The organism is Paenibacillus sp. ACRRY, from assembly GCF_022346995.1.
Taxonomy (GTDB): domain Bacteria; phylum Bacillota; class Bacilli; order Paenibacillales; family Paenibacillaceae; genus Paenibacillus.
On record NZ_JAKRNM010000013.1, the window covers coordinates 1 to 103,233 of the forward strand.

General features: G+C 48.9%; 91 protein-coding genes, 1 rRNA gene, 1 pseudogene and 1 riboswitch. Of the genes and pseudogenes, 30 read left to right on the forward strand and 63 right to left on the reverse strand.

The window, feature by feature from the left end:
- The 17 genes from MH144_RS26850 to MH144_RS26930 all read right to left on the reverse strand — a co-directional run.
- Positions 1-64 (reverse strand): 16S ribosomal RNA (locus tag MH144_RS26850); the annotation flags it as partial.
- A gap of 525 nt (positions 65-589) precedes the next feature.
- Positions 590-1,807, reverse strand: a complete 1,218-nt coding sequence (locus MH144_RS26855) for a TraB/GumN family protein (RefSeq protein WP_239305324.1) — start codon at positions 1,805-1,807, stop codon at positions 590-592.
- Positions 1,808-1,942: 135 nt separating this feature from the next.
- Positions 1,943-2,125, reverse strand: coding sequence for a hypothetical protein (locus MH144_RS26860; RefSeq protein WP_239305325.1), 183 nt, complete (start codon positions 2,123-2,125; stop codon positions 1,943-1,945).
- A gap of 81 nt (positions 2,126-2,206) precedes the next feature.
- Positions 2,207-3,505: an ABC transporter permease gene (locus MH144_RS26865; protein WP_239305326.1), complete on the reverse strand. Its 1,299-nt coding sequence runs from the start codon at positions 3,503-3,505 to the stop codon at positions 2,207-2,209.
- Complete coding sequence (locus MH144_RS26870; protein WP_239305394.1) at positions 3,498-4,400, reverse strand: ABC transporter ATP-binding protein; 903 nt, start codon at positions 4,398-4,400, stop codon at positions 3,498-3,500. The genes MH144_RS26865 and MH144_RS26870 overlap by 8 nt, the downstream gene beginning before the upstream one ends.
- A gap of 20 nt (positions 4,401-4,420) precedes the next feature.
- Entirely contained in the window at positions 4,421-5,314 is an 894-nt protein-coding gene (locus tag MH144_RS26875; RefSeq protein ID WP_239305327.1) for an ATP-binding cassette domain-containing protein, read from the reverse strand.
- A 13-nt stretch (positions 5,315-5,327) separates the two neighbouring features.
- Entirely contained in the window at positions 5,328-5,720 is a 393-nt protein-coding gene (locus tag MH144_RS26880; protein ID WP_239305328.1) for a GntR family transcriptional regulator, read from the reverse strand.
- Positions 5,721-5,807: 87 nt separating this feature from the next.
- On the reverse strand, positions 5,808-6,521 hold the full coding sequence (locus MH144_RS26885; protein WP_239305329.1) for a hypothetical protein: 714 nt from the start codon (positions 6,519-6,521) through the stop codon (positions 5,808-5,810).
- A 343-nt stretch (positions 6,522-6,864) separates the two neighbouring features.
- Positions 6,865-7,236 (reverse strand): hypothetical protein, encoded by a 372-nt coding sequence (locus tag MH144_RS26890; protein ID WP_239305330.1) that lies wholly within the window; start codon positions 7,234-7,236, stop codon positions 6,865-6,867.
- 112 nt (positions 7,237-7,348) lie between these two features.
- Positions 7,349-7,813 (reverse strand): DUF420 domain-containing protein, encoded by a 465-nt coding sequence (locus MH144_RS26895; RefSeq protein ID WP_239305331.1) that lies wholly within the window; start codon positions 7,811-7,813, stop codon positions 7,349-7,351.
- 36 nt (positions 7,814-7,849) lie between these two features.
- Positions 7,850-8,770, reverse strand: coding sequence for a cytochrome c oxidase assembly factor CtaG (gene ctaG, locus MH144_RS26900; protein ID WP_239305332.1), 921 nt, complete (start codon positions 8,768-8,770; stop codon positions 7,850-7,852).
- 106 nt (positions 8,771-8,876) lie between these two features.
- On the reverse strand, positions 8,877-9,197 hold the full coding sequence (locus MH144_RS26905; RefSeq protein WP_095291893.1) for a cytochrome C oxidase subunit IV family protein: 321 nt from the start codon (positions 9,195-9,197) through the stop codon (positions 8,877-8,879).
- Between the two features lie 3 nt (positions 9,198-9,200).
- Positions 9,201-9,827: a cytochrome (ubi)quinol oxidase subunit III gene (locus MH144_RS26910; protein ID WP_095291892.1), complete on the reverse strand. Its 627-nt coding sequence runs from the start codon at positions 9,825-9,827 to the stop codon at positions 9,201-9,203.
- Positions 9,824-11,674, reverse strand: a complete 1,851-nt coding sequence (gene ctaD / locus MH144_RS26915) for a cytochrome c oxidase subunit I (protein ID WP_239305395.1) — start codon at positions 11,672-11,674, stop codon at positions 9,824-9,826. Before ctaD ends, MH144_RS26910 begins: the two co-directional genes overlap by 4 nt.
- Before the next feature lie 71 nt (positions 11,675-11,745).
- Positions 11,746-12,798 carry a cytochrome c oxidase subunit II gene (gene coxB, locus MH144_RS26920; RefSeq protein ID WP_095291889.1) on the reverse strand — a complete coding sequence of 351 codons (1,053 nt, stop codon included), beginning with the start codon at positions 12,796-12,798 and terminating at the stop codon, positions 11,746-11,748.
- A gap of 584 nt (positions 12,799-13,382) precedes the next feature.
- Positions 13,383-14,144 (reverse strand): type I methionyl aminopeptidase, encoded by a 762-nt coding sequence (map, locus tag MH144_RS26925; RefSeq protein WP_239305333.1) that lies wholly within the window; start codon positions 14,142-14,144, stop codon positions 13,383-13,385.
- A 191-nt stretch (positions 14,145-14,335) separates the two neighbouring features.
- On the reverse strand, positions 14,336-14,524 hold the full coding sequence (locus tag MH144_RS26930) for a hypothetical protein (RefSeq protein ID WP_017690840.1): 189 nt from the start codon (positions 14,522-14,524) through the stop codon (positions 14,336-14,338).
- A 397-nt stretch (positions 14,525-14,921) separates the two neighbouring features.
- On the opposite strand from MH144_RS26930, the gene MH144_RS26935 reads away from it, so the two are divergent.
- Positions 14,922-15,203, forward strand: coding sequence for a transposase (locus tag MH144_RS26935; RefSeq protein ID WP_239305334.1), 282 nt, complete (start codon positions 14,922-14,924; stop codon positions 15,201-15,203).
- Between the two features lie 243 nt (positions 15,204-15,446).
- Positions 15,447-15,785, forward strand: coding sequence for a DUF4870 domain-containing protein (locus tag MH144_RS26940; RefSeq protein WP_095291885.1), 339 nt, complete (start codon positions 15,447-15,449; stop codon positions 15,783-15,785).
- Between the two features lie 192 nt (positions 15,786-15,977).
- Here the strand turns inward: MH144_RS26940 and MH144_RS26945 are convergent, their stop codons facing one another.
- Both MH144_RS26945 and MH144_RS26950 read right to left on the reverse strand, forming a co-directional pair.
- The gene (locus MH144_RS26945; protein WP_239305335.1) at positions 15,978-17,339 is read right to left on the reverse strand and encodes a nucleobase:cation symporter-2 family protein; all 1,362 of its coding nucleotides are present in this window, start codon (positions 17,337-17,339) and stop codon (positions 15,978-15,980) included.
- A 1-nt stretch (position 17,340) separates the two neighbouring features.
- Positions 17,341-17,928, reverse strand: a complete 588-nt coding sequence (locus tag MH144_RS26950; protein WP_239305336.1) for a xanthine phosphoribosyltransferase — start codon at positions 17,926-17,928, stop codon at positions 17,341-17,343.
- 250 nt (positions 17,929-18,178) lie between these two features.
- Positions 18,179-18,278, reverse strand: a riboswitch (purine riboswitch).
- A gap of 244 nt (positions 18,279-18,522) precedes the next feature.
- Here MH144_RS26950 and mscL point away from each other — a divergent pair.
- Complete coding sequence (gene mscL / locus MH144_RS26955) at positions 18,523-19,017, forward strand: large conductance mechanosensitive channel protein MscL (RefSeq protein WP_183525444.1); 495 nt, start codon at positions 18,523-18,525, stop codon at positions 19,015-19,017.
- Positions 19,018-19,168: 151 nt separating this feature from the next.
- Here the strand turns inward: mscL and MH144_RS26960 are convergent, their stop codons facing one another.
- On the reverse strand, positions 19,169-19,471 hold the full coding sequence (locus MH144_RS26960; protein WP_239305337.1) for a hypothetical protein: 303 nt from the start codon (positions 19,469-19,471) through the stop codon (positions 19,169-19,171).
- Positions 19,472-19,551: 80 nt separating this feature from the next.
- Between MH144_RS26960 and MH144_RS26965 the strand changes: the two genes are divergently transcribed.
- The gene (locus MH144_RS26965) at positions 19,552-20,211 is read left to right on the forward strand and encodes an NUDIX hydrolase (protein WP_239305338.1); all 660 of its coding nucleotides are present in this window, start codon (positions 19,552-19,554) and stop codon (positions 20,209-20,211) included.
- 251 nt (positions 20,212-20,462) lie between these two features.
- Here the strand turns inward: MH144_RS26965 and MH144_RS26970 are convergent, their stop codons facing one another.
- Together MH144_RS26970 and MH144_RS26975 are read right to left on the reverse strand one after the other, a co-directional pair.
- On the reverse strand, positions 20,463-21,260 hold the full coding sequence (locus tag MH144_RS26970; protein WP_239305339.1) for a TrmB family transcriptional regulator: 798 nt from the start codon (positions 21,258-21,260) through the stop codon (positions 20,463-20,465).
- A gap of 67 nt (positions 21,261-21,327) precedes the next feature.
- A complete protein-coding gene (locus MH144_RS26975) occupies positions 21,328-22,122 on the reverse strand; it encodes a zinc ribbon domain-containing protein (protein WP_239305340.1) in 795 nt (264 codons plus the stop codon).
- A gap of 338 nt (positions 22,123-22,460) precedes the next feature.
- Here MH144_RS26975 and MH144_RS26980 point away from each other — a divergent pair, with 338 nt between their 5' ends.
- Positions 22,461-25,037 (forward strand): UvrD-helicase domain-containing protein, encoded by a 2,577-nt coding sequence (locus MH144_RS26980; RefSeq protein WP_239305341.1) that lies wholly within the window; start codon positions 22,461-22,463, stop codon positions 25,035-25,037.
- 282 nt (positions 25,038-25,319) lie between these two features.
- The gene (locus MH144_RS26985) at positions 25,320-25,688 is read left to right on the forward strand and encodes a hypothetical protein (protein WP_239305342.1); all 369 of its coding nucleotides are present in this window, start codon (positions 25,320-25,322) and stop codon (positions 25,686-25,688) included.
- 84 nt (positions 25,689-25,772) lie between these two features.
- On the opposite strand, the gene MH144_RS26990 is transcribed toward MH144_RS26985, so the two are convergent.
- Positions 25,773-26,843, reverse strand: a complete 1,071-nt coding sequence (locus MH144_RS26990; protein WP_239305343.1) for a Gfo/Idh/MocA family protein — start codon at positions 26,841-26,843, stop codon at positions 25,773-25,775.
- 42 nt (positions 26,844-26,885) lie between these two features.
- On the reverse strand, positions 26,886-27,362 hold the full coding sequence (locus tag MH144_RS26995) for a GNAT family N-acetyltransferase (protein WP_239305344.1): 477 nt from the start codon (positions 27,360-27,362) through the stop codon (positions 26,886-26,888).
- A gap of 282 nt (positions 27,363-27,644) precedes the next feature.
- Here MH144_RS26995 and MH144_RS27000 point away from each other — a divergent pair, with 282 nt between their 5' ends.
- Positions 27,645-28,721, forward strand: a complete 1,077-nt coding sequence (locus MH144_RS27000; protein WP_239305345.1) for a copper amine oxidase N-terminal domain-containing protein — start codon at positions 27,645-27,647, stop codon at positions 28,719-28,721.
- 138 nt (positions 28,722-28,859) lie between these two features.
- On the opposite strand, the gene MH144_RS27005 is transcribed toward MH144_RS27000, so the two are convergent.
- The 5 genes from MH144_RS27005 to MH144_RS27025 all read right to left on the reverse strand — a co-directional run bounded on the left by MH144_RS27005 (position 28,860) and on the right by MH144_RS27025 (position 35,448).
- The gene (locus tag MH144_RS27005; protein WP_239305346.1) at positions 28,860-29,261 is read right to left on the reverse strand and encodes a RidA family protein; all 402 of its coding nucleotides are present in this window, start codon (positions 29,259-29,261) and stop codon (positions 28,860-28,862) included.
- Positions 29,262-29,482: 221 nt separating this feature from the next.
- The gene (locus MH144_RS27010) at positions 29,483-30,448 is read right to left on the reverse strand and encodes a M15 family metallopeptidase (protein WP_239305347.1); all 966 of its coding nucleotides are present in this window, start codon (positions 30,446-30,448) and stop codon (positions 29,483-29,485) included.
- Positions 30,449-30,769: 321 nt separating this feature from the next.
- Complete coding sequence (locus MH144_RS27015) at positions 30,770-31,537, reverse strand: hypothetical protein (RefSeq protein ID WP_239305348.1); 768 nt, start codon at positions 31,535-31,537, stop codon at positions 30,770-30,772.
- 47 nt (positions 31,538-31,584) lie between these two features.
- Positions 31,585-34,785, reverse strand: a complete 3,201-nt coding sequence (locus tag MH144_RS27020) for a DEAD/DEAH box helicase (protein ID WP_239305349.1) — start codon at positions 34,783-34,785, stop codon at positions 31,585-31,587.
- Between the two features lie 219 nt (positions 34,786-35,004).
- Complete coding sequence (locus MH144_RS27025) at positions 35,005-35,448, reverse strand: chemotaxis protein CheW (protein ID WP_239305350.1); 444 nt, start codon at positions 35,446-35,448, stop codon at positions 35,005-35,007.
- 298 nt (positions 35,449-35,746) lie between these two features.
- Between MH144_RS27025 and MH144_RS27030 the strand changes: the two genes are divergently transcribed.
- A complete protein-coding gene (locus MH144_RS27030; RefSeq protein ID WP_239305351.1) occupies positions 35,747-37,726 on the forward strand; it encodes a methyl-accepting chemotaxis protein in 1,980 nt (659 codons plus the stop codon).
- A 345-nt stretch (positions 37,727-38,071) separates the two neighbouring features.
- On the opposite strand, the gene MH144_RS27035 is transcribed toward MH144_RS27030, so the two are convergent.
- The 6 genes from MH144_RS27035 to MH144_RS27060 all read right to left on the reverse strand — a co-directional run bounded on the left by MH144_RS27035 (position 38,072) and on the right by MH144_RS27060 (position 45,524).
- Positions 38,072-39,019, reverse strand: coding sequence for an aminopeptidase (locus MH144_RS27035; protein WP_239305352.1), 948 nt, complete (start codon positions 39,017-39,019; stop codon positions 38,072-38,074).
- A 116-nt stretch (positions 39,020-39,135) separates the two neighbouring features.
- The gene (locus tag MH144_RS27040) at positions 39,136-41,103 is read right to left on the reverse strand and encodes an alpha/beta fold hydrolase (RefSeq protein ID WP_239305353.1); all 1,968 of its coding nucleotides are present in this window, start codon (positions 41,101-41,103) and stop codon (positions 39,136-39,138) included.
- 60 nt (positions 41,104-41,163) lie between these two features.
- Positions 41,164-41,784: a TetR/AcrR family transcriptional regulator gene (locus MH144_RS27045; protein WP_239305354.1), complete on the reverse strand. Its 621-nt coding sequence runs from the start codon at positions 41,782-41,784 to the stop codon at positions 41,164-41,166.
- A gap of 409 nt (positions 41,785-42,193) precedes the next feature.
- Positions 42,194-43,495, reverse strand: a complete 1,302-nt coding sequence (locus tag MH144_RS27050; RefSeq protein ID WP_183525502.1) for an ABC transporter substrate-binding protein — start codon at positions 43,493-43,495, stop codon at positions 42,194-42,196.
- Between the two features lie 310 nt (positions 43,496-43,805).
- Positions 43,806-44,642, reverse strand: a complete 837-nt coding sequence (locus tag MH144_RS27055) for a carbohydrate ABC transporter permease (protein ID WP_239305355.1) — start codon at positions 44,640-44,642, stop codon at positions 43,806-43,808.
- Positions 44,643-45,524 (reverse strand): carbohydrate ABC transporter permease, encoded by an 882-nt coding sequence (locus MH144_RS27060; RefSeq protein ID WP_095361509.1) that lies wholly within the window; start codon positions 45,522-45,524, stop codon positions 44,643-44,645. It lies immediately after the preceding gene.
- A 143-nt stretch (positions 45,525-45,667) separates the two neighbouring features.
- Here MH144_RS27060 and MH144_RS27065 point away from each other — a divergent pair, with 143 nt between their 5' ends.
- Both MH144_RS27065 and MH144_RS27070 read left to right on the forward strand, forming a co-directional pair.
- Positions 45,668-47,497: a cache domain-containing sensor histidine kinase gene (locus MH144_RS27065; RefSeq protein WP_239305356.1), complete on the forward strand. Its 1,830-nt coding sequence runs from the start codon at positions 45,668-45,670 to the stop codon at positions 47,495-47,497.
- A gap of 5 nt (positions 47,498-47,502) precedes the next feature.
- The gene (locus MH144_RS27070; protein ID WP_239305357.1) at positions 47,503-49,137 is read left to right on the forward strand and encodes a response regulator; all 1,635 of its coding nucleotides are present in this window, start codon (positions 47,503-47,505) and stop codon (positions 49,135-49,137) included.
- Here MH144_RS27070 and MH144_RS27075 read toward each other — a convergent pair.
- The gene (locus MH144_RS27075; RefSeq protein WP_239305397.1) at positions 49,134-50,093 is read right to left on the reverse strand and encodes an arsenic resistance protein; all 960 of its coding nucleotides are present in this window, start codon (positions 50,091-50,093) and stop codon (positions 49,134-49,136) included. The genes MH144_RS27070 and MH144_RS27075 overlap by 4 nt on opposite strands.
- A 227-nt stretch (positions 50,094-50,320) precedes the next feature.
- Between MH144_RS27075 and MH144_RS27080 the strand changes: the two genes are divergently transcribed.
- Entirely contained in the window at positions 50,321-51,079 is a 759-nt protein-coding gene (locus MH144_RS27080) for a tryptophan-rich sensory protein (protein WP_239305358.1), read from the forward strand.
- Between the two features lie 106 nt (positions 51,080-51,185).
- Here MH144_RS27080 and MH144_RS27085 read toward each other — a convergent pair whose 3' ends face one another.
- From MH144_RS27085 to MH144_RS27100, 4 genes are all read right to left on the reverse strand, one after another.
- On the reverse strand, positions 51,186-51,560 hold the full coding sequence (locus MH144_RS27085; RefSeq protein WP_095291831.1) for a RidA family protein: 375 nt from the start codon (positions 51,558-51,560) through the stop codon (positions 51,186-51,188).
- Positions 51,561-51,632: 72 nt separating this feature from the next.
- A complete protein-coding gene (locus MH144_RS27090) occupies positions 51,633-52,313 on the reverse strand; it encodes an oxidoreductase (RefSeq protein ID WP_239305359.1) in 681 nt (226 codons plus the stop codon).
- A 25-nt stretch (positions 52,314-52,338) separates the two neighbouring features.
- A complete protein-coding gene (locus MH144_RS27095) occupies positions 52,339-53,613 on the reverse strand; it encodes an MFS transporter (RefSeq protein ID WP_239305360.1) in 1,275 nt (424 codons plus the stop codon).
- A 91-nt stretch (positions 53,614-53,704) separates the two neighbouring features.
- Positions 53,705-55,120 carry a sensor histidine kinase gene (locus MH144_RS27100; protein WP_239305361.1) on the reverse strand — a complete coding sequence of 472 codons (1,416 nt, stop codon included), beginning with the start codon at positions 55,118-55,120 and terminating at the stop codon, positions 53,705-53,707.
- Positions 55,121-55,353: 233 nt separating this feature from the next.
- Between MH144_RS27100 and MH144_RS31040 the strand changes: the two genes are divergently transcribed.
- Complete coding sequence (locus tag MH144_RS31040; protein WP_239305362.1) at positions 55,354-56,007, forward strand: phosphatase PAP2 family protein; 654 nt, start codon at positions 55,354-55,356, stop codon at positions 56,005-56,007.
- Here the strand turns inward: MH144_RS31040 and MH144_RS27110 are convergent.
- The 3 genes from MH144_RS27110 to MH144_RS27120 all read right to left on the reverse strand — a co-directional run bounded on the left by MH144_RS27110 (position 56,000) and on the right by MH144_RS27120 (position 59,331).
- Complete coding sequence (locus tag MH144_RS27110; RefSeq protein WP_239305363.1) at positions 56,000-57,523, reverse strand: HD domain-containing phosphohydrolase; 1,524 nt, start codon at positions 57,521-57,523, stop codon at positions 56,000-56,002. The two genes, MH144_RS31040 and MH144_RS27110, sit on opposite strands and share 8 nt — an antisense overlap.
- A 231-nt stretch (positions 57,524-57,754) precedes the next feature.
- On the reverse strand, positions 57,755-58,738 hold the full coding sequence (locus MH144_RS27115; RefSeq protein WP_239305364.1) for an anti-sigma factor domain-containing protein: 984 nt from the start codon (positions 58,736-58,738) through the stop codon (positions 57,755-57,757).
- A complete protein-coding gene (locus MH144_RS27120) occupies positions 58,735-59,331 on the reverse strand; it encodes an RNA polymerase sigma factor (RefSeq protein ID WP_239305365.1) in 597 nt (198 codons plus the stop codon). Before MH144_RS27120 ends, MH144_RS27115 begins: the two co-directional genes overlap by 4 nt.
- A 68-nt stretch (positions 59,332-59,399) precedes the next feature.
- On the opposite strand from MH144_RS27120, the gene MH144_RS27125 reads away from it, so the two are divergent.
- Positions 59,400-59,621 (forward strand): hypothetical protein, encoded by a 222-nt coding sequence (locus MH144_RS27125; RefSeq protein ID WP_239305366.1) that lies wholly within the window; start codon positions 59,400-59,402, stop codon positions 59,619-59,621.
- A gap of 226 nt (positions 59,622-59,847) precedes the next feature.
- On the opposite strand, the gene MH144_RS27130 is transcribed toward MH144_RS27125, so the two are convergent.
- The 3 genes from MH144_RS27130 to MH144_RS27140 form a co-directional block, all read right to left on the reverse strand.
- Positions 59,848-60,165, reverse strand: coding sequence for a hypothetical protein (locus tag MH144_RS27130; protein WP_239305367.1), 318 nt, complete (start codon positions 60,163-60,165; stop codon positions 59,848-59,850).
- A 225-nt stretch (positions 60,166-60,390) separates the two neighbouring features.
- A complete protein-coding gene (locus MH144_RS27135) occupies positions 60,391-60,495 on the reverse strand; it encodes a YjcZ family sporulation protein (protein WP_212677023.1) in 105 nt (34 codons plus the stop codon).
- A 50-nt stretch (positions 60,496-60,545) separates the two neighbouring features.
- Entirely contained in the window at positions 60,546-60,644 is a 99-nt protein-coding gene (locus MH144_RS27140) for a YjcZ family sporulation protein (RefSeq protein WP_239305368.1), read from the reverse strand.
- A gap of 508 nt (positions 60,645-61,152) precedes the next feature.
- Between MH144_RS27140 and MH144_RS27145 the strand changes: the two genes are divergently transcribed.
- Entirely contained in the window at positions 61,153-61,680 is a 528-nt protein-coding gene (locus tag MH144_RS27145) for a stalk domain-containing protein (RefSeq protein WP_239305369.1), read from the forward strand.
- Between the two features lie 138 nt (positions 61,681-61,818).
- Here the strand turns inward: MH144_RS27145 and MH144_RS27150 are convergent, their stop codons facing one another.
- Positions 61,819-62,145, reverse strand: coding sequence for an MTH1187 family thiamine-binding protein (locus MH144_RS27150; protein ID WP_239305370.1), 327 nt, complete (start codon positions 62,143-62,145; stop codon positions 61,819-61,821).
- A 753-nt stretch (positions 62,146-62,898) separates the two neighbouring features.
- Here MH144_RS27150 and MH144_RS27155 point away from each other — a divergent pair.
- The 4 genes from MH144_RS27155 (at position 62,899) to MH144_RS27170 (ending at position 68,599) form a co-directional block, all read left to right on the forward strand.
- Positions 62,899-65,232, forward strand: a complete 2,334-nt coding sequence (locus tag MH144_RS27155; protein WP_183525542.1) for a ribonucleoside-diphosphate reductase subunit alpha — start codon at positions 62,899-62,901, stop codon at positions 65,230-65,232.
- Between the two features lie 159 nt (positions 65,233-65,391).
- A complete protein-coding gene (locus tag MH144_RS27160; RefSeq protein WP_239305371.1) occupies positions 65,392-66,423 on the forward strand; it encodes a ribonucleotide-diphosphate reductase subunit beta in 1,032 nt (343 codons plus the stop codon).
- A 152-nt stretch (positions 66,424-66,575) separates the two neighbouring features.
- Positions 66,576-67,547, forward strand: a complete 972-nt coding sequence (locus tag MH144_RS27165) for an SMI1/KNR4 family protein (protein ID WP_239305372.1) — start codon at positions 66,576-66,578, stop codon at positions 67,545-67,547.
- Between the two features lie 17 nt (positions 67,548-67,564).
- Entirely contained in the window at positions 67,565-68,599 is a 1,035-nt protein-coding gene (locus MH144_RS27170; RefSeq protein WP_239305373.1) for an aminoglycoside phosphotransferase family protein, read from the forward strand.
- 128 nt (positions 68,600-68,727) lie between these two features.
- Here MH144_RS27170 and MH144_RS27175 read toward each other — a convergent pair whose 3' ends face one another.
- Together MH144_RS27175 and fosB are read right to left on the reverse strand one after the other, a co-directional pair.
- Positions 68,728-70,545, reverse strand: a complete 1,818-nt coding sequence (locus MH144_RS27175; RefSeq protein WP_239305374.1) for a S9 family peptidase — start codon at positions 70,543-70,545, stop codon at positions 68,728-68,730.
- 134 nt (positions 70,546-70,679) lie between these two features.
- Complete coding sequence (fosB, locus tag MH144_RS27180) at positions 70,680-71,099, reverse strand: metallothiol transferase FosB (protein WP_239305375.1); 420 nt, start codon at positions 71,097-71,099, stop codon at positions 70,680-70,682.
- 156 nt (positions 71,100-71,255) lie between these two features.
- On the opposite strand from fosB, the gene MH144_RS27185 reads away from it, so the two are divergent.
- The 4 genes from MH144_RS27185 to MH144_RS27200 all read left to right on the forward strand — a co-directional run bounded on the left by MH144_RS27185 (position 71,256) and on the right by MH144_RS27200 (position 77,070).
- Positions 71,256-72,155, forward strand: a complete 900-nt coding sequence (locus MH144_RS27185) for an SDR family oxidoreductase (RefSeq protein ID WP_239305376.1) — start codon at positions 71,256-71,258, stop codon at positions 72,153-72,155.
- Positions 72,156-72,348: 193 nt separating this feature from the next.
- The gene (locus MH144_RS27190; RefSeq protein ID WP_239305398.1) at positions 72,349-73,959 is read left to right on the forward strand and encodes a gamma-glutamyltransferase family protein; all 1,611 of its coding nucleotides are present in this window, start codon (positions 72,349-72,351) and stop codon (positions 73,957-73,959) included.
- A gap of 417 nt (positions 73,960-74,376) precedes the next feature.
- Positions 74,377-75,390 carry a BMP family lipoprotein gene (locus MH144_RS27195; RefSeq protein WP_239305377.1) on the forward strand — a complete coding sequence of 338 codons (1,014 nt, stop codon included), beginning with the start codon at positions 74,377-74,379 and terminating at the stop codon, positions 75,388-75,390.
- 27 nt (positions 75,391-75,417) lie between these two features.
- On the forward strand, positions 75,418-77,070 hold the full coding sequence (locus MH144_RS27200) for a methyl-accepting chemotaxis protein (protein WP_239305378.1): 1,653 nt from the start codon (positions 75,418-75,420) through the stop codon (positions 77,068-77,070).
- A gap of 138 nt (positions 77,071-77,208) precedes the next feature.
- Here the strand turns inward: MH144_RS27200 and MH144_RS27205 are convergent, their stop codons facing one another.
- The 3 genes from MH144_RS27205 to MH144_RS27215 form a co-directional block, all read right to left on the reverse strand.
- Positions 77,209-78,882 carry an NAD(P)H-hydrate dehydratase gene (locus MH144_RS27205; protein ID WP_239305379.1) on the reverse strand — a complete coding sequence of 558 codons (1,674 nt, stop codon included), beginning with the start codon at positions 78,880-78,882 and terminating at the stop codon, positions 77,209-77,211.
- A gap of 80 nt (positions 78,883-78,962) precedes the next feature.
- Positions 78,963-79,595 carry an NAD(P)-dependent oxidoreductase gene (locus tag MH144_RS27210; RefSeq protein ID WP_095361535.1) on the reverse strand — a complete coding sequence of 211 codons (633 nt, stop codon included), beginning with the start codon at positions 79,593-79,595 and terminating at the stop codon, positions 78,963-78,965.
- 250 nt (positions 79,596-79,845) lie between these two features.
- Positions 79,846-80,271: a GNAT family N-acetyltransferase gene (locus MH144_RS27215; protein ID WP_239305380.1), complete on the reverse strand. Its 426-nt coding sequence runs from the start codon at positions 80,269-80,271 to the stop codon at positions 79,846-79,848.
- Positions 80,272-80,382: 111 nt separating this feature from the next.
- Here MH144_RS27215 and MH144_RS27220 point away from each other — a divergent pair, with 111 nt between their 5' ends.
- A complete protein-coding gene (locus MH144_RS27220; protein ID WP_239305381.1) occupies positions 80,383-81,270 on the forward strand; it encodes a hypothetical protein in 888 nt (295 codons plus the stop codon).
- 175 nt (positions 81,271-81,445) lie between these two features.
- Here the strand turns inward: MH144_RS27220 and MH144_RS30895 are convergent, their stop codons facing one another.
- On the reverse strand, positions 81,446-84,202 hold the full coding sequence (locus MH144_RS30895; protein ID WP_275440325.1) for an S-layer homology domain-containing protein: 2,757 nt from the start codon (positions 84,200-84,202) through the stop codon (positions 81,446-81,448).
- A 314-nt stretch (positions 84,203-84,516) separates the two neighbouring features.
- Here MH144_RS30895 and MH144_RS27235 point away from each other — a divergent pair, with 314 nt between their 5' ends.
- Complete coding sequence (locus MH144_RS27235) at positions 84,517-86,826, forward strand: helix-turn-helix domain-containing protein (protein WP_239305382.1); 2,310 nt, start codon at positions 84,517-84,519, stop codon at positions 86,824-86,826.
- A 167-nt stretch (positions 86,827-86,993) separates the two neighbouring features.
- Positions 86,994-88,532: an extracellular solute-binding protein gene (locus tag MH144_RS27240; protein ID WP_239305383.1), complete on the forward strand. Its 1,539-nt coding sequence runs from the start codon at positions 86,994-86,996 to the stop codon at positions 88,530-88,532.
- A gap of 136 nt (positions 88,533-88,668) precedes the next feature.
- On the opposite strand, the gene MH144_RS27245 is transcribed toward MH144_RS27240, so the two are convergent.
- The 6 genes from MH144_RS27245 to MH144_RS27270 form a co-directional block, all read right to left on the reverse strand.
- Positions 88,669-88,908, reverse strand: coding sequence for a YezD family protein (locus tag MH144_RS27245; protein WP_095291770.1), 240 nt, complete (start codon positions 88,906-88,908; stop codon positions 88,669-88,671).
- A gap of 221 nt (positions 88,909-89,129) precedes the next feature.
- The gene (gene cysW / locus MH144_RS27250; RefSeq protein WP_239305384.1) at positions 89,130-90,005 is read right to left on the reverse strand and encodes a sulfate ABC transporter permease subunit CysW; all 876 of its coding nucleotides are present in this window, start codon (positions 90,003-90,005) and stop codon (positions 89,130-89,132) included.
- Positions 90,006-90,044: 39 nt separating this feature from the next.
- Positions 90,045-90,881 carry a sulfate ABC transporter permease subunit CysT gene (gene cysT / locus MH144_RS27255; RefSeq protein ID WP_127539183.1) on the reverse strand — a complete coding sequence of 279 codons (837 nt, stop codon included), beginning with the start codon at positions 90,879-90,881 and terminating at the stop codon, positions 90,045-90,047.
- Between the two features lie 79 nt (positions 90,882-90,960).
- Complete coding sequence (locus MH144_RS27260) at positions 90,961-92,040, reverse strand: sulfate ABC transporter substrate-binding protein (protein WP_239305385.1); 1,080 nt, start codon at positions 92,038-92,040, stop codon at positions 90,961-90,963.
- A 477-nt stretch (positions 92,041-92,517) separates the two neighbouring features.
- Positions 92,518-94,326 carry a rhamnogalacturonan lyase gene (locus tag MH144_RS27265; protein ID WP_239305399.1) on the reverse strand — a complete coding sequence of 603 codons (1,809 nt, stop codon included), beginning with the start codon at positions 94,324-94,326 and terminating at the stop codon, positions 92,518-92,520.
- Between the two features lie 328 nt (positions 94,327-94,654).
- Positions 94,655-95,743: a lactonase family protein gene (locus MH144_RS27270; protein ID WP_481857398.1), complete on the reverse strand. Its 1,089-nt coding sequence runs from the start codon at positions 95,741-95,743 to the stop codon at positions 94,655-94,657.
- 182 nt (positions 95,744-95,925) lie between these two features.
- Between MH144_RS27270 and MH144_RS27275 the strand changes: the two genes are divergently transcribed.
- Together MH144_RS27275 and MH144_RS27280 are read left to right on the forward strand one after the other, a co-directional pair.
- A complete protein-coding gene (locus MH144_RS27275) occupies positions 95,926-96,828 on the forward strand; it encodes an AraC family transcriptional regulator (RefSeq protein WP_239305386.1) in 903 nt (300 codons plus the stop codon).
- Between the two features lie 139 nt (positions 96,829-96,967).
- The gene (locus MH144_RS27280; RefSeq protein ID WP_239305387.1) at positions 96,968-97,651 is read left to right on the forward strand and encodes an S-layer homology domain-containing protein; all 684 of its coding nucleotides are present in this window, start codon (positions 96,968-96,970) and stop codon (positions 97,649-97,651) included.
- A gap of 122 nt (positions 97,652-97,773) precedes the next feature.
- Here MH144_RS27280 and MH144_RS27285 read toward each other — a convergent pair whose 3' ends face one another.
- Positions 97,774-98,400: a nitroreductase family protein gene (locus tag MH144_RS27285; protein WP_239305388.1), complete on the reverse strand. Its 627-nt coding sequence runs from the start codon at positions 98,398-98,400 to the stop codon at positions 97,774-97,776.
- Positions 98,401-98,612: 212 nt separating this feature from the next.
- Positions 98,613-99,071: an Rrf2 family transcriptional regulator gene (locus tag MH144_RS27290; protein ID WP_239305389.1), complete on the reverse strand. Its 459-nt coding sequence runs from the start codon at positions 99,069-99,071 to the stop codon at positions 98,613-98,615.
- Positions 99,072-99,489: 418 nt separating this feature from the next.
- Here MH144_RS27290 and MH144_RS27295 point away from each other — a divergent pair, with 418 nt between their 5' ends.
- Together MH144_RS27295 and MH144_RS27300 are read left to right on the forward strand one after the other, a co-directional pair.
- On the forward strand, positions 99,490-100,215 hold the full coding sequence (locus MH144_RS27295) for an MBL fold metallo-hydrolase (protein ID WP_239305390.1): 726 nt from the start codon (positions 99,490-99,492) through the stop codon (positions 100,213-100,215).
- A complete protein-coding gene (locus MH144_RS27300; RefSeq protein ID WP_239305391.1) occupies positions 100,212-100,784 on the forward strand; it encodes a TetR/AcrR family transcriptional regulator in 573 nt (190 codons plus the stop codon). The genes MH144_RS27295 and MH144_RS27300 overlap by 4 nt, the downstream gene beginning before the upstream one ends.
- Positions 100,785-100,862: 78 nt before the next feature.
- Here the strand turns inward: MH144_RS27300 and MH144_RS27305 are convergent, their stop codons facing one another.
- Positions 100,863-101,996, reverse strand: a complete 1,134-nt coding sequence (locus tag MH144_RS27305; protein ID WP_239305392.1) for a hypothetical protein — start codon at positions 101,994-101,996, stop codon at positions 100,863-100,865.
- Positions 101,997-102,297: 301 nt separating this feature from the next.
- Between MH144_RS27305 and MH144_RS27310 the strand changes: the two genes are divergently transcribed.
- On the forward strand, positions 102,298-102,783 hold the full coding sequence (locus MH144_RS27310; RefSeq protein ID WP_239305393.1) for a CcdC family protein: 486 nt from the start codon (positions 102,298-102,300) through the stop codon (positions 102,781-102,783).
- 116 nt (positions 102,784-102,899) lie between these two features.
- On the opposite strand, the pseudogene MH144_RS27315 reads toward MH144_RS27310, so the two are convergent.
- Positions 102,900-103,233: pseudogene (locus MH144_RS27315) on the reverse strand (NADP-dependent oxidoreductase); the annotation flags it as partial.

Below are 103,233 nucleotides of genomic sequence, written 5' to 3' on the forward strand. Positions count from 1 at the left end.
CGACTTGCATGTATTAGGCATGCCGCCAGCGTTCGTCCTGAGCCAGGATCAAACTCTCCAATAAAGTATTGAAAAGAGCGATTAGCTCATTTTGAATCTGACGAGATTAAAAATCTCATTTCGCTTCGAAATCATACAGTCAAATGACTTGTACTAATTTCTCAGCTTTTCGATCTTACAAGTAAGATCGTTACTCACTCGTTGTTCAGTTTTCAAAGATCAAACGTTGTTTGCTTCCGAATGTTGTTCTCTTCAGCAACTCTTATATATTATCATGTCCGAACCAATTTAGCAAGCATTTTTTTCAAGTTTCTTTCGAAGCTTTTCAGTTCGCTTACCGCACCGTGTATCTCGTGTTTTCTTGGCCGGAAAATTAATATATCATATATCACAATATCTTGTAAAGTGTTTTATAAAAATAAATTGTATATCTAGATATCCTAATGTTTTTCAAAGCTCCACATTTTTCAACACCTTGGACACGAGTATATATAAGCCCTCTATATATTTTGTCTTTCTTCTATATATAGAAAACACCCCTCTGCTTCTACTCAGAATTGAGAGGGGTGTATCCAGTAAAGATATAATGTTATTTACGTTCTACAGTATAACCCTTATCTTCAAGCAGCTTCACGATGCCGTGTTCACCCAGATAGTGGGCAGCACCTACAACGATAAAGTACTCCTCTTTCTTATCACTCTTCAGGTATCCATCAATCTTGTCAGCCATGCCAATGTTACGGTCGATCAGCATTGCTTTGTTGTACTCCTCGTTATCAGAGAAGTTATTGGTCAGATCAAGCAACTGCTCATCATTACCCGTTTTCCACATCTCGGCCATTTGGTTCACACTATCATCAAGAACATCGTAGTTGTCTAAAGTTGCTTTCAACGTTTCCTCTTGCAGCTCTTTGGAGAAGTCGTTAAACATGCCCAGTTGGGACTCGTACGATTCCAGCTCGATAATAGGCAGTTTACTCTCAATGGCCTTTTGGATGAAATACAAATCCACACCCGCGGAAGCTTCATATCCAGCCGTCACCGACTTCAGGCTAGCAAGCGTACTCTCTGCAACCCAAGGCTTGAATGCGTCCAGCGCATTAGGCTCCAGTCCGTTTTTCTTCAGGATATCCCCCAGCTTGGTATACGTTTCACTTGAAACATGATCCTTCAGCGTTGTTCCATCCTGGTAAGATCCCAGATCCAGAATCAGCTTCTGTTGTGCCTCATCAGCCGCTTTGCTAATGTCGATCTCGACGCCCAGGTAATCCGCTTCAGCAAAAGCTTCCTCAAATTCCTCGCGCAATGGGTAGAAGCTATCGTCAGCAATATGCATGGAGCCTACCAGATATACCGTGTTCCCGTTGCTCTCCACTTCCCACATGAAGCCTCGCCCACCTGTTTGTGCTACCGTTTCTGCTCCCTTGGAGACAAGCAAAACGGTACGCGTCTTCGCATCCCAGTTTACTTCATAACCTGCAGCGTCCCCAACAATACGAATCGGTGCATAGGTTACACCATTAATGCGTGTAAGCTTGCTTTTGAGTGTAATCGTTTTGCCGTTCACCACAGCCGTAATTGTATCATCTGTCGCAGTTGTCAACTTCACGTCCATTGCATCAAGTGTGGAGCGAAGGGGAACCAATGTTGTTCCCTTGTTATTAATTGGCGCCCCTACAGTGTACTCTACTGCCTGGTCATTGACTTTAACGGAAGTCTCTTGAGGTGCAGCCATGGCCGGTGCCGCTGAAGCGAGCAAACCAACCGAGATGGTGAGTGACAGGAGCATGCGTTTCCAGTTTTTCATATTATGTATTCTCCTTTAGATATATAGTAGGGTAAATCTATCAGTTCAAAGAATGAACATACATCATTATTACGATAATAGACTGAGAGGGGTTCCACCTTTTTCCTGAGATGGCTCCCTTCTCCCTTTTAATAGTTACTTCTTACTTCCAGCCATCCACAGCCCAGCAACAGCAAGAACAGCTCCGGCACCCATCAGAACACCCTGCACAGCATCCTTTATGGAAGATCCTTCTGCACTTACTAACGATCCTAGCAAAAGTACGGCTGCACCAACACTTAACATCATGAATGATTTTGAATCTATGCTTTTGATCATACTCAACGCCTCCAGTGATATATTATTAAGTTGGACTATTTCTTTTCTAAAGCAGTAGTAGTTAGTAGTAATTAAATTGATTTAAATTTTGTAAGCTCTCATCGCCTTGAACAATTCCTTGAAGGTTGGACGCTTACCATACATCAACACACCCGTGCGATAAATCTTGGCAGCCAGCCAGCCGAAGATAAAGATCGATATGACCAGAATGGCCAAAGACACTAGTATCTCCCATGTTGGAGCAACCCCTGCCCCGATTCGCACCAAGATGGCTGTAGGTGAGGTGAACGGTATGAAGCTAGCAACTTTTAATAACAGAATGTTCGGTGTTGCGATACTGAAGATCGCAATGTAGAAGGAAACCAATGAAAGCATCGTAATCGGCAGCACCGCTTGACCCAGCTCTTCCGTACGGCTAACCATCGAACCAATCGCAGCAAACATCACCGCATACAGGAAGTAACCAAGGATGTAGAAGATTAATCCGTATACAATAACGGCAATATTTACATCACTCAGGTTCAAACTAAAATCACTCAGGACATCACGGTTGTGAGGAAGCAGCACATTCCCTGCGATCACCGCACCGAAAATACCGATCTGAAGCATACCTACCATAAATATACCGATGATCTTACCAAACATCTGACTCAGTGGAGACACGCTGGTAATCAAAATCTCCATAATACGGGAACTCTTCTCCGCCGTGATTTCGGATGCGATCATATTACCTGTCATCATCGTAGATGTGAACAGGAGGATGATCAGCAGGTATACCACAATGTAGTTGATCGGGCTCATGCCATTCTCAGACCCCGCAGCAGCTCCCGCTTCTTCAGTGCTCAAGCTTTGTTCGCTTATTTTAACAGGTGTATTAATCAGTTCCTTTTGCTCAGCTGAAAGTACGTCCTTCACGACGACATCCAGCTTCACACTTTGCAGCGCAGCTTCTATAGAAGCAATAATCTGAGGGGACACCTCTTCTGTTGAATACAGGATCGGCTGTGGGAACTCCTGTCCTTGGGCCGCTTCAAGCTTCAGATACCCATCAATAAGTCCGGATTCTGCATCTGCTTTCAACGCAGCTTCATCTTTAGTACCATCAGCTATGAATCGGTAGGTTTGATCTCCTTGTGCGGACGAGAACTTCTCCAGCTTCTCCGATACTTCTGGCTGTCCCGCACTCAGAAGCCCAATGTTTACAGGGTTGCTTCCTGCAGCTCCGCCGCCGATTGATCCACCGTTAAATAAGGTAATGAAATAAGGTACATTAAGTCCAATTGAAATTAAAAGTGCAAGTACAATGGTCGTAACTACAAATGATTTCGTTTTGACTTTGTTTTTGAACGTAAATCCGATGATCGTTCCCATTTTATTCATTCGACTCACCCACCTCACGAATAAAGATTTGGTTAAGCGTTGGTTCTTTGATCTCAAAATGCTCTACAGTAGTCTGATTCATTGCGTGCTTCAAAATCTCCTGGGCAGCCTCAACCTGTGCAATATGAATAAGATATCCACGCTCGTTCCGCTCCACCTTATTTACACCGGCCAATCGATCCAAACCGTCCACATTGCCAGTGGTATTCAGGAAAACCTGTTCACGCGGATAGCGATTCTTGATCTCCTTGATCTCTCCCTGAACTACGGTATTGGAGCGATGTAGAATTGTTATCTGACGACAAAGTTCTTCAACATGCTCCATGCGATGTGTCGAGAACAGAATAGCTGTTCCTTCATCACGCAATTCCTTAACAGTGGATTTGAGTAGCTCTACGTTTACTGGATCTAAGCCGCTGAACGCCTCATCAAGAATAAGAATCTGAGGACGGTGCACCACCGCAGCGATAAAGCCCATCTTTTGCTGGTTACCCTTCGATAACTCCTCAATCTTTTTGTCGTAATACTCAGGGACCTCGAATCGATCGAGCCAGTATCTTAAGCTTTTGTCTGCATCCTTGCCATTCATGCCGCGAAGGCGAGCCAAATAATTGATCTGGTCACTGACCTTTACCTTGGGATACAGTCCGCGTTCTTCCGGAAGATAACCCATGATCTGCTGCAACTCAGTATTATAAGGCTTTCCGTTATATCTTATCTCTCCATTATCGGGATGAATCAGACCAAGTACCATGCGCATCGTTGTTGTTTTACCCGCACCATTGGCACCCAGCAATCCATAGATTTCCCCTTCTTCCACATTAAGCGTAACACCGTTAACAGCCGTCTTATCTGCATATTGCTTGACTACCTGCTTCAGTTCCAATCTGTTCATCATCTATCATCCTCCTTCGTTTATCTCCACAGTGTCGGAGTGTACCCTGCAATCCAGTATTGCAGCACTTCGTCCAGTTCCAGGTTTCGGATTTTCATGATGCGGTTACCCGCAAGCTCCAGCCTCTCCTGCGCTTCAACTACCCGGGTCGTAATCACTCGAATGGCTCCAGCCTCCTGCTTCGACTCAACAGCCCCCGGTATACTCTCAGGTCTTAGATCGCCTTCGTACCAGATTTCTCTCCATTGATCGAGCACGACATCCTTTTCCGCCATTCCAAGTGATTGGCCCCGGTGCATCAGTACAATGTAATCAGCCAGACGCTTCACTTCATCTGCAATATGTGTTGCTATTAAAATGGTGGTATCCCCTTCCGCCATGAAATTGCGGAACTGCTCCACCATGACCTTCCAGGCAAATGGATCAAGCCCAGAAGAGGGTTCATCTAGCAGGAGCAATCTCGGCCGTGCAGCAAGGGCTGCCGCTATTTCGAATTTGCGCCGTTCTCCTTTGGACAACTTCTTCAGTTTCACATCATAGGGAACATCCATATCATCCATTAGCTGGTTGAAAAGCTTAGCATCCCAACGGGTGTACCAATGTGCTCGGAATCTGGCAGCTTCAACAGCGGTTATATTGTCTTCTTCCGAACCTCCACCGTCTGCAACAAAGCCAATATGCTCTCTCAGCTCTGTAGGAAGTTCACCTTCGTGGTGCTGTCCGAACCAAACGATCTGACCGGAATCCGGTAGTACAACCCGCTGAAGCATATTCAGCAGTGTGCTTTTTCCGGAACCGTTATGTCCCAATATGGCGACCACGTATCCCTCCGGAATGGCGAGATCAATAGGGCCAATGATTCTACGTTTGCGTATCTTGGATACCCCGTTTAGCTGAACCGCTATTGGTTCCATGTTTGGTCACCCCTTATTTCGGATAGTAGATCGACTGCAAGATCTCTTGAAACAATCGTGCCATTTCCTCTTCACTGCACCCAACGGATTTACCGGACTGCACGGCTGCCTGCAGTGCTTCTTTTGCTGCTGTCAATTTGTAGTTCTCCCGATCTCCTGCCTCAACCTTGGCTACAAACGTCCCCGTACCCTGCTTTGTTCGAAGCAAGCCTTCATTCTCCAGATCCTGGTAAACCCGGCGAACAGTAATCACGCTGCAATTCAACGATCCTGCAAATTCGCGAATGGACGGCAAATGCGTTCGCTCCCCCAATTGACCCGTTATAATTAAAGATCTTAGCTGGTTTTCAATTTGGTGATATAAAGGTTCAGCACTGTTTTCATTAATTTGAATCGGTATATTCAAGCCCTGCACCTCACCCTCGCGTACACTTCAGTTCACTTGCACGATAGTGCTGGTCATCCTCGATGTCGTTCTATATTTGACTTACCATTAACTTAAATCCCGCTTCGATAACTTCCTTAGTGTTAAGCGACTAAGCAACCATAACACCGCAAATCCCAATATTAGCGATCCCCACATAAATGGTGATAACAACCCCCAGGTTTTGCTGATTTCTGTGGCATATTGCAATCCGTTTCCACCCATGATTCGAATGAAAATCGCAATAAGGACAATTACGGGTACAAACAGCATGCTGATTAACAAATACTTTTTGCCCGTGTGCAAAAATTCTCCAAAGATATAGAACCCTGTAATTAGTACCCCATATCCTGTACACGTTAGCGCAAAGGCTAGATATTGATCCCATCGGAACCCTTCCAAATGCATCACGGAGACATACAACGCGCCATAGTAGAATATGCCATTATAGATGAAGGCCAGCAACGCCTGCTGAATTCGTCCCCACATCACAGTCTCTGCCGAGATCGGAAGTCTGCGATAGTAGGTCAGCATCTGGGTATAAGAATCTTCCTGTATGTAGCGGAAAGAACGTCTAGAGAAGATAAATCCCTGAAATGGAATCATAAGCAAGAAGTAGGAATCGGAAATGATGTTAAGCGCACTTTCCTCCCTCTGTCCATATAACATGACACCACCCATAGCTCCAACATAGATCATAAACATTGCAGACCATAACCATTGATACCGATCCTTGCTCCATTCACTGCGGGTTAGCCACCAAGCCTGCTTCCAATCATTCATAACATTGCCTGCCTTTCCATCTCACGTTTTACTGCGCAAGCTGTGTTCACTGTGTTTACTGTATATATCAATATACACAGTATACAGACCTCTAGTTCATACCGTCAACCCTTTTTTTCCTGAATCAGGGATTTAACAGGAATTTATTCCCTTGCATACTGAGTGATACAGCATAAAAGGCAGATTACTGCAGTGATCACTACGATTGTTCACCGACTGCTTAGAGCTGATCATGATCATGTGCAGGCAAAAAAAGAGAGCTGACTCCGATATTGTGCGAACACAAATCGGAATCAACTCTTTCAATTTTCCGGCACCTGTATGCAGAAGAGGTCAAACACATTTACACCAAATTGTAGCCGCTTGGCAAAGTACGATTACTGCGGATGGCACGAATTTCGGCCAGTGTCAGCCGTTGATTGGTGGAGATCAGGGATTCCACATCATTTCCGCGAATCAGATCATCGAGATCTCTCAGGTTGGTATTGCCACGATACACGCGGAATCCACCCTGAAAGTTTGGTCTCGTAAACACAACCAGCGTTGCATTGGAACTTGTCGAGAAAAAGCGCAGGCTCTCTACCCCATCCAGAATGTTGTCCAGATTGCGCAGACCCGTGTTACCACGGAAAATCCGGCTTCTCCCTCTGTAGTTCTCTTCTGAATACACCGTGAGACGTGGATACGTTTGACTGACTTGGACTGTTTTTTTCACTTGTTGTTTCCCCCTCTCGATCTCATTCTATGTAAAGATGAGAGAGAAGGTATGGACGATTGAACGAATCCATTCATCCATTTTCATATTTTCAAAGAATCCGGGTCAAATTCTACACCCCAAGGATGGCTTCCCAAACGGGGCGTGTATGTCCGCCAGGGTAAAGGAGATACAAAAGTACGTATACTATGACGCCTGTCAGTGCACTGCTGAACCAGATCATGGATGTAAATCGCCCCCAGCGACGATGTGTAGCAAATTTCTTCTTAAATCCCAGCACCAGGGTAGAGATACCGAAGACCGCAGCTGCTGTGGCGAGAATAATATGAAAGATCAGAAAGATCCGATAGAATATCTCCATCTCCGGATCACCGCCCCAAGCGGTATTTCCAACAAATATCGTCCGGGACATGTAGATGATAAAGAAAAGCAGAGCCGCGACAGCTCCGGCGACCATCATGGACTGATGAGCCTCCTTTTTGCCACGAACGATTAACACCCAACCGACCCCAACCAGTACAGCGCTAATCACAATGAAAGAAGTACTGATCGTAGGTAGCAAAAAATGCATATCCATCGTGTGTTCCCCCTCTTGTCTGAACATAACTAAGGCTTATTTCGCAGGATTAAGTGGTCCACCTGAACGTTCTACAGGATACGGATCATCATCATCTTCGCGTTTTTCCTTTCGGTACCATTGAAAAAAAACATAAGCCAGCATGGATACGAAGATGCCCTCCTGAATAAACTTCATCAAAATACCACCCACCTGCTGATCCTCTTTGGCGGAAGACAGGAAGTTAAAGAAACCTGGACCTCCGAATGTACGCAATATTGCCGAGGAGTCCCCTGACACACAATATCTCATCGCTTCCGCCCATACGGCAGGATTGCTATACGTTGCATATAATGGCTCGGACGCAAAAATAATCAGGCCGCAGGCCGGTGTTAACAGCACCATATTGAGAAAGATGAATCCAATCTTCGACAGTCCTGACGCCTGTCTTGCCTCCGGCAGCGGATTGAGAAGTGTCCACCACATGAGCATAGAGGTAATAAAGAGAACCAAGTAATACAGTCGGTGAACCGTAAAATTCAGCATGACATAATCATGGACAACGGGCAGATGATACAGCGAAAATAAACCATTAAAGAGTAATGCGGCAACAATCGGATGAGCTAAAAAGGATAACTGCCGCGCTGGCAGCCACTGAATGATCTTTCGCCACACCCAGAGGGGCAGCCCTTTCATCAATAAAGGTGGAGCAACCAGATAAGAAAGAGCCATGCTTACCATGTGAAAGCTGAACATGACGTGTCCGAGCAAATTAAATGGCCCAGCCTGAGCAAGATAGAACACAGCCAGACCCGTAATAAACATGATTTTCTGTGCAGCGGTAGCAGGTTCTGCATCAGTAACCCTTTCACTTAACGGACCTACGATAAACAGATACACAGCTGCAATGAGTAAAAATAACGCAAGAATGAAGGGACTCCATAAATCATTGAAACTAAAGTATTGCAACCCGAGCATACGGGAAACCTCCCGGTGACCTGATTTGGTTGTAGCCTTAAACCATCTTTCTATTCCATCGCCTAAAAGGGGAAAAGACGGCGGCACTGCGCCGCCGCCATCTCATTTACCACCAAACCCAATAGAGTGCCATGATGATGCACGTGAATGCTACGAAAAATCCAAAAGCCATAAACAGAATGGGCATCAGATGGCCTTTATCCTTCATGTGCATCCAGTACCCAAGCTGGACAAACACCTGAAGAATGGCCATAACCACCAAAAGGATGATGGTAAACGACGTATTGACGCCCCCTGCCTTAACGGCTGCAAACGCAATGAGTGTCAGGATGATGGAGAATATAAACACAACGACATGCTTCTGCGGTCCTTCTGTCCGGTGACGATGTTTCACAGGTTGTTGATCACTCTTATCCTGTACCGACATGTGTTAACCCACCTTTCCGAGCAGGTAGACGACCGTAAAGATAAACACCCAGACCACGTCAATAAAGTGCCAGTACATTGCGGAGACGTATACCTTTGGTGCAGTTACGACCGTTAATCCTTTTCTGAACAGCTGCCCGATAATAAGTCCGATCCACAGAATACCGAATGCAACGTGGGCTCCATGGAATCCAACCAGCGTATAAAAAGCGGAGCTGAATGCACTGGTGGTCATCCCGAACTCTTTGTGAACCACATATTCATAGAATTCATAAATCTCAATACCTAGGAACCCAAGACCCAGCACTACTGTGATTCCGAGCCAAAGTGCCAATGCACTTCGGTTGCCCCGATGCATGGCCTGGATCGCAAATACACTTGTAAGACTGCTGACGAGGAGTATGAAGGTCGCTGCTGCCACAAGCGGCAGATGGAACAGTTCATTCGCCGATGGCCCTTCGTTTGTCTGGCCACGAAGCGCCAGGAAGGTTGCGAAGAGTGTACCGAACAATACCGTCTCGCCGCCAAGGAACAACCAGAAGCCAATGAGCTTATTGCGTCCCTCCAGCGTTGCTTTCTCCGGTTCATGCGGCAATTGGCCACTTACCGGTTCGGCATGTGAAGTTGTCATGTTCTAACCCCCTTCTCATCCTGATCCTCGGGCTCAATATGCCAGCCATGGTCATCATAAAGTGAACGCAGTGCCATCGCCCCGAATGTAATCAGAAGACCGATGATAACCACAATATAATTGTTGAAAAGTCCGTTCATAAAAGCATTTCCAAAGTCGTCTTTGCTGAACATCAGGCCCAGACCGGCAATGAAAATACCCACAGACATGACAAACGGCAGCGGAGTCGCAGATGGCATATGAATCGAACCTACCGGTTCAGCAGGAGTCATCTCCGTGTGTCCTGCCATCTTTTCCTTCCAATATGCATCAATTCCGCGAACAAGCGGAGTCTGCTTGAAGTTGTATTCCGGCGGTGGAGACGGGATGGACCATTCCAACGTACGGCCATCTTCCCATGGATCATTTGGTGCATTCACCGGTTTTCTTGTCGTGATTACGATGTTCACAAGGAACATAATCACCCCGACACCCATCAGGAATGCTCCAACGGAGCTGACCAGGTTAAGCAGGTCAAAATCCTGGTTCGGCAAGTATGTAACGATCCGGCGCTGCATCCCCATAAGGCCCAGAAAATGCTGAACGAAGAACGTTAATTGGAATCCGATCATGAATGTCCAGAATGTCCATTTCCCAAGTGTTTCGCTCAAAATGCGACCGAACATCTTCGGCCACCAGTAATGCAGGCCCGAGAACAATCCAAGAACCAAGCCACCAACGATAACGTAGTGGAAATGGGCTACGACAAAGTACGTATCATGGAACTGGAAATCGGCTGGTGCAGATGCGAGCATGACACCTGTGACACCACCCATGACGAAAGTTGGAACAAATCCTACAGCAAACAGGTTCGCAGCCGTAAAGCGGATCTGTCCACCCCACATTGTAAAGAGCCAGTTAAAGATTTTGATCCCTGTCGGTACGGCAATCAACATGGTTGAGATCGAAAAGAGTGCGTTGGCCACATTGCCGAGACCCGTTGTAAACATGTGGTGTGCCCATACCATGAATCCCAGGAAGGCAATCAGGATGGTTGCAAACACCATGGAACTGTAACCAAACAATCTTTTACGAGCAAAGGTCGGAATAACTTCCGAGATAATTCCAAACGCCGGCAAGATGAGTATGTACACTTCCGGATGTCCGAAGATCCAGAAAATGTGCTGCCAGAGTACCGGGTTACCACCATTTGCAACATCGAAGAAGTTGGCTCCCAGAATACGGTCAAATGTCAACAGTACTAATCCTACCGTGATGGCAGGGAATGCAAAAAGGATAATGGCTGAAGTAATAAATGTCGTCCATGTAAACATCGGCATCCGCATATAGGACATGCCGGGTGCACGCATCGTAATGATCGTAGCGAGAAAGTTAATGCCGCCGATGAGTGTTCCGAGACCAGCTATCTGCAGACCGATCGTATAGAAATCCACACCATGGGTTCCGCTGTACTCACTACTGGAGAGCGGCGTGTACGACGTCCAACCTGCATCGGGCGCCCCGCCCATGATCCAGCTCAGGTTGAGCAGCAGTCCGCCAAACAGGAACGTCCAGAACCCTAGTGCATTAATAAATGGAAAGGCGACGTCCCGTGCACCAATCTGCAAAGGAACAACAGCGTTCATGATGGCAAATATGATTGGCATGACACCAAGGAAGATCATTGTTGTTCCGTGCATCGTAATCAATTCGTTGAAGACCTGAGCCGACACAAAATCATTCATCGGTTTCATCAGCTGAATCCGGATTAAAATGGCTTCAATCCCGCCGATTCCGAAGAACAATCCACCTGCTATTAAATACAAAATGGCAATCTTTTTGTGATCGACGGTGGTGATCCAATCCATCAAGCCCCTGTACCGCTTGACGCTATGAGCATGAGCCAAGGTAGTGCACCCCCTTCTTCGTCCTTGCTGTTCTATTCATAGTCCAATTTGTAGTTGGCTAGATATTCGGCAATTCCGTCGATTTCTTCATCCGTAAGTCCAAGATCTTTGGGATTAGGCATCGTATTGCCTGGCTTCACGGATTGTGGATCATGGAGCCATTCTTTCATGTTATCCAGCACCGGATTGCCTTCTTCCTGGCCCTCACGCTGGTTCAGCAAAATACCTGCGACAGCTTCCTTGCCGCCGATTCCTGTGAGATTCGGGGCAACAGGTCCACCCTGATCGCCAACGGCGTGGCAAGACAGGCAGTTCGTTTTGAACTTTTCAGCAAGCTGTGTATCCTCCGGCAGCACTGCCGGTGCCTTCATCTCATTGACCCATCTGTCAAAGGATTCCTGGCTGACTGCTTTCACTTTGAATTCCATAAAGGCATGCGACCTTCCGCATAGCTCCGCACATTTCCCGCGGTAAACGCCTTCATTAGGTGCTGAGAAACTAAATCTGTTCACTGTTCCATCCGGGTTTGTGTCCATTTTGCCCGCAAGAGACGGCACCCAGAAGGAGTGAAGCACGTCCGCGGTTTTCAATTCGAATGCGATTTTTTTGCCGGTCGGGATGATAAGATCTTGAGAGGTGGTGACATCATATTGAGGATAAGTGAATTCCCACCAATACTGATGCGAGGTAACTTTGACCTGAATTGCATTTTTGTCCTTGGACAAGTCTTCGCCTTGAGCAAAGATCGTCTGAACTGTCGGTACAGCCAGTACAATAACCAACAATAGCGGAATGGCTGTCCAAATCACTTCCAGCTTGAAATTGCCTTCAACCTGTTCGGGAACTTCATTCTGCCCGGCACGCCTGCGAAACCGGATCAGCACGTACGCAGCAATGGCAAATACAATGATGAGCACGACGATCATAATCGCAATGGACAGCTTCATCAGATCATATTGGCCTTGTGCCACAGGACCCTGAGGTTTCATTACCGACAAGTCTTCCCGCCCGCATGCGGATAGCAGCAAAGAGAACACCGCCAGCAAGGGGAGAATTCGCTTTGCAACCTGCCACTGTTTCATCATTGATCTACCCCACTTTTTTAACATTTTCGTAGACTACCGTTATCGTTCGAAGTTTAGCCTGATTAGGTCGCTTCAGCCCGATCCGCATAATCCTGTCCGTCATACAGAACGCTTCCAAAAATAACGCTTCCAGAACCCCCATCATTTCCTCCAAAGGGCATGTCTGCGCATTCTTCCAATTCATTCTATATGGTTCAATCACTTATTAAATATAAGTTGAGGGTATGATTTTGTCAATCTTTGGACACATGTTCACAAATTGTTCACTTATGTAAAAAAACCGCACCACAACTTAGTTTGAAAACGATTTCAGTTATAAATGTAAACCTCTTAATTTGAAAATATTTGCCATATTTCGGTGATTTATCGTGCATTTTCAGTGACTTTTCTCACGTATAAAACATGCAGTATTATGCAAAAGGATAAGGGCTTTTCTCAGCTTCCTTTTTTTCCAGCTTCTACAGGGTCAAATCCTACGCTCTGTTCTAATTCGCATCGATGAACTGGCTTTGGCGTCTGACCCTGCATTTTAGCTTCACTCCTAAACGATCATCTGAACAAACCTAATCCTCCTGTCAAAGAACCTACGTTCCATCGGTTAGTATAAGCGGTCCATCTCGGGTTATCGCGATCGTATGTTCATACTGGACTCCCCATGATCCGTCGACCGTCCGGACAGTCCATCCATCTTCATCCCAGAACACGGCTCCTGAACTGCCTCTTGTAAATATGGGCTCGATTGTAATAACCATGCCTTCCGTAAGCATCATGCCCGTCCTGCGTTTACCATAAGGCAGTACATTGGGTGGTTCATGAATATACTGACCAATCCCATGACCGATGAGCGGCTTTACTATACCATACCGGTACAATCTTGCAGTTCGTTCAATCGCGTTGCCGATATCCCCCAGTGTATTTCCTGGCACAGCTTGTGCTATAGCCCGGTGGAGAGCCCTTTCTGTGCGTTTCATCAGCTTGCGAATGGATCTGCGTTGTTCACCAATTCCGTAAGTCCAAGCAGAGTCAGCAAGCCAGCCATCCTTGTTTACCACCATATCAATGGTCACAACATCCCCTGCAGCCAATTCCCGGTCATCCGGGAAGCCGTGACAGACAACTTCATTCACTGAAGCACAAGTCGCATACGGATAGCCTTTATATCCCTTTTGCTCCGGAGTGGCCCCTCGTTCGGCCAGAAATGCCTCTACCCGTCTGTCGATCTCACCTGTGGTTATACCAGGGGTAAGCCATTGTTCAATATGCTCGTGGCAGCTTCGCAGAATCCGGCCTGCTTCCCGCATGTAGTCAATCTCTTCTCTCGTTTTCAAAATAGGGTCCACATGCATTCATCCTTCCTGCCTATGTGTACTTCCATGTATATGCAGAAGGGATGCTCTACAGCCCAAAAGTGATGCAATGCTTCATATCCTTTCATTTACAAGTAAATCTCAGGACAGCAAAAAAAACCGTCTGCCGGAGCATATCGCCCGGGAGACGGTTCTATTCATATCGGAACAGTATAATTCAATGATGTGTTTCAGGACACGGAAGAATCCATCTTGACAAGCTCGTGCTCGACCACAGAAGTCAATTCTTCCTCATATCCACCCGTAATCCGGTATTTTCTCACGTACTCCTTCACGAATTTTTTTGGATCCTTAGGACGGAAAATCCGAGTCATTTCCCTCAAACTTTCTTTGACCTCATTGTGACCTTTCGTTGCCATTGTAATTCCCTCCCAAAACGTTGAAAGTGAATGCTCCGTTTAGAGAACGCCGAATAAGTCTTAAATGCCATCCATGAAGTTGTGTGCGCGGCTTAAAGCAAGCTTTAGGTCGGGAACCTCGCTGAAAGCAAGTACCTGACACTATAAATACCCGATATGATTCGGTTTGAATCATAATCTTATTGTATCATATTCGGGAGTTTGTTACGACTTGACGATTTTACTTATTATTTATAACGGTTTTTACGCCCAAAAAGTTTAATCCCGAATCATATTTATGAATTAGAACATTCTGTACGGAATTAATTCTATCCAGCATAACACGGAACTATTCGGGGGATATTATCACGGACAACTCGTACAGTTAAATTACTGGTATCAAAGGAGGCGCTGTTTCATGGACCGCGAAGAACAGGATATGCTGCCCCTTTCGCATGAAAAGGTGGAAGTCGACGGAGTTTACATCAATGAAGCAGGTCGGGAGGAACATCTGCACCGTGGTCAACATTTCCCGGCTGATCCGGTTCTGGGCAAATCGGAATGGAAGCTGACGGAGTTCATGTTTGAGAATCATCACGAAGGCCGTACGGACGAACGTCTGGTACCCAAAGAGAACGATACCGATAAAATCGGTAAAGTTACCCACCCACGTAAAAACTTTCAACGAAAAGATCTTTAGATTCGTTTAAGCCTGTAGAATATCTCGCAAACATGACTGGGGCACATCACGCCATACCTATGGCTGGTGCGCCCTTGTTTTCTATATAAGTACCTTGTATGGGACTAACCCGGTTTTGTTCCTACGCCACTCTTATGTTTTCATGCATTATGCGTTTTCTGGTAACATTCGTTGCTAAACCCGGTTCAGTTCTGTCCACCTTCTTCATAACGTATAGAAAAAGGACAAAGGAGGCTGGGCCGGATGTCCCCCATGAAATCCTCAAGCGGTCTGGATGAGAATATCGCCGGCATGCTCTGTTATCTGTTTACCTTTGTAGGTGGAATCGTCTTCCTGGCAGTGGAGAAACGCAGCCGGTTTGTGCTGTTTCACGCTCTTCAATCCGTCACGGTCTTTGGCATTATCATGATCGGCCATGTTTTGTCGGCATTTCTGCCTCTATTTGGACCTCTGGTCGCATCCTTGTTATCGCTGCTGGGAGTCGTCGTCTGGATTATCATGGTTGTCACCAGCTTGCAGGGAAAATGGCTGAAGCTGCCTTGGGTAGGGGACTTTGCAGAAAAACAGATGAGACATCTGTAGCATTTACTCCCAAAACAAAACAAAAAACATCCGAATCACTGCTCTCATGCAGCGATCCGGATGTTTAGGTGGTATATCATTTATTCGATGAATCAATCATGCCATTAACTTCATTCATTCATCACGTGACTTATTCATCTTGTGAGTTAACATAGCATCCATTCCGGATACCACTTATCCACATCTACATATTTAAGCTGATTTCTCCGTCTCTCCAAGAATTACATCGGCCTGCTTCTCAGCCATTTTCGCAGCTGTCGCCTTTGTACCGAGGCCATTAAACAGCAAATTCATAAAGATGGCAGTGAAGCTGCCGGCAATGATTCCGTTACCCAGCATAATCTGTGCCCAGTCCGGTGCACCCGCGAACAGCTCAGGTACAACCGTAACACCTAAGCCCATGCCTACGGAACAAGCGATGATAAACAGGTTCTCATGCCGATTGAGATCGACCTGGCTGCCAATGATGCGAATACCGGATGAAACGACCATCCCGAACAGCGCAACCATCGCTCCGCCCAGTACAGAACCAGGTACAAGCTGTGCAAGTGCAGCAATTTTCGGTACGAATCCGATCACAACCAGCAGTCCGCCTGCTACCACGATGACATCCCGAGTTTTAACACGGGTCATCTGTACAAGCCCTACATTTTGTGAATAGGTGGTATATGGGAACGAGTTAAAAATCCCTCCAAGCACGATTGCGAGCCCTTCCGCTCGATAACCCCGGGCCAAATCCTTGGAGGACAGATCCTTGTCCAATATTTTGCCAAGAGCCATAAATACACCTGTCGATTCAGCTACGCTCACAATGGCCACCAGGATCATCGTGAGTATTGGAACAATCTCAAACGTTGGCGTGCCGAAGTAAAATGGCTTCACCATATGGAACCAGCTTGCTTCACGAATCGGGGCAAAATTAACCTCACCCATAAATCCGGCTGCTACCGTACCGGCAAGAAGACCGACCAGAACGGCGATTGAACGGATAAATCCTTTCGTGAAACGAGTCATAAGAATAATAAACACCAATACGCCGAAGCCGAGTAATAGATTCGTCCCGCTCCCGAAGTCTTCCGAACCCTGACCGCCTCCCAGATCTCTGAATGCTACAGGAATCAGTGTCAGACCAATAATGGTCACGACTGAACCTGTCACAACCGGTGGAAACAGACGGATCAGTTTACCGAATAGCCCCGAGAACAACACTACAAAAATCCCTGACGCGATGACCGCCCCGTAAATGGCAGACACCCCGCTGTTCAGACCAATCAAGATCATTGGAGATACCGCTTGGAATGCACAGCCGAGCATAACCGGCAGCCCAACCCCGAAGAAACGATTACCCCATACCTGCAGCAGGGTTGCCACACCGCAAGCGAGCAGGTCAATGGCAATCAGATACGTCAGTTGTTCCTGGGTGAAGCCGAGTGCCTTACTAACAATAAGTGGTACAACTACCGCTCCCGCGTACATCGCAAGGACATGCTGCAGACCAAGCGAGAACGTTTTGATGGGATGCCGGTGCCGCTGGAAGATTCGCTCGCGTGCCATATTAGTTCGAGCCCTCCTCATCCGCAAATGTGACCTGTCCATCCGACAGGGCCCCAATGCGAACCAGCGATTCCACCCGGTATCCAGCTTCTTGCAGCAAGCGGCCTCCAGGCTGGAATGCCTTCTCTATGACGATCCCGATACCGACCACTTCAGCACCGACCTGCTCAACGATGCGCGCCAGACCAAAGGCCGCCTCACCATTCGCCAGAAAATCATCAATGATCAGCACACGATCACCAGGCTTCATGAACTTCTTGGCTACCGTAATTTCATTCGTTTCCTGCTTCGTGAATGAGTACACCTTCTCAACCAGAATGTCTTCTGTGAGTGTGAGTGACTTCTGCTTCCGTGCAAAAATCAGCGGCACATTCAGTTCCAGTGCAGTCATGATCCCCGGTGCAATCCCGGACGATTCAATGGTAAGCACCCGCGTAATGTTCTCTCCTTCAAAGCGGCGGATGAATTCCTTGCCCACTTCCTTCATGAGAACCGGGTCCATCTGGTGATTCAGGAATGAATCCACTTTGAGTACTTGCTCGGACAGGACGATTCCTTCCTGTCTCACTTTGTCTTTTAACAATTGCATCGTGATTCTTCCCCCTGTGTGCCCTCTATACAGCCAGCCAGCATGTCCATCTCCGATGGCGAAAAAGCAAAAAGCCCGCCTTTTCACACGCTGCGGAAAAACCGGAGACGGGAAAAGACGGACTTGTACTTATCAGGACAAGCCGTATCAAATACTGCATGCACGCATGGATATAATGGACATCCATATATGGGGAACCCCTTAGACTTAGACCTTCAGTCATTGTCTGAAAAGCTTGCCCAACCATAGCGATCATGCAGATCTTTCCCGTAGTCCGATCATTCCGGTGATCGGGTAGAGACATGCAGGCCTATTCCTGCACATATACGAGTAACGGCATATTAAATTCATTTTGGCTCCAAGATTCGTTACAATATATGATCGCGAACCTGAATATAAAAGTGTAAACGTAACTGACAATGTTAGAAGTATACCGAATCGGCGGCATGAAATAAAGAAGTATTTTCATGGAAATTGTGAAAACATGTCTTAATCTGTAGACAGGGGGGTGATTGGAGCGTGTTTTTTTTGTACAATATGATAACGGATGCGCGGCATAAACTATGAATTTATTGGTTAAAGGAGATTGCAGAGATGAAAGGCATACTGAAGGAATTTAAGGAATTCGCCGTACGCGGCAACGTAATCGACCTGGCAGTCGGTGTCATCATCGGGGCCGCTTTTGGTAAAATCGTCACGTCCCTCGTGAATGATATCATCATGCCCCCTGTCGGGAAGCTGCTTGGAGGCATCGATTTCAGTCAGAAAATTTTTAATCTGGATGGGGATATGAGGACCGCCAGCGGAGAGAAAATTACAACATTGGCTCAAGCCAATGAGGCAGGCGCTACAGTCATCGCTTATGGTCAATTTATCAACATACTCATTGATTTCCTGATTGTTGCATTTTGCATTTTCATGCTCGTCAAGGGCGTCAATTATATTAAAAGCAAAGAGCACAAAAAGCCCGAGCCGAAAAAAACAACCAAGGCTTGCAAGTACTGTTTATCCGAAATACCGGCTGCTGCTACCCGCTGTTCACACTGCACTTCAGAGCTGGAGGCAGAAGGCAGCGGCGCTCCCGCATAATCAACAGGTTCATTCCTGTTTACACCCTTTTTATGTAAGGAAACCGCTCCGACATGAAAGGTCTCACCCTAGAGGTGGGGCCTTTTTTAAATTATGACCAAGCAAATGAATGCTGCTGAAACTTACACTATCTCATAACATTCCTTATGGACTAGAATCGGCGTGGTAGCAAATGCTCCAGAATCGACTTCAGATCTTTATCTTCCTTGTATACTTCTTCCCCGGTATCGAGTTCAGTTACCCGAATATATTCAAAGTTTGCCGAAGCATCTACGGGTTTAAACAGCAATTGTGCTTCATCTTCGAGGCGTACATTGAATCCCATATCCTTAAACATGGTCGTTAGCTGATGGCTCGCTGGTTCCTGACCTTGCCCGACAAATATAAGTCCTCTTAGACTTTTACGTTCCTGTGGTTGCGGATAGATAACTTGAAAGTGTACAATGCATTCCATACGTTCGTTCCCCTTTCATTTGAAAAAGCACTTTGTGAAATTTTGAACTTTAAAACTTGCTATATAAGGAGATACGTATCATGACCCCTGAACGTTTCGACATTTATGATGATCAGCAAAATTGGATTGGCACGGAGCTTCGCAGTGTGGTGCACGCCAAAGGCTATTGGCACCGTTCATTCCATTGCTGGATCGTGCGTGATGACGTTGATCAGCGGATGGTTCTTTTTCAGCGTCGCCGTGATATTAAGGATACCTTCCCGGGTTGTTACGACATTACGGCAGCAGGACATCTCACTGCGGGTGAGCAGCTTGAGGAGGCAAGTCGTGAACTGGAGGAAGAACTGGGCGTACATGCTCCATTTGAATCCCTGTCTTACCTGCTCACTGCCAAGCAGCAGCTGCAAGGCGAAGTTAGAGGTGTACCATTCATGGACCGGGAATTCAGCTCGGTATACGGCCTATGTCTAAACCAGCCACTCGAGGCCTACACCCTGCAGGCCAGTGAAGTACACAGCCTATATGAGGCACCTCTGCATGATCTGCTCGCCTTGTTTCGTGGTGAAACGGATGCGATCCAGGCCACTGGAGTATATGCGGAACAGATTTCTAACGCAGATCCTTCTTCTCCCATTCCGGAACGTCATACTCGCACAATCCATGCTTCCGAGTTCGTCCCCCATGGGACAGCGTATTACACTGGTGTACTCGAAGCTCTATATGACGTGCCTAAAGGCTGATTTCAGGATCTACTCAAAATCGGGTTCTGTACTTATAACTCCAGTTTCTCAAAATTGGTATGACTTCATACCTTAACTCTAACTCAACAGGGCAACGATGCCGTGATGAACATCACTGATTTACTTCAAAACGCAAAACAGGCGACTGCCTTAAGGCAGCGCCTGCTCTGTTTCAACATAGATTAAAATCTCAAAATATCGTTCTGTTCCAGCTTGTTCATGGCAGATGCCTCAGTACCTTTGGCCTAAACTTAATCTCCTGCCGCAGGGACCGACCAATAACGTGCGGACAGCTGTTCAAAACGGCGTCCATAGCGGGACTCCAGTTCCTCGCCCATATCCTGTTCCAGTTCGTACAGTACCAATTCCTGTGCAAAATGATTCAGCAGCAAATCTGTCATGACTGGATGTTCTGTTACAACAGCCTGAGTTGCACAGGATTCCCCGCGCATCCCCAGCATGCACCAGCGCCGATCAACGACAATGGAGAACTTTCTTCCATTTCCTTTACCGTACAGAGGATGGCCAGGCCAAGGTGCAGGCTGATCCAATATCCCCTCGCCACCATCACATGACCATAACAGCCTAACTCCACGATCCTCTGCCTTTTTCAGGAGATCATGCAGCAATTCGGCTTCCTCACGCCAAATGTCCACGACAATCTCATGCTTGGCCTCGGCCAGTTCTCGGCTAAGGTTATCGAATACGTTTTTGTCACCTTCGATATTGTAAAAGACCGGTTTCTCCGGTTCATGCTGTGGCATGCTGCTCTGTACATAATCAAGAGAAGCACGCATCTGTCCGGAGATCATTTGAGTCATCTCCTCGGGCTTCAGTACACTGTACTTCGCAGGTTCTCCGGCACTGCAGCGCAGAAATCCGCGTTGAGAGAGCCGCTGCAGGGTGGAATACACATTGGAACGGGACACGCCCAGGCGCTTCGCAACCTCATAGCCGGAGGCTGAGCCTTGGCGCGCGAGTTCCACCATAATTTTGGATTCCATCTCGGTGAACCCAAGATGATTCAGATGATGCAGCAGTTGGTCCATATTCCCGTCCCCCCATGCTGTCAGCAACCACACTGCCCTATCTTACTGCGGCAGTAGTCCTACTGCATCAGATCTGTTCCGCACCACAGCGTGGGCACCATTTGGAGCCTTTGGGCAGCTCGGATGCACAAATCTGGCATTTCACCATCTCCCGTGGTACTTCAGTCTGTACGTCAACCGTGTTTACGATCGGGTTATTCTCTTTCCAGTAACGGATACGCTCATCAAGTTCCTGCTGCCGTTCCCGTTCACGCAGCATTTCTTCTTCCCGGCGGCGCTCCCACTCTGCATCAAACGCTTCCTTCTCTTCCTGGGTAAACTCCGCACTGTTGAATTCGGATTCGGTCTCCAGATCTGCGATGGACGGAATTACCGTGTGATACGGCTCGTCTTCATCCACTTCATCTTGAATCGTTGTTGTGTCCTCATAGAAAGGGCGTTCCGCACTTTGAGCCACAGCCGCTTCTTGCCGCACAGATGCCGGACCTGGAGTAGATGCTGCAGACTTGAATTCACCCAGCTTACGTCCGCATTTCGGACAGAAGTTGGCATCCAGTGAAGCAACGTGGCCACATTCGCACAACCGCTCATTTTTGAGTTCGGCAATTTTGCTGCGCAAACCATCAATCTCATCCTGCAGTTCGTCGCACAGGTGTGACAGATCAACCATTTCTTTTTCGGCGCGCGTCATATCCTGTGCACGGTAACCCTCATAGAAGATGCGACCCATATCTGTAAAATGGACTTCCTGTTCCTGCTGCAAGCCCACGATTTGATTGTTTATTTTCCCAATCTCGACAGCATGCTGTGCACGCTCCGTTGCTTTGTTCGCTCCGTTCTTGATTCGTTGAAGCAATTTCATGACATCTCCTCCTCTGTCCCGTCAGACGTTGAACCCTTCGGGTTCAACTGCAATTTGTTCTTTAAATTTTCAATTTTCATAGTATATAACTTATACGATATCATGCCAAAAAGTTGCGCATACGCGCGTGAGTGCCCGTTTTCTGCCGATGCTGGATGAATTCGGGGCTTTCGTCAGGACCATACGTTCGGGTATAATGAAGCTTTGGCCCGTCATAACCGCCGATTTAGGCGACTAACTCTATCATACCAATTTACATTGTGATTGTGAAAAGGGCAAATGGTTTACTTTTAAGCGGGATAGTCCTATCCCTGAATGCATACAGAGGTGGATGAAATATGTTAAGTCCGAACTCAACGTTCTACGCCCGTCCGCTCGGTGTCACTCCGGCGGCATCCCTGCCCCAGTCCCCGTCGGCTCCGCTGGAGACCAGCCGGCAGCTCGTGGGCGATGATCATCAGGATGCACCTTATTTCCGCTCACTGGAAGAGGCAGGCATCCGTCTGAACGGGCCACAAATATCAGCCGTCCGTCACGGTAAAGGTCCCCTGCTGACACTCGCCGGAGCCGGGTGCGGCAAAACGACCGTACTGGCGGCCAGAGCCGGTTACCTCATGGAAGTCAGCGGCGTTCATGCAGGCAGTATATTGCTCGTGACTTTTACTAACAAGGCCGCTGCCGAGATGAAAGACCGGATCGCATCACTGCCAGGTATTCGTCCTGCAGCCGCACGAGCGGTACAGGCTCGCACATTCCATTCCTTCTCCCTGACACTGCTGCGTCATTACGGCGTACAGGAAGAGATCTTTGGGGAACCACGTGCACAGCATACTGTTATCAAAATGCTTCTGCGGCAATACGGCATGAGTGAGGCCTTCCAACCGGAAAGCCTGTTGTCCATGCTGTCTGCATGGAAGATGCAGGGCTCCGAAACGACCGACCTTCCTGAAAAATCGCAGGAGGAACGTGATGCCAAACGGGTCCTTCTTGGTTACGAGAACTGGAAACGAGAACGGAACAAGATGGATTTTGACGATATCTTGCTGCGGGCTGCAGCCCTGCTTCGTGATCCGGCCGTGCTGAAGCCACTTCAGCAGCGTTTTCAGTACATTATGGTGGATGAGTTCCAGGATACGAATAAGCTGCAATATGAAATTGTGCAAAAGCTCGCTTCATCCCATCGCAACCTGATGGTTGTGGGTGACGACGACCAGACCATCTATACGTTCAATGGAGCACGCCAGGAATCCATTCTTGAATTCGATAAAGTATACCCTGGCGCACGCATCGTGACGCTGGATATTAATTACCGCAGTGATGCACGCATCCTTGGACTTGGCAGTGAACTGGTCGCCCGCAACAAGCGAAGACGGGATAAGCGGCTGCGTGCAGCCGGACATCGCGGAGACGCACCGCGCTTTGCCACACCTTCGAACGCGGAGGAGGAAGCAGCGTGGGTGGTGAACCAGCTCTGTCAGCAGGTTGAGGAAGGGCTGCACACTTATCGCGATATTGCGATCCTGCACCGAACAGCCAGCAGCAGCCGGGCCGTATTTGAACAGCTGGTATTAAAAGATGTGCCGTTTGTTCAGCATGGGGCTTCCCCGGTATTCTATGACCAGTCCCTCATCAGGCCCCTGATGGATCATATGCGCCTCTCCCTGGATCCACGCGCTGTAGATGCTCTTCCAAGTGCACTTGGACCGCTCTACGTATCCCGTGATGCCGGGCTGGAGTGGATTCAGCGCAGCGAACAGCAGCAAGCCAAAAAGTATCCGCTGATCCATCTGGCCAAATGGGACAAGCTTAAGCCCTTCCAGCAGGAACAGGTCAAGGAACGCATCAAGCTGATCAAATCGCTGCACAAAATGAAACCGGTCATCGCCATCCAGGAGATGCGTCGCCAGTTCTACGACAAATATATGGAAAGCGGCGATCCCAGCATCTTCACCCACTACAAGGAAACGATGCTGGAGACACTGGACGAATTCGAAGCCGCAGCCAAAAAGTTTGAAACGGTACAAGAGTTTATAGAGTTTGCCGATGAACTCTCCCGCAGACACCGTGAGATGGAGTCCCTGCGCCGCTCCCAGGACAGCGATGCAGTGCAGCTGATGACCATACACCGGGCCAAGGGACTTGAATTCCCATGTGTATACTGGATCGGTGCCAGCGAAGGCATTGTGCCTCACAGTACAGCTCTGCGGCAGGATATCCCTGAAGATCAAAAGGCAGCTCTTGCAGTTCAACAGACGGATGCGGAGCTGGATATGGCTCTGGAAGAAGAACGGCGGCTCGCTTATGTAGCGATTACTAGGGCGAAAAAGTACTTATACGTCACTTCACCGGCCAGTCATCACGGGAAACCGGCAGACGTATCCCGCTTTTTGCTCGAAGCCTTCGGGCTGGAGGTTCCAGACAAACGTAAAGAGCGCGATGACAGTCGGACAGGCCATTCAGCTTCATATGGGAAAGGGAATGGACCATATGCCCGCTCTGGTACTCGGTCCGAGGGCCGAGATGTGGTACATCGTCGTGCAATCAGCTACAGTGATCGTGACCATGACGTCCACAATGAACGTGACGAGGATCGCCTCAGTGAACGTCGTGGCAGCGGACAAATTCGTAACCATAAGGCGTTCAGCACGACAGGTGTTCGTCAGGCAAGCCAGGTTGCCTCAGCTTCATCCGGTTCAGGAACATCGTCCTCAGGACGTTCTGAACGCACAGAGACGGTAGCGATCTGGAAATGCAGTTCATCTACCTGTAAGGCGTGGCTTCGTCAGAAACCCGCCGTACCTTCTGCAAAAAAAGCCAAACAAGCAGCATCCGGACCGCCGCCGTGCCCCCTGTGTTCAGGATCCATGGAAGCTGGAACACGCGAGGTGCCTGTAACTGGACGGGCAGGGCGATAAGCAGTACGAGAATGAAGTCTATATAGAATGCCAGATTGGCGGCGCAGCCTATCCTCAATGGTTTATTGATGGATAGGTTTTTTTATGTAATAACGTTTACTGTAGACGGGATTGATTTTTTCGAACAGGGTCGGTTGGAAGGCAAAGGCACTGGATGGGGAATCGTAATCGAGCAGTCTCATGAATAGGCACGAGTGAACGGCTGATCTCGTTTCAGGGAGCTTACTGCTGTTTATTAACAGTAGAAGCGTCTTTTTTCCATTTTAGAATGGAGGTTGGATTATGCAGGACAGTAAAACGCATTATTTTGTATCCGTAACCCATAACCTCATTGAACAGACTCAGAATGAATCTACTCCATTTGAAGTGATGGTGGATGATGAACAGTTAAATCGGCTGAAAGACTTGATGGAGGTGCTGGAGGACGACGATGCCTACACCCTGCAGCGCGCGCCTGTTCCTTACAAGTCAGCAGATCACGACGAAGCAACCGAACAGTTTTCGGATGGTATGACACTGCTGTACAGTTTCCTGTACGACCATGGGACTCCTGATACCCAGCAAGCAATTGAGAGCATGAATGTGCTGCCAAGGCTGCAGGATACGGATTATGATGACCCAGGGTATGAGAACTCCCCAATGAACAAATGACACAGTCAAAAGCATGCGATGCCGCACGATGCGGACCCGCATGCTTTTGTGTGATCGGAGCACTCCTCAAACTCTGCGATAAAATTAATCCAGACGAATCTCCTGCCCTTTCTCAGCAGACTCATAGATTCCACATAACATCTTGGTAGAAGCTACCCCGTCCGCAATCGGGCTGATTGGTCCGGTCCCGTTTAAGCAGCAGTCCACAAAGTGATCAATCTGATTCTGGAATGCACTATGAATATGCAGCCCCGTATGATCTGTCTGCGGCTCGATGTTTAGGATGGTGTTATGTTTTTCCGTAACAATTAATGTCTCAGGTTCAACTTCGAAGCCACCGCGTTCACCGTACAATTTGACGTAGGACTCCTCCCCGCGAGCATGTAATGTAAAGCTCACATCCACTGCCAGCGATGCTCCATTCTCGAAGCGAATCAGAGCGTTTGCCATATCTTCTACGTTATTCACGGCTGAACTGTAATCCGCTGCCTTGTAGAAAGAAAGGTCTTCGATGTGAGCACGATTACCCAGCTTCCGATAGGTGTTCCCACTTACCGAAACAGGTTTCGGCCGGCCCATGAGATACCAGCATTGGTCGATGATATGTACGCCCAGATCAATAAGAGGACCTCCACCAGAACGGTTCTTGTCCGCGAACCAGCCTCCGGGATTGCCCAGACGGCGGAGTATGGATGCCTTGGCATAATACAATTGACCGAACTCCCCTGCATCAATAAATTTCCGCAGCATCTGCATATTGTTGTCGTAGCGTCGCACAAATCCAACGATGAAGGTACAGCCGCTTTTCTTCACGGCCTCCTCGATTCGTAATGCATCTTCCACATTCGTTGCCACAGGCTTCTCCAATAGCACATGCTTGCCCGCCTCCAGTGCTGCGATGGCAAATTCGGCATGCGTATTGTTCCATGTACAGATGCTGACTGCATCCACATGAGGGTCCTTTAGCATTTCCCTGTAATCGGTGTAGACGGACTGTGCATCATATTTCTGAGCTGCTGCTGTTGCGCGCTGTTCGTTCAGATCGCAGATGGCATAAATGACAGCGTTCTCGTTTTTGGCATAGCACCTCATATGCAGATCCGAGATGGATCCAGTGCCAATCATTCCGATGTGCAGCATTTTGCTTGTACTCATCTTCGTCCTCCCTTCCCTTTTTCCGGAAGCTTCATGATCTCTCTAGTCTGCCCGCAGCATGCCTCTGTAAATACCCGGTGTAGAATTTTCGATCTTCACGGCACCCAGCGTCCGGGCATAAAAATCCACTGGCCCTGCCGATCCAATGATCGCATAGCCATATCCATCCGCCTTCATGGCGTGCATGCAAGCCAGCAGGAGAGCTGTACCCACACCTTTGCCCCTTGCCTCTTGGCTCACTCCTGTCGGACCGAAGAAGTTGCGGCATGTCGCTTCATAACAGGCGAAGCCTATTATTTTCCCATGTTCGAGGGCAATATAACAGGATACAGGCTGGCGTGCAAAGGATACATCACACTCATCCACCCAAGGCTGGCTAAAATGCGATCTAACCCAGTCCAGCACAAGCTGTTTCTCCGGAGCAATGGCTCGTCGGATTACGATGGAGGATTGCTCCAGACTTTTCAAACCACTCTCCTGTTCCGGCAAATTGTAGAGCGCTACCAACATATCACTCATCTGATCCATTCCTCTCCTCATTGAATGTTATGGCGTTTTTTTTCAAACTTCCAAGCGAACAGAAACAGAGCAATGGTTGTACCACTCATCTGAAATTTAACCGCATCCCGCTGCCTGTAACCCGGAAATTCTCACATTGGGTAAATAATAATCTGACACGCCATTCACATGACTCATCGTTCAGCTGCAACACTTGGACGGTTTGTTCCGTCTATAAGAATGAACGCGGCCTTAATTAGGAGTTTACCGCGAACTATCTCAGATTAGAAGGGAAGATCAACAATGAACAACAACATGAAAAAAGTAAGTGCCCTAATGGTCCTGTCCATGGCCCTGAGCGGAGGAGCAGCATACGCTGCAACAATGGAAACGACCCAGTCTAGCAGTCCAACTTCCGTAGCTGTGGATAGTGCATTGTCTACATCCGTAAACGTGTCCGTCAACGGTACAGCGATAGCGGATGGATATTGGAACAAAGATGGTAAGGAAGCCATGATTGCACTGCGCGATCTTACGGATGCACTCGGCATTGAGCTGAAGTGGAATAAGGAGAACAAGTCGGCAGAACTAACAAAAGGGAATTTCTGGACACTAGTCACGGCAGACAAAGATCAATATTCGTTCAATAAAATGCTGATTACACTGGGAACAGCACCTCAAATCACCGATGGCAAAATGTTCGTGCCTGCTTCATTTGCAGATCAGGTGCTACATACCCAGGTAACAACAACTGGCAATCAAGTCACGATTTCTAGCGAAGAGGACGTGAAGAACGTTACTGAGCGCGGCGTCATTACAGGAATTAACCCGGATACCAAATATCCATCCATTCATATCGGCGGCGCGGGCACTGAAGGCCTGGTACTGAATCTGGGTGAGGATACAGTCATCAAGTCGGCAGATGGCAAGGAAATCGCACTCACAGATCTGACCATTGGCATGACTGTAGAAGCTGTACACGCACCAATCATGACCATGAGCCTTCCACCGCAAACACCGACCTACGAAGTGACTGTCCTGGATACCGTTTCTAAGGAATCCGTTACGAAATCGGAAGATGTCCTGGGTACTTCGGGTACTATTGAAAATGTAAGAACAACAAAAGATCAAGGGACCCAGATCGAGATCTCTGGCTTCCGCTTGACTGAAACATCGCCTGACCATGTCATCCTCAACATTTCGGAAGACACCAAGCTGGTCAACCAGAATGGTGAGGCCATCAAAGCAGAAGAACTGACGAAAGACGCAAAAGTCATTGGATTTTATAGTCCGATGCTGACTCGCAGCCTGCCTCCAATCGGGAATGCCTGGAAAGTGGTCGTGGATACTTCGGCTGCACAGATTGTACCGTTCAAATAAGCAAGAGTTGTCGCAGGTTTATTAAAGTAGACCAATTAAACCTATAACGTTCCAATTGAAAAAAATAACCTTACCCGGTCTGTTCTCTTACAGACATGGGATAAGGTTATTTTTCCGTTCTTGCTATGTGACCTTTGCCTATTTGGCTTCTGGATCACTTTCAATCATGGCTTCTACTTCAATCTCAACCATTAACAGGGGATCAATGAGTGCACTTACCTCAACCATGGTGGCTACAGGCTGAATCTGCCCAAAGAATTCGCCATGGGCCTTGCCTACTTCCTCCCATCGGGAGATATCCGTCACGAACATGCGGGTTCGTATCACGTCCGACAAGTCTGCACCAAGTTCATTGAGCGCCTTCTCGATCGTTTGCAAAACAAATCTGGTCTGGGCGTATGGATCACCCGCTCCCACTACAACGCCATCCTGCATGGCTGTCGTTCCTGCCACCTCAATTCGGTTCCCTACCCGGATGGCCCGGCAATAGCCCACAAGCGGTTCCCATGGGGAACCCGTAAATACCTGCTGTTTACTCATTGTGTCCTCCCCCGCTCGGCTTGTCATTTTCCTGAATAATCTCTGCATTATAACAGACCGGGTTCAATCTGGGTACCAGAAATTAGGTGATATCGCGAAGTTATAAATGTACGAAAAAAAGCCCCGTATGCGAAACCAGCTGCTATGCAACCAGCCACGTTTACAGGACTTTGTTTTATTAAGGCGTTCAAGTACAAATCTAAATACGCTGCACATTCGACTTACAGTTTAATATTGGCCTCATCAAAGTATTCTTCAAGAGTCAACCCGCTCTTCACAATGTCCGAAGCCAGATCGGTTCCGACATACCGGATGTGCCAAGGCTCGTAGACGTAACCCGTGATGTCTTCCTCACCCTTAAGATAGCGGATAACGAATCCGTAGTCTGCAGCATGTTCCGCCAGCCACTCGCCTTCCTTCGAGGTTCCAAACACCTCTTCCAGGGCATTACCTACACTCGGGCTGGATACATCGATCGCAAGACCGGTCTGATGTTCACTTCTGCCCGGCTTAGAGCTCACACGATCTGTATATTCTTGTCCTTTGGTCTGCACATTGTTGTTATAGATGGAAACCTGTCGCTCATACGAACGGTATCCAGACACCGCGCGCAGCTCGATGCCGTCCGCCTCAGCTCCTGCAAACAGCTTCTCCAGCGCTTCTGCGGCTTCCTTCCGCATGTGGCGCTTCTCGTGAGGGCCATCGAAGGAAAACGGCACATTCGGCTCTACCAGATCGCTTGGCTCATAGCCTTCGGGCAGACTGCGCTGCTTGTTCACAATAACCGTCATGGACTCCGCATTGGTAACAACGGATTGGCTGTCAATCGTATTTTGCATTGCGCTGATGCTGCGCTTCTCCATCAGAGGGTCACCCGCAGCCGTCTCGTTGCCAGCATCGGAAGAGTCTTGCTCTCCATCTTCCGATGCATTGCCGGAATCCCCGTTCTCACCAGAGGATGACTGATCTGTCTCGCTGCCGTTTGTCTTGTCTCCATCATCCCCGGTGTCTTCCGTTAAATGAACCGTCGTCCCGTCCGATTCCTGCTGTGTATCGCCTGCTGCGTTCAGATTCTGATTTTCCTCTGATCCCGAGCCATCCTGGCAGGCGGACAATAATGCTCCACATATCATAAGTGAGGACAGCAATACCGCCATATGGCGCTGTCTTCCTGTTCGTGATTTCATCTAAAAAAACTCCTATCGCAATATAATCATGATAAAAATAAAATAAACTCCGGGGCAATTTCATCCCCTGCGACAGTATACATCAAATTGCAGTGAAGCTCCACCGCTCCAAGCTCACTGGCAGGGTATGGCCTTCATGTGAAGAAGGGCGCGCGGCTTATACGGCTGTTTTTCGGACTTTTAGGGCATCATCCCAACGTTTAATCAACAGTTCCAGATTAAAGTCGGGGTTGATATCCTTTCCAAACTTGCAAGCCATAAGGCCAGATCACACAGACAAATAAGCGAGGGTGATCCACGATCTCCCCCGCTTCATGCCTTTTATGATTTGGTTGCCGGGCTGTCCTTCTTCTTCTGGACAGCCTGCCAGATCCGCGCAGCTACACGCTCGCGGATCATGGTCAGACCTGCTGCCACGGGTACTCCCGGCAGCAGCGCGGCCAGTTCCGGCGTTGCCGGGGGCTTGCCCGGCTGCGCCAGCCGCACCTGCACCGCGCCAAAGCCGGGGCCTGGCACGTGCATGGCGCCGTCTGCGGCAGCCTCGGCGATCCACTCGCCGACGGCAGCGCCGCCTTCGCCGCCCCGCGCCTGCGGGCGGCCCGCCGTTTCCGCGGCGCGGCCCGCGCTGCTTGGATCATGGGCCAGTTCCTCTGCCCATGATCCAAGCACGCCGGCAAGCAGCGCTTCGCGCGGCAGGCCGGCGTGCGCGAGCTGCAGCAGCGGCTCGGCCGCAAAGCGCGCAGCGATGGCGTGCTCCGCAGCCGCAGCATGCGCACAATCTGTGCGGCCGCAGGTGCATGCCGCAGCGGCCGGTGCAGAAGGCAGCAGCCCCGCGAGCTCTGCCGGGGCTGGACCGCCGCGCAGCAGCGCGTACAGGGCCAGCGGCCGTTTGCGCAGCTGGGCCAGCACAGCCTCGCGAGCATTTTCGCTGAGCTGCGGCAGCGTACCTGTTACCGTGAACAGGCTGGTGGCTGTTCCGGCCTGCTCTGCATCTGCTGACGCGTTCTGATGCGCTTCAGCACCCTCACTTACCTCTGCTGTCCATCCACCGGGGGACATATGCAGCTCCACATTCCAATTTTCGCTCATAACCTTCCCCCTTCTCATATAATCGCCCACCAATATACTTGTCAGGCTTATAACCACGTCTCACCCTGAAGCGAGATCAGTCCGCGCAATTCGTCATCCGACATTTCGGTCAGCCAGTTCTCCCCGGAACCAACCACCTGTTCGGAGAGTGCTTTCTTGCTCTCGATTAACTCGTCTATGCGTTCCTCCAGCGTACCCTGGCAGATCAATTTATGAACCTGCACGTTGCGGTTCTGCCCAATTCGGAACACCCGGTCCGTGGCCTGATTCTCCACTGCGGGATTCCACCAGCGATCATAGTGGATAACATGGCTGGCACGCGTCAGATTCAGACCTACCCCACCAGCCCGGAGGGATAGAACGAATAGTGACGGGCCCTCGCCCTTTTGGAATGTCTCCACCATCTCGTCCCTCTGTGCCTTGGACACGCCGCCATGCAGGAAATACGGTTCTTCCTCATAACGCTGCGTAAGGCGCGATACCAACAGCTCGCCCATAGCCACATATTGAGTGAAAATGAGTGCAGATTCTCCATTGTCACGGATCGCATCAACCAATTCCAGCAAACGTTCCATTTTGCCGGATGCCTCGACTTTTGCATGATCCTTGCGGCTGCTGTCTGCCAGTACCGGATGGTCGCAGATTTGCTTCAGTTTGGTGAGCGACGATAATACAATCCCTTTGCGGGCAATGCCGTTTCTGCCATCAAGTCCACCCATCAGGTCATCCACCACACGTTGATATAGAATCGTCTGTTCCGGTGTCAGCGAGCAGTATGATTTCAGCTCCAGCTTCTCCGGCAGATCCTTGCGGATGTCCGGATCGCTTTTGAGCCTGCGCAGCATGAACGGCGAAACAAGCCGGTGAAGCTCCCGCAGGGATGTGCTGTTTTCTTCGGATGTCCCCATTCCGGTGTATCGCTGGCGGAACGAAGATGCCGTTCCCAGGTATCCAGGATTGAGGAACTGGAAAATGGACCACAGCTCGCTCAGACGGTTTTCAACCGGTGTACCGGTCATCGCAATCCGGTGAGGTGCCGATAATCGCATCACGCTTTGTGCCTGCTTGGTACGATAGTTCTTGATATACTGCGCTTCATCAAGGACCACGGTTGACCAGTGCAATGACGCAAGGTCCGGTCCGTCCCGGCCAGCCAGATGATAGGTCGTCAGTACGATATCATGTGCCTGTGCCTCAGCCTGAAATGCGGTGCCATGCAGCCGCTGTCCCCCATGATGGATGTACAGAGACAGATTTGGAGCGAATCGTTTGAGCTCGCGCTGCCAGTTGCCAAGCAGAGAAGTGGGACAGACGATGAGTGCTGGCAAATTAATTGCCTCTGCAGGTACAATCTCCCCAGGCTCCAATGGATCACCCGAACCATAAATCTCATTTTCACGCGCTTCTTCAGCCGCAGCCAGCTGTTCCTCATGTTTCAGGTCCAACAGGCAAGTGATCACCTGAACCGTCTTCCCGAGACCCATATCATCCGCGAGGCATACACCGAAGCCAAGTTCACGCATCGCAGACAACCATTGATACCCGCGCTCCTGATATGGCCGGAGTTCCCCGTGCAGCTCTGCAGGTACTTTACGCGGTTCGATACTGCGAAGCACCTGTCCATCCAGCAGGAAGGAGAGCAGACCTTCGGATTCCGCACCAAAAACGGACAGCCCCTTCCAGGCTGCATCCTCGCCTTCCTCTGCAGCCAGATGAAGCCATTCGGATAACGGCATATATTGTTCTTCTTCTTTTTTCATATAACGCAGAACCTGGCGAATCTCCTTCGTATCGACTTCGATCCATTCGCCGCGGAACATCACATAAGGTACCGAAGCTTCGGCTAACGCAGCCAGCTCCTCCGCTGTAACGGGCTTGCCGTCCAGCATCGGTTCTGCCTTGAAGGCAACCAGTTGTTCCATCCCCAGTGCATTCGGAGCGCCAGGCGCCCGTTCCGTGCCACGATTGAGCATCTGCAAACGCAGCCCGGCTCTACGCCTGCCCGCACGACTCCAGCGGGATGGCATAAGCACGGTTATTCCCGCCTTTTGCAAGCGCGGCACCGCATGAGTCAAAAACTCAAAAAAGGACTGCTGCTCCAATTTTATCCCTTCCGGGCGAGGCTGAAGCAGGGCTATTTCCAGTTCAGGTGCCAGTTCACTGGCATGACCGAGGGCCATGAGCAGCTGCTCTGCCGCAGATACGTAGCGAACCTTCCCCCGATCCAGGTCCCGATCCGGATGAGCCCATATGGTTCGTGCAGGCAACCTCAGACCAGCCTCCTGTGCACTGTCGGCCCAAAAGGTGATTCCCCATAACGTTTCATGCTCGCCAAGAGGCGGTTCAAGCCGAAGCACCAGCTTCAGTTCACCTTCCGCAGGGGCCGTTTCCTCACTGCCGACTACCGGCATCCCAGTGCCTCCAGCTTCTCGCAATGTCTCGATTAGCTCTGCCATTTCCTCCGTCGGCCCCTGCACAGTCACGGGACGGAACATCGAGATCAGGCTGTTCCACCACAGCTCGGCTACAGGAGATGATCCACGCCGAAACGGGGTGCGATATCTTGACAAGTCACTGTCCATTCCTTCCAGTTCTCCTGTCACGACAGCATGAATCATGCCGCTCATGAAGGAAAACAGGACAGCAGCCCCTGCCTCTTCCCGCGATTCCGGCTCAGAGGAAGCGTATGCACCAGGTGCAGACAAACCGATTGGCGGCATAGCTTCCGCCAGTTCCCGGAAACGCTCCACATCTGCTTCCTGAGACAGACGAGGTCGCCATACACCTGTCAGCGTTTCTTGTCCCGTCCGTCGCCGCGCCCCAGTCTTGGCAGCAAATTCGGCAGAAGGAGCAATCTCTCCGCGCAGCAGCAGCTCCTGTGTGAACTGTGCTGCTTTTATCCAGTAGCGAATCTCCTCACCTGCCTGAATTCCCGCAGCCTTCAATATGCTGTCATCCCAATGGAGCAGCAGTTTAAATGTATCTTTGGGCGAGATCGCAAGCCCTTCCAGCGTCCGTCCAAGCAATTGGCGCCGCTTCGTACTCTTGGCTTCCGCAGCATTACGCATCGGATTGGGCCAGCGCAGCTCCGCAAGGCGAAGAGCGGCAGGCTGAAACAGACGACCTCCGTCGCCAAAATTCAGCCTCCTTACCACATGGGTCCAAGCATCCACACGCGGCTCCGATGTTTCACCGGAAAAACAAAAAAATACGTCACCAAGCCATACTCCATACAGCGATTGCATCATTACAGTCTCCCGTCATCCCTTCGCATTGTTACTCTCCATCATATACGAAAATGCCCGGATTTAAAAACCTTTACACACAAAAATTGCTTTATTCATCTCCTGACACGCTCCTAATCGCTTCAATCCGCATAAAAAAATGTTCCTTCTCCCCTGGATGGGATTAGGAACATTAGGATTTTGTGCAGGGACTCGCCTGCCAATAAAATGACACCAAATGATTTATTCGCCTGAACTTGTCAGCATGCCCAACAATACATCCAGGTTCAAGATACCCGCCGTATGATCCGGGGCATGTCCGATCTCTTTGAATACACCAGTCATAAAACGCTTATGTTCTTCCGCAGGTTCCTCAAACCGATCGTAGGTCACCACAGAATCCACCGTGTCCACAATAAGAGGAACGAATCCTCCTTTGTACGGCACGACAATAATACGCGTAGAACCATCGTCCTCCCGATCCGGCATGCCCAGCAATACTCGAAGACTAACAACGGAAACCACCTTGCCGTACAAAGACCCAAAGCCCCTGATCTCCGGGCTACCAAACGGAACAGTTGTCACAGGAATCATCCTGATAATTTCATGTACTTCCTCAATGCGAAGCGCGAAAAATTGATCTCCAACCGTAAAATTAATGTATTGAACTTGAGCTTCCTCATTCATAGTTGTCCCCATACCCTCTCACTTTTAAAGGTTACTTGGTGTATCGGCTATTTTCCACGAAATATTTAGAGCTTCATTTAAATTAACAAGCTGTTTCCTCCTTGCCAAACAACCAAAACGAGGATGCAAGAAGTCGTGAAGAGTTCTCTTTCATCTGAAGAAATATGACTTTCTATCATATAGTTCATTTTTCCTATAATCACTCTATAAAAAACGCGAAAAATGTCGATATACACTATAAGTTCTTTTTGAATCAATACTTGCTCTAACGATCATATCTTAAGAAAAGAGGAAAAACATGACGCTAAAAGCCAAAGTCATCGTCATCGTCACCGCTATTTGCATTTTGCTCGCAGCCCCACTAAGTTATATCGCCCTCCTCGTAATTGAAAAACAAGCTACGGAGTCTGTGGATAACCAACTGCAGAGTACGGTTCAATATGCTGCAGCCGAGGTCAATGGATGGGCCATAGCCCAAGCTAAAGTGATTGAGACACTCGGGAAGGTCATTGAAGATACAGTGCCTCTGAACGAGATCGGTATGGACCACCTCCAAGCATTCCAACTGCCATCCAATAAGGAGGATATCGCCACCATATATTTCGGGCTCGAGGACGGAACCTACATGGATGGAGCAGGCTTTATTCCTGATGCGTCCTTCGACGCTCGCGAACGTCCCTGGTACGTGCAAACCAAAGCTTCTAATGAGCTTACATACAGTGATGCTTACGTGACCAAAGCCGGTGTACAGTCCATATTCATTGGGGTGCCTCTCCATGATGCAGAAGGGAATTTCCAAGGTGCAATCGCTGAAAATATTGCACTGGATTCCATCAAGGATGAGATTAACTCCATTCAGACGGAGAACGGATTCACCTTTTTGCTGGACCAGGCCGGTGTAGTGCTCTCCCACCCCAATCAGGAGTTGCTAAATACCCCACTTGCGGATCAAAGTGACTATACCGATATTGTGGGCACGATGCTTAAGGAGCCAAGCGGATTATCCGAATATACCTACAATAATGATCGCCAATTAATCTATTATGAGAAAATTCCGAACACCAATTGGATTGTTGCCACATCCATTTCCAAGGCAGCTGCCCTGGCTGAGTTTACGAAGACAAGAACGTTGTATCTGGCCTTTATCGTTGTATTTACTTTGACCTTGGCAGCTCTCGCTTATTTCTTTGCTTTAAAAACGATCAAGCCCCTGCTTGCCATGAAAAACAGTGCCAAGCAGCTGGCAGCCGGAGATCTTACCGTGCAAGTTGCCGTGAAGGGAAAAGACGAAATTGCACAACTGGGTTCGTCATTTAATGAAATGTCTGCTTCACTACGCAGTTTGATCAGACAGGTCGATCAATCGGCACAGCAGGTTCAGGCCTCTTCCCAGACCATGTTCAAAGATGCTTCCGGCAGTAACGAAATTGCCGGGCAGATCTCGACAGTAATCGAGGAGATTGCCAACGGTGCGGGAGAACAAGCTGAATCGATTCAAGCCGGAGCAGAAATGGTGTCCGGAATTAACGGAATCATTGATCAGATTACAGACGAAGCCCGGCAGGCTTCCGAAACGATATTGGACGTTAATCACGCGATGGAGAGCGGCCAAAGTGCAATCGCTCGTCAGTCAGATCTATCCCAGGCAGGACAGGAATCCACCAGTCGGGTCGAAACATCCAATGAGCTGCTGCTGAGCAAAATTGGTGAAATATCCGCCATTACAGGCAGTATTCAGAACATTGCAGCACAGACCAATCTGCTTGCTCTGAATGCATCCATTGAAGCTGCACGTGCAGGAGAACATGGCAGAGGATTCGCCGTTGTTGCCGGGGAAGTGCGTAAGCTTGCCGAACAATCTTCCCACTCCGTTGCTGAGATCGACCAGTTATTGAACGACCTGAATGCAGCAGGCCAGCAAAGCGCAGCCGAACTGGAGCAGTTCCGCCTGAATAGCTCGGCTCAATCGGATTCCATGGCAGAAACATCAGCTTCCTTTGATCTGATTCGTGGGTCCGTAGATGAAATCATACACAAAATCAGCTCGATTACTTCGGGTATGAATGAGATCAAAACAGGTGCTGCCCAAGTATCTGACGTGATTACAGGGCTCGCCGCTGTCGCTGAGGAGAGTGCTGCTTCTACCGAAGAAGCCGCATCTTCCACAATGGAACAATCCCTGTCGATCAGTAATATCTCGGGAGCAGCCAAGGCGTTATCCGATCATGCAGATCAATTGCTGCGTGAAGTCAGTCGTTTCAATACGGAAGATAAATAAGCTCGCTATATTAAGCTAACGAATGTAAACTACATCAAAAAGACCAGAGATTGGCTATATGCCAAATCTCTGGTCTTTTTTGCACGCGACACTGTGGATAACTATCCATTTTGGTTAAAGAGCGTGAAATTAATGCGAAAAATATCAAGTTATACCCTATTTGTGGATAAGTTGTGCACATATTGCACACAGTTTGTGGATAAACAGGCGTAAGGATGTGGATATACAACAATTTGATGTGGACATGTTGTGTACTTGTTTGTAAATCTCACGTAAAACCTTAAACACTGACTTCATTTATCCCTTATTGTGGACACACTGTGGATTGCAGAAGTCTTTATCCAATTAATTAACCAGTTCGCCTTGTCTCATGATCAACTTGTCATCAATGTAGACATCAGGCTTCTGCACAACTGCATCGATATGCACTCCTGCCGCAATCGTCCCTCCAAATGTGTTGTTACTGCCAAAGGCAACGTGGATCGTTCCATACACCTTCTCATCTTCCAGAACAACCCCCGTAATTCGCGCCTTATTATTGGTGCCGATACCAAATTCACCGAGATAACGTCCATCCCCTTCGCCAAGCATCGTCAGCAGCTGTTCTCCATCCGGACCCTCAGCCGAAACCAGCCGACCCTCTCCTACCTTCAAAATCATCGGTTCACGGAGTGCTCCAATTCCCGCAACCGATCCATCTACGACAATGCTGCCTTCACCTATTCCTTCAACCGGTGCAATGTAGGCCTCTCCTGAAGGTAAATTTCCCGATTCTCCAGGGTTCAAATACATCCCTGTACTGGGTACTCCGCTTCGATTCTTGATGGAGAAGGACAGACTATGCCCTTCCTTTTCAATCCGGACCTGGCTGCCCTCGGTTAATAATGCTGTTACCTTCTCGGTTAGTGCCTTCACCTGGGGATATTCCGCTGTAATGGCACCATTCATAAACATATCCTCTGTCATGCCAGGCATGGTAGCGACTCTTGTACCTGATGCAGCAGCCTGTTTTCGGGCCTGTGTATGGGTTAAGGAGTATCTCGTCACACATACGGCTGCATCGGCTTGGATCATGGCTTGTGCAATTGGTGCAGAGGGTTCCTCTCCGGATCTGCTGCGTTCCGCCATAATCATTAGCACGGATTCCGCTCCAAGTGCTTTCCCCGCTTCATAAATGGATTCTGCAAGTTCCCTTTTGGCATCGTCTGCCACAACCACGAGATTCTCTCCCTCCCGTAGCCCCAGGCATTCGGTTAATACATTTTTACTGATTTCCACACGTTGCTGATTCATTTCACTAATCTCTCCTGTCTTTGGTAGAACCCTTTGTACTTGTACGTTTGAATGGATACTTTGAGCAATCTGTAGGGGGAATAAGACACATTACCACCTAAAACTGAAATTTGAAATCAATGTTTCGGTTCCGCCCATTTAGCGAGAATCGCTGCCGTTTCCTGATATTGAAAGACCGGAAAGTAGTGTCCGTAAGGGACATCGACTCGTTTACACTGTCGATTCATATCCTCAGGGTAGTGATATTCCGTATCTCCACTAGCCCATACCACCAATGCACTATTGGCGAGGTCTGCCCGATTCCACGTGCTCCCCCCAGAAGTGGAGTTGCTGCCTTTTATTTTGCCGGAGTAAATCCATCGTAGCAAGTCGGCATGTGCTCCCGCTATTCGGGGGGACTGCAAACTGGACCTGATTCTTCCAGCCAGTGCAGATGCGGTAATGCTTCCTTCTGCTTGAGTGCTATGTGTGTTTAACATGTGCCCCCAGCTTTTTTCCGACCTTCGGCTAAGGAGGGTACGCATTACTCCTCTTGGCAAGCGGGAAATCCACCGCAGCATGTTTGGATTCGTATTGTGAGCAACGGGCTGAAGCAAGCCAAGACGGATATCCGTTCGTCCGCTGTGCTGCAACGCCGCGGATGCAATCGCAGCACCTATAGAATGGCCTACCAGCTTCATCGGACCTTCAAACTCGCCAATGGCTGCAAGCAGTTCATCCACCTGTCCATCAAAAGCCTCCTTCCCTTGGTGCACAGCCGAACGTCCGAACCCTGCCAGATCGACGATCCAAACCGGATTTCCAGTCAGCTGATGGAGCTGCTCTCCCAAAGGAAGCATTTCATCCGCACAATTCAGCATTCCATGCACAATCAGCCACGGTTCACCTTCTCCCTTCCAGCCAAGCGCTGCCAAGTTCCCTATCCGGGTTCGGGTCCAACCGGAAGACAGATTTTCATAAGGTTGAAGGCTCAATCGATAATCCAGATCCGCCGTAACTGAAGGAAGCTGCTCCCGGATATCGGGCCATGTTTGACCCATGCGTTTAAATAAATCTTCCGTCTCTTCCACATGCCATATTCTGTCTGTAATAAAGGAAACCGATTCCGCAGGGACACCGCTGATCCGCGCCCCTCCTGATCTCATTGCGAATTGCATCCAGGATAAGGGTACAGCCCATTTGGGCCTCGGCACATCCAGCTGATTCGCAAGAAGATGAAGAAGTTCCTTCATGTTGGGACTGGCTTCCTTACGTGCCAGAAGCGGATAGGTCCCGCCTGTTGGGACCGCCTCTTTGGTCAAGAAGACTAGCGTCCGCCCAACCACATCATTCTCCACTAGCGGTAACCAATAAGACGAACCTCCGGGTACAACCGGCATAAGCCTTTTTTGCATCGCCTGGATGAGTAGACCTATACCCCCTGTTTGCTCAGTCTCACCTGTGGGGCGCGGTCCAACGACTGTGCTTGGGTTTACAACGGACAATGGATATTGATTTTTTTCAGCATGTTCACGGAGGTACAGATCGGCGTGGAACTTCATTTCTTCATATGCACTTTCATTCGGCGCCACTTTGCCAGTGGGTACGTTTTCTCCTTTCTCATTACGCAGGCCATAGGGACTCATGAATCCAACCACGTGGATGAAATGCTTCAGACCTCTTATCTGCTGAATCTCTTCAGCCAGCCCGGCAATCTCTCGCGCTCCATTCATGAATATCTGTTCCGCGACGCTGCGCTCCAAGGTGACGTCCATCGTTCCTCCAGCATGAATAATGACGTCTGCTTCCAGCACCCGCCTACGATCCGCTGCAGTAAGACCCAGTCCCTTCACCGACAAGTCTCCTTGCACAAAAGTAATTCTGCTGAAATCCGTTATTCCGTATGAAGTCAGGCCTTGTCTGGCTTTGGATTCAGAACGAACAAGCAGCAATAATTGTAGATCTTCATCGACCAGCTGCTTTACTGCCTCCTTGCCGATAAATCCGGTGCTACCTGTCATAAAAATAATGGATTCAGCTCTTGAGTTCACCTTATGGGTATGCACCGGGTCATTTGCTTTTAAGTATGTAGAATTAACGTTCATCATTCATTCCTCCTAATTAGAACTACATAGTACTAATCAATTCCAAAAAAAGAGCTTCGCTTAACGAAGCATCTGACAAAATGTACGTGCGGATTGTTCTATAATCCCGGTATCCCGTGCAGTCTCAGCCAGAACCAGTGATCCTTCCAATGCTGCGACAAACAGTGAAGAAACCGACCCTGAATCCATGCCTTCACGGAATTCTCCACTGTCCACTCCCTGCTGAAACAGCTTCTCGATCATGGGCTGCAATTCCCGGAAGAATCGGGAGATACTGGCCTTGACGTCAGGGGCACTCGCGGGTGTCTGCATATAGAGCGTTATAAAAGGACAACTGCCTTCGTAATTTCGCCCTTCAATCCCTGCCGACAACGTGGCTATAAACGAGTTAACGCGCTCTTCAACGCTTCTTTCCCGCTGACTGAGTAATATATAGACTTGTGACTCATACTGAGCGATCCAGTATTGCACCACTGCCTGAAGCAGTTCCTCCTTATTTTTAAAATGATAATAAATATTGGACTTGGACACCCCACTCGCCCGCACGACTTCATCCATGCTGACATAGCTGTATCCCTGACGTAAAAATAACTGGGCTGCCACTTCGACCGCCTTGGTCCGGTTAACCGGATTGGCACTTCTCGGTTTGGCAGAACCCGAGCTTGGTGTTTGATTGGTCATATATAGAACTATATAGTACTAAATACTTCGTTGCAAGTTTTCTTTTTACAGAATAGGACACGAGCCATGACTTATACACAGCTCTCATCCATATGTAGACACTTATGCACAGCGGATATCCACATATAGTATTCAGAACTGGGTTAATGTTTCAGTTTAACGCTTCATAATCACTGTTATTATCCACAATTGAAATATAGATAGCCATTTTATCCTTTCAGGAGGGTTCTTAACATAAAAAATAGGCCAACCAGAACGATATTCTGGCTGACCTATTGATTGAGTCATTGTAGTTAAGATTGCTGAACAGGATTAGATCGCCTGTGGATATTGTTATCTGTGGATAACATTTGGTGATACTGGCCCACTTCCTGGGTTCAACTCACGCATAAACGTCATTTCGGGATTTTTACTTTTTCAGACTGTCCCAGTTTTGCTGCAAGGCATCAAGTAATCCTGCTTTATCCGATTTGCCTGCAACATATGCCTGGATGGTGCTGCCGTATTCCTGTGGAACGCCTTCCGGGAAGCGGTTGAAGTTCCAGCTTAACGTTTTGTTTTCCTGACTGTACTTCATGATCTCTGTCGCCAGATCGCCCAGATCCTCTTCCGACGCCTGAATGGAGCTGAACGCCGGGATAAATTTGAACTCCTTGGTCATGTACTGTTTCCCGATATCCGATGTTACGAGCCATTCCAGGAATTCCTTCGCTTCTGGCTTCACTTGCGAGTTTTTGTTCACGACCCAATAGTTCGGTACGCCGACAAACAATTTGTCATTCGGTTCATTCGTAATTGGCATTGGCAGAATACCAAGATTCAGATCAGGGTTGATTCCATCAATCTGCACTTGAGTCCAGTTCCCTTGCTGCATCATCGCTGCTTCCCCACTTGCAAACAGGGTTACCTGTGTATTGTAGTCGGTAGTAAGCGGGTTTTTGTTGCTGTATTTCAGCGTTAAATCAAGCAGGTTCATCCAATCTGTGAACACTTGGTTGCCGGGAATTTTCTCTGTACCTTCGTTCAGGCCTTGAATGAATTTTACCGGATCTGCCTGATTCGCAAATGCCACGTTTACGTTATGGTTACCGAGCACCCACCACTCCTGATATCCGTTCGAAAACGGTGTAATGCCGGCTGCCTGAAGTTTCTGAGCTGCCTGATCCAATTGTTCCAATGTTGTTGGAATTTCAGTAATGCCTGCCTTTTCAAAAAGGTCTTTGTTATAAATGAATCCGTAGCCTTCCAGTGCCAGCGGCTGTCCATAGAGTTTACCGTCTTTGGTCATTGGCTCTTTGGCTACCTCAAGCACGTCCTTCGTCCAAGCTTCACCTGACAGGTCTTCCAGATACTCAAGCCAAGTGTCCAGTTCGCGGTATCCGCCAACGTTGAAAATGTCCGGCTGTTCGCCTGCAGCAAACTTAGCTTTCAGTGCTGCACCGTAGTCACTGCCGCCACCAACCGTTTGAATGTCCAGCTTGATACCCGGATGTGAGGATTCATATTCCGCCTTAAGGCGGTTAAGCGCTTCCGCAATTTCAACTTTGAATTGAAAGATTTTAATGGTTTTGTCCCCTGCAGCAGCCTCTCCTCCGCCCGTTTGAGCATCGGTATTCACCGGACTGCCGCTTTTGTCCCCGTTGCCACAACCTGCGAGCATTACCGAAAAAGCAATCAGCATGAGCAACGTCAACTTTGTCATTCTTTTCATACATACACTCTCCCTATAGTAGTTTCTGTTTGGCCGCTTCCTTACTCTTCATTTCATAATGTTCTCTTCTTGACCCTTGTCTTTCATAGCTTTTCTTACTTACGCTTGCCTCCGAAAAGGTGCCCAAGCCATGCGTGTGCCTTCTCCCCTGCACCTCCATGCGAGGTGGAGCGGAGGGAGCATGATGCGACGGAGAAGCGGAGCGTTCGCCTTTGATACCCGGTGGCTTCCTTGTCTCAATTCATCCTGGCCACCGGGGAGCAACAGCGATCGAAAGCGCACATACTCCCGGAGCGGCCTACACTCGCCCTCACCCCTTAACTGATCCAGCGGTAATGCCCTGAATAATGTACTTCTGCATCAGCAGGAAGAAGATAATGATTGGCATGATGCCCAGCACCAGGGCAGGCAATGCCAGATCCCATTGCTTCGTATATTGACCGAATAGCGCAAAGGTCGCAATCGGGATCGTACGCAGGTTGGAGCTTTGCAAGATTAGGGATGGAAGCAGATAGTCATTCCAGATCCAGAGGGTATTCAGGATAATGACCGTGACATACATCGGCTTCATCAGCGGGAACACAATCCGGAAGAATACCCCGTATACAGAGCTGCCATCCACCCGGGCGGCTTCTTCGATCTCAACCGGGACCGATTTAACGAAACCATGGAACAGGAACACCGACATGGGTGCACCAAATCCGAGATAACAGATGATTAATCCGCCCAGACTGTCGATCAGCCCAAGATTACTGGTTACCGTAACAAGCGGAATCATGATAGACTGAAACGGAATCACCATGGCGGCAATGAACATGCCGAACAGAACCCGGTTGAAGCGCGTATCACTGCGAACCATTCGGTATGCAGCCATGGAGCTGATCAGTACAAGCAGCAGGTTGCTGACCACCGTAACGATAAGTGAATTCATCAGTGCCGAAGGGAATTGGATTTTCTCCCAAGCGTTTGCATAGTTGCCCCATTGAAAGACTTCCGGCCATGCCGCTGAGTTCGTGAGCAGGTCACCAAATGTTTTGACCGAATTGACAAACAGGAAGTAGAACGGAACCAGGAACAGGAGTCCAATCAGTACCATAATGATCTCGGTTACGATCGTACTGAAGCGGTAGTTTTTCGTCGTTTCCATCTATGCCTCTACCTCCTTGCTCTTCGTCAGACGGACCTGAATCATCGTAATGATCGCAACAATCACGAAGAAGATGAGTGCTTTTGCCGTACCAATACCATAACGGTTGTTCACAAATGCCTCGTTGTAAATGTTAAGTGCAACGGACTCCGTCGATCCAAACGGTCCACCTTTGGTCAGTGACAGATTAAGATCGAACATCTTGAATGACCAGGAGATCGCCAGGAACAGGCAGATCGTTACCCCAGGCATAATGAGCGGTAGAATGATGCTCCGCAGTACCTGCCAGCGGCTTGCTCCATCAATTTCAGCAGCTTCCAGCAGATCCGGCGACACATTGGTTAGGGACGAGATGTAGATAACCATCAGATACCCTGCGGTCTGCCAGACAAATACAATGACGATTCCCCAGAAAGCGGTCGGCTCGTCTCCCAGCCAAGGGAGGTTGAAGAAGGACCAGCCGGTCACGTCGCCAACTGCTGAAAACCCTTTCACAAATATGAACTGCCAGATAAAGCCGAGCAACAGTCCACCAATCACGTTAGGCATAAAAAAGATCGTGCGCAGAATGTTTCTCGTCTTGAGCGGTTTGGTCAGGAAGTACGCCAGGAAAAAACCAATGATATTGGTCAGTACCACACCGACTACCGTAAAACGGACCGTGAACCAAAACGCTGTTTGGAATTTGGGGTCATTCGCAAAAATATGCAGGAAGTTGTCGAACCCTACCCAATTGATATTCTCCGACACCCCGTTCCAATCTGTAAAGGAGTAATACATTCCCAGCAGGAAAGGGACCACGATGATGAGAATAAAAAACACGATGGAGGGACCCACGAACACAAGCTGCTGTAACAGCTGTGAAGATTTGCGATGCTTCATATCGTTCTCCCCTTCTATAGATGGATGGAATTGGTCTCTTTTTCTATTAAACCCCAATATTCCGGTTGGAAACACTGACCCTCGTGAACAGTTGGGTGTAAAATATTGTCCTTTCTTAACCTGCAACCAGAAGGGGTGTCCCGATGTCAAAATACTACAGTATTCGCACCAAATTAATCGCTTTCATGCTCATAGCCACCACGCTTCCCCTGCTGGCTTCCATCAGCATGACATTCATCCAGACCAAAACAGCCTTGCGCGAGCAGGCCGTTGCCGAGAACAAACGTCTTATCTATCAGGCATCCACCAACCTCAACAACTATGTGGATAATGTGGCGCGAGCATCGCTTGCCGTATATAGCGACCCTAATTTCCTGCGGAATCTGGCAAAAATCCCTGGGGATTATCGCGCTGTAGCCGAGGTGTATACAACGCTGCAGACCATACGCTCAGCTGTACCGGATGTGTTCCAGCTCTATTTGCACTCGTTTGCAGCCAATCAATCCACCTTAATTATGAGCCCTTTTCCGAAGCGGGAGGAACGAAAACAAGCCTATTCCGACACTCTCCATGGAAAACCAGGGGATGAGAGCCCGGATATATGGGTAGAATCGGCGCATATGAGTCACACTTACGGATTCAAGGCGGCTTCCGCGGATGATCCTGCACGAACTGTAATTACATTACATCGTGTAATCAAGGATGTTCCGTCAACCGAACGCCTGGGCGTGCTCGCCATAGACCTGAACATGGATACCATTGCGGCGATCTGCAGCAGGCTGTACGATCCAGAGAAGGAACAGATCTATGTCGTGGATGGTCAGAATCAGATCATATACCAAGGCCGTTCTGAAGTCAGTGGAACAGATCAATTAAGGCAGGAAGCATCCAGGGAGCTGGATGCAGCACGAACCGGAACGGGAACAAGCCGCACCGCTGCAGGACATTTTGAACAAGAGCATTCCATGTATGTCTATCAACAGATGGGCAGCACCTTTGCCGACTGGACGATCATTAAACAAATTCCGAATGAGACGCTGTATGCCAGGGCTACCACACTGACATGGAATAATGCCATGATTGCCATTGCTGCGCTTCTGCTCGTTATCGTAGCTACCCTGTTCATCTCGATCCGCATCACCGGACCACTCAAACAGTTAATGCGGTATATGAACCAGATTCAGGCGGGACGTCTGCATGTGGATATTCGGCTTAAGAGCCGGGATGAAATCGGAGTACTTGCGCGACATTTTCGGGATATGATGGATACGGTAAACAACCTGATTTTGCGAGAATACCGACTGGAAATTGCCAATAAAACCAACCAGCTCAAAGCATTGCAGGCTCAGATCCATCCACATTTTTTATACAATACGCTGCAATCCATAGGCACACTCGCCCTTCAGCATCAAGGGCAGCGAGTGTACGTGCTCCTCTCTTCCCTCTCCAAAATGCTGCGTTACAGCATGCGGGACCAAACGCGTGTCACCTTGCGGGAGGAAGCCGAGCATGCACGGTTGTTTCTGGAACTTCAACAGGAGCGGTTTGGTGACCGCCTGGAGGTACAGCTTGATTTTGCCGAAGATACATTACGCACCGAACTGCCCAGAATGACCCTGCAGCCATTGATTGAGAATTATTTCAAGCACGGAGCGGATGTACAGCCCGGTAAAGGCTTCATTCGAATTAGCAGTCGCAGGACATCTGACCACTGGATTGAAATTCAACTGGAGAATAACGGACCTCCCATACCAGAGGAGAAGTTGTCCGAGATTCAGGAATGGCTAAGGCTGGTTCACACCTCTTCCGGACTTGCTGCTCAAGATTCCGATCCATCGGAATCGATCGGCCTTCGGAATGTGATGCGCAGGCTCCAACTGAACTCGCCGCCAGAGCATACAGCTATGTTGGAGATCAGCAACCTGGAACCAAACGGCGTCATGATTAAGCTCAACATTTACGCGGGGGAGTGAACAACATGAAAGCACTTATTGTTGATGATGAAAAGCACGTCCGCGACGCAATCCGGCTGCTTGGGCATTGGGATGATCTGGGGATAGATACCCTTCTTGAAGCCGCAGACGGCCATGAAGCAGCAGCAGCAATCTCTTCCTACCAACCGGAAATTGTTCTTAGCGACATGCGCATGCCTGGTCAGGATGGTATGGCCCTGCTGGAATGGATATCGATTCACGCTCCGCAGAGCAAGGTACTGGTTATCAGTGGGTATGACGATTTTGAGCTTGTCAGGCATGCGATTCGCTACGGGGGCATGGATTATCTGCTCAAGCCCGTGGAAGCGGATGAGCTGAATGCTTCCCTATCCAAAGCCGTGAGCGCCTGGCAGGAAGAAGAATCCACCCGTTTGCAGGCAGCACGCCAATCCATTGTAGTCAACCGCATGCGGCCTCACTATCATGACAGGCTGCTGACAGAACTTGTGACTGGACGTGGCAATGGTCAAGCTCAGATTCAGCGACTGTGGGATGAGCTGAATCTTCCGGTTAAGGCTGGAAATTGCAATATTGCTGTCACCAGCCTGTCCCATTTGGACGCAGAATGTCTGGCCAAATATCGCAGCCATCCCGACCTGCTTGTATTCTCCGTTCTGAATATTTGCGCCGAGATGTTATCCACACCTGAGGAAGGCGTAGCATTCCGTCATTTGGATCAGCCTGATGAGATCGTATTATTGCACTGGGGAAGCTGCACTTCTCTTCGCCCCTTGCTTGAGAAGATAAACGATGGATTGCAGCAAACCATCCAGCGCCGGCTTCACTTTGGTGTCTCTGCGTGCGAATCCTATCCTTCCGGAATTGCAGCTGCCTATCAGGAAGCCAGCCTCCGGTTATGGAGGCGCAATACGCTCCAGAACGTTCAAAGATTCCACGATTCTCTGGAGACTTCCTCAGGGAGTAACAAAGGGTTACGTTTAAATGCTTATGAAGAACCCATGCGGCTTGCCTCGATGAGTGGGCGTGCTTCCAGTGTGGCTACTGCTGTGGCAGAGTGGATCGAGCCCATAACCCAGTTTCAGATCATCTCTGCCGAACAGGTTCATCAGTGGATGGAAGAAATGGAATGGATCCTTGGGCGGTGGCTTGATGATGCGGTAGACTCTCCGCCAGCAAGCGATGAGGATGCAGTGGAGGAACAGTCCATCCCATTTGCGGAATTACCATTGGACTCTGAAGGACTACTGTCCTTATCGATGCTTCGGTCTCTGCTGGAACAGCGACTACTGGCAGCGGGGAAAGCTCTTACTTTTCATCCAAATACCCATGCTGATCCGATGACCGATATTGCGCGCTACACAGATGCCCACTATCAAGAGGATCTGTCCCTGCAGCAGATTGCTGCAAGGTTCTATCTCAGCCGAGAGTATATATCTCGCAAATTCAAACAGCAGTTCGGTTTGAACTGGTCCGAATATCTGGGGAAACTGCGAATTAACAATGCCAAACTGCTCCTCCAGAATCCTTCACTGCGAATCGTTAAAATTTCAGAAATGGTTGGATACCAGGATGAGAAGTACTTCAGCAAAGTATTTAAAAAGATGGAAGGCTTAACCCCCGGAGAATATCGTAAAACGTTAACGGAGGCGAATACCTAGCAATTATCTCTTTTATCTTTAATGAAGAATGAAGGCACCAAACGAATGTAGATTAACTCCCCCGCTAATTCGACAATGGTTTGGGTTACGATGGCGGCAGCAGCTATTGTAGCCCATTCTTCCGGGAGCGCAAGCGCAAGCGGCAGCACGACGAGTGAATTGCGGGTCGCCGAGCTGAAGATCAGCGCACGTCCGGCACCGACGTCCAGTCGAAACAGAAGGGCCACCAAACGGGATAGAAATGGCATCAATAAAAGAAAAGATACGTAAATAGGAATAGCATTCACGATCATAGCAAAGTCTGAATACACCTTGCCAATCTGCGAGGCAACCACCACAATTAATGCCAGCGCCATCATCGGAACAGGCAGCCAGGCCGCTGCATCCATCAGCTTCTCTCCACCTGCGCTTCCCCTCGACCACACTTGAGTAAGGATTGCCAGAATTAAGGGTATAACAATGAGAACCAGGAATGCCTCTACGAATGGCCCCACTTTCATCAGCTGGGCTGCCTCTTTCCCGGTCAATAACCACAAATACAAAGGCAGTAATACCATCTGCACCACGAATAAGATCGGTGTTACCGCCAGCATAAGCTTTTCATTCCCACGTCCAAGCTGGGTAAAAACAATGACATAATCGATGCACGGGGTTAGCAGCACCAGGTACACGCCGATAAGAACCGCAGGCGATTGCGGAAATATCCAGGTTAGCAGCGATACAATTACAGGTACAACGACAAAATTGGCTGTTAGTAAAGCGCCAATAAATCTGTGGTTGGATAATGATTGTTTCAACTGCAAAAAAGGAATCTGTGTAAACATGCTGTATAGCAAAATGGCCAGCACGGGTGAAACTGTGTACTGCAAAGCCGATCCCCATTCAGCGTTTCCCAGGCCAATGGCTGCACCAATAAGCAGTGCAACCATGTAGAACCAGGTTTGTTGCTTCTCCATCGTCTCTCTTGTAAGCAAACTTCATCCTCCTTATTTGGGGCATATTCTTCTTGCATTATGCGTACATTGGACAGAGCATGGATCAGGGAGCAAAAAATACGGGTCACACCATCATGCATCCTGTGAATTTTTTGCGGCTCCTTATTAGAATGTGGAAGAATTGGGTATATTCATTGTAGACTGACCCGTGGTTCATTTATTCTTTTGTAAACCAAGGAGGATGCACAATGTCTCGTAACAATCCGTACAAATGGTTAAACGCGATTGGTTTTATCGCAGTTATCGTTGTAAACTACCTGTCGAATTCTCTACCCATCGGCGGGAGAACCAACAAGGAAGTATCCGATATGTATCCTGTGCTGCTTACACCTTCAGGGTACGCCTTCTCCATCTGGGGATTAATCTATCTGCTGCTTGCAGGCTTCGTGATCTATCAGTTTCTTCCTTCATCGTTTAAAAGGGATTCCATCACCCGGCTCGGTTACTGGTTTCTGGCAAGCTGCGTCTTTAACGTAGCTTGGATCTTCGCTTTTCAAAATCTTCAGACAGGCCTCGCCCTGCTTATTATTGTATTGCTTCTGCTGTGCCTGATCATGCTGTATCTCAAAACGCGCGCCATCACCCTCCCAACAACGGCGGAGATTTGGCTGGTTAAACTGCCATTCAGCATCTATCTTGGATGGGTTAGTGTGGCGACCATTATTAATGCAGCTGTTCTATTATACAAAATTGGCTGGGATGGTTTCGGTATCAGCGAACCTGCCTGGACGATTATCATGCTCATTGTAGGTCTTGTGCTGGCTGTATTCGTGAGTTTCCCTTATCGGGACAGCATCTACCCGCTTGTATTTACGTGGGCATATATTGCCATCGCACTTAAGCAGAAAGATGTTTCCTCCGTTTATTATACGGCGATTATCCTTGCAATCTTGCTTGCGATCTATGCCGTATATCTCTTCTTCGCCCGTAACCAAGACCGTGATTAAGTGGAAAGAATCCATTGTAAACGTCGTTGAAAAAAGCCGATTCCGGTCAACTCATTCGGAATCGGCTTTTTATGTATTGTAACACTCAGAGAAGAGTGTTCCCGTTCTATTTCAGGGCGATAACTTCGATCTCCACAAGCGCATCCTTCGGCAAACGAGCTACTTCAACCGCACTGCGTGCCGGGTAAGGCTGTTCGAAAAATGTGCTGTATACCTCATTCACAGGAACAAAGTCGTTCATGTCTTTCAGGAATACAGTCGTTTTAACCACTTTATCCATGCTTGTGCCTGCTGCTTCCAATATTGCTTTTACGTTACTTAAGGACAAGCGGGTCTGTTCCTGAACATCTGCGCCGAACTCTCCCGTTTGGGGATTCAGGCCTAGCTGACCGGATGTGTAGACAAAATCGCCTGCAGCAACAGCCTGGCTGTATGGACCGATAGCACCTGGAGCCTGATCTGTAGAAATTGGTTTTTTCATGGGCCGATTCTCCTTCATGTTTTCAAGTTTTGAAGCTTATTATACCATGTTCCTCTCCTGCCAAGAAACATCTCAGGAATTCTCTGTGCCAAGTGCATGAATCACTTCATTGGAGTAGACATGGTTGCCTTTGGCTCTGACAAGCGCAATATTAATCATAGCCCTGGCGATGGTTGAAGCATGTATCGCACGGTATTTGGCAGCTTTCCCCTTCATCCAGCGATCCATGAAGGTCATCAGGTGGGCGGCAAGCTGTTCTCCAACACGCTTTTCTCCGCGGTCACCCAAGATCAGCGATGGTCTGAAGATATGCAAAGAACGGAAACCAACCGAGGATAGAGCTTGCTCCATCTCTCCTTTGGTTCGACTATAAAATACTCGCGAACCCGCATTCGCCCCCATGGAGGAAATCACAAGCATCTGGGACAACCCCTGCTCGTTCGCAAGTTTGGCCGCTTCTACCGGATAGTGAAGATCGACCTTGCGGAAATTTTCCTGACTGCCTGCTTTTTTGATCGTCGTGCCCAGACAGCAGTATAAGTCATCCATATGATGAAACAAATCCTTGGCGTCCCCCAGTTGATCCCAATCCACGACATATTGTTCAAGCTTGGGATGCTCAAGTTCCAGTCGCTTCCTGACCAGAATGCGTACTAATCCATATTCGGGTTGCCGAAGCAAACGATGGACGAGCAAGCTGCCCACCAGACCTGTGGCCCCGATCACAACGGCCTTTCGCCCGCTAATTTCCATACTCATCCCTCCATTTCATCTGTGATTATGATCTCAGAAGTACTCGGCGCCCCAACGTAAAAGCAAGAAGCAGCATGGCGACACCAATACCTACCTGAAATCCATAGGTAGCCATCCAATTCAGCGTCTCCGGCCATTCTTCCATTTTCTCATACAACCAACCGCCAATCAGCGGTCCGAGGAACGACGTTACCCCTGTTAAGGCTGAGTAGACGGCGACGAACATCGGTCTTTCACTTTTTGGCGTATCTCCGATCGTAAAGTTGAAGGCCAGCTGGTTAAATCCTCCGACACCGATACCAAGAAAGATATGAGACATAAAAAGTGCAATCAAAACGGGCATAAACGACATTAAACCCCAGGACAGACAGGAGAGTGCGATGATCGGCAATGTCCAAAATAATAAGGTTTTGTTGCTGAATCGTGCGTTCAGATTACCCCAAATATAGAATCCGGCCATCATGACGATGGTCTGTACCACCGTAATGAGAGAAACCATCTGATAATTAATGTTAAGCAAGTCAAGCATTACATAAGAATACAGCGGAACAATCAGAGTCTGAATCCATAACCAAACCGCCAGAAATAGCGCAGCTTTCAGAAAAGACCGATCCTGAAACGGCTTGTTCAACATCCGCCAGAAAACCGTCTCGGTCGAACGTTCAAAGGGGACATCCGGATAGAAGAAATAAATGACGATATTCGCTATCGCACAGATCCATACCGGAATAAACAGAATCAGGAAGCCCGCCTCGCCCGGAAAACGGTCCAAAACGATACCTCCTACAAACAAGCATACGCTTCCAAGCGCATTCAGAATCGTATTCCGAATGCCGAAATAACGTCCCCTCACTTTGGCAGGTACGATGTCCCCAATCAAAGAGGTCCAGATCATGCCCCCGATGGTATTGGATATGAATGCAACCGTGTACATTCCAATGTAAACGCCTACCCACCATTCTTTGGGGAAAAGGAAGGGAATTAATCCGGTCGCGCTCCACAAGATGCGATGTACCCCAACGAATAGCAGCAGCATGCGTTTCCGGCTGCGAATACGCTGCATCCAGAAGGCTGCTCCAATCTGGGCGATATTCACAAACGTGGTTATGGCGAGTACAAAACCAATGTGTCTTGACCCGGCCCCAAGATACAGCAGAAATCCCGTTAAGAATGGTCCACCCAGCAATGTTTGCAATATAATTGCCGGTACACCCTCCCATGTTGCGATCGATAAGTTGATGCGTTGTGTCGAACCCTTGCGACGTTTGCCAGCAAACGAGGGAGGGTTAACTTTGACCATCTTCTGTATGGGGATACACTCCTTAGACCGGGTTTTGACTGCCGGCCGATGCTAGTTATCACCACAAATTCTACTCACAGCAAGATGGTTGTCAACTCATTTTTTCATGGTTTAGGGGAAGGTACAGCCGGAAGGTACTTCCCTTGCCTTCAACACTTTCAAGCTGTATTGATCCGTCCAATAAGCGCGCCAAATCCCGACTGATGGACAGGCCAAGTCCTGTGCCGCCGAATTTGCGACTGATCGACCCATCCGCTTGCTGAAAAGCTTCGAAAATGGAGTGGTGCTTATCTGCAGGAATGCCAATTCCCGTGTCTTTGACCGAGAAGACCAGCCATTTCCCCGAACGTTCGGGCTCGTCCCACTGTTCGGTGCTCACCGTCAATTGTACGGCTCCTTTATGCGTAAACTTGATGGCATTGGACATTAGATTACGCAAAATTTGCTGCACGCGCTGTGGGTCAGACCACAATGTGTCTGGTGCGTCAGGCGATTTCTCCATCAGCAGCTGTATTCCCTTTTTCACAGCCACCAACCGGAAGTGACTCATTACGTCTTCAGCGAGCTGCGACACACTAATATCCTCATATACGATATCAAGCCGCCCAGCCTCTACTTTTGATAAATCCAGAATATCGTTAATCAACGTAAGCAGTTCCTGGCCCGATTGGTCAATCATCGCTGCAAACCGAGCGATATCCTCCTGGTCCATCGTATCGCTGTTTTCATTAATCATCTGTGCAAAGTTAATCACACTGTTGAGCGGTGTTCGCAGCTCATGCGACATGTTGGCAAGAAATTCGGACTTATACTGCGAAGCCAGCATCAACTGCTTGGCTCGCTCTTCAAGCACAATTTTGGCCCTCTGCAGCTCTTCCTTCTGCACAGACAATAAGCGGTTGGTACTTTGGATAAGTAGAATCCGATTCTGTTCATTCTGAAAGTCCCGCAGGATAAAAGCAAAAATAAGACTAAGTAAAATACCGGTAGGAAGCGTGTAGGGCATAATATGAGAGAAGAAATACGTTGGAGGAAAGACGCCAAGCAGGGCAATATTGATGCTGTTGACGACATTGACGATCACAATAACCAGCACGCCCTTGATAACGAGTCTGTAGTCACTGCGTCTCATCCATATATTTAACCCAGCACATACCACACCAAGGATGGCCATGTTACCCAGAGCTGCGAGTGTAGCTTCATTAATACCAAAGGTCAATCGGGTCAAGCCGATCCCAACACCAATAATAATTAAACTATAGGACTGCCTGAAGGTCAGAACAGCAATAATTAATGGAACAAACCGGAGGTCAAAGATCACTTCATCAGTTAATTGAAAGCCAAATACCGTACTAATCCAACCCGCAAAGATAAGAACCAGCACAGAGCTCCATTGTTTAAACCTGGAGGATACACGTATCACAATGTATTTATAGAACACACTAGCCAGATAGGCTATGGTGATCAGCATCCCCATATTTAATACGAACATCTTAGAAAATTGCATTCACTCACTCCTGTTGTCCCGATTTCGTTCGTAGACACACCATTTGTCCGCATGTACTTCTATCATATCATGCCCGTAGAGCCTTCGACATTCCTGGCTCGTCAAAAAAATACACAAAAATACACAAATCCGGATTCAATTTGTGTTCAAAACATAGTAGAATATAGTGTTGTTTAATTTATCGCTGTGATCCACTTCCTTGACGGACTTGGATTGAAAGGAGAAACGTTGTAGTGCAAACGTTAAAAAGTAAATCCTATTGGCTGTCATTAAGCTTGATGCTTTCTCTGGCTGTCATGGGACTGTTATATGATGTTCTTAACAGCCCTGAGCGCGGATTCGCCGTGCTCAATTCACCGATCGATCGGCTCATTCCTTTCGTACCCGGAATGTCCCTTCCTTATCTGGGCTGGTACCCATTTGTGTTCGGTGTACTGGCATATCTCTGTGCCAAAGACAGGCTTACCTATTATCGCGTGCTCCTGTCCATGAACATCTGTGTATGGATCTGTTATCTGATTTATTTCAACTTTCAGACCAGTGTTGCTAGACCAGAAATTACAGGTACAGGCCTTGGCGCATCCGTCCTGGGATGGCTCTATAGCCAGGATCGACCTTATAATTGCTTCCCAAGCATTCATGCACTTCATTCCTATCTCGTTATGCGAGCAGTCCTCTCGGTACAGAGCATTCGCCGTTATGTCAAACTGCTCGTAGCGGCTGGCGCAACACTAATTGTGCTGTCTACCCTGCTAATTAAGCAGCATGTGATCTATGATGCTCTGGGTGCCATCATCCTTGGTGAGTGCATCTTCACCATTATTACCGGACTTTCCTTACACCGGCGGCGCCGGAAAGGGTCGAAGTGGACAGAGGGGATCAACTAACCCCTCGCTCCGACGAACCATGGAGGTGCTCTTTCCTTCTCCACTCTTCTATAAACAAGCCTGCAAAATAAGGGTCCCACTGGGTCCCTTTTCCTTCTTCGAGGATAGATAGCGCTTTCTCATGACTCATGCCGTTTCGATACGGGCGATCCGAGGTCATAGCATCAAAGGCATCAGCAACTGCAATAATCCGCCCGAAGAGCGGAATTTCGAGGCCTGCTTTGCCATCCGGATACCCTTTTCCATCGTAACGTTCATGATGAGACCGCACACCAGGTAAAAAATCTGCCATTGCATCCATCGGTTCGATCTGTAATAAAATGCTCTCGCCCAGCACCGGGTGGGTCTGAATGATCGCGAATTCTTCTTCACTTAGTTTCCCGTCCTTGAGCAAAACCTCATCAGGCACTCCGATTTTACCAATATCATGAAGAAGTGCAGATTTGTACAGCAAATCCGCTTGCTCCTCACTCATACCACTCAGTTTGCCGATCATGAGTGAATACTCGGCTACCCGCATGGAATGTCCGGCCGTATACTTATCCCTCGCATCCAGCGCAGCAGCCAGCGTGGAAAAATAACTCTGCAGCAGCTGTCGATTACGTTCCTGCCTCATCTCCAGCCGATTAATCATCATGTTAAACCCAGAAATAAGTGCCGAAAATTCATCTGCATACAGGTCAGGTGCTCTTCTGCCCAGGTCCCCTTCCTGAATCCGGTTCATCTCTTTTGTTAATTCTGCCACAGGATCACGCACGTCGCGGATCAGCAACCAACTGCCTACCAGAGCGAAACCAGCCCCCAGCACGACAACGATGATTCCCCACAGGATATACTCTTTCGCAAACTCCTGATCCATATACTGAAGCCTGATAAAAGTAGCCAGGAAAAACAAAAATAGCGGAAATAGTCCAATGAGAGCCGTACTCAGCTGAAATTTCCGCTGAATGGATACGAGTACTCGCCCTCCCAATGACGGCTCGGTGCCATATTGCTGTTTACCTCGGCGGCGAGCCTCCATCAAAAGCGGTCTAATCGCTCGAACGGTCAGGAAATATTCAATTAACGCATGCATGATCGCAATCAAAATGGCACAAGCGGCTGCCACGGCAACATAGTTTGTTGGGAAGTCCAACCAACCCACTGAAAGCATCCATAGGGTTAACCCTGCAGCTGGCAATGAGAATCCCAGCAAATGCGGCCCCATGATACGGTAAATGGTTCGCCCTGGGAAATGGTGGATAACCTCATACATTCTGCTCAATTCAGCCCGCTCGTGATGCTCCCCAGCGAAAAACTGCCTGATCGGTCTAAGTTGAATCCGTAAGGCAATACCTTCAGCAACGAGCATAAACAAAAGTGAAATGAACACAATCAAAATCAAACGTACAAATTCAATATTTGGTATTTGCAGGGTAGAGACCATCACCACAGTACCAACAACAAATACTGCTGCAAGTGAGCCTACCAGATAATTGCGCACCAGACGAAAGATAAATGAACGGTATATCTCCACCCAAACCCCTCACTCTCTATGTGCAACCAGTTCTCCCGATTAATGTAAGGGGAGATTCAGGGTATTGCCTTTATTTTTTATCGGTCAAGCCGCGTCAAAAAATTAATGATCTTCACAATCATTCATCTCCGGCATATTACACTATGTGCATATCTCCATTTATAGTCATGCTCCAAGGCAAAAAAAGACTGTTTCCCGCAGGAAACAGCCTCATATCATCGCTTGTTGTACCTAACCTTCAATCTTGGCAGCCAGAATCATTGTCCCCCGAGGCTGGTCACCCATCGCATCCGGTTCCAGAGTAATGGCGACTGTGTCATAGTCATTGACTGAATCCAAAGTATAGTACACAGCACCCGTGCCATCATGGCTAAGGAACGTCCCGGCATTCTGAGGCGTCTCTCCCTTGATCAGCCATACCTGGAACGCTTCGTTCCCTTCCAGATCAGGCAGGTTCTCTGCCTGCACAACCAGATGTGTACCCTTATCGTCAATGACGATGGTCGCCAGTCCATTCGCCACGATGTCCTGTGCTGCAGGACTAAGCTTGACGGCTTCGCCCATACGTACGGAGCGCGAAGGCTCCAGCACGGCGGCAAGCTGCTGCTGCAGCTCTTCATTCTGCGCCTGTGCCAGTGCGAGCTGCTCCTGTGCAGCTGATGAGCCGGCCGCTTGCTGCGTGAGCGTATTGACCCGGCTCTGCAGCTGCGCAGCATAGATGCCGAGCACCAGCGCCGCCGCAGCAAGGCCGGCGCTGGCCACACGCCAGGCTCGGCTGCTGCGTGCACGCGCGCGCCCTTGTGGCTGCCACGGCTGTGCCTGTGCAGCCTCTTCCGCCCGGGCTGCAGGGACCGCCGTGTTCGGCGGCATGCCTGGCCCGGGCTGCGCCGCATCTGCGTGCTGCGGCGCTGGGGTTGCCTGAAGCACCGCGGGTGCTTCAGGCTCGGCAGGAGCAGCCGCCGGCTTCGCCTCGGCGCTCTCCTGCGCACTGCCGAGCACGCTGCTCAGCACACGTGCCCGCATACCCGGCGGCGGGGCAACTGGTTCCGCCGCGTGTGGCAGGAAGCCGGTAACTTCCTGCAGTTCCTTCACTTCCTGGCGGCATGCTTCGCACGTAGCCATGTGTGCCTCAAATGCTTCCACTTCCTCGGCTTCCAGTCCGCCCAGCACATACATCGGTGCCAGATCAGACCACTCTTCATGTCGTTCTATCATGGATGTATGCCCTCCCTTCCCGCGTCTGGCTGCAATTCAGCATCGGCAAGCAGCTTCTGAAGCTGCTTCATTGCTAGCCTGACCCGGCTCTTGACCGTACCCAGCGGTATCCCGTATCGGCTGGATACTTCCTGCTGCGTTAATCCCCCGTAATATATGGATTCAATAACCTGCTGCTGATCGCTGTTCAATTGGGATAAGGCTTCCCTGATTTGGCTCCCTTCCCACTTACGCTCCACTTCTTGTTCCGTATTGGTTTGTTCGTCGGCATACGCTGCCAGAGATTCGTTCTCTACTGCCATTGTCGCGGCACCTTTTGATTTGCGCCTCAGCATGTCCACTGCAATGTTTCGCGTTATGGCAAACATCCATGTGGTTAGCTTCCCCTGGGAGGCCTCGTATCGTTCTGCGTTATTCCAGACTCGCAGGAACAGCTCCTGCACCGTTTCTTCCGCTGTCATTGGATCACCTACGATCCGGTAGGCAAATGAATACACTGCCCGCTCATAGCGGTCATATAAAAGCTCCAGTGCAGATGCATCCCTCTCTGCAATCTGTCGCATTAACCTGCTGTCCTCCATTGATTCAGTCATGCGAGGGCCCCTTTCTTGATCTCCCTCATAATTAACCTACGAAAAATCATTTGAAGAGGATTACCTAAATGAATAAAGAATATGAAAAACTTTCGCAAATTTTCCCGCAAAATGCTGTAGCCTTCCTTTATCTTGCAAAAAATTACAGACTGTGGTATACTCGTAAAGTTGGAATTAAACCTCAACTGATTTTCTATCTTCTTTTAACCCCGGAATATTTTCTTCATGCTGCGACCGCAGCGAATATGTACAACCAACCTATGGAGATTGAAGAACCTGAATCACATTAACCCGGTATAACAGAGTTTCACAAGATTTTCCCATTCACACTGGCGCGGTCATCGGAGCCGCAAGGACAAAAGAGAGGTAGGGCTTTTGTTGTTTTGGAAGTCACTTATTCTTGAGAAGATTGAAAACATACACAACCAAGCACCCGGAATTGGGTTCCGGGTGCTTTTCCATGTCTGATTACATATTTTTTTATTTAATATCCGAGCTTTGTCAAAAACCCCTCACTTAGATGAACATGGTTTTGGAGATAATGACGAGCAGGATGAAAAGCACCAGAATGGTACCCATCGATCCCCAGCTTCCGCCACCATGACCATAAGAAGTTCCACAGCCTTGGCTGTAACCATAGCCGTGCACGGTTGGAGCCTGGTTCGCGTGGTGTCCGTACCCGTATCCATATCCGTATCCAAGCGGCATTGTTCCGCAGCCGTAACCGTACATTTCGTGACCTGTGTATTGGTAACCATGCATTTGTTCATGACCTCCCATATGTCCGTATACGTGTCCCTGTCCGTTCGGTGAATTCGGTTTAACTTCGCTCATTGTTCATTCCTCCTTAGCATTTGCCTACACCCCTAAGCTATGTACTTTGCCTACGGCTGGACCGGGCTATGGCCCTCATTTGGATAAAATGGGCACTTTTCGCCTTGGACTGGCGTGGATTTTTGTTTTTAATCAGATTTCTGTATGCTTTTCTATTCCAGCCACCCGTCCAGCTTGTCCGTAGCCTAAAAAAACCCTGCCGGGTAACCGGCAGAGTTCGCTATATTACACCCAGAAAGATTTAGTGATGATGACGAGGAGAATGAACAGAACCAAGATGGCTCCAGTCGATGTCCAGCCGCCGTATCCTACGCCTCCGACTTCGCTCATAGAGAACCCCCCTTTACCAGAGAATTCGTGTGTGGGGCTAATAAATGCTATTATACCCAGAAAGATTTAGTGATGATGACCAACAGGATGAAGAGAACCAAAATGGCACCAGTCGATGTCCATGCTCCGCCGTATCCAACTCCACTCATGTAAAACCCTCCTTTGATTTGAGGTACAGTTCACTATATGCAGAAGTCCTTTCCCAGACCGGGCTCAAGACAAAAATGGGCTGGTGTCCCAGAAGGATGATTTAGAGGATAAATGCAAAGCTTGGCACTCTCTATGATGTTCTTATTTTATAATCTAAAGCAACCCCATATCATTGTCCTGTACTTGATATAAGGATACTTTGCACAAATAAGAACTCAACCTTTAAGGTTGAGTTCTTTTCGTTTCCCTACCTCATTTAGTTATCACAAACACGAAATCACATAGTGCCCTCGTCATAATCCAAATTTATTAACACAAATCGTAAGAACCAATTTTACATTCCGATTATATATTTATGTTTATTTTTAAGTACAACTCCCCGCCATAAATCGCACTCATAATGATTCGTAAGAAGTAAAAAAATAATATATTTCACCCGTGTCAATCATCCCTGATTAGGGTATTATTCTCAGGTATAACACATTTACATAGGAGTTGATGATAAAGATGAAAATGAAAAAAGTTATTCTTGCTTTATCTATAGGAATGTTGGTTGGTTCTTCTTCCATGGCTGTGGCTGCAACTTCCCAAAAGGTGCAAGCAACGTTGGCAAACTTTAAAGTTATCGTTAATGGCCAGTCCAAATCTGTAACATCCGATCAATTACTTTATAAAGGCAATACATACCTACAACTTCGTGAAGCTGCCAAAATTCTTGGTTATGAAGTCAATTACGCAAGTGCGACCCGCTCTATTGAGTTTTCTGCAAAGAGCCAAACTCAAGCAGACTGGATTACTCTAATTGATCTATCTGCCTCTAATGGTTATGACGTTGCCCTCAAGGGAGACTCAGCGGATGTTTACAACGTATCAAAAGATCTTAAAACCATTCTGAGTGTCAATGCGAATGGTCTTAAGGAAAACGAGGAAAAAGTGGTAGCAGATCCATCAGGTAAAACAATTCGTTACAAAAAATTGCAGGGTTCTCTGGTTTTGAATCGCGGAGATTTGAAAAAAGCTGGTTTGATCAAGTAATCGGCTATAATAAAGAGCCTCGCCGGATATGTCTCCAGCGAGGCTCTTTCCTGTGCTATTCTTCTGTCAGACATACCTGATTTCCGCAGAGGAGGGATATTCCCCGTCCGAAAAAATAGGGGATTCCGATCCTGCCCCCTAATTCGGGCGTACCTCACGGGATGCCAGCTTCTCCTGAACGGATTGCAGCTTCTGTATGCTGGAGGCATCCGGTTTATCCCGCCGATCGTCAATCTTGACGGATGTAGAGACCCGCTGGGCTCCTGATAGAAACGGAGCTTCATGCAGAGCTGCTACGGCTGTGAAGACCTCATTCAGCGGTCCTTCGATAATGGTGCTCATTGAAGTCAGCTGATATGTAATGCCACGCTGGTTTTCCAATACGGCCTGCATATCGGCCACATAACTGCTTAGACTGGTCGTTCCTGTTCCAATTGGAATTACGGTCACTTCTGCTATTGCCATCACGCTCCGCCTCCCTTTAGCTCTGTAGATTACCGTTGTCGCTATAATTAGTGCAATTTTGACTATTTTTATTTTACCAGTTGAAGGCGTTACAATTCAAACTGACGTGAAGACGTCATTCCATTTGAACGAAAATTTTTTTTGAATAATCTTCAAATCTTCCAGTCCTTTTCCTTTGCGGATTCATGCCGTAAATGGTATACTCGGAATTACGTTTTAGTGTGCTGAACCTGTTTACAAACACAAGATGTTGGGTTAGAGTATGGTAACAGCAACAAAATGTAGTGACAAAGCGTTTCCCCACTTCTGAAAGTCATCTTCTGCAATCTCGCGAAAAACAGGATGGAATCACCTTCAAAGGCACGTCCCTGTAGGTGTAAATCGCTTTCTCGAAACAGAACTGACGCCGAGGTTAACGGGGCTGTTTGGACTGCCACCCGGTTGCCTCTATGACAGTTGCAACTAGATATTGACACAACCTTACATAATAGCACCTTACGGTCGACATACCATTTGCGACTGTCAGGAAGCCAGTGCATTCATGGGCATTTTCAGGCCGTCAGGCGGGGAGTGCTTTTTATATGATCATGTTCTGATGCTGCTCCTATGTTACGGGGTCTTTGCATGCGCAAACTGTCACCACCGCAGTCCGTTGGATCTACCTATTTTTTTCTCACCGTAAGAAGACACTCAATTCTTTATATAAGAATTTCTCCAATTTATCTCTTAATCATGCGAAAGCGAGGAATATTCATGCCACAAGTTGTGATCAAGCCGAACAACCGCCAGCTTGCCTTTGACGATATGCGTATCTCGGTATATGCCGACCGTATCCTGGAAGGACTGGACATGCTGGACAAGGAACGTTTGGTACGCGGGGTTAACAGCAAACTTCGTCGTGACGAAGTAACCGGAGACGAGATCAGTAACGCTTTTATGATGAGCGCACTGGAACTGGTAACCAAAGAGGAGCCGAACTGGAAATTTGCGGCGGCACGCTCACTGCTTACTTCCCTTTACAAAAAGGCGGCTACCAACCGTAGATACAAATCTTATCCGGACGAGCCTTACGGTGCATTCCACCCTCTCCTTGTAGACCTTGTGAAAAAAGGCATCTACCGTGAAGAACTATTGGAATGCTACACCAAAGAACAAATTGATGAACTGGCGGAATGCATTGATTACCGCAACGATTTGCTCTTTGACTACATCGGCTTGCTCACACTGGCAGAACGCTATCTCGCACACGACTTTGACGGAAAAGTAATGGAACTGCCTCAAGAGCGCTACATGGTTATCGCCATGTACCTGATGCACCAGGAGCCTGCAGAAAACCGCATGCATCTGGTTAAGGAAGCTTATTGGGCTATGAGCAACATGTATATGACGGCTGCCACGCCGACCATGTCCAATGCAGGTAAAAAAGTAGCCGGACAACTCTCCAGCTGCTTCATTGATACGGTAGACGACTCGCTCGAAGGTATCTTCGATTCCAATACAGATGTAGCTAGACTTAGCAAAATGGGCGGCGGTATCGGTGTTTACCTCGGTAAAGTCAGAGCTCGTGGTTCGGACATCCGTGGTCACAAAAACACAAGCTCCGGCGTAATCCCTTGGATTCGCCAATTGAATAATACAGCAGTCAGCGTAGATCAGCTGGGAACACGCAAAGGTGCAATTGCCGTTTATCTGGACGTCTTCCATAAAGACATTCTGGCTTTCCTGGATCTGAAGCTGAACAATGGTGACGAGCGGATGCGTGCGCATGACGTATTCCACGGTGTATGTCTGCCTGACCTGTTCATGGAACGTGTAGCCAGCCGCGGTGAGTGGAGCCTGTTCTGCCCGCATGAAACGAAAAAAGTCATGGGCTGGAAAGACGAAAACGGTCGTGCACTCGGCTTGGAAGATTTCTATGACGAATCCTTCGGCGAAGGCACATTCCGCGAAAAGTATGAAGAAGCAGTAAATCACCCGCTGTTGTCCCGTATTACGGTACAAGCCATCGATATTATGAAACGCGTGATGAAATCACAGCTCGAAACAGGTACACCTTATATGTTCTATCGTGATACGGTTAACCGTTCCAACCCGAACAGTGCCCATGGCATGGTGTACTCTTCCAACCTCTGTACCGAAATCATGCAGAACCAGTCTGCAACGGTAGTAGAAAAAGAAGAACTCGTAACCAAGGATGGTCAGACACGCATCGTGATTTCCAAAGTGCCTGGCGACTTCGTGGTCTGCAACCTGAACTCCATTCACTTGGCACGTGCGGTGCCTCATAACGTACTGGAGCGTCTGGTACCGATTCAGGTTCGCATGCTGGATAACGTCATTGACATCAACAACATTGAAGTACTGCAAGCCCAATATACCAACAGCCAATACCGTGCCGTAGGTTTGGGTACATTCGGACTTCACCACCTGCTTGCCCTTGAAGGCATCCGTTGGGAATCCGATGAGGCTGTAACCTATAACGATAACCTGTACGAAAAAATCAACTACCTGCTCGTCAAAGCCAGCATGGAGCTGTCCAAGGAAAAAGGACACTATCCGAAATTCAAAGGTTCCGACTGGGAGAGCGGAAAGTACTTCGAACAACGGGATTACACGACGGGTGAGCGCGTAGGCGAATTCGTAACAACCGAACAGTGGAAAGAGCTGCAGGCTGAAGTTCAGCAAAACGGTGTACGTAACGCATGGTTGTTCGCAATCGCACCAAATGGTTCAACATCCATCATTGCCGGATCTACTGCAAGTATCGACCCGCTCTATGAGTTGTTGTCCTATGAAGAGAAAACAACGTACAAGATTGCTAACCCGGCACCAGACCTGTCGGATAAAACCATCTGGTACTACAAGACGGCCTTCCTGGTGGATCAGCATGCTTCCATCAACATGGCTTCTGCCCGTCAACGTCACGTCGATCAGGGACAAAGCTTCAACCTGTACGTTCGTCCTGACATCAAAGCAACGGAGTTCCTTGAACTGCATCTGCATGCCTGGAGAGCGGGTTTGAAATCGACCTATTATGTTCGCAGCCGTGCGTTAACGATTGAAGAATGTGACTCCTGCGCAAGCTGATCGATAGATTATTCGTTTCACGATGACCACCAGGGCATCCTGTTTTGATTGCAAAATGGCGTTGCCCTGGTACTTTTTTGCCCAAATATGATCACAGCATCCCAGCGATGTTGATATAGATGCCTGAACTAAAAGTTTGAATTAAGGAGTGAACGGATTATGCAAGTACAGAAAATTTTCAATACGGAAGCCCCTAACCAATCGACTCGAATTATTGAAGGTGAATGCTCCGGGATCCTGAACTGGAACGACATTCGCATGCCTCATATGTACAAGCTGTACAAAGTACTGCTGCTCAACCACTGGATCGCTGACGAAATTCCAATGTCCAAGGATGCATCCCAATTCGCCCAACTGGATCCGGAAGAACAGCGTACATTCAAAATCAACATTTCCCTGCTGGCTGTACTCGATTCCATGCAGACCATGTTTGTAGGTGACGTTAAACGCTACTTCACTGATTCTTCGCTTGAAGCGATCTCGGCCATTATCGGACAACAGGAAGTTGTTCATAACCAATCGTATTCCTACGTTCTATCTTCCATCGTGTCTGATCGGGAGCAAAAAGAGATTTTTGAATACTGGAAACATGATCCCGTGCTGCTCGACCGCAACCGTTTCATCGCCGATATCTATCAAAGCTTCCGGGACGAGCCGTCTCCACAGACGTTCTTCCAAGCCATGGTAGCCGATTTAGTACTTGAAGGGATTTTCTTCTACAGTACATTTGCCTTCTTCTACAACCTGGCTCGTGACCAGAAGATGATGGCAACCAGCCAGATGATCTCTTACATTCAGCGTGATGAGAATCAGCACTGCTACTTCTTCGCTGAAGTGTTCAAACAGCTGCTTGTTGATTTCCCTGAGCTGAATACACCAGAGAACATGGACTATGTCTACAAAACGATTGACCGTGCCGTTGAACTGGAAACGAACTGGGCACATTACACACTCAGCAATGTTCGCGGGATCGACCTGAACGAGTTGGAAGATTACATCAAATACATCGCCAACAAACGCCTGCGTCTCATGGGTATGGAAAAAGCTTACGAAGGCGTGGATGTAAACTGCATGCCTTGGATCAAGCCTTTCTCTGATGAAGCGCTCAATGCAACGAAAACGGACTTCTTCGAGGCCAAATCTCGTAACTATGGTAAAGTCGGCGACGACAACGGATTCGACGATTTGTAATTCAGTTATAGCGAACAGAAGACACAATATATCCATAAAACACTCCCTCTATGGGAGTGTTTTTGTTACGTTTTGTACCCTTCTCCCCATGGATGAAACTTCTGGGATATAATGGAGAAGGTTTGAATCTTCTACGGAAATGAGGCTAAGGGATGGAACGAGAACTGCTTGATCAATTGAACACCTGGCATGATCAGGACCAATTTGGTCTCATTATCAAACGCATTGAACAGATTCCTGTACCCGATCGGAATTATGACCTGACAGGTCATCTTGCGAGAGCATATAACAATAGTGCACGATACCGTGAAGCCATTCAGCAGCTTAAGTCCGTTGAAGAGCAAGGAAAATGGGATCCACTCTGGCAATTCCGTCTGGGTTTTGCCTATTACCATATGGCCTTGTACGATCAATCATTACAAGCATTTGAACAGGCTGACCGGCTTCAGCCCTATGACGAATCGACACTCGAATTTTTGAATTCAACCCGTTCCAAAGTTGTAAAAATGCAGCGGGATCGGCAGCGTCATCTAGAGAAGCTGGCTGAATGGGATCAAAGCGGGATGCAAAATCATCTTAGAGCGGCTTCAGGCTCCTATGATCCCTCCACGTTTTGGGAGCAGAGTGACTATGCACAGAGCAGCCATGTTTCTTCACCTTTTGATGAAAGCCAAATCATCTCTACCGAGCAGGAACTGGGCTACAAACTGCCTGCTTCCTATATTCAATTAATGAACACTCAAAACGGCGGAATCCCTGCACATACCGTTTTTCCTACAGAAGAAGCTACATCCTGGGCAGAAGATCATATCGCCATTTCCGGCATCATGGGCATCGGGCATACCAAATCCTATTCCCTTACCGGAGACTTGGGAAGTCGCTTCATGATTGAGGACTGGGGGTACCCTGATCTGGGCATTGTGATCTGTGACTGTCCATCTGCCGGTCACGATGTCGTGATGCTTGATTATCGTTTCTGCGGTCCGCAAGGTGAGCCGTGCGTTGTGCATGTGGATCAGGAAGATGATTATGAGATCACTTACCTGGCACCGAGCTTTGAAGCATTTGTTCGAGGACTGGTGGATGAGGATACGTTTGATCTGGACGAAGAGGACGAGGACTAAACCGGCAGGAGGCCCTTATGACAACCCGAATTTATTTTGCTACCCACAAAATTGGCGATGTTGCATTCTCTTCACTTCAAGAAGCACTCCATGAATTCGACCTGGGAATCCTTGAAGATTACAAACAAACCGAAAAGGGAGTTATGGGCCAGACACTGCTCGTCCATACCTCTCAAGGGGAGTACATTCTGAAAGGCAACCCGTTGTATGTTGGACAGCTGCAGGAAGAACAGTTTTTCGCCCAGCAGTTAGCCGAGCACACCGCCATTCCTGTACCCGTTCCCTATTTGCTGCAAAAAAACACAGACTTGCTGGGCTGGAGTTACGCGATCATGCCTCGTTTACCGGGAAAACACCTGTATGATTCTTCACTCCAGGCCGCACTCGGACAGGATGAGCAAGAAGAGATTGCCTCCATGCTCGCACATAGCCTGATCGAACTGCACCGATGGAAAGTACCGGATGCTGGCGAGTATGACCCCATAGCAGAACGAATCGTTCCCTTTGCGGGTACTTATCTCGACTGGCTGTATGGAACCATTCGTCACTGGCTGCTGGATGCCCAGAAGTACTCTGTCATTACGGATGCAGATATAGCTTGGGTGGATGAACAGCTTAGACATGCAGAGGCTGCATTTGAGGCCATGCCTGTTCCGGGGTTTGTCATGGGAGATTTCAAGGTCGAGAACTTTGTCATCCAGAAGATTGGCGACCACGCTTCCGACTGGCGGATTAGCGGCCTGTTTGATTTTACCACCTCGTATTTCGGGGACGGTACGGCAGATCTGACCAAAATGACAGACATGTATATACATAAAAACCAGCCTGAGCTTGCCAAGCGCTTTCTGTACACTTACCGGGAACTTGTCTGCGCTGACGATGAGGAGCGATGCAAACATTTTGCTGTTCGCTTAGGAATTCACCTGCTGTATCAACGTATTCTGGTATGGGGCGAAGCCAAAGCGACTAATCGGGTCACATGGGAGGCTGATCTGCCTTTTGCAGTCTGGGCACAGCAATATATCGACTCTGTGCTAGGATTGATTGATTAGAGAAATCTCATTTGAATGCGACGAAAAAGAAAACCAAATGACCCGACCAAAGCAGGAAGAATTCCTCCGCTTCGATCGGGTCATTTTATACTTCTGTTCTTCTATCCACTACACTGCCTAAAAGCAGATTACACTTGAGCTTGCGTGACAGGCGCTTCTTGATGCTTCTGCAGAAACTCCAGCATCCGCCGATACACAAGGATCTCATTTGTCTTTCTGGAGAAGCCATGACCCTCATCGTCCAGTACGATATACTCCACGTCTACACCTTTGTCCTGGAGCGCTGCCACGATCTGATCTGACTCGGCCTTCACAACCCTTGGATCATTCGCACCTTGAATGACGAGCATTGGGTTTACCATCTGGTCGAGGTAGGTGATCGGCGAATCCTTCGTTAACCGCTCACGGTCACGAACCGGGTCACCCAGCCAATTGTCCATCATCGGTTTCCAATCCTCAGGGACGGATTCCAGGAACGTAAACAGGTTGCTCGGTCCAAAGATATCAACCGCTGCCCGGAACAACTCGGGATGGCGACCTGCAAGCAGCAGTGTCATGTACCCACCGTAACTGCCTCCGACCACAAACAGGCGATCTGGTGAGGAGATACCTTGGTCAAACAGCCAATTTATGCCGGCAACACAGTCAAGCCTTGGCCCCTCGCCCCAGTCCCTCTCTACCATCTTCACAAACTCGGCACCATACCCGGTGCTTCCACGGAAGTTTGGCGCAAAAATATGATAACCCTGAGCCAGCATCAGCTGGAACATCGGCCGGAAAAACTTGGCTTCCGAGGCCTGTGGCCCACCATGCGGCCAAAACACCGTGTAACCGTTGGCCTGCTCCGGCTTGGCTTTAAAGAAAAGCGCCTCAATTTCCAATCCATCATATGAGTTGTATCGAACCAGGTCAGGATAGACCAGATCATCCGGATCAAGCCCTGTCACCCGGTTGGCCGTGAGGGATTCCCAAGAGTCACTCCCCGCAGGCAGACGGTAGATATTATGCGGCTGAATCGCACCCCGGCCAAGAATGTACACATTGCCCGCTTTGGTTACGCGTGTGTGTTCTATCGTATCCAAAGGCATGTCGAGTCGATGCGGCTCCGCAGCATCTTTGCCCAGGATGTACATTCGGTTTTCGGTACCTGTAAGCGTCCAAAAGTACAATGTCTCCGACGCCTTATGCCAGCGAATCATCTCCACGTCCTCCCCTTCAATTTTGCATAAAGGTCGGAACTCGCGGGTATCCAGTCTATATTCAGCCACATAAGAGTATTCTTCCTTATCATTGGTGACGAGCAAAATGCGTTGGTCATCTGCAAATAGAATTTCGGATACCTGGCTCTGTCTCTCCGAATCGGGCAGAATGGATACGATCTCCCCTTCCAAGTGCAGGTGCGCTGTCTGATACGTATTGGAATACAATTTCCCAATGACGAAGCTCTTCTCGTCGGGACTTACCGCAACCAGGTAGCTCGTCGCCTCTTCTCCGCTGTACAACAACACATCCTCACCTGTCTCCAAGTCGCGTCGACGTGAATTGAGATAATTCGGGTTACCCGCACTCGTCACGTAATACAGTCGCTGTCCGTCCTCAGACAATTCCGAGAAATAACAGCGGTCATTCGGCTCAGCAGGCACAATGGGAAGCGGCACGCCACCTTCCGGTTTAAGCGCATATAGATGATAGTTCTCATCGCCGTCCCGATCAAACCCCGTGAGAATATGGCGTCCAAGCGGATCAGGTTTGATAAACTGGCTGCTCTGGTTCAAATACGTCAAGGGATACGGGTATCCACCCGGCAGATCCATAGCCCAGATATTCGGTTCACCGTTCAGATTGCTGTCAAAAAATAAACGTTTCTCGTCAGCAGATACGGCAAAGTGCGAAATGCGATACGTCTGAAAATACTGCTCTACATCCGGTTTGGGAAACTGAAGCATGACAAACCTCCTTGGGAATGAACAAAAGTATTTAACGGTGGTGAATTAAGGTATATTTGTCCATATTACAGGAAATTCCATTGTTTACACAATACTCATGTCATATTCCTCTATATGAATGATCTGATTCATTTTTACGTATAAAAAGTCATATGTGGTTTATCTTCACGATAATAATCCAGTCTTTGTTTCATGGTGCCTGTGTGCAGTTCGAACAGATGACCATCGGGATCGGTAAAATAAACAGACCTTGCATCTCTGGGCTCGCGCGCTCTGCCAGGAAGAATATCGGCCCCTGCCGCCTTTAGCTCTTGCACAGACTTATCAAACTCTTCTTCTTTCACAGTGAAAGCAATATGTGTATAGGTTCGTTCCGTATAATTGCGAATAACATCCTCCCGATTCAAAGCGATCCAGAGACCGGCCAGTTCAAAATAAGCCAGCTTGCGGCCCTTCACTTGAATCCGGGCACCGAGAGCCTGCTCATAGAAGGTAATGGATCTTTCCAAATTGGATACGGAAAAGCACAGATGATTAATTCCCTGTATATTCACTCGCTCCTGACACCTCCAAAATTTTGATCACTCACATCCTTATTATGGTATATTTCTCCTTCAAAAAACAAATGACTTCTTCTCTCACCGCACCTTCTTCTGGGCGAACGCATAGCTTAGGCATATCAATGAATGTTCGAGGAGGATGCAAAACGAATGAATCCTGTCTACCCTTTTTATGGTGAGAAGACGGTCTGCAAAGAACAAAAGCTGGCATTCCCACCCCAGCACCAGGACCTGCAGCCAGGTCTGGAAACACTCATGGTACCTGAACCCATTAGCGAGGATCCGGCCTATATCGGCAGCTGCAAACTGGATGGCAAAGTTGCCATTATTACGGGTGGGGACAGCGGAATCGGCAGAGCCGCAGCCATTGCTTATGCCAAGGAAGGTGCCGATATAGTCATTGCTTACCTCTATGAACGTACGGATGCCGAGTGGACTCGGGATCGCATTGTAGAGCTGGGTCAGCGCTGTCTGCTCATTGAGATCGATCTTCGGCTGAAGAAAAATTGCGATGCTGTCATCCGTACAACGATGGAAACTTTCGGGAAAATAGATATACTGGTCAACAATCATGCGGTGCAGTATGTGCAGCCGAGTATTGTCGACATTACGGAGGAACAGCTCTATCATACGTTCCAGACGAATGTATTTTCCTATTTTTTTCTGATTCAGGCCGCTCTCCCGCACATGTGCAAAGGGGCTTCCATCATCAACACGGCTTCCATTACAGCCTATAAGGGCAATGTGCAGCTGATCGACTACTCCTCCACCAAAGGGGCTGTTGTCTCGCTGACACGCGTACTCGCCAAATCGCTGGCTTCTCAGGGAATACGGGTCAACTGTGTAGCTCCTGGTCCAATCTGGACCCCTCTCATTCCTTCCAGCTTCTCTGCTGAAGATGTACAGGTGTTCGGAACCGAAACGCCGATGGGCCGTGCAGGCCAGCCATATGAACTGGCAGCGGCCTATGTCTATCTCGGATCGCGTGATTCTTCGTACGTAACCGGTGAGTGCATTCATATCAATGGCGGCGATATGGTGACCACCTAAGGTCAGGCGTGGTGAAAACCAATAGGTATTTCAGCAAATATATGGTGTACTTACTTAACCGATTTATCATCCATGTCAGGTTGAATTTGGCAAGTTCGGCAGGAGAATCATGATCTTGTTCCGAAGTGGGTTAGGTGTTAAGCATCCGGTATACCGGAACCTGACATCTTGGGACAAGGAGCTGAACCGTCTGATGAACTACGATCCACTCTATCAACCGTATCCCTCTTACCGCGTGCCCGTCTATGCCAATAAAGGCATGGTCGCCACTTCGCAGCCTCTTGCAGCACAAGCAGGTCTGGATGTGTTAAAAAAAGGCGGCAACGCCATTGATGCCGCGATTGCAACGGCTGCTGCGCTCACCGTGCTGGAGCCAACGTCCAATGGCATCGGGGGCGATGCCTTTGCCCTCGTCTGGACCGAGGGCAAGCTGCACGGCCTGAATGCCAGCGGCCCTGCGCCTCAGGGCATATCCATTGAGGCGCTCAAGGCGGAAGGCCATTCGGAGATGCCGAAGCTTGGGGTCATCCCGGTGACGGTGCCTGGCGCACCGGCGGGCTGGGCTGAGCTGAGCCGCCGCTTCGGGCGGCTCACGCTGGCGGAAGCGCTGGAACCGGCTATCCGCTACGCGGAGGAAGGTTACCCGCTTGCGCCTGGGCTGGCCCGCCACTGGGCACGGGCAGCGGACATTTATGCACGCCAGGGCAATGAGGCAGCCGGGCGTGCCTGGTTTGAGACATTCACTCCAGGCGGGCGTGTTCCGGCCGCGGGCGAGATGTGGCGTTCGCCGGATCACGCGGCTACACTTCGCCGAATCGGTGAGAGCAACGCACGTGACTTTTACGAAGGAGAACTGGCGGAGCGCATTCATTCGTTTATGGCAGAGCATGGCGGCTACCTGACCAAAGACGATCTGGCGGCCTTTGAGCCTGAATGGGTCGATCCCATCTCGGTTTCCTATCGCGGCTACGATGTCTGGGAGATCCCGCCAAACGGTCAGGGACTGATTGCCCTCTCAGCGCTTAATCTGCTCAAAGGATTTGATTTTGAAGAAAAAGAATCCGTGCTCGGGTACCACAGACAGCTTGAAGCAATCAAGCTCGCATTCGCCGATGGGGAGAAATATATTACCGAGGAGCGGAAGATGGGCGTGAGAGTGACAGAGCTTCTATCCGAAGCGTATGCGGAAGAGCGGCGCAAACTCATTGGGGATGTGGCACGTTCTCCCGAAGCAGGCGATCCGAAGGGAAGCGGTACGGTATACCTCGCTGCGGCTGACGGTGAAGGCAACATGGTTTCCTTCATACAGAGCAATTATATGGGCTTCGGCTCCGGGCTCGTCGTCCCCGGAACAGGCATCGCCCTGCAAAATCGGGGTCATAACTTCTCACTCGATCCGGATCAGGCCAATGCCCTGGAGCCAGGCAAACGCACGTATCATACGATCATCCCAGGATTCCTTACGCGCGGAGATGAAGCAGTTGGCCCGTTCGGAGTCATGGGCGGTTTCATGCAGCCTCAGGGCCACGTGCAGGTTGTCATGAATACGGTAGACTTCCACTTGAATCCGCAGGCAGCATTGGATTCTCCAAGGTGGCAGTGGACAAAAGGCAAAACGATACTGGTGGAGACCGGTTTTCCGCAGCATATTGCACAAGCACTTGCCCGCAAAGGGCATGATATTCAGGTTGCTCTCGACCCTTCCATGTTTGGACGCGGCCAAATTATATGGCGTGACCCAGTCAGCGGGGTACTATGCGCTGGCACCGAAAGCCGGACAGACGGATCGGTGGCTGCATGGTAATACAGCACAGCTAAAAAAGTTTAAAGTGAGCAGTATGCAAACAGGAGCAACCGTAAGCTCGCCATTTGCTTCGGCGGCAGGAGAAGCCGTTGATATATAGAGGGTCTTCATCGATAGGATGATTATCCGTAAATCGATATTATCCTCATGTCACCAAATTTTCAGATCAAAAAGGCAAAGAAGAGATCATTCGCTGATCTTTTCTTTGCCTTTTTGGGTTATATGATCAGCATCGAGGTACGGTATGTTATCAACCCTGCAAGATTTTGTAACAGGAATGTATAAATCATGAAATCGATTAAGTTTTTCGTAAATTTTCAGTATTAACCATAATCCCCATCCTCCTCCTGGCCGATATACATATAGGGCAAAAGACTCACCTCTCACATCACACTTCTATAGAAACGAGGGTATAACATGAAAACAAAAAGGGTCACCCGGGCTTTATGGAGCATGATTTTGATTGTCATGGTTTTAATGCTGGGGGCTTGTTCTTCCACAGAAAATGGAACAGAAACTGCAATGGGCCAGCGAACCAAAGTAGGTATTGTCCTTACTGAAGTCAGCCTTGGCGATCGTTCATTCAATGATGCTGCTTTTGAGGGACTGGTTCAGGCCAGAAATGAAAACACGATTCGGTTTGATTATAAGGAGCCCGGAAAAGATCTAACGACAGAAACCGCATTTGAGCAATTCGCTCAGGATGGTGTGGACTTGATTATCGGACTTAGCGACACTCTTCTGCCCGATCTCGAAAAGGTCGCTCAAAAATATCCGGAGCAGCAGTTTCTTATTGTCGACGGACACTCCGAATTGCCAAACGTGACCTCCATGTCATTCCGCAGTGAAGAAGGCAGTTATCTTGCTGGCATGATCGCTGGCTTTGCGACAACCGAGAATCACGTAGGCTTTTTGGGTGGAATGGAGATTCCTCTTCTCCGCGATTTTCAACAGGGTTTCGAGCAAGGGGTGCAGGCCGTTAATCCAGATGCTACAGTTCAGGTCGTTTATGCAGGAGACTTCGGTAATTCGAAGCTTGGCGAGGAGCTGGCAGCGAAGATGATCCAGGAGCAAGACGTCGATGTTATTTATGTCGCAGCTGGCCTTACCGGAGTAGGCTCACTAACCGAGATTCAGAAGTTGGGGAAATACGCCATCGGTGTAGATACGGATCAATTCTTTCTGGCGGAAAAGGCTGTTCTCACCTCTATGCTGAAAAATGTCAATGTCTCCATCTACAACGCCGTTAACACGTTTACCAAAAACAATCACTCTTTCCCGGAGCAGAACATGGTTGAGGGGCTGGCAGAAGATGCCGTAGGCCTGACCGCATTACATAACATCACACTCAGTGCAGAACAGCAGCAAACCTTCGAAGATCGGAAAGCTGAGATTATATCCGGCAAAACCAAAATTACGCTAGAACCCTAAAATCGACGGATTAGAGGAGATACGCTTATGAAATTGCAAGGCAAACTGATTATTAATGCGTTAATTTCATTACTTTTATGTCTTGTGTTGGTAGCCTATATCATCTTTCAGTTACTGGGCATCAACGCCAAAAATCAAAATCTGGTACCCGCCATGCTCAAGGTCAGTGAGCTCAAAGCCAATCAGATTCAGACCCAGCAGGCGCTGGATGTGTTCTCTTTCTCAATGACAGCCGGTAATCAGAATGCCGTACGCAGCTTGTTGGACGAAGGTAAAACGATGATTCAGGAACTTACCGAAGGATTACTGGAAACCGATGAACAGCTTCGACTGATGGGTTCCATTCAGACGAAACTGACTGCACTGGATCAGGGGGCAGCTGAAGCCATGCAAGCCTTGGACAGCTCGGAAGCCAAACGGTACAGCACACGTGTGCAGGGCATTCAAAATGATATCTACATGCTCGATGAAATAACCAAGGAACGGTATGATCAATACACCATTAATCTGGAGCAGGACATACAGCAGACTTGGCAAATTGCATTGGGCGGCGCTGTTCTCCTGCTCGTCGCTGCCATGCTGTTCAACATGTATACTTCCCGGAAGCTAGCCAAACGTATTGGAGTGCTGAAGAACGCTGCAGGACAGATCGCAGCTGGCAACCTTACCCAGCAGCTGCCTGAAACCCGGGGCAAGGATGAACTGGATGAGCTGAATCGCTCCTTCCGTCTCATGACGGAGAATATTCGAAACATTATCCAATCGATTGATTCCGCCGGGAAGCAGGTGGATGGCATGGCTCAGGACATTGACCGGGGTAACGATACCATGCAGGCCATCGTGCAGCAGGTCTCCCGTACGACGGAAGAGCTGTCGATCGGCAGCCAGAAGATTGCGGAGGATCTGAGTGAAACGGTGATGGTCGTGGACAAGATGCAGCACACGTTCGGCAGCAACCTTCATGCCACTTCCCAATCGGCGATCCATGGCAACGAGGTGATGAGCACGGTTGAGGAAGGACACACGGCCATTGAGGAGCAGCTTCGCCTCGCTGAAATGAACCGGATCGCCATGGCGGAGGTTGAACAGACCGTGCAGGAGCTGGAAGAAAGCGCAGCTCGTATTACCACAATGACAGGCTATGTGTCCGAGATCGCCAAGCAGACTACGCTGCTCTCCCTGAACGCTTCAATCGAAGCCGCTCGTGCCGGTGAAGCCGGTCGCGGTTTTGCCGTGGTTGCAGGGGAAGTCAACAAGCTCGCAGAGCAATCTGCACAATCCGTGCAGCATATCTATGCGGCTGTGGGAGAGATCACAAACGCCATGGACAAGGTAAAAGGTTCTGTGATGCAGAGTATACAGCTCTTTGCTGAACAGGAAAAGGCGACCGGACAAACCCGGGATTCCTTCTCCGCTATTCGTGACAGCGTAGAACAGATCAGTACGGGTATTAACCAGCTGGCCGAAGATATGCAGCTATCCAGTCAGCTAAGTACACAGGTGCAGCAGGCCATTGAAAACATCAGCGCCATTACGCAGCAATCGGCAGCAAGCAGTGAAGAGATTACGGCTTCGACAGCTGAACAGCAGCGCTCGTTTGAAGAGGCCAGCATCAAGGTCAAATCGCTGCGTGACATCAGTGAGGAAATGCATCAGGAGCTGCAGCGTTTCCGCTTGTAATGGAATGCTTCATCCTGAATCTTGTAAACAAGAAACCTCCACTTCTCTGGATATGAGAGAAGTGGAGGTTTTTAATAAGCGTGCGTTTATACAGATTATTATTCAGTTCCGTTCGATAAGACTCGCTGAACTAGCACGTCACAGAGCATCAATGATGTCTCCTGCCAGCAGAGACGCCGGGTTGCCGCGCCGCAGCACAGCCTGCTCGGCGGCTTGGCCGTGCAGGTACACACCAAAAGCGGCTGCCTGCTCCGCGCTGAGTCCTTGAGCGAGCAGACCGGTGATGATGCCGGTCAATACGTCCCCGGCGCCGCCCGTTGCCATGCCGGCGTGCCCGGTGGTGTTGATGTACGCCTCGCCGGAAGGCGTTGCGATGACCGTTCGTGCTCCTTTGAGCACCAGGGTCACGCCCTGCTCGCGGGCGTACCGTGCAGCGTGTCCGATCCGGTCACGCTGCACTTCGGGGGTCGGCATGCCAAGCAGGCGGCCCATCTCTCCGGGGTGCGGCGTCAGAACGGTCGCCGCACTTCGCCGGCCCCAGTCGCGAGGCCCGGATGGGCCCGCGTCTGCAAGCATGTTGAGGGCGTCCGCGTCGATGACGAGCGGGCGATCCGTCTGTTGCCACAGGCGGCGCAGCCAGCCGGTGTCGCCCTCGAAGCGGCCGAGGCCCGGCCCGGTTGCAATCACGTCGCGGCTCTCCGCAAGACGAAGCACAGCTTCGGCGGAAGCCGCGTTCCACTCGCCGCTGTCGCCATCTGCGGCGGCTGCGAGCATCAGCTCAGGTACACTGCCGATGACATGCGGCAGCAGTGCCGCGGGCAGCGCCCATGTGGCGAGTCCGCAGCCAGCGCGCAGCGCAGCCTTGGCCGAGAGCAGACCTGCGCCGCTCATCGGCAGACTGCCTGCGGCCAGCAGTACGTGGCCGTAGGTACCCTTGTGCCCGTCAGGTGCCCGCAGACGATCCGTGTCCACGTTCAGGGCACCGCGCATCACTTCCTCCGTCAACAGACGAACGGTAGGACCGTGCTCTGGCGCAAGCCTTGCCGGAATGCCGATAGCGCGCACCACGATACGCCCCGCGGCCGTCGCGCCCGGATACTGGACAAGCCCGCGCTTCAGCAGCGCAAGGCATACAGTCACCCGTGCTTGAATGCAGGGCTCGTATACCTCTCCGGTGTCGGCATTCAGCCCGCTTGGCACATCGGCGGAGACGACCGGCTTACCGCTGTCGTTCGCCGCCTCAATCAGCGCCGCGTAAGCTCCCCGCGGTGCCCCCTGCGAGCCGGTGCCCAGCAGTGCATCCACGATGCCTGTGCACCGGCTGAAGTCCACGGCTTCACGGCCGTGGACAAGGGCAGGGATGCCGAGCTGCCCAGCGGCATCCCTCTGCACTGCGGCTTCGCCCCGCAGTGATTCGGGCGCATCGGCGTAGATCAAGGTCACGCCGAGCCCTGCCTCAAGCAGATGGCGGGCCGCAACCAGCCCGTCCCCGCCATTATTGCCCTTGCCGATCAGCATGTAACAGTGCTGATCAGCGGGGTGCGCCATCACCAGCGCCGGATCGGCGATGATGTCGCCCCCGGAACCTTGGCGATCACCGGGCCCGGTGTGTGCCCGCTGTGCCTCTCCCTGCTCCCGGCGCCTTTTGTGTTCAACCACCTTACCGCCCGCAGACTCTTCCCGGCATAAGGCGATAACTTCCTCCGCTATGGCTCGGCCCGCGTTCTCCATCAGACTCGCAGCAGGAATGCCGAGCTTGTGGATGGTGTGCTCATCTACAGCCCGCATCTGCTCAGCGGTGACGATAAACAAGGTACATCCCTCCCCGGTGAGTAATTTCTCATTCTGCGTTTGGCAACATTCGATTCAACTAGCTCCCGGCAAACTCTCCCTTAATAAGCTACCGTAAAACGGGAACCAATAAACTGCGGATCATCAAGCTCATCCACCAATGCCGCAGCAAAATCACCAACCGAGATCGTGCTCTCTCCCAGATCATCCGTCACCAAACGATTCATCCCGATCCTGAAATGGCCTGTCCGCGGCCCGGATGTAATTGTTGCTGCCGGGCTCATATACGTCCAGTGGATATCCGATTCCTCGATTAAGCCATAAGCATCCACATGTGCCTTCGCCAGGGTTCTAACTTCCTCCGGAAATCCAGGTGTATCCATCAGCATCTCACCGGAATCGGTCAGCAAGCTTCCAGCTCCGCCAACAACAACCAGACGGCTGGCTTTGCCACGGCGCACACCCTCAATCAGTGAACGTGTAACTTCCAGCAGCTCCTCTTCTTCTCCGAATTTCGGACCATAGGCACTAACGACAGCTTCCTGGCCTGCTGTAAAATCGGCTACCTGATCCGGGTTCAGCAAATCTCCCTTTTCCACACGCAGACGTTCATGAACCATTTCCACTTTGGACGGATCACGCACAATCGCAGTCACTTCATGACCACGGTCCATCAGCTCCCACAGTATCGTCTTTCCAATCGTTCCGGTCGCTCCAAAAATCGCAACTTTCATATTCAATCCCTCTTTTCAATAGATATCATCTCGTCAACATACCGTTATATTGTAATACTTAATCCTATTGTTATATACCTTAAACGGCTCACGCCATCTTAAACCGTATGTAGCCACTTGTAAACCAATGTTAATAAACCGACAAGAATTCACACTTCCAATAAACTGCGCTGCACCTATCTTCTGCATCCACTGCATTTTTTACACAGCAAAAAAGCCGCTATGGCGGCTTCAAAACCAGGATGTTTACTTATTTAAGTCCATCCTCTCCCTGCCTCCACCACATGCCTTCCGATTTCGGGCTTGTATAGGTGAAACCAAATTGGGAGTACAGGCGATCTGCAGGTACATCCGCAAGAAGACTCACCAAGCCTCGAGCAGGCACATGTTCACGCAAGTATTTCATGATCTCGCTCATAATCAACTTGCCATATCCCCTGCCTTGAACATCCGGGTGAACCGCAATATCCACCACCTGAAAGAAACAGCCGCCATCTCCAATAACCCTGCCCATGCCTACGAGTGCATCTTCATTGCGTAAACATACGGCAAAAAGACTGTTCGGCAGTCCAATCTCTGCTCCCTCCTTGCTCATCACACTGAGACCCGCAATTTGTCGCAAAGCAAGATACTCTACTGCTGTGGGTGGATTATGTTCTATGCTCATCTGGTCCATGAATTGTGCCCCTTTCTGCTTGAATTCATCTACTTCCTGTGTAATAGTGAGAGAAAGCTTACGTGAAGCGTGTTTCAAGATACGTCAAGTTTGTGCAAAGGAGGAAAACGTGTGTTTCAACCTTGGATTGAAGAGCTAATATCGCGCCCCGGCGCGGAAGCTATGCTGCTTGGAATCCTTGCTTTGCTTCTGGGGATATACATATGGTCCGCCACTGAAGTTCGCCGCAGCCACGAAAGGCGAATGCGAAGGATACGAGATACATTATACATAAGCACAACCCTCTTGGGAAAACTCACCATCCTGGAACATAAAAAGTATTCATTCTCAGAAAATGAACAACAGGATCTGTTCATGGCCATGCTGGCCTGCAAATCAGCATCTGGCCTCTCCTCTACGTTACAGGATCAGATCCGCGACTGCATCAAGGAGCATGATCCTGCCAGACTCGCGCTGATGCACAGAGCATTGGAACGAGAGTTCACAGTCTTATCGGACGAACTCGGCCAAGATTCCCGAACAGATCATTGGGGCCAAGCTATCTGGACGATCTTTCGGCCTCTAGCCGAACCAGCTACACTGGCAGCTACCCTGTTTCTGGTTGTTGATCTTGTGTTCCGTCAGCGACTGTTGGACGTTTCCGTAGATTCATGGGAGAGTGCCCTCCCGTGGTTGCGTGCAGTTTCCTTGATGATTACCATCATATATGGTTATCTGCTCTGGACCAGCCTACGCCGCGATACATCAGGTACAGTAACCAAAATACTCTCCTTGTTGATTGCGCTATGCTCACTGCTCCATCTGATTGGGCTTGTTGCTGCTCCTTATGCCCTGGGATTACAACTGATCTTATTCGCTTCAGGTTTCGGGTTTACTACAACCCGCTCACGGAGTGATCGCCCATATGTAGGTCATACCGAGCTGGAGCCAACGAATGATTCCCCTACTGAAATCGAAGTGAATGCAGCACGTAAAGCTAGTGCTTATACTGGCGAATAGTCAGGTTCATCCCCTTTTTTCTACTTATAATCCATGATAATCACAACCACTGGGTAAGCGGGAGCTCTCACGACTGAATCCTGTGTGTTGCTCCGTATGCAAAAAGGACTGAACTACAACGTAGTTCAGTCCTTTTCCATGATAAGAAAATAATGCTTCATTAAAATGAGTTAGCTTATTTGGCTACAACATGTGCAATGATTCGATCCTTTTCGTAAGTAACCTCAACGTCATAACCATCCGCAGTGACTTGATCGAATTCACCTTTAATTGCGTCAGCCGTGATCAAAGTAATATCTTTGGAACCTTCAATCTTATAGTTGGACAAGTCCAAATTGAGGTTTCCTCCATCCAGATACAGCTTTTTGCCAACATTGACTTGAGTGTTATCGCCATCCATAACCAATTCCAACGTTCCACTGTCCATGGTAAAGTTTCTATTTAATTTTAATGCTCCATCCGCACGAACGATGACTTTTCCATTCTCCACATACAGATCACCGAGACCAAAAGCAGATGCAGATTCAGCCACCAGCGTTCCCGCCTGCAGCAGCGTTCCACCTGAGTAACTGTTGTTGCCTGTCATGGTAAGTGTACCTGTTCCCTTTTTCGTCAGCATTCCACTGCCGGAAATATCGTTTCTCCACCAATCTTCTGCATTGAAACGCCCTTTGGAAGCATCCATATCCACGGTTACATTGTTCATGAATGCACCGAAGCCATCCGCTGCCGTCACCAAGTCCAATCTGCCCCAACCGTTTGATTCGTCCAGTACCGGATAACCGGAGTCAATGGATGTGGTATACAACACTTCTCTACGCTGCTCATCGGTCAAATAAGGCTGACGTGTCTTCAACAGCGCCTCTGCTCCCTGCGGCACTTCAGGAGCCAAACCTTTGATTCCTGTTTGTGGCAGACCATATGTGAGTTTTTCTCTGTAGAAGGCTTTATTGGCGTCATGATCTTCCCATTTCTTTTCATCATAAGCACTTTTGAATGTGTAGTCCTCTGTTACGGTATGTGCATAATCATATAAACTCATATTTTCTTTCTGTGCTGCTGCTCCAAATACCTCTCCTGCATTATCATACGCCTTCTCCATCAATTCCTGGTTCTCTTCCTTATTAAAAGCATATGCAGTCATGGCTGTAGCTTGTATTCTTGCACCTATGACATCAAGCGGCGAGTGCATCCCGGTCACAATGCGATTTTCACCCATTTGAGCAGCTCTTGTTAAAAATTCAGAGAATCGTTCTGGAGTAGCATAGGCAAAAGGAAGAACAGACAGATACGAAGCACTGGTATGACCACTCGGGAATGCTCCGTCCTTACCTCGTCCATCCTCAGCTATTCTTCGTACATAGCTTAATGCAGGAATGATTTCCACGTTACTTTCGTATTGTTGGAAGTGCTTTTCCCCCGTTGTTTTTGTCCCGCCTGAAGCCAAAGGCTCTTCGGTCACTTCAGCTTTACCTAAGGTTTCCCACACAGCTAAACCATTCTCATCGACAACCTCTTTCACTTCTCCCTCTGAATTCATTCGCCATGGTCTTGGGGAAGAGTAGAAGTATTTCGAAGGGTTGGAGGATGAAGGAATTTTGAATCGAACCAGATCTACCAGAGCTACCATGTCCGCAAGCTCCGTCTTAGCCCAATCACTTCCTATTCCCTGGCTTTGGTCTTCCGCTGTTTCTTCTGTCAAGACAACATCCATGTCGGTGATATCTCTTTCGACGCTTGTCGTTGGCTTAACGATGTCTACATATGTGTTAGCCAGTGGCCCAAAAGCTTCCATCATACTGTAGATCTTATCTCTTTGGTCATCATAATACGCGGCCAAAGCCTCTTCATCGGTACGATTTTGCGTTACATCTTCTACATATTTGATATTAGCAACCCAAGTCGCTTGATTTCGGATTTCTTCGTTCGCGAATGTTTTCTGGTCTTCGACCGCTGTTTTTTGATCATTTTTAAAGCCATCATAATAGGGGGTCGGTCCATCTCCATACTTTGCAACCTCTCCCTTTACTCCCGGTTTCGTGGCTGCTGTACCATCTCTCCAATCGGATTGGTTCATCGACCAGACTTGTTCGAAACCGTCCAAAATATCAATAAATGGATTCGTTGCCGCGATATTTTTCAACGTGCCGTCGTCCGCATTGCCTCCATGTTCGACCGCAGACAGACGCGCTTCTTCGGCAGGGGCTTCGACATTAAGCACATTAGCCGTGCCTTTTGGCTTGGATGGTTTCGCATCTGTGTTGGAGTCTATTTCCAAGGCATTAAAAAGCGCACTTACAGCTTCTGCACGAGTGATGGATTGAAGTGGTTTGAAGCTTCCATCTGAATATCCGGATATAATTTTTGCTGCTGCAGTTCCACCTACAGCTCCTTTGCTCCAATCCGCAATGGACGAAGCATCGCTAAATGCATTCGCAGCTCCCTCATTCAGATCCAAATTCAGAATGCCAGCGATGATTTTTGCTGCTTCCTGACGTGTGATCGGATTTTGAGGCTTCATCGTTTGATCCGTATAACCGTCCATATATCCAGCTGCATTCGCTGTAGAAACGGTCTGGTAATACCATGCATCCTCAGAAACATCGCTAAAGTTAATTGCAGCTTGTCCTGCATATCCAAAAGCACCATTCACCAGATTCATAAATTCTGCTCTAGTAATCTCGTTGTTTGGTTTGAATGAACGATCCAGATAGCCTCGAATCAGTCCTTCATCACCCCATGCTTGAATGTTCGCTTCCGCCCAGTGTCCCTTAATATCAGAGAACTGAATCTTCTGATCGGCTGCAAAACTCCGATCTGCAAACGTTGGGCTTACCATAGACAACATTAGAAGTAATGCCAGTGATTTTTTAAGTGGTTTTCTCATGGCCTGCAAATACACGCTCCCATAATCGTAATTTTTCGACTTCATCAGCGAATGTGTAGGATGTTCTCCATTCATTCCGTGTCTGATCTGGGGTTAACTTTAGCACTCGGGGGAGCCTGGCATCTATAGAACAAATTCCGTTTTATATCAAATTCGTACGTTTTGGCACGTGTCTTCTCCAAAAAAAAGATTGAATAATAGAAACGTCATCTAGAGTGTAGTTGTTTGTAAATTTAGATTAACGGAAAGTAAATTATTCTGGGGGTGTTTGTTAAATTTCGATCAACATGATTTCTAGTCCCGGGGCTATTATATAATGATGAAGTTGTCTAGAAACCAGTTATGAAGGAGGAAAACGAATGCGCAAGCTCTTCCAGTCTGTGAGATCCAGGATGGTTTTTTCCTATCTTGCTGTCGTCCTTGTCATTGCGCTTCTTTTCGGCTCTATCTTATATCTCTTCTTCTCCCATCAATACAGCAAAGAGATTCGGATCAACAAACAATTGCTGCTGCAAAGTACCGTTAACTATATCGAGACCTCCGTTATCGAAAAGGTGAATCAGGTCTATCTTTCTCTTGCCTTGGGCAGTCCCGTCAGCATTCAGCTCGATAGCCTGCAAGGAAACCACAGCAAAATTTTGGACATCGAGCAGCAGCTCAAAAGTCAGGTACAAAACTATTCCGACCTGATTCAGGCCATTCATGTGTACGATACAGAGAATCATTTCATGATCTCTTCTGTACATGGACTGCAGCTCTATGAGGACAATCCTTCAAGTGTGAATACTGCATTGGAGTGGATTGAAGCGATGAAAAAGAGTGATAAAAGCTCCTTATGGATGCAGACTCGCTTGGTTCCCGAGGACGCTTATATCGAATTACCCGAACAGAGCAGCACGATTCCTTTAATCTCCTATGTTCACAGTTACCCATTTCAGTCCTCTGGACAAGACAGTAAGGTCATGGTTGCCATTGATATCAAAGAATCGACGATCAGTCAGATGATTCGAAATATGACCCCTGCCGACTATGAAAATACATATATCGTGGATCCACATGGAATCGTCATTTCTGCCGCTGATAAAACGATGTTAGGCAGCTCCACGAACGAGGATCTGCTTCAGTCGTTGCTATCCAGTCCTTCCTCCGATGAGAGCTTCACGCAAATATTTAATCATGATTCTTATGTTGTTTCGCAGGATCAATTTAAAGAAAACGGATGGAGGATTTACACAACCACCCCGAATAAAAGCTTCTATTATAAGCTGGATAGCTTAAAGGAGGTCTCTGCTCTTCTGGGTTTGCTCGCTGTAGCGGTTGGTGTGGCTATGTCGTTAGTCTTCACTGTAGTCAATTACAGTCCTCTTAAACGGATTCTGAATAATATCAAGGGGAGGATGGATAGCCCCAGCAGCCTGAAGCAGAATGAATATCGATTCATCGATTCAGCTATCAGCAGTCTTTCCATTAAAGTCGATAGTCTGGAAGAAACGTTGCAGGCCAATCACAAAATGATTAGGCACAGTATCATGCTGAATATGTTAAATAACCGATTTACACCTGAGGAACTTACAGAACAATTGCAATCTGTTCGGGTGTCGATGGCCTATTCCCGCTATCGCTGTATCGTCATTGACCCCGTTAGCGAGAAGTGGAAGGAATTGCAGCCACGACCGTTGCAGCATACGTTGTACACGATGATTCAGCAGCTGGAGACAACAGAAATGGCTGAAACCAAGCTGCTTGCGGAGGAATTGCAGGATCACAAAATAGCAGTAATCCTCTGTACGAACCAACTCGAAGAATCTCTCTCGGATCACATTGTAAACTTTATTCATTCCGAGGCGAGAAACAGGTTCGGTCTGGATTTTGCCTTGTCGTTAGGCGGCTGGGTAGAGCATTTCACGGAGATTCACACAAGCTATCATGAGGCGAAAGCCTTGATCCAATACAGCTATTTCTTTCCGGCTCTGTCTGCCATTCAAGACCTTGCTCTTCTGCAAAGGGAAACCAGCAGTTTGGAGATTCCGGACGCGTACCTCGTAAACTTTGAGAAGAAGTTGCAATCCCGTGATATGGACGGTACGGCACAGGCCATTCAGGATGTGGTATCAACCATCAAGGAAGGCCTGTATTCAGCCGAATACAGCCGCATTATTTTATTAAAAATGGTTTCCATATACGCTGACTGCATCAGTCAAGTGCGTTGGCAGCCCGCCGAGACGAGCTCGATGAATTTGTATAAGCAATATTCCTCGTTCTACAATATCAACCGGTATTCGGAATGGATGACTCATCTGGTAACCGAATTTATCACACATATGGATAAACGAAGCGAGGTCAGGAGCCCGGATACCATTTTGGCTGTCAAAGCTTACGTTCGCGAGCATATTTCGGGCGATCTCACGCTGGATCATGTCGCGGAACAAGTGTTTATCAGCCCCAAGTATCTTAGTAAGATTTTCAAGGAAGAAACCGGTATCGCCTATTCAGAATATGTCACGAATCAAAGAATGGAACGCGCACGCGAACTCATTGCACAACAGGAATTTACTATTGAGCAGGTTGCGACCACAGTCGGATACCGTACCTCTGCTTACTTTATTAAGAAGTTCAAGGAAATTCACGGCTGTACTCCGAAAAACTTCATGCGCAGTCTGATGAACTGATTGGCCGATAGGTCATCCCTAACCTTGGACATTGACCAGATATTAAATCATGAGAAGGAGCTGCTATGAACCTCAACCTTTCAAGAGCTCTGTGTCTATCAATAACAACCGTTATCCTTATCGTATGCATGAGCGGCTGTACCGTATTAGGGGGACAAGGCACTCAATTGAAGCAGCAGAATCCTGCTGAAGAACCTAAGAAGGATACAGAGCCGCCATATACGATTTCCTGGACAATGCATCAGAATACCCCTGTTCCCGAGGATGCCGAAATGATTACCTATATTGAGGATCTTTTTGATGTGAATCTGGAGGTATGGAACCTGGAGAACAAGCGCTATGAGGACCTGCTGGACTTGAAGCTTGCTCAAGGGAACATACCGGATCTTCTTCGGATCAGGCAGCCACATGATCTGCTTAAATATCAGATGCAGGGGGTCTTAGCAGAAATTCCCGAGGACGTACTAGAAGAACATGCGCCTAATATTGTAAAGCGAATCCGTGATTATGATTCACGTTACTTGGAGTACGGAAAAATAAACGGCGCCTTATATGGAATTCCGGTCATCAATCAGACTAACATCTACCGGACCCCTGTCGTATATCGGGAGGACTGGCTGGAGAAACTTGGTCTCGATATTCCGCGGACATTAGATGAGTTTGAGACGGTTATGTATGCATTCGCCAAAGGTGACCCTGACGGAAATGGGAAACAGGATACATACGGGTTATCCAAAGAGGGCTTGAATGTCGTATTTGGTGCTTTTGGGCAGTCCGTTTTTACCGAGCAGCTGTATTTTAACCAAAAAAATAACCGACTCGTGATCGGCGCTTTGGAACCTGAGATGAAGAAAGCCTTGGCTTATCTGCAGAAGTGGTATCAGGATGGGATTATCGATCCTGAATTCATAACTGGAGAAAATAAAGGTGGCTATAAGCATTTGTCCCATGCATTTATTAATAGCAGAATTGGAATGACTTCGATGGGCAATTATTATCATTGGACTCAAGACGGAGATTATAGCATTCTGAATGAAAAGGACGAGGAAATTCCCGTAGACGCCATGTTTAATGTCCATGAACTCCTACTGAAGAACGCAACCGCAGGCGTTGAATTCGGCCCTCCTGTTACAGGGCCTGATGGACTTAGTGGCTCCAAAGGCTACAATCTGCTGATGAGTTTCATTACAATCGGGGCCGATGCAGTCAACGAGCCTGGCAAACTGGAGAAAATCCTCGAAATCCTCGATTATGTCAGTGCAAACTCTGATCCCGCAGAGCAGATCAAAATGGAATATGGCCTTCCAGGCAAACACTGGGAGTGGAGCGCTTCATCTGAGGGGGAGTTCCACATGCTGCCCCCATATAACCGTATGGAGAATTACACCAATATGATCGGTTCCAGCATTGGTATGACTGTTCCCGGTGCATCCTCTGGCAAACGGGAGCAGTGGGCTGCATCTGAGGGATTGACGGAGAACGGTATTTATAATCATCTGGAGGTGGCAACCCCTGCCCTGATTCAATATTCCTCTGAGTTGATCCATATGAGGGACAGAGCATACATCTCCATCATCACCGGCGATCAGCCTGTTGAAAGTTTCGATACCTTCGTGGAGGAATTTATGGAAGCAGGCGGGCAGCAGGTGCTGACTGAAGCTAATGAATGGTATAACGGGCAAATGGAGACAAGTTCGACGGAATAGTTTGGCCGCAATAGCATTAAAAGCATGAATTACCCATGAGTTTCCGAAAGAGTATGTGTACTTTGGAAAACTTATGGGTAACTCACACTAAGCCAATCTATGGTTTCAATCTGTGCTTCTTATGTCGCCTTAGTCTCTACCCCTTCGCACTTGCATTCGATCCGCGCAATGAGCGTGGGGAGCTGCTTCGTGCAGTGCTGCCGGATTTGGAGGTGCTGCCTGAGGGCGTGTTCTCAAATCGTTTGCGTTCAGTCCGCTCCATCTGCACAATCTGGCCTTCATGTACAACGATGTGAAGCGAGCCAAACTCCATGTCATTCAGCTGTCCGGCAATTCGATCCATCCATACCTCATCCACTTTTAACGGCTTAGCCATAGAGCCGCCTCCTCTTCCCGGGCTGCTGCCCGCTATATTATTGACGCATGATCATCCATCCGACTTATAAATCATTCTTATCCAACCTATATACTTGGTTTATACATTAGCAGGGCTTCCAGTAGCTGTCAATCTGTATTTTCAATAAACATAATCGAAATATAATGAACTCGTGAATTCTCCCGAATAGTCTGGAACGGGGCCGGAATTCGGACCCTCAATTACTTCTCTGAAACCGTTCTGTGTCCCAGCCAGCTCTTGAGAAGCAGCGTTGCCAGAGCCAGGATCAGTAATAAGGAAGCGACAGCGAACGATGCCGAGAACTGATATTCGTTGTACAAAATCTCGACATGCAGCGGCAGTGTATTCGTCTCTCCGCGAATATGTCCCGACACCACGGATACAGCACCAAACTCACCCATCGCGCGGGCATTACACAGAATGATGCCATACAGCAGCCCCCACTTAATGTTGGGCAGCGTGACATTCCAGAAGATTCGCCATCCGGAAGCGCCAAGCGTAACTGCCGCCTCTTCTTCCCGCGTGCCCTGATCCTCCATTAACGGAATGAGCTCTCGCGCCACAAAAGGAAAGGTAATAAACAACGTTGCGATTACGATACCAGGCAAGGCAAATATAATTTTGATATCATGCTCTGCCAGCCACGGACCAAGCCAGCCATTGGAGCCGAATACCAGTACAAAGATCAGCCCTCCCACAACCGGTGAGATGGAGAAGGGTAGATCAATTAACGTGATCATAACTCCCTTTCCCTTGAACTGAAACTTGGTTATGACCCAGGCAGCAGCTACACCGAATATCGTATTCAGCGGTACGGTAATCGCCGCAACGAGCAGTGTCAACTTCAGGGCAGACATGGCATCCGGTTCGGTAAGAGCTGCAATATAGACGCCCCACCCCTGCTTCAGTGCTTCCATCATCACAATGATTAGTGGCAAAATGAGCAGCCAAAGCAGTACCAGACTTGCCAGTCCAATCAACAGCCATTTGACCCATGGAGCTTCTGTTGTAGCACGGTTTGACCCCGGACCGGTTCGCATAGGGGGAGCAGGCATTACTGGAACGGAACCCGCCATAATATGTACCTCCTTTTGGTTTAGGTTGGCTTATTACGCCTAAGCCCGGCCAGCCTTTCTGCTCCAGCGCTGAAGGGAGTTAATCACCAGCAGCAGGACAAAAGAAACCAGCAGCAGCAGCAAGGCTACAGCCGTAGCTCCTGCGTAATCGAACTGCTCCAGCTTCGCCATGATCAGCAGAGGTGCAATCTCCGTTTTCATCGGCATATTGCCCGAGATAAATACGACTGATCCATATTCCCCAATGCCTCTGGCAAAAGCAAGCGCAAATCCAGTCAGCAGCGGCGGGATCAGATCTGGAAGCAATATCGTCCGAAAAATGCGCCATCTTCCTGCTCCCAGCGTCGCAGCAGCTTCTTCCACTTCGGCCTCCAGCTCTTCCAAAACCGGCTGTACCGTACGTACAACAAATGGAATGCCGATAAACATCAGCGCCAGGGTGATACCTGCCTGCGAATACGCCAGCTTGATACCCAGAGGCTCCACCAGCTGACCTATCCACCCATTTCCGGCATACAGGGCCGTTAGGGCAACACCCGCCACTGCAGTAGGCAGGGCAAATGGCAGGTCAATGACCGCATCAAACAGGCGCTTGCCTGGAAACTCGTACCGGACCAATACCCAAGCCAGGAGCAGCCCAAGAACCAGATTAATCAAGGCAGCAACCCCTGCAGTCAGAAAGCTGACCTTGAAAGAAGCAAGTACCCGTGGGTTACTTGCCGTTTCAATCAGCGTGGACCAGGTCAGGCCCGTGGAGTTAAAGATCAACGCTGCCAGTGGAATAAGCACAACCAGGCTCAGGTAGAATACACTGTACCCCATTGTCAATCCGAAGCCCGGCAGTGTACGTCTCCGGGCCACCATCACCTTGCTCATGGACGTTCATCCTCTCTGCCTTCAGCCGGTAGGGCTGGTTGGCCGCTTACATGGTCGTGAGCTCTATTTATATTCAACATTAACTGCCTGGAACGTAGATCTGGTCAAAGATCCCACCGTCATTGAAATGTTTGGCCTGTGTATCCCGCCAAGTGCCAAATACATCATTTAGCGTAAACAGCTCAACATCCGGGAACTGGTCTTTGAATTTCTCCTTCACACTATCCAGCGTCGGGCGATAGTAATTCTCTGCAGCAATGGTCTGCCCCTCTTCGCTGTATAGATATTTCAGATAAGCGTCTGCCACCTCGCGGCTGCCTTTTTTGTCCGCATTTTTATCCACGATCGCTACAGGTGGTTCAGCCAAGATACTAACGGAAGGAACAACGATATCGAATTTGTCCGGACCCAGCTCTTTTACCGATAAGAACGCTTCGTTCTCCCAAGCCAGCAGCACATCACCGATACCACGTTCAACAAATGTTGTCGTAGAGCCACGAGCCCCGGAATCAAGGACAGGCGCATGCTTGAAGAGTTCACCAACGAATTCCTTCGCCTTCTCCTCATCATTGTTGTTTTTCTTCAGCGCATATCCCCATGCCGCCAGGTAGTTCCATCTTGCTCCACCGGACGTTTTCGGATTTGGAGTGATTACCTGGGTATCCCCTTTGATCAGATCATCCCAGTCCTTGATGCCTTTCGGATTGCCTTTGCGTACCAAAAATACAATGGTTGAGGTATACGGGGAGCTGTTATGCTCGTATTTATCCTGCCAGCCCGCATTAATCAGCCCTTTATCCTCGATTGCATCGATATCATATCCCAATGCCAGTGTAACGATATCTGCGTCCAAGCCATCAATCACGGAACGACTCTGTTTACCGGAACCGCCGTGTGACTGCTTAACCGTCACTTCCTGACCTTTTTCTTTTAGCCAATACGCCGCAAATGCCTTGTTATATTGCTCATACAATTCACGCGTCGGATCATAGGATACATTCAGCAGCTCGATGGCTTTAGCAGCTTCCTTGCCGCTATCCTGCTCTCCCGATGTTCCTGCCGCACTGGAGCCGCTGCTCTCCGCTCCGCATGCCGCCAGCACCCCTGTTAATACCAATGCCAGACCAACCAGAATACCCTTATGAATTCTCTTTTTCATAAACAAAACTCCCCCCAGAATGGTTCTGCAATGACTACCTCAGGCAGGCTGAACAGCATGGAACGCACCGAAAAAAGAACAAAAGACGGAGGAACCACCCGCACACTTCTCCCTCACAAAGTCATGCCGACCCAAGGCCGTGTATGCTTCATCCAGAAATGATGTGCTGCGGTGTTCCTCCGTCTATACGGTTAGAACGTTATTCTGTTCAATTTACTCTTCTCTGACTGTAATGACTGCTTCCGCAATAGTTAAAGCAATCATTTTTATTATTCCTACCTGTTTAGTAAGTTATATGCATATCATAAGGGCAGCCCTCTGGCCTGTCAAACGTTTTTTTCCGATTTCTCCGGGATTTCAATCCGATTGACATTGAATAAAAAATGGACAACAGGATGATCCTGTTGTCCTCTGATCGGGTAGAATAACGGATTAACAATGCATCTAGCTCTGGTTGCCGCAGCTCATGCTTATCTCTTATTTCCCGGCATAATGAATATTGGGTACCGGCGGCGTGCTCATGCCTTCACCCAAATAAAAACCAGTGTGGGGTGGTTGATTATAGGCAACATTTTGCCATGCGATACCAAGACGATACACCGGATCATGCATCAGGGTATATATCCGCTTGTCCGTGACCGCAGTTGTGGTGTAGATCCGCAGCGCAGAGCTATCGCTTGTCCGCCATACCACCTCTTCCCTCCAGTCTCCGAACAGGTCAGCCTGCAGATTCGGCGTAGATTTCGTTCCATTATTAGAGGAAACACCTGAAGCTGTCAGCAAATTAACCGTTTTGCTGTTGGCATAATCCCACTTATCGATCCGGTTGCTGTCCAGCAGCTCCCGCAGCAGATCTCCATCCCACCAGATGCCAAAATTCGTGGATGAAGGCAAGGTTGTTCCAATTTTCTGTCCTTTGGCTGTATACAAACCACCGTCCGCCCAAACTTCCGCCCCCTTATATCTCGGGTCGATATCCGCTGCCATGCCGCGTCCGATATCTTTTGTTGTAGGTATTCCCCAGATCAGCTGCCCTGTACGTGCATCACGGAATTCAACTCCCGCATTGGACGGGGTCTCATGAACCTGGAATACCTCCAGCCCGGCACGGTCGGGGTCCAGATCACTTAGATGCATGGCGTCGCCATGATGAAGCCCTGTCGTGTACAACCCTTTTCCGTTATCATCCACTGCCATGGCACCGTAGATAATCTCATCCTTGCCGTCTCCATCCACGTCCGCTACGCTCAGATTATGATTCCCCTGCCCGGCATACCCTGAGTTGCCGGAAGTATTCGAATCGAATGTCCACTGCTTCGTCAGCTGCCCATTCCTCCAGTTGTAGGCTACGAGCACAGTACGTGTGTAGTATCCACGTGCCATGACTAGACTTGGACGTTCTCCATCCAAATAGGCAATCGCTGCGAGGAAACGATCAACCCGGTTGCCATAATTATCTCCCCAATCGGATACGTTGCCACGTGCGGGTTCATAGTTCACTGTGGACAGGGCTTTGCCAGTCTGCCCGTTGAAGATCGTCAGGAATTCCGGCCCAGATAAAACATATCCGCTGGAATTACGGTAATCCTTGCTGGCATCGCCAATGACTGTACCGGTGCCATCCTTGCTGCCATCAGCCGTTTTCATCGCAACCTCGGCCTTGCCGTCGCCATCCAGGTCATACACCATGAACTGCGTATAATGAGCACCTGCGCGGATATTTTTGCCGAGACTAATCCGCCATAAACGTGTCCCGTTCAATTTATAGGCATCGATAAATACTTCACCGGTATACCCGCTCTGAGAGTTATCCTTGGAGTTGGAAGGGTCCCACTTCACGATGAGTTCATACTCCCCGTCGCCGTCCAGATCGCCTGCACTGGCATCATTGGCGCTATACGTGTAAGCCACCCCATCCGGTGTTGTCCCGCCCGCCGGTATGCTGAGGGGCACAGACAGGTAGTTGTTTCCCCATACACTCACTGCTGCCGAAGCCGCCTGCTCGGTTCCGCCCACTACGGCCCGAACCGTATATTTGGAATTGCTTGTCCCGCTTGCATCCTGAAGGTTCGTGCTATTGGTTATGGGGGATGCGTTCACTTTGGTTCCGTCCCGATATACATTGAACGAAACATTGGATCCTTCCGTGCCCAAAAGTCGCCAGCTGACAAATACACCCGTACCTGTCTTTACCGCAACCACCCCGCGGTCCAGGAACTCCATCTGACGCGTGCCCGCCGCCTCGATTAACGGTGTGTTCCCAAGTCCAAGCGCAGTCGTCAGCATGGCTGAACTTAACAGGGCTATTCCGGCAATCCGCAGGGTCTTTCTCCAAGACAATCGATTCAACATAGAATAATAGCCTCCCCAAATGTAATTGGTAAGCCCGTTGTCCTATTAGCGTCATTTTTATGTAAGCGCTTTAATAACTTCATTCTAAATTAAACATTTAATTCCATCTATAGGTCTAAATTAGTAATTTCGTCATATAAGCTATAGTTTCGGTAGGATGTTGTTTTGGATTCAGAAAAACGTCAAGGCCATGCAGGGTTATGATCCATGCATGGCCTTGACGTTGATTATCTTCTTGTCCACTTACTCTCCATACTGCAGCTTATATCACAGGCGTAATGCATACCGGACGGGACACTTCGAGCTTGAATCCATTGTGCGTCAGACGGCCATCTTCCCCATCCATTTGAAATGCAACAATATTGTTGCTATCCTGATTGGCCACGAGCAGAATGCCGCCTGGCAGCAAATTGAAGTTACGAGGAGTCTGACCGATGGTCGACGTCCATTCCACAGCTTCCAATTTTCCGGATTCCTGATCAATATGATACAGCACGATGCTGTCATCACCGCGGTTGGAAGCATACAGGAAACGCCCACATGGGGATACACGAATATCTGCCGCTGTTCCTTCTCCCGAATGCCCTTCAGGCAGTGTGGAGATATGCTGCAGCGTATTGAACTCACCTCTCCGTTCATCATACATGAATGCGGTAACCGTGTTGTTCAACTCATTAATGACATATGCCCACTTTCCGCTCGGATGGAAAACCAAATGTCTTGGACCTGAACCAGGAGGCTGATTCGTTTCGCGGTGTGTTACCAGTCTTCCTTCTTCCATACGGTAAACAATAATCTGGTCGAGCCCAAGATCACATACAACCGCATACTGTCCGGACGGGTCCGGCTGTATGGAATGGGCATGAGGCCCTTCCTGACGATCATCGTTCTTCCCTCTACCGGTATGTTCAACCAGTGCACTCATCTCTTCAAGCGTACCTTGGTCCCCTACCGGGAATACATTCACACTGCCGCTGCTGTAATTCGAAGCCAGAACCCATTTGCCATCATTCGTGACCGACACATAGCAAGGAGAAGCCCCTTTGGTCAGTTTTCGATCCATCAGATGCAGTTCACTCGTTGCCTCATCCCGGCGATATACCAGTAACTCTCCTTCATCGGTTTCACTCGCAACGTACAGACAGTTAGCCTCTGGACATAACGCAAGATAAGATGGGTTGTCCACACCCTCCGTGTGACTGACGATTCTCATCTCACCTGTATCTGCATCCAGTGCGCACAGCACAATGCCTGGTTGATCCGCTGACGCATAAGTTCCTGTATAGAAAAATGTTTCATTCGTTGCTGCTCGTTCCATATCTCTCATCTCTCCTTCTCTTTTCCATTCCATGTCTATCTTGCTTCATGAGTCGGTACAATGCTCTGGATGGATAGTCCACTATGATGTACTTACCCAATTCACCGGCTTCTGCTTCATCGGAACAGACGCAACGTTCTGAAGATCATGATATTTTTGTGAACGCTTGCATATCCAACATTGACTCCCCCATTGTCCCTCACCATAATACAAATATGAGACCTTACAACCGTACAACCACACTGCGCAAATCTGCTGGATTCCCTATGCAAAAACTCGTTGTATTGCCTGATCCACTGCTTGAAGAAGCAGCACAATACCCCGTTACTTCAGGGCTGTATGTTACCGATATCGGATATTTCCATGAAGCGGAGCATCATTACCGGGATCGGCCACAAGGATGTGACTCCCATATTCTCATGTATTGCGTGCAAGGAACAGGATGGTATGAATTAGATGGCAGCAAACCCCAAGTTGTACATGCAGGCGACATGGTCCTATTGCCTGCACATATGGCCCATGTTTACGGGGCTAATACGGCTGAACCCTGGAGCATCTACTGGATTCATCTGCGTGGTGAACATGCTTCTACCTATATTGAACTGCTCCTGGCCAATAAAATCTCTACCATCGCCCCTTCCAAAGCCCCCAAATGGCTGGAACTGTTCCATGAATGTTATGATGCACTGGAAACTGGATACACCCTGCAATCCATGATATACGCTTCTCAGATTATGAGCTATATGCTTGGCATGCTGACCTATGGTCAGGGAACAGGTGTCAGCATGATCAGCAGCAAACGGGCGGCAGAACAGTCTGTCCAGTATATGCTGGAACACCTGGAGCGCGGATTGACTTTGAAGGAGCTCGCCGCACAGGCCCAATTATCTGCGCCCCATTACTCACAATTGTTCAAGCAGGCAACCGGACATTCACCCATAGATTATTTCCTGCGACTCAAAATCCAGCATTCCTGCCGTTATCTTGATTTCACGGACTGGACCGTAAAACAGATCAGCTCAGAGCTCGGGTTCAAGGACCCTTATTATTTCTCACGACTATTCAGCAAAATGATGGGTCGTTCACCCACGAAGTATCGCAACAAATCCAAAGGTTAGTTGTGCTTCCCTTGTTATTTGAAACAAATTGAATGATTTGTTGGAAAATTTCAGCAACCTTTTCTAGACAAGGGTCGTCTATAGGGGCAAATAGCTTTTATACAAAGGGAACCCCCTAGAAAAGTGAGGCGATTTCAACATGAAAAAAAATATACTAGCCACTTTAACTGCCGGAGCTCTGCTCACACTCTCCCTGAGTGCTGGCCCGATTAACGCTGCTCAAGCCAATTTTACTGACCTTCAAGGTATTGCAGGGGCTGACAAAATCGAATCCCTGCATCAGGATGGATTAATCAGGGGAGTGAGCGACAGCTTGTTCAAGCCGGAACAGCAATTAAATACTGCACAAGGCGTACAGCTTATTACAGATGGTCTTGATCTGAACCTGGATGCGATTCGTTTTGTCAAACAGCCGCTCCCGAGTGACACTTTCAGCAACGTCAAGGATGGCGTATGGTACAGTGATGCCTTCGTTCGTGCCCAGTATAATGGAATTGAGATGCCCAAAGACATCGATCCCGCTAAAGAAATGACACGCGAACAATTCACTCTGTTCCTGATGAAGGGGATCGAAGCCAAAGGCGGGCTGCCGATGATTAACATCAAACCGGTAGAAATTACGGATGAACAGGAGCTTACTCCGGAGTATCAGGGTGCGGTTCAGCGCTCGCTGGTTCTTAAAATCAATGCGCTTGATGCGGGTGGCAACTTCAATCCGAAGGAAACCATCACTCGCGCAGAAGCGGCAGTTATGATGTACAATGCCATCGAATACATGGAAAGTTTCCATGCTCCGCAAATCCCGGAAACACCTGAGAAATAAGAAGTATAATTAAGAGACGGAAATGGAAGGATGGGTGGCTGCGCACCCATCCTTCCTGCCTCTCATGCCAAATAACCGCATGCTCCCTGAGGGGGCATGCGGCTATTTTTAATACGGATATCTTAGAATGAACCTCTAACTACGACATCAGACAATGGGAAACGACCTGCCGGACGCGCCGGTTGTGCCGCTTTACCCACAGTGATCAGCAATGTAGGAATGTAACGAGGAGGAATGTTGAATGTTTCAATCAGTTGCTGCGGGTTGTAACCACCCATTGGGCATGTATCATAGCCAAGGGAACGTGCAGCCAGCATAATGTTTTGCGAAGCAAAAGAAGCATTGCGGATCGCTTCGTCGCGAGCCGTTTGCTGACTTTGATAAGCACCGTTGATTTGACCAACCAACGCGTCGCGAATCTCAGGTTTCAAGTGACCTGCTTCAACAGCCTGATCATAGATCACGGCATTGCGATTAGCTTCAAGGTCTCCGAGTACGGCGATCGTAACGGAGCTGTCTGTGATTTGACTTTGACCATAAGCGATCGGCAGCAATTTAGCCTTGTCCGCTTCAGATTCAATCACAAGGAATTTCCAGTGCTGCAGGTTCCATGAAGAAGGAGCTTCGGAAGCGGCAGTCAGGATCGCAGTGAGATCCTCTTCTGGCATAGCAAAACCGGCTTCATATTTCTTAACTGCGTGACGTTCGTTAATCACGCGCAGTGTTTCATTGTTATCAATGCTGGACATTCATTCCACTCCCCAAAATTGTTTTTATTATTTCTTATCATTTCTGTTGTTTCACTTATGTTCGCAAGGCCATATCAAGTAATCTCTACGAGGTACCCACCTTCCGAAAATAACATCAGCGCAGACGATCGCACCCATCTGTGTTCACGTTATGCCCGGAATCTCCTGAAACATCCATGAATCTCATTTCACCGGGACAACGTCCATGCCAATTAACCGTTCGACGACAATTCACTCTTGGACGAAGAGCATGCTTCCCCATTTCCGATACGATGCTTCACATCCTCAATCGATATACTGTCAAAATAGGAGGTTAGCGCTTCCTCACCGCCATCGTAGATGCTCCCCATGACATCCTGCATATTAGAAGATACGATACAATTGGAGCCCGACTCTCCGGAACACCAATTGGGACCAAGTGAGCCGCCGGCAACCAGACGGTACAGTTCCCCAAGCTTGATCTCCTCACTCGGACGACTGAGCAGGTATCCGCCGTGAGCACCTTCCTTCGTGGTCAGATAACCATTCTTCCGCAGCACACTAAGAACCTTACGCACTCTAGCTGGATGCGTACCCACACTATGGGACAGGTCTTCACTGTTCGCCATGCACTCATCCTTCATGGACAGAAAGACCAGACAATGGACGGCAATGGTAAATTCACTGTTCATCACTTACTCCCTTCCCGGCAGCAATCACCGATGTGCTTCAACACAAGGTAAGTTCAACTGTTATTATAGGAATAACAGTTATGTTTGTCAACTTCTGTTCCCCGGTCAACCAAGCCCAGGATTCCCTGTTACAGCAGCATTTATGGCCCCAAAACAGAACAAGGTCATTTTACGAAGGCAACCGCGTTTCTATACAAAATGAACAAAAAAAGTGAGCCAATCGCATCGCGAATGGCTCCAAAAAGATAGACATATGAAAGGGCTTACGTCATCATTATAATCGGTAATCCTCATTTTGAAAACGCTTTTTTTGTAAAGAAAAGCTTTTCTTCGAATTTTTTTATTTTACAAGGCATCTTGCAAAAACTAATGACATTAGTTATATTACTAATACCATTAGTTTTAGGAGGTATCTTGAATGAGATTAACTCGTGAGCATGACGTTATTCAAATTTCCTTTCTCCCCCGTCTTTTCCCTGTAAACGTCTATCTTGTGGAAGAAGAAGATGGTGTTACCGTCATTGATGCGGGGATGCCATTTAGTCTAAAGGGGATTCTTGCTACCGCCGAGTCCCTCGGTAAACCGATCACCCGGATTATTCTAACCCATGCCCATGGTGACCATGTCGGTGCGCTGGATGGCCTCAAGGAGGCCGTTCCTTCAGCAGAGGTCTCTATCTCCAGCCGGGATGCCAAGCTGCTTGCCGGAGATACCGCTTTGCTTCCCGGAGAACCACAGACCCCGGTACGCGGCAGTGTGCCGAAAGGCATCCGCACCCGTCCGGACCGGCTGCTGGAAGACGGCGATCGCATTGGCTCCCTGATCGCCATTGCTTCTCCAGGCCATACGCCCGGGCATATGGCCTTCATGGATACGCGTAGCCGTGTTCTCATTGCCGGCGACGCGTATCAGCTGCATGGCGGCCTTGCCGTCTCCGGCCGCGTGCGCCCGCTCTTCCCGTTCCCCGCGCTGGCGACGTGGAACCGGGAACTGGCTCTGGCCAGCGCGAAGCACCTGGCCGAGCTGGAACCGTCCGTGCTGGCGGTAGGCCACGGACGGATGCTGCGCCAGCCAGCGGCCGCGATGCGCGCCGCAGCGGCTGACGCGGAGCAGCGGCTGCGCCCTGCCGGGGGGCACCTGTGAGCCCGCGGCAGGGGCTGGATCGCGGCACACTGCTAAGTGCCGCGGCCCAGCTTGCCGACAGCGACGGCTTCCAGGCGCTGACGCTGGCCGCACTGGCCCAGCGGCTGGACGTGCGCTCCCCGTCGCTGTACAACCACATCAGCGGTCTTCCCGGGCTTCGCCAGGAACTGGCGCTGATGTCTGTCCTGCAGCTCAGCCAGGCACTTGCCGCAGCTGCCGCTGAACGCACGGGCGACAAGGCCATTCAGGCCATCGCCGCAGCCTATATCGGCTTTGTCCGCCAGCATCCAGGGCTGTATGAAGCCTCGTTCCATGCTCCGGATATTCATGAACCGGAGCTTGCCGCAGCCAGCACAGCTACGCTGGACATTCTGCTGCAAGCATTGCAGCCCTACCCGCTCACCGAAGCCGAAGCGCTGCATGCGGTGCGCGGATTGCGGAGCCTGTGTCATGGCTTCGCATCCATTGAAGCCCAAGGCGGGTTTAACATGGATTTCGATTCCAATGAGAGCCTGCACCTGACCGTTCAGGCCTTCCTTAACGGGCTGAAGCATTTGCATCAGGACTGACCCAATAATAGAAAGGGATGCAGCACTACACTGCATCCCTCTCTAATTTCGACCGTTTCTCTCCGAACGTTTTTTTCTCTATGGCCACACATGCTCTTCGGCTTGAACTTCCTTCAGAATCCGTTTCATGACAGGCACGTACACCTTCCAGTAAAACATATCCGGTATTTCTTTTTGATTCGGTGTAAGCCACTCTCTGATGACATCCCATCCCTTGATCCTGCGCCAGAATGAGTAATGCTCCATCTCTCCGAATGAACCTGTCATATAATACGACTGATAATCTCCATCATTACGAAGAATGGCTGGAAAATCACCCGGAATACCGGCATTGACTAACTTCTGCCGTCCTTCATTGGTCAGACTTGTTTTATACCTTGCCAGTATTGAATCCGGCGAATCTGGCACGACAACATCGAACCAGCTGGTGTATTGGAACTCCTGCTCGATGCCGCTCCACTTTCTGCCTTTCTCCGTGAAGGACAGCTTGACCTCTGGTGTCTGGACATCCGTGCCGCCACGCAGCACGATGACCCGGCCATCTTCATGCACCAGGAGAATGCCCTTTCCGGAGTACGGCCAATCCTGCCCCGCAATACGCTCATAATCCATACGGACCTGTTCAGGCACTTGAACTCGGCTCTGCAGATTGGATATATATTTCCCCCGCCAGCCGCTGCTCTTCAGGCCAAAAATGGGATGAAGCTGCTCCCTGACGTTATCCGATGTCCACAAGGATTGTGTATTATACTCTGCAACGACTGTGACCCCTCTGCTGGCTGCTTCGCGGATTTTAAGGGTATCATAAACCGTTAACCCTGCGTCCCCTTCGCCTTTCTTCGTTTTGAGGCTAACAGCAGGTACGGCGTTTGTTTTCGATGAGGCCAGATAGATTAGATCGGTTTCAGTTACCTCGTCCGGAAGTTTTTTCGTTATTGAAGAAGTGTTCTCTAGGAGGTTAACCTCCTCCTCGTTTTTTTCATAAACGTATCGTTCTCCGGTCTTCTGTACAATCTTCTGTTGATTTAGCAGCCAAACCAGGCCCTTATAGCCCGGATAAGGTGCATTAGCATTTGTTTTGTCTATAATCATGATGTTCAGCAGCACCGGTGCTTGAGACTGCCACCAGATCCAGGGGACAACCAGACCGACCGATATCACTGTCAGACAAGCCAGCAACCATAAGGTTAGCGGCCTGTGGTTTCTTTTCATGCTGTGTCTTCCTCCCAGGGTGTCTTGCTTGCTCTCTCTGTGCATTTATATCGTGCTTGATTACCTGATTTGCCCTTGCTCGCATAAATGCACCTGCAATGGACAAAATAATACAAATTTTTAATACCAAACTGTGTTAATCTCGTTATAATGGATTCGGACAAACGTTGCACTAAGCATTCTATCGGCTTTCTTGGTTTGTGATATAATAGAAACTATATATAGAAACAATAAATTCTATGATTTGTTTGATGATCCGGATGTACGGAACATATATTATTCCAGAAAGAGGGATATTTTCGTGGCTCAAATCAGTCCGTCTTACCTTCAGATCGGTGCAACCCTGGGTATGCTTATCATGGCATTGCTTGCCATTTTCATTCGGTTGAAAGCCAGTCACAGGCCGGTAACCATACGCAAAATCCTGATTCCCCCGCTGGGCATGAGCACCGGATTTTTGATGTTTGTTGTACCACAGACGCATTTTCCTTTATGGTGGGCATTGATTGCATTTTTGGTTGGTTGGTTCATCTTCTCCTATCCTCTCATTCGCAGTACCCGGTTTGAAAAGGTTAACGAGGAGATATTCGCGACCCGTTCACGCAGCTTTGCTTTCATCCTGCTTGGTTTGCTGGCAGTACGTCTGATCCTGCATGAAGTCATTCAGCAGTACGTTACCATTCCGCAAACCGGCGGATTGTTCTTCCTTCTGGCCTTCGGCATGATTGTGCGCTGGCGGGTATATATGTACAAACACTACAAAGAAGTTGTCGCTGCCTCAGCTTGAGCCTAATAAGCGACAAAGTCAAATAAGACACGTTCTCGGCATGTAGGCATGCGGAACGTGTCTTTTTTGTTGTTTATCTGGCCTTGCTTCCATGGCATATAGGGTAATCCATCATCTTACTCGGGATCTGCAACTTTCACCAGCTGTTTACCCAGGTTATCTCCCGAGAAAAGTCCCATAAAGGCTTCCGGTGTCTGATCAAACCCCTCCACAATGTTCTCCTCATATTGAATGAGGCCTTCTCTCATCCATTTTGCCAACTTGGCGCGCCCTTCCTTGAAGGACTTGGCATAGTCCCCGAGTAGAAAACCTTTCATCAACGCGGTATTGGTCAAAAGCAATGTCTGTGGTCTCATGCCGATGTCCGGCTTCTCCGAATTGTAAGACGATATCTGCCCACACAGGGGAATACGTGCATTTCGATTGATATGTCTGAGTACGGCATCCGAG

Coding starts and splice junctions, on each gene's coding strand:
- MH144_RS26855 (WP_239305324.1), bottom strand. CDS start 1,807: ATGAAAAACTGGAAACGCATGCTCCTGTCACTCACCATCTCGGTTGGT.
- MH144_RS26860 (WP_239305325.1), bottom strand. CDS start 2,125: ATGATCAAAAGCATAGATTCAAAATCATTCATGATGTTAAGTGTTGGT.
- MH144_RS26865 (WP_239305326.1), bottom strand. CDS start 3,505: ATGAATAAAATGGGAACGATCATCGGATTTACGTTCAAAAACAAAGTC.
- MH144_RS26870 (WP_239305394.1), bottom strand. CDS start 4,400: ATGAACAGATTGGAACTGAAGCAGGTAGTCAAGCAATATGCAGATAAG.
- MH144_RS26875 (WP_239305327.1), bottom strand. CDS start 5,314: ATGGAACCAATAGCGGTTCAGCTAAACGGGGTATCCAAGATACGCAAA.
- MH144_RS26885 (WP_239305329.1), bottom strand. CDS start 6,521: ATGAATGATTGGAAGCAGGCTTGGTGGCTAACCCGCAGTGAATGGAGC.
- MH144_RS26895 (WP_239305331.1), bottom strand. CDS start 7,813: ATGGATATGCATTTTTTGCTACCTACGATCAGTACTTCTTTCATTGTG.
- ctaG (WP_239305332.1), bottom strand. CDS start 8,770: ATGCTCGGGTTGCAATACTTTAGTTTCAATGATTTATGGAGTCCCTTC.
- MH144_RS26905 (WP_095291893.1), bottom strand. CDS start 9,197: ATGTCGGTACAGGATAAGAGTGATCAACAACCTGTGAAACATCGTCAC.
- MH144_RS26910 (WP_095291892.1), bottom strand. CDS start 9,827: ATGACAACTTCACATGCCGAACCGGTAAGTGGCCAATTGCCGCATGAA.
- ctaD (WP_239305395.1), bottom strand. CDS start 11,674: ATGGATTGGATCACCACCGTCGATCACAAAAAGATTGCCATTTTGTAT.
- coxB (WP_095291889.1), bottom strand. CDS start 12,798: ATGATGAAACAGTGGCAGGTTGCAAAGCGAATTCTCCCCTTGCTGGCG.
- map (WP_239305333.1), bottom strand. CDS start 14,144: ATGCATGTGGACCCTATTTTGAAAACGAGAGAAGAGATTGACTACATG.
- MH144_RS26930 (WP_017690840.1), bottom strand. CDS start 14,524: ATGGCAACGAAAGGTCACAATGAGGTCAAAGAAAGTTTGAGGGAAATG.
- MH144_RS26935 (WP_239305334.1), top strand. CDS start 14,922: ATGGACCGCGAAGAACAGGATATGCTGCCCCTTTCGCATGAAAAGGTG.
- MH144_RS26940 (WP_095291885.1), top strand. CDS start 15,447: ATGTCCCCCATGAAATCCTCAAGCGGTCTGGATGAGAATATCGCCGGC.
- MH144_RS26945 (WP_239305335.1), bottom strand. CDS start 17,339: ATGGCACGCGAGCGAATCTTCCAGCGGCACCGGCATCCCATCAAAACG.
- MH144_RS26950 (WP_239305336.1), bottom strand. CDS start 17,928: ATGCAATTGTTAAAAGACAAAGTGAGACAGGAAGGAATCGTCCTGTCC.
- mscL (WP_183525444.1), top strand. CDS start 18,523: ATGAAAGGCATACTGAAGGAATTTAAGGAATTCGCCGTACGCGGCAAC.
- MH144_RS26960 (WP_239305337.1), bottom strand. CDS start 19,471: ATGGAATGCATTGTACACTTTCAAGTTATCTATCCGCAACCACAGGAA.
- MH144_RS26965 (WP_239305338.1), top strand. CDS start 19,552: ATGACCCCTGAACGTTTCGACATTTATGATGATCAGCAAAATTGGATT.
- MH144_RS26970 (WP_239305339.1), bottom strand. CDS start 21,260: ATGGACCAACTGCTGCATCATCTGAATCATCTTGGGTTCACCGAGATG.
- MH144_RS26975 (WP_239305340.1), bottom strand. CDS start 22,122: ATGAAATTGCTTCAACGAATCAAGAACGGAGCGAACAAAGCAACGGAG.
- MH144_RS26980 (WP_239305341.1), top strand. CDS start 22,461: ATGTTAAGTCCGAACTCAACGTTCTACGCCCGTCCGCTCGGTGTCACT.
- MH144_RS26985 (WP_239305342.1), top strand. CDS start 25,320: ATGCAGGACAGTAAAACGCATTATTTTGTATCCGTAACCCATAACCTC.
- MH144_RS26990 (WP_239305343.1), bottom strand. CDS start 26,843: ATGAGTACAAGCAAAATGCTGCACATCGGAATGATTGGCACTGGATCC.
- MH144_RS26995 (WP_239305344.1), bottom strand. CDS start 27,362: ATGAGTGATATGTTGGTAGCGCTCTACAATTTGCCGGAACAGGAGAGT.
- MH144_RS27000 (WP_239305345.1), top strand. CDS start 27,645: ATGAACAACAACATGAAAAAAGTAAGTGCCCTAATGGTCCTGTCCATG.
- MH144_RS27005 (WP_239305346.1), bottom strand. CDS start 29,261: ATGAGTAAACAGCAGGTATTTACGGGTTCCCCATGGGAACCGCTTGTG.
- MH144_RS27010 (WP_239305347.1), bottom strand. CDS start 30,448: ATGAAATCACGAACAGGAAGACAGCGCCATATGGCGGTATTGCTGTCC.
- MH144_RS27015 (WP_239305348.1), bottom strand. CDS start 31,537: ATGAGCGAAAATTGGAATGTGGAGCTGCATATGTCCCCCGGTGGATGG.
- MH144_RS27020 (WP_239305349.1), bottom strand. CDS start 34,785: ATGATGCAATCGCTGTATGGAGTATGGCTTGGTGACGTATTTTTTTGT.
- MH144_RS27025 (WP_239305350.1), bottom strand. CDS start 35,448: ATGAATGAGGAAGCTCAAGTTCAATACATTAATTTTACGGTTGGAGAT.
- MH144_RS27030 (WP_239305351.1), top strand. CDS start 35,747: ATGACGCTAAAAGCCAAAGTCATCGTCATCGTCACCGCTATTTGCATT.
- MH144_RS27035 (WP_239305352.1), bottom strand. CDS start 39,019: ATGAATCAGCAACGTGTGGAAATCAGTAAAAATGTATTAACCGAATGC.
- MH144_RS27040 (WP_239305353.1), bottom strand. CDS start 41,103: ATGAACGTTAATTCTACATACTTAAAAGCAAATGACCCGGTGCATACC.
- MH144_RS27045 (WP_239305354.1), bottom strand. CDS start 41,784: ATGACCAATCAAACACCAAGCTCGGGTTCTGCCAAACCGAGAAGTGCC.
- MH144_RS27050 (WP_183525502.1), bottom strand. CDS start 43,495: ATGAAAAGAATGACAAAGTTGACGTTGCTCATGCTGATTGCTTTTTCG.
- MH144_RS27055 (WP_239305355.1), bottom strand. CDS start 44,642: ATGGAAACGACGAAAAACTACCGCTTCAGTACGATCGTAACCGAGATC.
- MH144_RS27060 (WP_095361509.1), bottom strand. CDS start 45,524: ATGAAGCATCGCAAATCTTCACAGCTGTTACAGCAGCTTGTGTTCGTG.
- MH144_RS27065 (WP_239305356.1), top strand. CDS start 45,668: ATGTCAAAATACTACAGTATTCGCACCAAATTAATCGCTTTCATGCTC.
- MH144_RS27070 (WP_239305357.1), top strand. CDS start 47,503: ATGAAAGCACTTATTGTTGATGATGAAAAGCACGTCCGCGACGCAATC.
- MH144_RS27075 (WP_239305397.1), bottom strand. CDS start 50,093: ATGGAGAAGCAACAAACCTGGTTCTACATGGTTGCACTGCTTATTGGT.
- MH144_RS27080 (WP_239305358.1), top strand. CDS start 50,321: ATGTCTCGTAACAATCCGTACAAATGGTTAAACGCGATTGGTTTTATC.
- MH144_RS27085 (WP_095291831.1), bottom strand. CDS start 51,560: ATGAAAAAACCAATTTCTACAGATCAGGCTCCAGGTGCTATCGGTCCA.
- MH144_RS27090 (WP_239305359.1), bottom strand. CDS start 52,313: ATGGAAATTAGCGGGCGAAAGGCCGTTGTGATCGGGGCCACAGGTCTG.
- MH144_RS27095 (WP_239305360.1), bottom strand. CDS start 53,613: ATGGTCAAAGTTAACCCTCCCTCGTTTGCTGGCAAACGTCGCAAGGGT.
- MH144_RS27100 (WP_239305361.1), bottom strand. CDS start 55,120: ATGCAATTTTCTAAGATGTTCGTATTAAATATGGGGATGCTGATCACC.
- MH144_RS27115 (WP_239305364.1), bottom strand. CDS start 58,738: ATGATAGAACGACATGAAGAGTGGTCTGATCTGGCACCGATGTATGTG.
- MH144_RS27120 (WP_239305365.1), bottom strand. CDS start 59,331: ATGACTGAATCAATGGAGGACAGCAGGTTAATGCGACAGATTGCAGAG.
- MH144_RS27125 (WP_239305366.1), top strand. CDS start 59,400: ATGAATAAAGAATATGAAAAACTTTCGCAAATTTTCCCGCAAAATGCT.
- MH144_RS27130 (WP_239305367.1), bottom strand. CDS start 60,165: ATGAGCGAAGTTAAACCGAATTCACCGAACGGACAGGGACACGTATAC.
- MH144_RS27135 (WP_212677023.1), bottom strand. CDS start 60,495: ATGAGCGAAGTCGGAGGCGTAGGATACGGCGGCTGGACATCGACTGGA.
- MH144_RS27140 (WP_239305368.1), bottom strand. CDS start 60,644: ATGAGTGGAGTTGGATACGGCGGAGCATGGACATCGACTGGTGCCATT.
- MH144_RS27145 (WP_239305369.1), top strand. CDS start 61,153: ATGAAAATGAAAAAAGTTATTCTTGCTTTATCTATAGGAATGTTGGTT.
- MH144_RS27150 (WP_239305370.1), bottom strand. CDS start 62,145: ATGGCAATAGCAGAAGTGACCGTAATTCCAATTGGAACAGGAACGACC.
- MH144_RS27155 (WP_183525542.1), top strand. CDS start 62,899: ATGCCACAAGTTGTGATCAAGCCGAACAACCGCCAGCTTGCCTTTGAC.
- MH144_RS27160 (WP_239305371.1), top strand. CDS start 65,392: ATGCAAGTACAGAAAATTTTCAATACGGAAGCCCCTAACCAATCGACT.
- MH144_RS27165 (WP_239305372.1), top strand. CDS start 66,576: ATGGAACGAGAACTGCTTGATCAATTGAACACCTGGCATGATCAGGAC.
- MH144_RS27170 (WP_239305373.1), top strand. CDS start 67,565: ATGACAACCCGAATTTATTTTGCTACCCACAAAATTGGCGATGTTGCA.
- MH144_RS27175 (WP_239305374.1), bottom strand. CDS start 70,545: ATGCTTCAGTTTCCCAAACCGGATGTAGAGCAGTATTTTCAGACGTAT.
- MH144_RS27185 (WP_239305376.1), top strand. CDS start 71,256: ATGAATCCTGTCTACCCTTTTTATGGTGAGAAGACGGTCTGCAAAGAA.
- MH144_RS27190 (WP_239305398.1), top strand. CDS start 72,349: ATGAACTACGATCCACTCTATCAACCGTATCCCTCTTACCGCGTGCCC.
- MH144_RS27195 (WP_239305377.1), top strand. CDS start 74,377: ATGAAAACAAAAAGGGTCACCCGGGCTTTATGGAGCATGATTTTGATT.
- MH144_RS27200 (WP_239305378.1), top strand. CDS start 75,418: ATGAAATTGCAAGGCAAACTGATTATTAATGCGTTAATTTCATTACTT.
- MH144_RS27210 (WP_095361535.1), bottom strand. CDS start 79,595: ATGAAAGTTGCGATTTTTGGAGCGACCGGAACGATTGGAAAGACGATA.
- MH144_RS27215 (WP_239305380.1), bottom strand. CDS start 80,271: ATGGACCAGATGAGCATAGAACATAATCCACCCACAGCAGTAGAGTAT.
- MH144_RS30895 (WP_275440325.1), bottom strand. CDS start 84,202: ATGAAGTCGAAAAATTACGATTATGGGAGCGTGTATTTGCAGGCCATG.
- MH144_RS27235 (WP_239305382.1), top strand. CDS start 84,517: ATGCGCAAGCTCTTCCAGTCTGTGAGATCCAGGATGGTTTTTTCCTAT.
- MH144_RS27245 (WP_095291770.1), bottom strand. CDS start 88,908: ATGGCTAAGCCGTTAAAAGTGGATGAGGTATGGATGGATCGAATTGCC.
- cysW (WP_239305384.1), bottom strand. CDS start 90,005: ATGGCGGGTTCCGTTCCAGTAATGCCTGCTCCCCCTATGCGAACCGGT.
- cysT (WP_127539183.1), bottom strand. CDS start 90,881: ATGAGCAAGGTGATGGTGGCCCGGAGACGTACACTGCCGGGCTTCGGA.
- MH144_RS27260 (WP_239305385.1), bottom strand. CDS start 92,040: ATGAAAAAGAGAATTCATAAGGGTATTCTGGTTGGTCTGGCATTGGTA.
- MH144_RS27265 (WP_239305399.1), bottom strand. CDS start 94,326: ATGCTGACGACTGCGCTTGGACTTGGGAACACACCGTTAATCGAGGCG.
- MH144_RS27270 (WP_481857398.1), bottom strand. CDS start 95,743: ATGGAATGGAAAAGAGAAGGAGAGATGAGAGATATGGAACGAGCAGCA.
- MH144_RS27275 (WP_239305386.1), top strand. CDS start 95,926: ATGAGACCTTACAACCGTACAACCACACTGCGCAAATCTGCTGGATTC.
- MH144_RS27280 (WP_239305387.1), top strand. CDS start 96,968: ATGAAAAAAAATATACTAGCCACTTTAACTGCCGGAGCTCTGCTCACA.
- MH144_RS27285 (WP_239305388.1), bottom strand. CDS start 98,400: ATGTCCAGCATTGATAACAATGAAACACTGCGCGTGATTAACGAACGT.
- MH144_RS27290 (WP_239305389.1), bottom strand. CDS start 99,071: ATGAACAGTGAATTTACCATTGCCGTCCATTGTCTGGTCTTTCTGTCC.
- MH144_RS27295 (WP_239305390.1), top strand. CDS start 99,490: ATGAGATTAACTCGTGAGCATGACGTTATTCAAATTTCCTTTCTCCCC.
- MH144_RS27305 (WP_239305392.1), bottom strand. CDS start 101,996: ATGAAAAGAAACCACAGGCCGCTAACCTTATGGTTGCTGGCTTGTCTG.